The organism is Nocardioides litoris, from assembly GCF_006346315.1.
In the GTDB taxonomy this organism is placed as follows: domain Bacteria; phylum Actinomycetota; class Actinomycetes; order Propionibacteriales; family Nocardioidaceae; genus Nocardioides; species Nocardioides litoris.
In genome coordinates, this window is the sequence record NZ_VDMR01000009.1 from 113,678 (window position 1) to 227,306 (window position 113,629).

Below are 113,629 nucleotides of genomic sequence, written 5' to 3' on the forward strand. Positions count from 1 at the left end.
TGGCGCGGAGCTCGTCGAGCTCGGCCCGGGTGGCCCGCGGGCCGATGACGATGCCCTTGCCACCGGACCCGTCGACCGGCTTGAGGACCAGCTCGTCGAGGCGGTCGAGCACCTCCTCGCGGGCGTCGGCGTCGCCGACCCGCCAGGTGTCGACGTTCTGGATGACGGGCTCCTCGGCCAGGTAGTAGCGGATGATGTCGGGCAGGTAGGTGTAGACGAGCTTGTCGTCGGCCACGCCGTTGCCGACCGCGTTGGCCAGCGTCACGTTGCCGGCCCGGGCGGCATCGATGAGGCCGGGGCAGCCGAGCACCGAGTCGGCCCTGAAGTGCACCGGGTCGAGGAAGTCGTCGTCGATGCGCCGGTAGATCACGTGCACCGGCGCCAGGCCCTGCGTGGTCCGCATCATCACCCGGCCGCGGCGGCACTCCAGGTCGCGCCCCTCGACCAGCTCGACGCCCATGGTGCGGGCCAGCAGCGCGTGCTCGAAGTAGGCGCCGTTGTAGACCCCCGGCGTCAGCACCACGACCGTCGGGTCGGCCACGCCCGCGGGAGCGGCGGCGCGCAGGGCGGCCAGCAGCCGCTGGGGGTACGCCGCCACCGGCCGGATCCGGTGGGCCGCGGTCGTCTCGGGCAGCGCAGAGCTGATCGCCCGGCGGTTGGTCATCACGTAGGAGACCCCCGAGGGCACCCGCACGTTGTCCTCGAGCACCCGGAACTCGCCCGCGTTGTCCCGGACGAGGTCGATGCCGCTCACGTGCACGCGCACGCCGTTGGCCGGCCGCACCCCGGCCGCCGCGCGGTGGTAGTGGCTCGAGGTCGTGATGACGCGGCGGGGGATGACCCCGTCGTCGAAGACCCGCCCGGCGTCGTACACGTCGGCCAGGAAGAGCTCGAGCGCCCTGACCCGCTGCTGGACGCCCGCGTCGAGGGTCGCCCACGTGTCCTGCTCGATGACCCGCGGCAGGATGTCGAGCGGGAACGCCCGCTCCTCGCCACCGATGTCGAAGGTGACGCCCTGGTCGAGGTAGCCCGCCTGCAGGGCCTCCACCCGCGTGACCAGCTCGGGCTGGGTGAGGGTGGCCAGGGTCTCGCGCAGCCGCTGGTAGGGCGGGCGCAGCGCGTCGCCCTCGAACATCTCGTCGTACGCCGGTCCGGTGCTGGAGTAGCCCTCGAACATCGCGTTCATGCGCCCGACCCTAGTGGGAGACCGACCTCACTCCGGGTGGGTCAGGACCTCGGCCCCGGAGGGCGTGACGACCAGCGTGTGCTCGAACTGGGCGCTCGGCCGGCCGTCGGCAGTCACGACCGTCCAGCCGTCGTCCCACATCTCGATCTCGGCCGTGCCGAGGTTGAGCATCGGCTCGATGGTGAACGTCATCCCGACCTCGATGAGGTCGTCGTGGTCGGGGGAGTCGTAGTGCGGCACGACCAGCCCGGAGTGGAACGCCGTCGAGATGCCGTGGCCGGTGAACTCCCGCACCACGCCGTACCCGTGGCGCTTGGCGAACGACTCGATGACCCGGCCGATGACGTTGATGCGTCGACCCGGCTTGACGGCCTTGATCGCCCGGTCGAGGGCCTCGCGGGTGTGGTCGACCAGCTGCCGGGTGGCCGGATCGACCTCGCCGGCCAGGAAGGTGGCGTTGGTGTCGCCGTGCACGCCGTCGAGGAACGCGGTGACGTCGATGTTGACGATGTCGCCGTCCTCGACGACCCGGCTGTCGGGGATGCCGTGGCACACGACCTCGTTGACGCTCGAGCACAGCGACTTCGGGAAGCCGCGGTAGCCCAGCGTCGAGGGGTAGGCGCCGTGGTCGCAGAGGAAGTCGTGGCCGATCCGGTCGAGCTCGTCGGTCGTCACGCCCGGCTGCACGGCCGCGCCGACGAGCTCGCGGGCCTGCGCGGCCAGCCGCCCGGCGGCCCGCATCCTCGCGACGGTCTCGGCGGACTGCGCGGTCGGGCCGTCGTACGGCGCGGGGGCGGGCTGGTCGACGTACTCCGGACGCGGGACCCCGCGCGGGACGGGACGGCGCGGAGACACCTCTCCGGGGGCGATGGCGGTCACGGGGAACGAGGCTAGTTTGACCCCCATGGCCGATCAGGAGTGGTGGTACTGCATCAAGCACAGCCGGGTGGAGGGCCGCGACGGCTGCCCCAACAAGGACCGGCTCGGTCCCTACGCCACCGAGGCCGAGGCCGCCCGCGCGCTCGAGACCGCGCACGAGAAGAGCGAGGCCTGGGACCACGACCCGAAGTGGAACGACGACGAGCTCGAGGACTGAGAGGGTCCAGCGCTGAACGCGTTCTCGCGGCGGCGGGTCGCCAAGCCCCCTCGGGCCACCGACTTCTGGCCCTTCGGCGGCATGATCCTGATGGCCGCCGCCTTCTTCCTGTACGCCGCCAGCGGCACGATCGCGCCGTGGTGGGCGGTGGTGGTGCTGCTGGTGGTGTGGCTCGGGTTCTTCGTCGTGGCCTGTCGGTGGTGGTCCACCCGCCCGCGCGGCATCACGGTGCTGGCGGTCGGCGCCATCGCGCTGTGGTTCGTGGTGCTCGTCGCCGGCGGGGCGTGGCTGGGCTGGGAGGCGTAGCCATCCTGCGTGGTGGGTGACGGAGGTGGGTCGGGTGGCCGCGCGCGTGGCAGGCCGCGTCTCGGCGTCAAGGACGCTCGCTGCGCTCGCGCCGCTGCGCGGCGGCCTCCGGCCGTCCTTGACCCCGAGCCTCGCGCGGCCCGCCGTCCTGCGCGCTGTCGGCGACGCCTCGTGTCCCGTGCCCGGCGCGCCGCCGCTGGCGCGGCCACCCGCCCCACAGGTCACGCGTGACCCGCCGGCACCACTTCTGGCGGGGACCTCCCACCCCTGGGCGGTAACTCCCCGCCAGAAGTGGGAGATCGGCGTCAGGAGTGACATCAGTGTGACGGATGGGGCGGCCGCGCCAGCGGCGGCGCGGGCGGAGCCCGTGCCGTTGAGCGCGCCGTCAGTCGATCGGGCGAGGCTCCGGGTCAAGGACCGCGCAGCGGCCGGCGGAGCCGGCGCGAGCGCAGCGAGCGTCCTTGACGCGGAGACCCGATCGACTACGCGCGCGGCCGCCCACACCGACCACGGAGTGACATCAGCCCCGCGGGCGCACCAGCAGGATCCGCCCCTGGCCGTCGGCGCCGTCGGTGGCGACGAGCACGTCGCCGTTGCGGCGCTGGGTGACGGTGCGCAGGCGCCCGAAGTCGCCGTCGAGCTCGGCGGGGCGGGTGGTGGACCGGAGACCGCCCTTGCCGCCGAACTTCATCACCACGAGCCGCTCGCCGCCGAGCGCCGCGACCCACAGGCCGCCGGCGTAGGAGCCCCACTGGCGGCCGTAGACGAAGGTGGCGCCGGAGGTGGCGATGGTGGGCCGGCCGGAGCGCCACTTGGCGGCGATCTGCTTGCCGGGCAGGCGCTGGTCGGTCATCGGGACGGACTCGTCGTAGCCCGGGACGGGCTGCCACCCGTAGTCGCCGCCGCGGCGGAGCAGGTTGACCTCGTCGTCGCGGTAGGAGCCGTGCTCGACCGACCAGAGGGTGCCGTCGCGGCGCTGGGCCAGGCCCTGGACGTTGCGGTGGCCGTAGGTGGTGACGTAGCGCTTGGTGCGGTTGGCGGCCTTGCGGAACGGGTTGGTGCGCCAGGGCTTGCCGGTGAAGCGGTCGAGCCGCAGCGTCTTGCCACCGAGCGAGCGCAGGTTGCGCGGGTTGGTGCCGACGGCGGCGTCCCCGGTGCCGACGACCAGCGAGCCGTCGCGGGCGATGAGGAGGCGGCAACCCCCGTGGCGGCCGCTGGTGGTGGGCAGGCCGCGCAGCAGCGTGCGGCGCTGGGTGGCGCGCCGCTCGGCCCCGTCGAGGGTCCAGGAGATGACCCGGACGTCGTGGCCGCCGCCCGCCTTGCGCCACCCGCTGCAGGTGTAGAAGCGCCGGTTCTGCCCGAACGCCGGGTCGACGGCCAGGCCCATGAGGCCGGTCTCGCCGGAGGTCCAGATGCGACCGGTGGGGAACGCGATGGTGCGCTTGGCGCCGTCGGGGCGGCTCAGCGTCAGCCGCGCGGGCTGGCGCTCGGTCACCAGCAGCGACCCGCTCGGCAGCTCCTGGACGTCCCACGGGTGGCTCAGGCCCGCCACCCGCGTGGTGACCTGCAGGGCGGGCCGGGCGGCCCGCTCGGACGCGCGGTCACGGTCGGCACCCCGCTCGGGAGCGGCCCCCGCCGGCACGGCGGGGGAGAGCAGGGCCAGGGCGGCGGCGAGGGCGACGGCGGCACGGGCGGGGCGCATGGCAGGCACCGTACGCCGCGCCACCGACAACCTCATCCCCCCACGCGGCCCCGGGCGAGCGCAGCCCAGGTGGCGCCGGTGACGACGCCCGTGGCGGGCTGGCCGGTGCGGAGCTGCCAGGTGCGGACCCAGCGGGTCGTCGAGGCGCGCAGCACGCCGTCGACGCGCACGTCGGCCGCGGTGGCGACGTTGAGCGTGCGCTGCAGGCGACGCACGTCGTGTCCGACCGAGCCCTCCTTCAGGAGCGGCCGGGAGCCCGTGGCCAGCAGTGCGGTCCAGGTGCGGCGGTCGAGGCGGCCGGTGGCCTTGGTGCCGCGGGCGCGCTGGAGCTTCTTGACCGCCGTGACGACGGGCTTGTCGTAGCGCCCGTCGAGCGGGCCGCGGTAGCGCTTCGACTGCTTGAGCAGGCACTGCGCCACCCGCACGACGTCACCCTTGCGGCCCGGCCGCAGGGCGGGGTAGTCGGTGCGGTCCAGGCGCACCCCGCCGCAGGCCTTGCGCTCCTTCGGGGCCACCGAGCCGCCGCCGACCTCGAGGAAGCTGCGGTCGATGGCCAGCGTCACGCCGCCGTACGTCGCCCGCGTGTCGAGCTGGTACTGGTGGATCCGCTGCCCGCGCCAGCTCGTCGAGCGCACCTTGCCGGGCTTGACGACGGCGTCGGCGCGGCCGTTGGCCCAGGCGAACCAGACCTGGTCGGGCATGACGTAGGACCCGCGCGAGACGGTGTCGGCGTAGTCGAGGGAGTGGATCGCGGCGTCGACGTTGGAGTAGACGCCGGAGCGGTAGCCGAGCTGCCGGACGCGGATCGTCCAGCCGGACAGGAACCGCAGCGCGGAGCGCCGGCAGTCGTCGGCCCCGACGTCGTGGTCCTCCAGGTCGTACCAGAGGGTGCTGCCGGCGGCGATGCCCAGCGCCCGGGCGCGCACCACGGCCGCGGTGGCCTCGGCCGCGCCCTGGCGGCCCGCGGCGGCGTACGACGACGCGGGGTCGGGGTCGATGCGGTCGGCGTAGGTGGTGCAGGACGCCTGGGGGCCGACCCAGATCGGCAGCAGCTTCCACCCGGCCGAGGTCTGGCGGGCGACCCAGCGGGCGTCGAGGTGGGGCTGCTCGGCCGCGCAGGCCATCGACGAGCCGCCGATGTAGATGCCGGCGCCCCAGAACGGCGAGGTGGTCAGCCACGCGTCCATCTGCTGCTGGGTGGGCGCGCAGCGGGCGTCGAAGGCGTAGCCCGTGAACGCACCGGGCGTGGGTCGGCCGGCGGCGGTGGCGGGGGACACCCCGGCGAGCAGGACGCCCGCGACGAGGGTGGCCAGGGCCACGAGGGCAGCAGTGGGACGGGGCATGGGTCCTCCGGGTCGGGCAGCCCGAGCCGGCCGCGGCGCTCAACCTAGCCCACCACGACCTGCCCATGACCTTCGTCAGGGGTCGGCGGTCGGGGGTCAGGAGGGCGAGCAGCGCCGCACGAAGTCGGCGAGGTCCTGGCTCTGCTGCAGCCGGGAGGGCTCGTGGACGTACATCATGTGGCCGGCCTCGTAGTAGACGTGCTCGATGTTGGCCCGCAGCTCCGGCGGCAGGTGGAGGTGGGCGATGACGTCCTCGGCGGCGTGGTGGGGCGTCGCACCGTCGAAGTAGCCGTAGGCGACCTGGACCCTCAGGTGCGGGTTGGTGCGCATCGCCCGCTCCAGGAGCGGGCTGACGTCGATGGGCCGGCCCTCGAAGTCCTTGAACGACCAGGGGTGCACGCGTGAGCTGATCTGCTCGTAGGGCAGGTCGTTGTGGTAGCCGAGCTCGTGGCGCAGGTAGTGGTTGAGCGCGGTGGAGTAGGGCCCGCTGATGGCGTCCATCGACGGGTCGGCGTCCATGTGCTCGGCGATGCCGCTGGCTGCGGGGCCGGTGAACCGGCCGTCGATGCGGCCGACCGTCAGGCGCCGGTCGCGCAGCAGCTCGCCGAAGAACCGCCAGTGCTCGATGCGCAGGTCGGCCCGGTCGACGTACTCCTCGGACAGGCCGGTCAGCGAGGCGAGCGTGCGCACGGCGGTCGCGCGCTCCTTGGCCGTGAGCCGGTCGCCCTGGGAGAGCACCCAGCGGTAGTCGCGGGCGGCGTACTCCTCGGCGTCGGCCATCGCCCGGCGCAGCGTCTTGCGACCCAGCAGCCCGTGGTGCTGCGCGATGGCGGCGTACGTCGGCAGGTAGAGCGCGTGGGCGCGGTCGTTGCGCTGGTGGTCGAAGTCGATCGAGGACAGGTCCAGGACGCTGGAGACCAGCACCAGGCCGTTGACGTACATGCCGTAGCGGGTCTGCAGCTTCTCGGCGAGCGCAGCCGCGCGCAGGGTGCCGTAGGACTCGCCGAGCAGCAGCTTGGGCGAGAGCCACCGCTCGTGCCGGGTGGTCCAGAGCCGGATCAGCTCGGCCATGGAGTCGATGTCGCCCTGGTAGCCGTGGAACGGCTCGGCCTTGCTGCCCTCGACGACGCGGGAGTAGCCGGTGGAGACCGGGTCGATGAGCACCAGGTCGCTCTCGGCGAGCAGCGTCTCGGTGTTGTCGGCCAACGCGTACGGCGGCGGCAGCAACGCCCCCGCGTCGCCCATCACGACCCGGCGCGGGCCGAGGAGCCCGAGGTGCAGCCAGACGCTCGAGCTGCCCGGGCCGCCGTTGAAGGCGAACGTCACCGGTCGCCTGTCGGCCCCCGTCGCGCCGTCGGGCCGGTCGACGACGTACGACGTGATCGAGACCTCGGCCTTGGGCTGGTGGCCGACGAACGTGCCGTCCTCCCACACCTCCTCGCGCAGCACGACGCGGCCCGTGGTCGCGGTGTAGTCGAGGGTGCGCCGACCCAGGCGCAGGGAGTGCCGGGTGGTGACGAGGTCGTCGGTCGGCGGGGCCTTCTCGGCGTGCGTCTCGGTGGCCTTCTGCGGGGGCTCGTCGGGCATCCGACCACCCTAAAGGCGAAGGCGGGAACAACCCCGTGGCTGGCAAGGTTGCGCCTGCCCGGCCACTTCCGGTCGATCGCTTCCCCACCGCCCGTCAGACCGAAGGACCACCGATGACGCTCACCGCAGGCAACGACCGTCTCACCGTCCTCGAGGGCCGCCTCGTCGCCCTCCGGGCCGAGCGTGACCAGGCCCTGGCCGAGACCCGTGCGGAGGCCGTCGGCGACGTCGTCGACCGGGCCACCAACGTGGAGGCCAGCATCCGCCAGGCCATCCTCGAGGAGCGCATCGCGGCGCTCGAGCTCGAGATCGCCGCGGCCCAGCGCCACGAGCACGTCGACGGCGTCGTCTCGGTCGGCGACACCGTCTCGCTCGACTTCGGCGACGGGCCCGAGTCCTTCACCATCGGCTCGGTCGAGCAGGCCGTCGCCGGCCTCGAGACCATCACCCCCACCAGCGCCCTCGGTCGCGCCATCATCGGTGCCACTGTCGGCGAGACCGTCAGCTACTCGCCCCGCAAGGGCGTCACCCTCAGCGCGAAGATCCTCGAGACCGCGTAGTCGGTCCCGCGGCGGCGGTGGTCGGCGCCCGGGGCCGTCGGTCGGGTCGGGGCGCGTCGAGGTGCGTGGTGCCGACGGCGTGACCGACCGCAGGGTCAAGCCTGGCTGGGCGCCGTCGGCGCCGCGCGCCCAGCGCACCGGCACGACCAGACGAGCCTCGGGCCCGCCGCCGTCCGCGGGACCAATGAATCAGAACGTGTGCTCGGACCCCGGGAACGTGCCGCCCTTGACGTCGGCGTCGAACGCCCGGGCGGCGTCGAGCAGGACGGCGTGCAGGTCGGCGTACTGCTTGACGAAGCGGGCCATCTTGCCGGTGCGCAGGCCGAAGGCGTCCTGCCAGACCAGCACCTGGCCGTCGCAGCCGGGGCCGGCGCCGATGCCGATGGTCGGGATCGCGAGCTCGGCGGTGACGTGCGCGGCGACGTCGCCGGGCACCATCTCCATCACGATCGCGAACGCGCCGGCGTCCTGCATGGCGCGGGCGTCGCGCAGCACCCGGTCGGCGGCGTCGCCGCGGCCCTGCACGCGGTAGCCGCCGAGGGCGTGCTCGCTCTGGGGCGTGAAGCCGATGTGGGCCATGACGGGCACGCCGTTGGTCGTGAGCTTCTCGACCTGCGGGGCGACCTCGTCGCCGCCCTCGAGCTTGACCGCGTGAGCACCGGCCTCCTTCATGAACCGCACGGCGGTGTGGAAGGCCTGCTCCGGCGAGGCCTGGTAGCTGCCGAACGGCAGGTCGGCCACGACGAGGGCGCGGCGGGTGGCCCGGGCGACCGCGCGCGCCAGCGGCAGCAGCTCGTCGACCGTGACCGGGATCGTGGACTCGTAGCCCAGCACGTTGTTGGCGGCGGAGTCGCCGACCAGGAACACGTCGACGCCGGCCTCGTCGAAGACCTGGGCGGTGTACATGTCGTAGGCCGTGAGCATGGAGAGCTTCTCCCCGCGCTCCTTCAGCTCCCGCAGGTGGTGGGTGCGGACCCGCTTGCGCGGGGCGGCCGGGGTCGCGGCCGGGCCGGCGCCGTACGGCGCGGTCTCCTCGGGCGACGAGGGCGTGCTCGGGTTGCTCACGACGGTCTCCGATCAGTCGTCTCGCAGCCTCCTGGTGAGGTCCACGGACCGAGCCCAGGCTAGGTGCGCGGGTCGGCGGCGGGCACTGTGTCGCTGGTCACGGCGCAGCCACGGGTCGACGCCCGGCGACGGACACGACCGCCAGGCAGACGGCCGCGACGGCCAGCGCCACCACGAGCGCCCCGACGTCGCCACCGATGGCCCCGAGCGCGTAGGGGAAGGCGAAGCCGAGGTAGGTCAGGGCGTAGAAGACCGCGACGGTCGCGCCGCGCTCGTCGGGCGCGGCGACCCGCTCGGTCTCGCGCAGGCCGGAGACGAGCACGCAGCCGTAGGCGCAGCCGAGCAGCGGGGCCGCGGCGAGGAGCCACCAGCGCACGTCGGTGACCAGGCCGACGACCCCGATGCCGCCCCCGAGGAGCGCCAGCGCGAGACCGACCTCGCCGGCCAGCAGCGGGCGGCGGTCGTCGAGGCGGCGGGCCAGGCCCTGCACGAGCACGCCCGACCCGAGGGTCACGCCCGACAGCACGCCCACGAAGGCCAGCGCACCCGACGTCGACCCGCCGACCTCGCCGGGCAGGTAGGCGATGGAGATCGCCGCGCAGCCGAACACCCACGGCGCCGACGGCGCGACCACGGTCAGGAACCGCCGGCCGCGGGTCACCGCCGGCACGCGCAGCAGCGGGCGCCGTACGGCGGGGACGGGCGCGGGGCCCGGCACCCGCGGCACCAGCAGCAGGCACACGACGCCGAGCACGACGTGCGGCACGTAGGGCACCTCGGTCGGGGCCGGGGCCCACTCGGCCACCAGCCCGGTGACGAACGGGCCGGCGCCGAAGCCCGCCGACAGCGCGATGGCCGCGCGGCGGGGTCCGGCGCCCGCGTCGCCCTCGGCCTCGGACAGCTCGGCCACCCACGCGGTGGCCGCGCTGAACACCACGCCGGAGCAGGCGCCCGCGAGCAGCCGGGCCGCCGCCAGGCCGGCGGTCGAGTCGTGCTCGACGAGCAGCAGCACGCTCGCCAGCGGTGACAGCGCGACGAACGGCAGGACGACGGCGCGCCGGCCCCACCGGTCGGACGCCGCGCCGCCGACGAGCAGCGCGGGGACCAGCCCGGCGGCGTACACGCCGAAGAGGAAGGCGCGGGTCTGCACCGACATGCCGAGCTCCTCGCGGTAGGCGATGAGGATCGGCGTGAACTGGTTGGCGCCCCACCCCACGGCGAACATCGCCAGGGCCACCCGCTGCCACGACTTCATGGCCCGACCGTAGGGCCGGGCGGCGCCGTACGGGCTCCGGGGTCAGCCGGCGGCAGGCTCGGCGATGTTGAACATCCAGTTGATGCCGAACTTGTCCTTGACCTGGCCGTAGTGGTCGCCCCACGGCGCCTTCTCCAGCGGCACGTCGACGGTGCCGCCCTCGGCCAGGCCGTCGAACCACGACCGCAGGGTGTCGGCCTCGTCGCCGGACAGCGAGATGTGCAGGTTGCCCTGGTCGTGGGTCATCGAGCTCGGCACGTCGGCGACCATGATCGCGACGGAGTCGTTGACGACGAGGTCGGAGTGCATCAGCAGGTGCTGCTCCTCCTCGGGCATGCCCATCCCGCCGGCGTCGGCGAACGTCATGATGGTGGGCTGGCCGCCGAAGACGGAGGCGTAGAACTCGATCGCGGCGCGGGCGTCGCCGTCCTTGCGCTGCAGGTAGGGGTTCAGGCGGGTGCTCATCGGGTGCTCCTGTGGGTGGTCGGTGGTCGGTGGTCGGTGGTCGATGGGTGGTGGGTCAGGCGTGGGCCGGCGAGGCGGCGTCGGCGGCGGCCTCGAGCTCGGCGACGACGATGCGGGTCATGGCGAGCATGGCGCTGGTGGCGGCCGCCGAGCGGGCCGGGTCGGGGTCCGAGACGAGCTCGGTGAGACGGGTCGGGACGACCTGCCACGAGACCCCGAACCGGTCACGGAGCCACCCGCAGGCCGACTCCTGGCCCCCGTCGGCGAGGGAGTACCAGTAGTAGTCGACCTCGGCCTGGTCGCGGCAGGCGATGGAGAAGCTGATCGCCTCGCTGAACGTGAACGCCGGGCCGCCGTTGATGGCCCGGAACGTCGTGCCGTCGAGCGTGAACTCCCCGGCCATCACCGCGCCGGGCTCGCCGGGGCCGGAGGCCGGGTAGCGAGCCAGGTGCCCGATCGAGGACCGCGGGAAGATCGAGGTGTAGAAGTGCGCGGCCTCCTCCAGGTCGTCGTCGAACCAGAGGCAGGGGCTGATGGTGGTGCCGCTGGCGGCGCCCGTCGGTGTGGTCATGGCGGTCAGACCGCGAGGCGCACGCAATCTCATCGCAGGTCGCGCCACCCTCCGGTCGGTCCCCGTGCGTGGGAGGGGTGAGAGGTGGGGTAGCGGCGCGGACGAGCGGGACCGCGTGGGCGGCCGGGTGCGAGCGCGCCCTGCTGCGGCGTACACCCGCACGGTCAGGTCGAGGGCGAGACGCTGGTCGAGGCCGACCCGGTCGAGGGCACGCCGCGTTAGGTGTCGACGGAGGCCGTCGGCACGCCGACGTCCCTCGCGGTCACGGGCGACCCGGTGGCCGGCACGGTGGGGCGCTGCGCTGACCGACCACGCCGAGCGACCGCCCGCAGGGCGGGCGTCGGCAGCGCCCGGGCCTCCCTAGAGTGACGGCGTGGACTTCTACTCCGCCTACGCCCACGGGTTCGCGCGGGTCGCGGCCTGCACCCTGCCGGTCGCGATCGCCGACCCGGCCACCAACGCCGAGCGGACCCTGGAGCAGGTGCGGGCCTGCCACGACGAGGGCGTGGCGGTCGCGCTGTTCCCCGAGCTCGGCCTGACCGGGTACGCCGTGGACGACCTGTTCCTGCAGGACACCCTGCTCGAGGCCGTCGTGGCCGCGGTCGAGGCGATCGTCGAGGCCAGCGCCGACCTGCGCCCGGTCATCGTGGTCGGCGCCCCCCTCAAGCACGGCAACCGGGTGCTCAACTGCGCCCTGGTCGTGCAGGGCGGGCGGCTGCTCGGCGTCGCCCCGAAGTCCTACCTGCCGACGTACCGGGAGTTCTACGAGCGCCGCTGGTTCGCGCCGGGGGACGACACCGCGGGCCAGGAGGTCGTCGTCGGGCGGCACCTCGCGCCGTTCGGGCCCGACCTGGTGTTCACCGCCGCGGACCTGCCCGACCTGACCTTCCACGTCGAGGTCTGCGAGGACATGTGGGTCCCGGTGCCGCCGAGCGCCGAGGCCGCGCTGGCGGGCGCGCACCTGCTGCTCAACCTCTCCGGCAGCCCCATCACCATCGCCCGCGCCGAGGACCGGCGGCTGCTCATCAAGAGCGCGAGCGCGCGCTGCCAGGCGGCGTACGTGTACGCCGCGGCCGGCCAGGGCGAGTCGACGACCGACCTGTCGTGGGACGGCCAGACGATGGTCTACGAGTGCGGTGACCTGCTGGGCGAGACCGAGCGGTTCCCCGACGGGCCGCGCCGCACCGTGGTCGACGTCGACCTCGACCGGATCCGGCAGGAGCGGATGCGGCAGGGGACCTTTGACGACAACCGAAGGGGCGCGTCGTCCCTGGAGTTCCGCACCGTGCCGTTCGACCTCGACCCGCCGCGCGGTGACATCGGCCTGCGGCGCCCGGTGCGGCGCTTCCCGTTCGTGCCCGACGACCCGGCGCGGCTGGCCCAGGACTGCTACGAGGCCTACAACATCCAGGTCTCCGGGCTCGAGCAGCGGCTGCGCTCGATGTCGTCGTCGACCTGGCAGCCCAAGGTCGTCATCGGCGTCAGCGGCGGCCTCGACTCCACCCACGCGCTCGTCGTCGCGGCCAAGGCGATGGACCGGCTGGGGCGCCCGCGCACCGACATCCTCGGCTTCACCATGCCGGGGTTCGCGACCGGCGAGCAGACCAAGGGCTACGCCACCCGCCTGTGCGAGAGCCTCGGCGTCAGCTTCGAGGTCCTCGACATCACGGCTGCGGCGCGGCAGATGCTCACCGACCTGGGCCACCCGTACGCCGCCGGCGAGGAGGTCTACGACATCACCTTCGAGAACGTCCAGGCCGGCCTGCGCACCGACTACCTCTTCCGGCTCGCCAACCACCGCGGCGGCCTCGTGCTGGGCACCGGTGACCTGTCCGAGCTCGCGCTCGGCTGGTGCACCTACGGCGTCGGCGACCAGATGTCGCACTACAACGTCAACGGCGGCGTCCCCAAGACCCTCGTCCAGCACCTGATCCGCTGGACCATCGAGAGCAACCAGTACGACGCCGAGACCGACGCCGTGCTGCAGGACATCCTCGACCAGGAGATCACCCCCGAGCTCATCCCGGCCACCGCGGGCGCGGAGGTGCAGCGCACCGAGGACTCCACCGGCCCCTACCCGCTGCAGGACTTCACGCTCTACCACGTGCTGCGGCGCGGCTACCGGCCCAGCAAGATCGCCTTCCTGGCCTGGCACGCCTGGCACGACGTCGAGGCGGGGGAGTGGCCGGCGCAGTTCCCCGAGGACCGGCGCGGCGAGTTCGACCTGCCCACGATCAAGCGGTGGCTCGAGGTGTTCGTGCGGCGCTTCTTCTCCCAGCAGTTCAAGCGGTCCGCGCTGCCCAACGGCCCCAAGGTCACCCCCGGCGGCACCATGTCGCCCCGGGGCGACTGGCGGATGCCGTCCGACGCCTCGCCCGCCGCCTGGCTCGCCGAGCTGTCGCGCGTCCCCGACGCCTGAGCCCGGAAACCGCAGCGGGCCGGTCTCGACCTCACGGTGGTCGAGGAGGGACGGAGTCCCGTCTCGAGACCAAGTGACCGCAGCGGTCCGGTCTCGACCTCACGGTGGTCGAGGAGGGACGGAGTCCCGTCTCGAGACCACCCGACCGCAGCCTTAACCCAGCCTTAGCCCACGGCTGGCACGCCCTTAGCCGCTCCCGCGCGAACCTCTCTCTCGTCACCAGCCACAGCACGAGGGAGAGCAGCATGAGGAAGAAGGTCGCCGCAGGGGTCGTCGGGATCCTGGCCGTCGCCGGGGTCGGCGCGGGCACGTGGGTCGCCGTGGCCGACGACGACGGCACCACCGCGCGCGGGGCGTGCGGTGGTGCCGCGTACGAGCTGACGGTGGAGGAGGACGACGGCGGGCTGGAGCTGAGCTACGAGCTCCAGTCCTCGGGCCCCGGCGAGGTGTGGACCGTCGAGGTCACCCAGGGCGACGCCACCGTGCTCGAGGGCGAGCGCACCACCGACGAGGACGGCGAGCTCGACCTCGACGCCCCGGTCGACGAGGGCGGCGCCACCGCCTTCCGGGTCACCGCCACCCCCGAGCAGGGCGAGCCCTGCGTCGCCTCCGCGACCCGCTGAGCCCCACCCACCGAGCCCCACCCACCACCAGAAGAGGACCACGCCATGAAGCGCACCACCGCCACCCTGACCGCCACCACCCTGCTCGCCGCGCCGGCCACCGTCGCCGTACTGGCCCTCGCCGCACCAGCCGCGCACGCCGACGTCGACCGCCTCGGGCGTTGCGGCGGCGGGACCTACGACCTCTCGGCCGACCGCGAGGACGGCCGCTACGAGGTCTCCGTCGACGTCGACGGCGTCAAGCCCGGCAGCCGCTGGAAGATCGTCGTCCGGCACGAGGGCCGCGTCGTCGCCGACGTCGTCCGGCGCGCCGACCGCACCGGCGACGTCGACGACGTCGAGCGCACCGTGCGCGGCACCACGGGCGACGAGCGGTTCTCGTTCAGCGCCAAGCGCGTCGGCACCCGCACCGCGTGCGGGTCCAGCGTGCGCGTCGCCTAGCCGCCGAGCACGACCTCGACCCGCGCGCCGCCGAGGTCGGGAGACCGGCCCAGCTCGAGCCGGCCGCCCGACCCGGCCGCGGTGCGGTCGGCGATGGAGAGCCCGAGCCCGGTCGACCCGCCGCCCGACGTGCCGCGGCCGAGCACGTCCACGCCCTCCGGCAGGCCGGGTCCACCGTCCTCGACGACCAGCGACAGCCCGCCCGGGGCGTCGGCCACCGTCACCCGCACGGCGGCGTCGTCGGGGGTGTGGCTGAACGCGTTGTCGAGCAGCACGTCGACGAGGGCCACCAGGTCGTCGGCCCCGGCGCGCACGACGACCGGCCCGGTCGCGGTGGAGCGCAGCTCCCACGGCCGGCCCTGGTCCTCGGCCAGCGGCTCCCACCACCGCGCCCGCGCGACGAGTGCCTCGACCCCGTCGACGACACCGGTCAGGCCCTCGCGCTCCGAGCGCCGGGCCTCGCGCACCACGGCGTCGACCGTCGCCTGGAGCCGGTCGAGCTCCTCACCGACCCGGGTCCGCTCCTCGGGGTCGGCGAGCGCGTCGACCCGCAGCCGCAGCGCGGTCACCGGCGTGCGCAGCCGGTGCGAGAGGTCGGCCATGCCGGCCCGCTCGCGCTCCAGCAGCACCTCGACGCGGTCGACGAGGCGGTGCAGCGTGACGCCGAGCTCGCGGACCTCCGCGGGACCGTCGGGCGGCGGGGGCTCGCGGCGGCCGTCGACGCCCAGCCGGCCGGCGTACCCCGCCAGTTCGCGGATCGGCGTCACGAACGAGCGACCCAGCCGGTCGGCCAGCACCAGGGCGCCGACGAGCAGCGCCAGCCCGAGGGCGAGCAGGATCAGCCAGCTCCGCACGAGCGGCGCCTCCCAGCCGGGCGCCCGCACGAACACCCGCACCACCGGGGTCTCCGAGGCGGCCGCGGTGCTCTGCCCGAGCGAGACCGGCACCAGGATCACCGACCCGCCGTCGACGTCGTCGACCCGCGCGACTCCCGTGCGGGCCTCGGCGATGCGCACCGACTCGTCGGGGTCGGGCGCCGGGCCGATCGCCGTGCCGTCGGGCAGCACCACCGTCGTCGTGCTGTCACCGCCCTCGTTGACGCCCTCGACGTACAGGTTGATGCGGCCGACGTCGCCGGTGGAGACCACGCTCTCGGTCGTCTGCACCTCGACGGCCGCGCGGGCGAGCCGGTCCTCCAGGACGTAGCTGCGCAGCAGCACCGCCATCGGCACCAGCATCGCGAGCAGGACCATGCTCACCGCCGCGGCGACGGTGAGGATCAGGCTGCGGCGCATCAGCCGGGACCCGGCACGTCGAGACGTACGCCGACCCCCCGCACCGTGTGCAGGAAGCGGGGTGCGGACGCCGACTCGCCCAGCTTGCGGCGCAGCCACGAGAGGTGGACGTCGACGGTCTTGTCGGACCCGCCCCACGGCTGCTGCCACACGTGCACGAGGAGGTCGCGCTTGGTCACGACCTCGCCCGGCCGCTCGGCCAGGTGCCGCAGCAGGTCGAACTCCCGCGGGCTGAGGTCGAGCACCTCGCCCGCCAGCACGGCCTGGCGCGCGGCGACGTCGACGACGAGGTCACCGAGCTCGATCACCGCCCGTCGCGGGCCGCTCCCGGAGCTCGCGCGCCGCATCACGGCCCGGATGCGGGCCTCGAGCTGGGCGGTCGTGTAGGGCTTGACGACGTAGTCGTCGGCGCCGGCGTCGAGGCAGCCCACGAGCGACGGGTCGTCGTCGCGGGCGCTGGCCACGATGACCGGCACGTCGCTGACCGCGCGCAGCATCGAGAGCACCTGCGTGCCGTCGACGTCGGGCAGCCCGAGGTCGAGGATGACGAGGTCCGGCTTGGTGTCGACGGCCATCTGCAGGCCCTGCATGCCGGTCGAGGCCGAGGCGACGGCGTACCCCCGCTCGTCGAGCGAGCGCACCAGCAGCGGGCGGATGCGGGCGTCGTCCTCGATGATCAGCACCTGCGTCACGGCGCCGAACCTACCGGCCTCGCCCCGCCTGGCAGGATCGCCGCGTGGCCCGTCCCTTCCCCCGCGCCCTCGGGTACGTCGTCGCATGGGTCGTCGCGGCCGCGGCGGCCGTCACCGTCGGGCTGGTCGCCGTCACCGGCGTCGGCGCCAGCGTGCGCGACCGTGGCCCGCTGACCGGCGGGGCACAGGCGGTGCGCGACGCGCGGACCGACGGCGAGGGCGACCTGGTGGCCGACCCGGGGGCGGCCGCGGTCGAGGACACCGTCACCGGCGACTACGGCTCCTTCACCGTGACCTGCCAGGGAGCGGTGGCCACCGCGGTGCGGCCCGAGCCCGCGGCCGGGTGGCGGGTCGTGAGCTACGAGGCCGGGCCCGACGACGACGTCGACGCGGTGCTGGCCGCCGGCGCCCGCTCGGTCGAGGTGGAGGTCTTCTGCAACGGGGGCCGGCCCACGGTCTCCGACCTGGAGGAGAAGACCCTCGACGCCGACGACTGAGCCCGCCGCTCGCCGGCGCCGATGACGGTGACCCCGACGACGACCGGGTCAGGGGGTGACGGGTGCCGGCACCGGCGGCTCGCACGTGAGGTGGTGGGGTGCGCAGCCCGGGTCGACCGCCACGAGCCGCTCGGTGGCCTCCACGACGACCCAGGGTCCCTGGCGGTCTGCCGCCGGGTCCGGTGGGGTGCCGCCGGTCACCGCCGCGCTCGGTCGATCGACGCTGTGGAGAGCCCTGTGGGCCCACCGTTCCCAGCAGTCCCGAGCCGCGCCGGCGTGGCCCACCACCGATGTGACGGCGCCGCCCCGGCTCCCGGAACCGGCGGCGACCGGCCCGTGGTCCGCCTCCGCGTCGTCCAGTGAATCCGAGCGGTCGCCAGGACTCGTCAGTCACTCGCCCTCAGTCTGGGTCGGGCGGCGACAGTCCGCGCCCAACTCCCGGCATGGTCGGGCGAATTCCTAGGGCGTTACGTCCGCTGTGGTGCCCTGTCGAGCGGAGTCATCAGGATGGGCTCGCGCCCATGACCGCTTTATTCGGACCATGCAGACCACCCGCTCGTCAGGGTCCTTCCGAAGAATCTCCAAGACGCTCAGCGGCACTGTCTTGTTGTGAGCGACCCACACCCGCATCTCGGGAAACCGGTCAACAACGTCCCGCCAAGTGGCTTCACTCGCCTCTTCACGCGCCGCACGGTTGTAGTCGTCCGGGTCCTCGCTCGTGCGTAGACGAACGAACTCCTCGGCGGTCTCAATCATGAGTCGATGCTGTCAGCGCCGTTGCTGTCGCGCCATAGACGTGCCGCGCGACTCTCGGCACGGTCGGGCGCATCGGCGCTGACGCCCTGGACATCGCTCGTGCTCGGCCACCGTGCTCGCTGAGGCCTCGTCTCAGCGCCACTGCGTGGAGCCTGGCTGGCACCTCCACGGGTCTCGCCCCTTCTGGGTCGGGTGGTTCCCCACGGCCTCTGGCCCGCCCCTAGGCTCACGCCCATGGGCAAGCAAGAGGACTTCGTGCTGCGGGCGCTCGAGGAGCGTGACGTCCGGTTCGTGCGGCTGTGGTTCACCGACGTGCTGGGGTTCTTGAAGTCGGTGGCGGTCGCGCCGGCGGAGCTCGAGGCGGCGTTCGAGGAGGGCATCGGGTTCGACGGGTCGGCCATCGAGGGCTTCGCCCGCGTCTACGAGGCCGACATGCTCGCGCTGCCCGACCCGACGACGTTCCAGATCCTGCCGTGGCGGGCCGAGGGCCCGTCGACGGCGCGGATGTTCTGCGACATCGTGATGCCCGACGGCTCGCCGTCGTACGCCGACCCGCGCTACGTCCTCAAGCGCACCCTGGCCAAGGCGGCCGAGTCGGGGTTCACCTTCTACACCCACCCCGAGATCGAGTTCTACCTGTTCAAGGACTCACCGCAGCCGGGCGCCGACCCGGTGCCGGTCGACCGCAGCGGCTACTTCGACCACACGGCGCAGTCGATGGGGGCCGACTTCCGGCGCGAGGCCATCACCATGCTCGAGGCGATGGGCATCTCGGTGGAGTTCAGCCACCACGAGGCCGGGCCGGGGCAGCAGGAGATCGACCTGCGCTACGCCGACGCGCTCTCGACCGCTGACAACATCATGACCTTCCGCACCGTCATCCGAGAGGTCGCGCTCAGCCAGGGAATCTGGGCCAGCTTCATGCCCAAGCCGTTCACGACCCACCCGGGCTCGGGCATGCACACCCACCTCAGCCTCTTCGAGGGCGACCAGAACGCCTTCTACGAGGCCGGCGCCGAGTACCAGCTGAGCCAGACCGGCCGCCGCTTCATCGCCGGCATCCTGCAGCACGCGCCGGAGATCAGCGTCGTGACCAACCAGTGGGTCAACTCCTACAAGCGGATGATGTTCGGGGGCGAGGCGCCGTCCTACATCTGCTGGGGCCACAACAACCGCTCCGCGATGGTCCGGGTGCCGATGTACAAGCCGCTCAAGGGCGCCTCGACCCGCGTGGAGCTGCGCACCCTCGACCCGGCCTGCAACCCCTACCTCGCCTACGCCGTGGTGCTGGCCGCCGGGCTGAGGGGCATCGAGGAGGGCTACGAGCTGCCGCGCGAGGCCGAGGACGACGTCTGGAGCCTGACCGAGCGCGAGCGCAAGAGCCTCGGCATCGACCCGCTGCCCAAGAACCTCAACGAGGCCATCGCCATCGCGGAGAACAGCGAGCTGCTGGCCGAGACCCTCGGCGAGAGCGTCTTCGACTTCTTCCTGCGCAACAAGCGCGCGGAGTGGGACGCCTACCGCGGCCAGGTCTCGGCCTTCGAGCGCGACCAGATGCTGCCGGTCATCTGAGCCCCCGTGGGCCGGAGGAGGGATCGATGACCGTCCGGGTGCTCACCGTCGAGCACGAGGCCCTGTGCCCGCCGGCCCGGCTCGGCGGGTGGCTGGTCGAGTCCGGCTGCCAGGTCGACGTCGTCCGCCCGTACGCCGGCGACGCGCTCCCGGCCACCCTCCGCCCCGACGGGTACGACGCCCTGCTGGTGCTCGGGGGCACGATGGACGCCTTCGACGACACGGTGCCGTGGCTCGCCGACGTCCGCCGGCTGCTGGTCCACGCCGCCGAGGAGTCCGTGCCGGCCCTGGGCGTGTGCCTCGGCCACCAGCTCGCCGCCCTCGCGCTCGGCGGCCGGGTGGGGCGCAACCCGCTCGGCAAGCGGTCGGGCCTGCGCGCCGTCGGCCACACCGACGCCGGGCGCGCCGACCCGCTGGTCGGCACCGTCACCGCGCCGGCGGTCTTCTCCAACCAGGACGTCGTGCTCGACCCGCCCGCCGCGGCGGTCGACCTGGCCCGCACGCCGGAGGGAGAGCTGCAGGCGGCCCGGTTCGCCCCGACGGTGTGGGGCGTGCAGTGGCACCCGGAGGCCGACGCCGAGGTGTTCGGCGGGTGGGCACGCCACGACACCGACAAGCGGCAGGGCGCCGGCCCGGGAGCGGGTGCCGTGGCCGCCACGGTGGCCGAGGTCGAGGCCGCCGAGCCGGCGCTCGAGCACGACGGCCGCGCGCTGGCGCAGGCCCTGGCCCGGCAGGCGGGCGCATGAGCCGCCCCGGCACCGGCAAGGGCCAGCTGCTCCGGCTCGGGTTCCTCGACACCGACCGCGCCCGCGGCCACCTGACCGCCCTCGAGGACGCTGCCGAGCCCCTCGTGGCGCTCCTGGGCCGCACCGCCGACCCCGACGAGGCGCTGGCCTGCCTGGTGCGGCTCACCGAGGCCGCGGAGGTGGGGGAGGGGCCGGAGGAGAAGGCGGCGCTGCTCTCCGCGCTGGTCGACGACGAGGGCACCGCGATGCGGCTGCTGTGCGTGCTCGGCGCCAGCGACGCCCTGGCCCACCACCTGGTCCGCCACCCCGGCCACTGGCGCGAGCTCACCGACCCCACGCTCGGCTCGACCCGGCCCGCGGCGTACGCCGTGCGGGCGGGGCTGCTCGAGGCCGTCGGCGCCGATCCCGCCGCCGACACCCCGGTCGCGACCCGGCCCGACGCGGAGGCCGTCGACGCGCTGCGGGTCGAGTACCGCCGGGTCCTGCTGCGCCTCGCCGCGCGCGACCTGGCCCACGGCCTCGGGGTCGACGACACCGCCGCCGAGCTGGCCGACCTCGCCGCCGGCACCCTCGACGCCGCGCTCGCCGTCGCCCGCCAGCGGGTCGGCGACGACGCCGCCTCGGTGCGCCTCGCGGTCGTCGCGATGGGCAAGTGCGGCGGCCACGAGCTCAACTACGTCTCCGACGTCGACGTGATCTTCTGCCACGAGCCCGTCGAGGGCGCCGCCGAGGGCACGGCGCTGCGGGCCGCGACCAGGCTGGCCGGCCAGCTCATGCAGGTCTGCTCCGACCACACCGCCGAGGGCACCATCTGGCCCGTCGACGCCAACCTGCGTCCCGAGGGCCGCAACGGGCCGCTCACCCGCACGCTGGCCAGCCACCAGGGCTACTACGAGCGCTGGGCGTCGCCGTGGGAGTTCCAGGCTCTCCTCAAGGCCCGCGCCGTGGCCGGCGACCTCGAGCTGGGCCGCCGGTTCACCGCCCTGGTGGAGCCGATGGTGTGGACCGTCGCCGACCGCGACGGGTTCGTGGCCGAGGTGCAGGCGATGCGCCGCCGCGTGGTCGACCACATCCCGGCCAAGGAGGCCGAGCGGCAGCTCAAGCTCGGCTCCGGCGGGCTGCGCGACGTCGAGTTCGCCGTGCAGCTGCTGCAGCTGGTCCACGGCCGCGCCGACGAGGGCATCCGCGCCTCCACCACGCTGAGCGCGCTCGCCGCCCTCACCGAGCTCGGGTACGTCGGCCGGGAGGACGGCGACGCGCTGCACGAGGCCTACGCCTTCCTGCGCACCCTCGAGCACCGCATCCAGCTGCACCGCCTGCACCGCACGCACGTCGTGCCCGACGACCCGGCCGCGCTGCGCCGCCTCGGGCGCAGCCTGGGCTTCACCAAGGAGCCCGAGGAGACCCTGGCCAAGGTCTGGGAGCACCACCGCCGCGAGGTGCGGCGCCTGCACGAGAAGCTCTTCTACCGGCCCCTGCTCACCGCGGTCGCCCGCGTCCACAGCGGCGAGGTGCGGCTGTCCTCCGAGGCCGCCGGCAAGCGCCTGGCCGCGCTCGGCTACGCCGACCCGCAGGCCGCGCTGCGCAACCTCGAGGCCCTGACCGCCGGCGTCTCCCGGCGGGCCCTGCTGCAGCGCGCGCTGCTGCCGGCGATGCTGGCCTGGTTCGCCGAGGGCGCCGACCCCGACGCCGGCCTGTTCGGCTTCCGCCGGCTCAGCGAGGCCCTCGGCGCCTCGCCGTGGTACCTCGCGACCCTGCGCGACGAGGGCGAGGTCGCCGAGCGGCTGGCCCACCTGCTCTCCACCTCCCGCTACGTCACCGGCCTGCTCGAGCGAGAGCCGCAGGGTGTGCGGATGCTGGCCGACGACCTCGCGCCCCAGACCGCCGAGGCGATGCTGGAGGAGATGCGGGCCACGGCCGGCCGCCAGGACGACGTCGACAAGGCGGTCCGCGCCGCCCGCGCCGTACGCCGGCGCGAGCTGCTGCGGGTCGCCTCGGCCGACGTGCTCGGGCTGGTCGACGTGGCCCAGGTGGGTGCCGCGCTGAGCCGTACCACCGACGCGACCCTCGAGGCGACGCTGGAGGCGGCCGGCCGCTCGGTGCGGGCCCAGCGCGGCCTCGACGAAGCGCCGACCCGGATGGCCGTGGTCGCCATGGGCCGCTACGGCGGGTTCGAGCTGTCCTACGGCAGCGACGCCGACGTGCTGTTCGTGCACGTCCCGGTCGAGGGCGCCGACCCGCAGGCGGCGTCGTCGTACGCCACCGCGGTGGCCAACGAGCTGCGCCGCCAGCTGGCCCTGCCCGGCAGCGACCCGGCCCTCACCGTCGACGCCGACCTGCGCCCCGAGGGCCGCCAAGGTGCGCTCATGCGCACCCTCGACTCCTACGCCGCCTACTACGCGCGCTGGTCGCACGTGTGGGAGGCGCAGGCGCTGCTGCGGGCCGACGCCGTGGTGGGCGACCTGGGCGTGCGGCAGGACTTCCACGCGCTGGTCGACCCGCTGCGCTACCCCGAGGCCGGCCTGTCCGACGACGACGTGCTCGAGGTGCGCCGGATCAAGGCCCGCGTCGACCAGGAGCGGTTGCCCCGGGGGGCCGACCCGGCCACCCACCTCAAGCTCGGGCGCGGGGGACTGGCCGACATCGAGTGGACGGTGCAGCTGCTCCAGATGCGCCACGCCGGTGAGGTCGCCGCGCTGCGCACGCCCCGCACCCTCACCGCGCTCGAGGCGGCCCGCGACGCCGAGCTCCTCGACCCCGCCGACGCCGACCTGCTCGCCCACGCCTGGCGCACCGTCAGCCGCACCCGCAACGCCGTCACCCTGGCCCGGGCCAAGTCGAGCGACGAGCTGCCCCGTGACACCCGCGAGCGGGCGGCCGTGGCCAGCATCCTCGGCTACCCCCCGGGCAGCACCGACGAGATGGTCAACGACCACCTCCGCGTCATGCGACAGGCCCACGGGGTGGTCGATCGCGTCTTCTGGTGACGCCTTTCCCGGGACGAACATCCTGTGGAAGAATCCGTCACGACGGGTCGCGGCCGAACCCCCCAGAGGCCGCGGCCCGTCGTCATGCCCCGACGTCCGCCGCGCCGGCCCCTACCCAGCGCGGACGGGCTCCAGCGGTCGGTCCGGACACCTTGCGGGTTCCTTGAGCCGACGCACGCCCCACCCTGATGCGGGGGGCTCAGGATGGTCGACGTACACCGAGGGGAGGGGTCGCCAGTGACGGTGTTCGACGCAGGGACGCTGCACCGGCTCGCCGACGACGCGGCGGGCCGCGGCTTCGTGCTCGAGCACGCGGCGACGTACCGACGGCTGCTGCCGCGGCGCGTCGCGCGCGTCCTGGCGACCGTCCTCGCCCCCGAGGAGGACACCGACCCGTGGGGCGACTGCCTCGACGCGGTGCTCAGCCTCAAGGTGTCCTCGACGATGACCGGCGCGCACGAGCTCGCCGACCTCGCCTCCGGGGTCGAGGCCGACCTGCGGGTCAGCGACCTGCCCGGGGCCCGGTCGCAGGCGCTGCTGCTGCCCGCGGCCGCCACCCGTGCCGGCGAGGCCATCGACGCCTACCTCGCGCGGGCCCGGCTCAGCGCCTGACGCCGGCCGGCCACGTCCCGGGGGAACGAGGGACCACGACGCTCAGGCGTCGAGCGCCTCCATGCGGTAGCCGACACCGCGCACGGTGCGGATGAAGCCGGCCGTGGTGGGTGCCTCGCCGAGCTTGCGGCGCAGGTTGCCGATGTGGACCTCGACCAGGTGGGTGTCGGTGGCCCAGTCGGTGCCCCAGACCGAGCGCAGCAGCGCCTCGCGGGTCCACACCCGCGCCGGGGTGCGCATCAGCTCGGTCAGCAGGTCGAACTCGGTCCGGGTCAGCGCCAGCTCGTCGCCTCCGCGGAAGGCCCGGCGGCCGTCGACGTCGACCCGCAGCGGACCGTGCTCGAGCACCTCGTGGTCGGGCACGGCGGAGGCGGGGGCCGGGGCGCCGCCGGCCGCGGCGGACCCGGCGGTGTCGTACCCGCGGCGGGGGCGGCGGAACATCGCGTTGACCCGCGCCTTGAGCTCGCGGACGCTGAACGGCTTGGACAGGAAGTCGTCGGCGCCGGTCTCGAGGCCGAGCAGCCGGTCGATCTCGTCGTCGCGGGCGGTGATCATCACGACGTAGGCGTCGGTGAGCTCGCGGATGCGGCGGCAGGTCTCGATGCCGTCGATGCCGGGCAGCCCGAGGTCGAGGGTGACCAGGTCGGGGTCGAAGGTGCGGACCAGCTCGACCCCGTCGAGCCCGCTCTCGGCCGCGCGGACCTCGAAGCCCTGCGTCGTGAGCGTGAACTCGATCAAGGAGCGGATGTCCTCGTCGTCCTCCACCACGACCGCACGCCGTTCCCCATGGGTCGCCTGTGACACGAGGGGCAGTCTGCCAGACCACCCCACCGGGCCACGGCGACCCGCGGGGGTGGTGCGTCAGCGCCCGGCGGGCACTCCGGCGGGGACCTCGGTGGGTACCGGGACCGGGGCGTCCTGGAGGCCGAGGTGCTCGCGCAGCGTGGTGCCGGTGTACCGCTCGCGGAACAGGCCGCGCCGGCGCAGCTCGGGCACCACGAGGTCGACGAAGTCGTTGAAGGTGCCCGGCGACTGGGCGCACGAGAGCATCCAGCCGTCGGCCTCGCCGTTGCGGAAGCCGTCCTCGATCTGGTCGGCCACGTCGCTGGCGGTGCCGACCAGCTGGGGCAGCATCACGCCCTGGGCGTAGAGCTTGCCGACGTCGCGCAGGGTGAGGCTGTCGCGGTCGGAGAGCCGCTTGGCCAGGTTGAACAAGCCCTGGCTGCCCCCCACCTGCACCTGGTCGACGGGCGCGTCGAGGTCGTAGGCGCTGAAGTCGTGGTCGGTGTGCACCGACAGCGTCATCAGCCCGGAGACCGGGTCGGCGAGCTCGTTGTGGAACGCCTGCTTCTCGCGGGCGATCGACTCGGTCTCGGCGACGAAGGGCACGAAGGCCGGGAGGATTTTGACGTGGTCGGGGTTGCGGCCGTGGTCGCTGGCGCGGCTCTTGACGTCGTCGTAGTAGGCGCGGCGGCCCTCGGGCGTCGGGTCGATCTCGAAGACCGCCTCGGCCCAGCGGGCGGCGAAGTCCTTGCCCTTGCCCGAGGAACCGGCCTGGATGAAGACCGGTCGGCCCTGGGGCGAGCGCGGCGTGGGGAGCGGGCCGCGAGTCTTGTAGAACAGGCCGTCGTGGTCGGCCGCGTGCACCTTGGCGGGGTCGGCGAAGGTGCCGGCGGCCTGGTCGAGCACCAGCGCGTCGGCGTCCCAGCTGTCCCAGAGCTTCACCGCCGCCTCGACGAACTCCTGGGCACGGTCGTAGCGCAGGTCGTGGTCGAGGGCCTGCTCGAGCCCGAAGTTGCGGGCCTCCGAGCTGCTGAGCGAGGTGACGATGTTCCACGCGACCCGGCCCTTGCTGAGGTGGTCGAGCGTGCTGAAGATGCGCGCCAGCTCGAAGGGGTGGAAGTACGTCGTGGACTTGGTGATGGCCACGCCGAGGTGCTGGGTGACCGCGGCGATGCTGGACGCGACCAGACTCGGGTCGAGCGTGGCGCTGGCCTGGGTGCCGCGGCGCAGCGCCTCTGCGGGCCCGCCGCCGTAGTTGGTCGGCACCGCCAGCAGGTCGGCGAAGAAGACGAAGTCGAAGGTGCCGCGCTCGAGGATGCGACCGATCCGGTGGTAGTACTCCGGCGTCAGGAAGGCGCCGGGGTCGGACGCCGGGTGCCGCCAGGCGGCGTGGGAGTGGGTGACCTGGCTGGCGATCATGAAGCCGCCCAGGTGGAGCTGGCGCTGCTGGGGCATCGTGGGACCTCGGTGTGTTGACAACAAAGACGATCAACACAGTACAGATTATCCCGACGTGGTCACCACGGGATCTCGCCGGCGTCCTCGACGTACGTCCCGGTCGGGCCGTCGTCGGGCAGGGTGGCCAGCCGCAGGAAGACCGCGGCCCCCTGCTCGGGCGTGCGGTGGCCGCGGTGCCCGTTGAGGTCGGTGGCCACGAAACCGGGGCACCCGGCGTTGACCAGCACGCCGGTGCCGGCCAGCTCCTTGGCGTACTGCACGGTGACGGCGTTGAGGAACGTCTTGGACGGCGAGTACGCCGCCGAGAGCGGCCCGGTGTCGCCGCCGGGGGTCGACTGGCGGGTCAGGGAGCCCACGCCGCTGGAGACGTTGACGACGCGCGGCGACGGCGAGCGCCGCAGCAGGGGGAGCAGGGCGTTGGTCACCCGGATGACGCCGATGACGTTGGTCTCGACGACGGCGCGGACGTTGTCGGGGTCGACCTGCGTCGGGGCCTGCGGCATGGTGCCGGTGATGCCGGCGTTGTTGACGAGCACGTCGAGCCCACCCTCGCGCTCGAGCTGCTCGGCGGCCGCGTCGACGCTGGCCTGGTCGGTGACGTCGAGCGGGACCGCGAAGACGTCGTGCCCCTCGGCCTGCAGGCCGGCGACGGCGTCGGCGAGGCGTTGGGGGTCGCGGGCACCGACGCCGACCCGGAAGCCGAGGCGGGCCAGCCCGGCGGCGACCTCGCGGCCGATGCCCTTGTTGGCGCCCGTGACGAGGGCGGTGGGGGTGGGGTGCTGGGGTGTCGTGGTCATGCCTCGATGGTGTCCGCAGCCGCCGGCCCCGGGCCAACACCGATCCGTTGCGACCTGATACCCGTTCGGCATCGGCATCGGCATCGGCGCAGGTCAGCGGGCTGCGGCTGGGCCAGCGGCGTACCGTGGCGGGGTGGAGACGCGGGAGCTGCGCTACTTCGTGGCGGTCGCCGAGGAGGGGCACGTGGGCCGGGCGGCGCAGCGGCTGGGCATGACCCAGCCGCCGCTCTCGCGGGCCATCGCCCGGCTCGAGCGGCGGCTGGGCGCCGAGCTGCTCGTGCGCACCCCCCGGGGCGTCGAGCCGACCGAGGCGGGCGCCGTGCTGCTCGTCGAGGGCCGTGCGGCCCTGGCCGCCGTCGACGCGGCAGAGCGGCGCACCCGCCGCGCGGCCGGCTCGGGCACCGTGCGGCCCTCGGTCGTGCTCGCGGCCAAGGCCGGGGCCTCGGCCGAGCTGCTGGCCAAGCTCCTCGACGCGCACGCCGCCGAGCCGGACGCCCCCGAGGTCGACCTGCTGCTGTGCGCGCCGGGGGAGCAGGCCGACGCCCTGCGCGACGGCCGGGCCGACGTGGCCCTGCTGCACCTGCCCTTCGACGACACCGGCGGCCTCGACCACGAGGAGGTCGGCCAGGAGGGCCAGGTGCTGGTCGCGCCGTCCGGGCACCCGGTCACCGCCCGCCGGTCGGTCGTGCTGGCCGACCTGGCCGACCTGGGCGTGCCGGTCTGGCCCGGGCCCGACCTCGACGTGCCCGACCCCGCGCGGCTGCTCCAGCTCGTCGGGCTCGGGCGGGCCGTCGCCGTGCTGCCGGAGTCGGTGCGGGGCGGGCTGCCCGGGGGCGTCGCCGCCGTGCCCGTCCTCGACGCCCCCACCGTGACCACGGTGGTGGCCTGGCCGCAGCACAGCCGCTCGGTCGGGGTCGCGGGCCTGGTGCGCGTCGCGACCCGGCTCTAGGACGGCCGCGCGGCGCGGGCGACGAGCACCCGCGGCGGTGCGCCCGGGCGGTAGGCCCGGCCGGTGGGCGAGCCCACCCAGCCCCCGGCCTCGGTGAGCAGCAGCGAGCCGGGCGCGTGGTCCCACGGCTTGGTCTTGGGCCACACCGTCCAGCCGGCCTCGCCCTGCGCGAGCCGCGGGTAGTCGATGCCGCAGCAGGTCGCGGTGCCCCGCAGCCGGCGCGCCCGGCCGGGCCGGACCTGCAGCCGCACGCCGTCGCGCCAGGCCCCGGCGCCGCGCTCGGCGACGTACGCCGTGCGGTGCTGGGGCTGCCAGATCCAGCTGCGCACCACCTCGCCCGAGCGCAGCTCGGCCACCATCGTGGCGTGGTCGGGGGAGCCGGCGACGAACTGCCGGGTGCCGTCGACCGGGTCGACGGTGAAGGCGTGCGGGGCGTCGGCCCAGCCGCGCAGCAGCGAGGGGTCGGCCGAGGCGGCCTCCTCGCCCAGCACCACCGCGGACGGCCAGGCGCGGCGCAGCTCGGCGGCGATCAGCACCTCGGCCTCGCGGTCGGCCACCGTCACCAGGTCGTGGGGCCGGCCCTTGCTCTCCACCTCGCCCTCGGCCAGGGCGCCGAAGCGGGGCTCGACGACCTCGGCCGCCACCCGTCGGAGCAGCGCCAGCACCTCGTCGGTGTCCACGGCGACGAACCTAGGGCACCCGCCGGATGTCGCCCACGGGGGTGTCGAGGGAGCCCGCGCACCGCGCCACGGTGGAGGGATGACCACCACCCCCGAGAGCCCCGAGAGCCCCGCGAGCCCCGAGACCCCCGAGCACCCCGACACGGTGCCGAGCCTCGACCCGGACCAGCCGATGGCGGACCCGCAGACCCAGCCCGCCCCCGCGCCGGAGGGGGAGTGACATGAGCACCACCGCCGTCGTGTGGACCGTGGTCGGCGTCGTCGTCCTCCTCCTGGTGCTGGCGCTGCTGGCCGTCGCGCTGCGCCGGCGTCGTGAGCGTCGCCGCACCGAGCGGCTCGCCGCGGCCGAGGAGCTGCGTGGCACCGCGGCCGACCAGCAGGGGCACGTGGCCGCCGCGGCCCGGCGGGCCGAGGTCGCCGACCGCACCGCCGAGGACGCCCGGGCCCGCGCCGACCGCGCCGAGCACGCCGCCGCCGAGGCCCACCGCGACCTGGCCCGGGCCGAGGCCGAGCAGGAGGACGTCGTGCGCCGGGCCGACGACCTCGACCCGCGCGTCGACACGACCACCGACGACTACACCCCCGTCACCGGCCCCGGGATGAAGGCCAGCACCACCCGCGAGGCGACCCCTGGCTCGACCCCCGAGCCGACACCCGAGCCGACCGTCGAGCCCACCCGCGCGCCCTCGCACCGCGCCGACCCGTCGTAGGACTAGGACGGGTCGGCGGGGGTCGCCAGGACGCGCACGGCCAGCTCGGTCGTGTCGGGCCGGCCGAGGTGACCCACCACGTGGGCGACCCGGGCGGCGTCGACGGGCAGGCCGCCCGCCGTACCGGGACCCCCGGGGGCGGCGGGGTCGAGGGCGAGGTCGAGGTCGGTCTCGGCGGTCATCATCCGCCGGTTGAGGTCGAACTGGTCGCGCGCCTCCGGGGCTGCGAGCTTGCGCACCAACCCGGCGCCGACCCGGCGGCCGCCCGCCTCGAGGGAGAGGGAGTCGACCGCGGCCGCCACCGTGGCCCCGTCGGCGTGCTCGAGGTCGGCCCAGACCGCGTCCATCGAGCCCGCGGCCTCGAGCAGCAGTGCCGCCGACTTCTCGCCCACCCCGGACACGCCGGGCAGGTTGTCGCTGGCGTCGCCGCGCAGGGCGGCGTAGTCGAGGTACTGCGCGGCGTCGATGCCGTACATCGTGCGCAGCTTGCGCGGGTCGAGCAGCGGCGAGCCGTGGATGCCGCCGTCGATGAGCCGCAGCACCCGGGTGGCCGCGCTGATGTGGGCGAAGGAGTCGCGGTCGGAGGTGACCACGACGCACTGCCAGCCCTGCCGGGAGGCCCAGGCGGCCGCCGAGGCGGTGACGTCGTCGGCCTCGAGCCCGGCCGGTGTCACGCAGTGCAGGCCGGCGGCGGAGAGCATCGGCGCCGCCCGGTCGAGCTGCTCGACGAGCGTCTCGTCCTTCTCCCGCCGCCCGGCTTTGTACGCCGGGTAGGCCTCGGCCCGCCGGGAGGCCGTGCGGTCGTCGAACCCGAAGACGACCCGGTCGGGCGCGAACCGGTCGATGGCCTCCACGACCTGGCGCAGCATGCCGTGCAGCGCCCAGGCCGGCCGGCCACCCTGGTCGCGGAGGTCGGACCCGGCCCGGGCGTGGTGGTTGCGGTGCAGCAGGCCGGGCGCGTCGACGACGAGCACGACCCGGTCCACGACGCGCGATCCTACGGGCCCCTCACCCCAACGGACCGTCGCTCTCCGGGTGTCCACCCTGGGCGGGGGCCGGTGGCACCGTCGAGGGCCTCATGAGCCTCCCGACCCGCGTCGCCCCGTCAGCCCCGCCAGCGGGCTCGACCGCCGCGCCGCAACCGACCGGCGAGGGTCCAGCCGCCACGCAGCCGCTCGGCCCCCGGCCGAGCGCGGAAGACGTTGCCCTCGTCGTCAGCCGAGCGCGGGCCCCGCAGCACGGCCTGGTCGACCATCGGCCCGACCAGCAGGTCGTAGACCGCCGGCAGGCCGCGGAAGCCCGCCACGGCGAGCAGGTTGACCGGGCCGACGTGGTCGGCGCGGCGCGGGTGGTCGAGGCGCTTGACCACGGCCTCGGCGACCCGCTCGGGCGAGACCACCGGCGGCGGCGCCGAGCCCGCTCGGCCGGCGTACGTCGCGGCCTGGCGGTAGATCGGGGTGTCGACCGCGCCCGGCAGCACCAGGCTGACGTCGACGCCGCGCTCGTGCCGCACCTCGGTCTGCAGCGTGCGCACGAGGCCGAGCTGGCCCCACTTGGCCGAGCAGTAGGCGCCCATCGAGGGCACCGCGATCTCGGCCAGCAGCGAGCTGACCACGACCAGCGACCCGCCGCCGGCCTCGCGGAAGCGGGGGAGCACGGCGCGGGCCAGGTGGGCGGTGCCGTCGACGGCGACGTCGACCAGCCGGCGCAGCACCTCGGGCGGCACCTGCTCGACGGTGCCGTAGGCCATCGCCTGGGCGGTGGTCACCGCCCCGTCGACCTGGCCGTACGCCGCCACGCCGGCCGCCACCGCCCGCTCGACGGCCTCGGCGTCGGTGACGTCGGCCGCGGCGACCACGGCGGGGCCGGGCAGCTCGTCGGCCACGGCGCGCAGACGTGCCTCGTCACGGGCGACCAGCACGAGCCGGTCGCCGCGGGCGCTCAGCAGGTGGGCCGTGGCCAGGCCGATGCCGCTGCTGGCGCCGACGACCACGACCGACCGGGGAGAGGTCAGGGCCACCGGAGGCCCTCAGTCCTTCTCCAGCGTCGACTCCTTGTGGGCCGCCTTCGACCCCGACTTCTCCGACTCGACGATCCAGTAGGGCTCGTCGTCGCTCGCCTTGAACTTCTGGCCGTCGTGCTGGAACTCCTTCGTCTTCTTCTCGACCGCCGTGCCCGTCGTCTTGCCCTGAGAGGTCTTCCAGTGGACCGTGTCGCCCTTGCTGATGCTCATGCCGTGGACGCTAGGTCCCCCCGGGGGGCCTTCGTCTCCACCCTTGCGGGGTCCCCGTGCTGACCCGGCTGCTGCCGGCCCTGCTGCCCTCCAGCCTGCCCTCGCTGCGCCGTCCCGGCCTGGTCGTGGTGGTGACCGGGGCCAGCAGCGGCATCGGTGAGGCGACGGCGCTCCGGGCCGCCTCGGAGAGCCACCACCTCGTGCTGGTCGCCCGCCGCCGGGAGGTCCTGGAGGAGGTCGCCGAGCGGTGCTGGCAGGCCGGCGCGGCCTCGGTCACGGTCGAGGCCGCCGACGTGGGCGACGACGACGCGATCGCCGGGGTCGTCGAGCGGACCGTGGCCCAGCACGGGCGCCTCGACGCGGTGCTGCACTGCGCCGGCATCGTGACCTACGGCCGCACCGAGGACGTCTCGGCCGACGACTTCGCCTCGGTCATCTCCACCAACCTCCTCGGCACGGCCACGGTGGCGCGCCACGTGGTGCCCGTGCTGCGCCGCCAGGAGAAGGGCGCGCTGGTCATCGTGGGCTCGCTCCTCGGCCACATCGCGATCCCCGAGATGACGCCGTACGTCGTGAGCAAGTGGGGCGTGCGGGCCCTGGCCCGCCAGCTGCAGGTCGAAAACGTCGACAAGCCCAACGTGCACATCAGCCACGTGTCACCGGGCAGCGTCGACACCCCGATCTACGACAACGCCCTCGACGACGCGGGCGGCGTCAACCAGCCGCCGCCGCCGACGATCAGCCCCGAGCGGGTCGCGCGGATCGTGCTCGACTGCGTGGGTCCGCGCATCCCGGGTACCGGCGGCGACGTGCAGACCTCCCTGAGCAACTACGGCATCATGGCCGCCTACACGTTCGCCCCGTGGGCCTACGACCGCCTCGTCGGACCCGTCTTCGACGCCGTGTCGCGGCGCCGGGGCAAGGAGGACTGACCCGGTGTCCGACGGCATCCGCATCGCGGCCCGCCGCTTCGGCGTCGACCGCCCCCAGGACTGGCAGGTCGACGCCGTCCGCGCCGCGGTCGGCGGGCGCGACGTGCTCGTGGTCGCGCCGACCGGCGGCGGCAAGTCGCTGGTCTACCAGCTCGCCGGGATCGAGCGTGACGGCTGGACGCTGGTCGTCTCGCCCCTGCTGGCCCTGCAGGCCGACCAGGTCGAGCACCTGGAGGCCGCCGGCCTGACCGCGGCCCGGTTGAGCTCGGCCGAGGGCAAGCGCCGGCGCCGCGAGGTGCTGGACGCAGTGGCCGACGGCTCGCTCGACGTGCTCCTGGTCGCCCCCGAGCAGCTCGCGGGCGCCCTCGGCGACGAGCTGGCCCAGCACCCGCCGGGCCTGGTCTGCGTCGACGAGGCGCACTGCGTCTCGGAGTGGGGCCACGACTTCCGTCCCGACTACCTCCGCCTCGGCGCCCTCGTGCGCCGCCTCGGCGGCGACGCCCCCGTCATCGCGATGACCGCGACGGCCGCCCCGCCGGTGCGCGCGTCGGTGGTCGAGCGGCTCGGGCTCGACGACCCGCTCGTGGTCAGCACCGACCTGCAGCGGCCCAACCTGCGCTACGCCGTGGAGCAGGTGCCCGACCGCGACCGGCAGCTGGCGGCCGTGCTGGCCCGGGTCGACGCCGAGCCCGCCGGGTCCGCGGTGCTGGTCTACGCCCGCACCCGCCGCTCCACCGAGGAGGTCGCGGCGGCCCTGCGCGACGCCGGCCGCGACGCCGAGCACTTCCACGCCGGGCTCGGGACCAGGGCCCGGGCCGACGTGCAGCGGCGGTTCATGGCGGGCGAGCTCGACGTGCTCGTCGCGACGTCCGCGTTCGGCATGGGCGTCGACAAGGCCGACGTGCGCCTGGTCGTGCACGTCGAGGCGCCGCCGTCGCTCGACGACTACGTGCAGGAGACCGGGCGCGGGGGTCGCGACGGCGACGAGGCCGGCGTGCTGCTGGTGCACCGGCCCGAGGACCTCTCGCTGGGCCGGTTCTTCGCCGCCGGCGTGCCGCGGCGCGGCTCGGTGGAGAAGGTGCTGGCCGCCCTGCGCGACGGCGCCGACCCCGCCGACCCGGCCGCGGTCGCCGAGGCCACCGGGCTCGGCCGCCAGGCCGCGCAGCGGGTGCTCAACCTGGTCGACCTCCTCGACCCGGAGGAGGAGCGGACGGTCGCGGCCGTCCGCGAGAAGGCCGAGGCCCGGCAGCGGCTCGAGCGCAGCCGCGTCGACCTCGTGCGGGAGTACGCCGACACGCAGCGGTGCCGGTCGGCGTACCTGCTGGGCTACCTGGGCGAGCAGGTCGACCGCTGCGGCACCTGCGACAACTGCGAGGCCGGCGTCGCCGCCGAGGAGCACGCCGACGACTCGCTCGGCGCGGCCTCGCTCGAGCACCCGACCTTCGGCCACGGCACGGTCGTGGAGACCGAGGACGACCGGGTGACCGTGCTGTTCGAGGAGGCCGGCTACAAGACGCTCGCGCGCGACGTCGTCGAGGACCGCGACATGGTCGCGGAGGCCTGAGGCCGCACTTTCACCCCTCCGCAGGAGGCCCCCGGGCCCCGCTCACCCGCCCGGAGGGGTTCGGGGCGCGCGGGCACCGGCCTACGGTCGAGGAACCGCCTCGACCCCGTGTGCCGCCCTCCGTGCGCCCGGTGGATCGGGACCCGACACACCTTTTTCGGAGGGTCATGCCTGTCTGCCCGCACGACGACCGCGCGCTGTCCCGCGAGGAGCGATCCCGCCGCACGGCGGAGCTCCTGGTCCGGGCCCGGTCCACCGCGGACGCCGCCGAACGGCAGGACGTGCTGGGCGAGGTCGTGGTCCTCAACCGACGCGTCGCCGACGCGGTCGCCTCCCGCTACCGCGACCGGGGCGTGCCGCTGGAGGACCTCCAGCAGGCGGCGTACGAGGGGCTGGTCAAGGCCGTGCAGCGCTACGACGCCGAGCGCGCCGAGGACCTGCTGACCTTCGCCGTGCCGACGATCCGCGGCGAGGTGCAGCGGCACTTCCGCGACCGGTCCTGGATGGTGCGCCCGCCCCGCCGCGTGCAGGAGCTGCAGCAGCGGCTCAACGCCACGATCTCCCGCATGGCCTCCGAGCTCGGCCGCGAGCCCGAGGACGCCGAGGTCCGGGCCGAGCTCGACCTCGGAGCCGGGGAGTACGCCGAGGTCGTCTCGGCGTTCGGCTGCTTCTCCCCGCCCAGCCTCGACCGGCCGGTCGGGCCGTCGGGCGCCGGCGACGACGTGGGCTCGACGCTCGGCGAGCTCATCGCCGACGACCGCGAGGACGAGCTGGCCGCCGAGGCCCGCTGCATGGTCGGCCCGGCGTTCGCCGGGCTCGGCGTGCGCGACCAGCGGCTGCTGTTCCTGCGGTTCTGGGAGCAGCGCTCGCAGCGCGAGATCGGCGACGAGCTGGGGCTGACCCAGACCCAGGTCTCGCGGCTGCTGGAGCGGGTGCTGCGCGACCTGCGGCGGGTCGTGCTGCCGGAGGTCTCGGCGGCCTGAGCGCCCGCCTCCGGTCAGTGGGGCTGGACCGGCGGGTCGTCGGCCTCGGGCGGGACGCCCGGGTCCTCACCCGGCTGGACGGGGTCGAGGTCGGGCTCGGTGGCGGGCGTGGGCTCGTCGGGCGCGGTGGTCATGGGCGGGAGGTACCCGTTGCCGGCCCGGTCACCGCGGCCGCCTCGAGCAGGGCCCGTGGGCCGGGGTGCGCGGCCAGCTCGTCGACGGGCACGGGCAGCGGCACGGTCCAGTTGGCGCGCTGGGTGACGTCGGTGCCGGGCACGTTGGGCCGACGCTCCTCGCCGACCGCGTCCTCCAGGGCGAACGACAGCAGCACCGACGGCGCCCGCCCGAGCTGGGCGTACGCCGCGGCGACCGCCTCGTCGACGGTCGCGCCGTCGGCCAGGCCGTCGCGCTGGAGCCGGCCCAGCAGCTCCTCACGGCCCGCGCGGACGTCGTCCTCGGCCATGTCGGAGGACGCCAGCTGGTCGTCGACGTCCGACCCGGTCCACAGCCCGGCCACGGTGGCCAGGTCGTGGGTGGTGACGGTGGCCAGCGACCCCTCGGGCCAGGTGGCCGGGTCGTCGTCCTCGAACCACAGCACGCGGTAGCCGAGGATGCGGCGCTCGGCCAGCGCCTCCCGCACGCCGTCCTCGACCGTGCCGAGGTCCTCACCGACGACGACGGCCTGCGCGCGGTGCGACTCCAGGCAGACGATGTCGAGCAGGTCGTCGGCGGGGTAGCGCACGTAGCAGCCCTCCTGCGGCCCGGCCTCCTGCGGGATCCACCACAGCCGGAACAGGCCCATCACGTGGTCGATGCGCAGGCCACCCGCGCCGGCGATCGTGGCGCGCACCGACTGCACGAACGGCTCGTAGTCGGCCGCCCGCAGCCGCCACGGCACGAACGGCGGTGACCCCCAGTCCTGGCCGACGGAGTTGAGGGCGTCGGGCGGTGCGCCGACGGTCACCCCGTCGGCCATCACGCCCTGCCACGCCCACGCGTCGGCCCCGCCGCCGGAGACGCCGACCGGGAGGTCCTGCACCACCGTCAGGTCGCCGGTGGCCTCGGCCAGCTGCTCGGCCAGCCGCCACTGCAGCCAGGCGTGGAACGACACGTCGTCGGCGAGCTCGGACCGCACCCGGCCGGCCGCCTCCCCGCGCGGGTCGTGCAGCTCGGCGGGCCAGGTGTGCCAGTCCGCGCCGTGCTCGGCTGCCAGCACCGACCAGGTCGCGAAGTCCTCCAGGGCCTCGCCCTGCTCGGCCCGCCAGGTCGTGAAGCCCTCGTCGCCGGCCCCGTGCTCGTCGTACCTGGCGCGCAGGAGGCGCAGCTTGAAGGTCCAGGCTGCGTCGCGGTCGATGCCCTCGATCGGGGTCGCCGGCACCTCGTCGACGCGCAGGTAGACCGGGTTGCGGAAGCGCCGGGTCGCCGGGAGGTACGGCGAGGACTCCAGCGGCAGCACCGGCGCGACCGCGTGCAGCGGGTTGACCACGAGGAACCCGCCGCCGAGGTCCTCCGTCCACTCGCGCAGCGTCCGGAGGTCGCCCAGGTCGCCGACCCCGGCGCTGCGGGTCGACGTGGCGGCGTACAGCTGGACCGACCAGCCCCACTGCTGCTCCGGCGGCACCCAGCACTGGCCGGGGGAGACGACCAGGCGCCGCTCGCGGCCGTCGGTCGCGACGAGCACGTGGTAGCCGAACGGGAGGTCGTCGGGCACGACGTCGTCGAGGGTCGCCGTGCCGCCGCCCTCCAGCCGCACCTCGCCCCGGAGGCCGGTACGCCGGCCGCGGCGGGTCACCACCGGCGCCGTCTCCTCGAGGTCGGCGGGCGGCTCGCCCATCACGGCCCGCACCCGCTCGACCGTCGCCTCGGACACCTCGTGCGGCTCGTCGTCGGCGTCGATCCAGGTGCGCTGGACGGGGTCATCCACGGGACCAGTCATGGCGCATGGCTACCAGACACCCCCTCCACCCGTGTGGGGCATGCCCACCGCGCCTCGGCGTGGCTACCGTCGATCCATGCCCGCAGGGAAGAAGCCCGGACCCAGCGTCAAGGACCCCGACACCTACGAGGCGCTGCGCGACGAGGGCGCGAGCAAGGAGAAGGCGGCCCGCATCGCCAACGCCTCCGCCGCCGAGGGCAAGTCCACCGTCGGCCGCCGCGGCGGGAAGTCTCCCTCCTACGAGGAGTGGACGGTCAAGGACCTGCGCAAGCGCGCCGCCGAGATCGGCATCGACGGCCGCTCGTCGATGAAGAAGGACGAGCTCGTCGAGGCCCTCCGCAACCACTGACCGGCCGGCTGAGGACAGCGCCCGGCGCCTGTCCTCAAGGCCGCCGCAGCCGGAAGTCCACCTCACCCAACGGTGGTCGAGGAGGGCGCCCCGCGCCCGTCTCGAGGCCACTCCACAGGACCCTCCACAGCATCGAACACGTCGGCGATAACTGTCCGTGGTCACGTCTATGTTGTTCAACGTGACCAGCAGCCGCCTCCTCGACCCGGCCCTCGCCGCCGTGGCCGACGCGCTGGGTGGTCAGCGGAGGATGGAGGTCGCGACGTTGGTCGCGGTGCTGGACTGGTGCGCGGCTCATGAGGTGTCGGAGGCCGAGGCGTCGGTCAACACGATGACCCCCGGGCTGCAGCTCGGCGGGCCGGGGTGTCCGTGGGTCAGCGAGTTCGACGCCCACGACCTGGCCTGCGTCCTCGGCCGCTCGCCCGACTCGTGCGCGGTGTACGTCGGCAACGCGCTCGTGCTGCGCCACCGCCTCCCGCGCCTGTGGGCCAGGGTGGTCGGGTTGGAGGTGCCGTTGTGGAAGGGCGTTCCGCATCGCCGAGCAGACCCAGCGGCTCCCCATGGCGGGCGCCGCGGAGGTCGACCGCGCGCTCGCACCGACCGCGCATTCCTGCACGTTCGCCCAGGCCGACCGCACCGTCACCGCCGCGCTCGCCGCCCACTGTCCCGACGAGGTGGAGCGCCGGCGGCTGGCGGCCCTGGAGCACCGGCGGTTCGACGTCCACCTCGACCACGTCCGTTCGATCGACGGCACCGTCGAGGTCACCGGCACGCTCGACCTGGCCGACGCGGTCGACCTCGACACCGCGCTCGCCGGCGTCGCGGCCCAGCTCGGCGCCCTGGGGTCGACCGAGTCGTGGGACGCCCGCCGCGCCCTCGCCGTCGGCGAGATCGCCCGCGCCCAGCTCGCGCTCGACCTCGAGGTCGGCAGCACCACGGGGTGTGGTGACGGTGTACGCGCATCTGCGCTCGGACTCCGACGTCGTCGAGACCGCCGGCTCCACCATCACCACCGAGCAGCTCGCCGCCTGGTGCCGCGCCCCCGGCACGAAGGTCACCGTGAAGCCGGTCGTCGACCTCCCCGGCGGCGACCCCGCCGCCGCCCAGGCCCTGGCCGAGAGGGTCGCGGCCTGGCTCGACACCGACGCCCACGTCCGACCCGTCATCGACCTGTCCGCCGACCTGGCCAGCAGCGGCTACCAGCCGTCACCGACGTTGGCCGCGCAGGTCGACCTCCGCGACCGGCGCTGCGTGTTCCCCTACTGCAACCGACGCCGCACCGACCGCGACCACATCCGCCCCTACGACCCAGGCGGCGAGACCCGCTCGTCCAACCTCGCCCGGCTCTGCCGAGCCCACCACCGAGCCAAGACGCACTCCACCTGGCGCTACGTGCAGCTCCGACCCGGCGTATACCAGTGGCACAGTCCGGCCGGCGCGACGTACACCGTCGACCGCAGTCAGGAGCCCTGACCACCCCGCCCCGCACCCCGCCCACCGTCAGGCGAGCGGGGCCGTCGGCCTGCGCCCGACCCCACGGTGGTCGAGGAAGGCCGCCTGGCGGCCCGTCTCGAAACCACTCGCCGCAGCAGAGGTCGAGTGGCCTCGAGACGGGCCTGGCGGCCCTCCTCGACCACCGTGTTGCCCGGCCCCGACCCGGCCCGACCCCACGGTGGTCGAGGAAGGCACGCCTGGCGGCCTGTGTCGAAACCACTCGCCGCAGCAGAGGCACCCCCGCCGACGTTCCGCCGGACGTGCCGGGCGCTGCTGCGGCACCGCGGGCGTGCTCGCCCTCGCGCTGGGTCCCGAGGTCGAGCGGGGCGACCCGCACACGCGGCTACGCGGTGCCCTGGCCCGACCACCCGCCGGCGCCCGTGACCGCCTCGGCCACCGTCCGGGCCGCGTCGGGGGCGAACAGGATCGTGTAGTGGTTGGTGCCCTCGACCTCGACCACGGTGAGGGCGTCGACCTCGGCGGCGTACCGCGCGACGGCGTCGGCGGGGAGCAGGCCGGGCGGGTCGCCGAACATGCCGCCGGGCGCGGTGAGCAGCACGGTCGGTGCGGTCAGGCCGCGCAGGGCCGCGTCGAGGCGGTCGCCGAGGGTGAGCAGGTCACGGCCGTCGGCGCGCACCGCGGCCTCGACGGCGCGCGAGCGGACCCCGTCACCGACCGGCAGGGCGTCGTAGCGGGCGTAGGTCTCGACGTCGTCGTTCCACGACGCGGCGAGGGCGGGGTGGGCGCGGAAGACGTCGACGTAGGCCTCCTCGTCGGCGAAGACCTGGCTCAGCCGCTGCAGGGCGGGGCCGAGGGTGGCATCGAGCACCGCGTCGGGGTCGGCGCCGGGCGGCACCGGGAGCGGCACCGCGCCGTCGACCAGCACGACCCGCTCGAAGGCGCGAGGAGCGGCGGCCGCGGCCAGCGTCGCGACGTAGGCCCCCATCGAGTGGCCCAGCAGCACCCCACACCCCACCGTCCGGGCGACGGCGAGCACGTCGTCGGCGTGCCGGCCGAGTCCGCCCGGCGGCAGGTCGCGCGAGGCGCCACGGCCGCGCAGGTCGACCGCCACCAGCGCCCAGTCGTCGGGCAGGGCCCGCGCCACCGCGGGCCAGGCGCGGGAGGAGGCGGTGATGCCGTGCACGGCGAGCACGGTCCGCGACGGCGGAGCACCGGCGGCGCCGTACCGGAAGGCCGCGAGGACCTCCCCGTCGACGGGCACCTCGAGCGGCAGCGGGGAGTCGGTCACCCCCTCATCCTGCCCCGGCCGCACGGGTGATCCGGCCCCATGGGGCTGAGCCCCCTCCCGCACAGTCACCTGTGGGGGTGATCGTGAGTCGGAGGCCCCTGGGTACCCAGCCACGTGACCTCCGCCGTCGCGCGCCCGCGCACCCTCACCGTGGCCTCCGTGCCCACGGGCCACGTCTACGTGCGCCACCTCGACCCTGCCGACGAGGCCCCGTCGGTCGTCCGCCTCGACGACCCCCCGCCCCGCGGCGTACGACGCCCGGCGGCGGGCCAGTGGTGGCCGCCGGCCGTGCTCGACGCGGCGTGGGTGGAGGCGCACGCGCACGAGGTCGACCTGGCCCACCTGCACTTCGGGTTCGACGCGCTCGACCCGGCCGACCTGCGCACCTGGACCGAGGCGCTGCGCGCCCACGGCGTGCCGCTCGTGCAGACCGTGCACGACCTGCGCAACCCGCACCACCACGACCGGGCCGCCCACGACGCCCACCTCGACGTGCTGGTGCCGTCCGCCGACGCGCTGGTCACGCTCACCCCCGGCGCGGCCGCGGAGATCCGCGCCCGCTGGGGCCGCGAGGCCACCGTCGTCCCGCACCCGCACGTGGTGCCGCTCGACACCATGCGCCGCGTCCAGTCGATGCGCGGGGTGCGCTCGCTGGCCCACGGGGAGCGGCCGTTCCGGGTCGGCCTGCACCTGAAGAGCCTGCGCGCCTCGATGGCCCCCGAGCGCGTCCTTCCCGTCCTCGTCGAGGCCGTCGCCGCCCTCCCGGGCGCCGTGCTGCAGGTCAACGCCCACCGTGACGTCCTCGCCCCCGACGGCCTGCGCCACGACCCGGCGCTGGCGGCCATGGTCCGCGAGCACGCCGAGGCCGGGCGCCTCGAGCTGCACGTCCACGACTACCTCAGCGACGAGGCGCTGTTCGACTACCTCGCGGGCCTCGATGTCTCCGTGCTGCCCTACCGCTTCGGCACCCACTCCGGCTGGCTGGAGGCCTGCCGCGACGTCGGCACCACCGTCGTCGCACCGTCCTGCGGCTACCTCGGCGAGCAGGGCCCGGTGCTGACCTACGTCCACGAGGAGGACACCTTCGACGCCGCGTCCCTGGCCGAGGCCGTCCGCACCGCCTGGACCGAGCGCCCCGACCTCGGCGCCACCGTCGAGGACCGCCGCCACCAGCGCCGCGCCGTCGCCGCGGCCCACGAGGCCGTCTACCGGTCGGTGGTCGGGGAGGGCGGCGCGTGAGGATCTGCGTCGTCGCATCCAGCCGCTTTCCGATCGCCGAGCCGTTCGCGGGCGGCCTCGAGGCCATGACCCACGGCCTGACGCGCGAGCTCGTCCGCCGCGGGCACGAGGTGACGTTGTTCGCCGCCCCCGGGTCCGACCCGAGCCTGCCGGTGCACCACCTCGAGCCGGCCCGGTTCGAGGTCAGCAAGGCCGCGATGGCCGACGTCAACGCGCCGTCGTCGTCGGTGCTCACCGACCACCACGCCTACCTCGACCTGATGCTCCGGCTCCAGCGCACCGGCGCCGAGCGGTTCGACGTGGTGCACAACAACAGCCTCCACCACCTCCCGGTCGCCATGGCCCCGGCCGTGCCCGTCCCGATCGTCACCACCCTGCACACGCCCCCGCTGCCGTACGTCGAGTCGGCGGTCCACCTCGGCGCCGGCGCGTCGACGTTCGTGGCGGTCAGCGGTTCGACGGCCGCGGCGTGGTCGCACGTCGTGCCGAGCACGGTGGTGCCCAACGGCGTCGACCTGTCCCGCTGGCGGTTCGGCACCGGCGGCGGACCGGCCGTCTGGTCCGGCCGCCTGGTGCCCGAGAAGGCCCCGCACGAGGCCATCGACGCCTGCCGCCGCGCCGGTGTGCCGCTCGTGCTCGTCGGCCCCGCGCACGACCCGCGCTACTACGAGCGCGAGGTCGCGCCGCGCCTGGGCCGCGGTGTCGAGTACCGCGGCCACCTCGACCACTCCGAGCTCGCCCACCTGCTGCGCCGCGCCTCGGTCGCCCTGGTCACCCCGGCCTGGGACGAGCCCTACGGCCTCGTCGCCTCGGAGGCCATGGCCTCGGGCACCCCGGTCGCCGGGTACGCCCGCGGCGGCCTGCCCGAGGTCGTCGGCACCGACGGCGGCGTGCTGGTCGCACCGGGCGACGTGGTCGCGCTCGCGGGCGCGGTCCGCGAGGCGCGGGGCCTCGACCGCGCCGCCGTACGACGGCACGCCGAGCGCACCTGCTCGCTCGAGGTCATGGTCGACGGCTACGAGCGGGCCTACCGCGAGCTCGTGCACGGTCCGGTCGCCGCGTGAGCGGCGCCATCGGCTACTACGTCCACCACGTCGGCCGCGGCCACCTGCACCGCGCCACCGCGCTGGCCACCCACCTGGCGGCCACCGGGGGACCGGCGGTGACCGGGCTGTCCTCGCTTCCGCGGCCGGCGGACTGGCCGGGGGAGTGGGTGCAGCTCCCGCGCGACGACGACGGCCCCGCCGACGCGCTCAGCGGCACGACCGCCCGGGCCACCCTGCACTGGGCGCCGCTGCACCACGACGGCCTGCGCGAGCGCACCGCCGCGATCTCGGCCTGGATCGCCGCCGCCCGGCCCCGAGCCGTGGTGGTCGACCTGTCCGTCGAGGTCGGCCTGCTGGTGCGCCTGCACGGCGTGCCCGTCGTCGCCGTCGTCCTCCCGGGCCGCCGCGACGACCCCGCCCACCTCCTCGGCCTGGAGAACGCCGACGAGCTGGTCGCCTTCTGGCCCGCAGAGGCCCACGGGATGCTCCAGGGCGTCCCGCCGTCGGTGCGCGACCGGCTCCACACCGTCGGCGCCCTGTCCCGCTTCGCCACCGGCGCACCCGAGCCGCGCCCCGCCTCGCTCGGCGGTCCCCGTCACGCGGTCCTCCTGGTCGGCTCGGGCGGGCACCGCGCGATCGCCCCGGTGGACGGTGACGGCTGGCGCTGGACCACCCTCGGCGCCGGGCCCGGCGGATGGGTCGCCGACCCGCTCGCCATCCTCCGCACCGCCGACGTCGTGGTCACCCACGCCGGCCAGAACGCCGTGGCCGAGACCGCCGCCCTGCGCCTCCCGGCGGTCGTCGTCCCCCAGGACCGCCCGCACGAGGAGCAGCGCACCACCGCAGCCGTCCTCCGCGAGGGCCCGTGGCCCGCCCTGGTGCTCGACGACTGGCCCCGCGGCCCGGCGGCGACGCCGGCGCTCGACGAGGCCGCCGCCCTCGACGGTCGCCGCTGGGCCGAGTGGTGCGACGGCCGCGCGGTCGAGCGCTTCGCCGACGTCGTCCGCGGGGCCGCATGAGCCCGGCCGGCCCCACGGTCGGGGTCGTCACCATCGCCCGCGGCCGCCGCCACCACCTCGCCGGGCAGCACCGCAGCCTCGCCCTCGGCCGCCGGCGGCCCGAGCACTACGTCTGCGTCGCCATGGGCGACCCGGCCATCGGGCCCGCCGCCGACCACGGCCTGCAGCGCGACGTCGTGCGCATCGACGTGCCCGCCGAGGGGCTCCCGCTCGCCGCTGCGCGCAACCGCGGCGTGGCCGAGGTCGTGGCCCGCGGGGCCGACGTCGTGGTGCTCCTCGACGTCGACTGCCTGGCCGGGTTCTCCCTCGTGGCGGCCTACGCCGGCGCGGTGGCCGATCACCCCGACCGGCTGTGGTCGGGCCCGGTCACCTACCTGCCGCGCGACACCGTCGTCGACCACCCCGCCGAGCTCGCCGCCCTCGACCGCCCGCACCCGGCGCGCCCGGACCCGGGTCTCTGGGGGCGCGAGCGCTCGACCGACCCGCACCTGTTCTGGTCGCTGTCCTTCGCCACCTCTCCCGCGGCCTGGGAGCGCCTCGGCGGCTTCCACGAGGGCTACGTCGGCTACGGCGGCGAGGACACCGACCTCGGCCGCACCGCCGAGTCCGCCGGGGTGGAGCAGTGGTGGCTCGGGGCGGCCCGCGCCTACCACCAGCACCACCCGGTCAGCTCGCCGCCGGTGGAGCACCTCGAGGCCATCCTCCGCAACGGCGCGGTGTACGCCCAGCGCTGGGGCGAGTGGCCGATGACGGGCTGGCTGGAGGCGTTCGAGGAGCGCGGCTTGGTCCGTCGCACGCCGTCGGGCGGCTGGGTGGCGACCGGGGGATGACCCGATGGGAACAGGTGTTCTAATCTCGCTCCCATGCTGCCCCGCGCCGAGCACGTCTGGGTGACCGACGTGCAGGTGTGGGGCGACCGACGCGCGCCGGGGCTGCTGCTCGGGTGGGAGCGCGACCGCTCCGGCCGCTGGTTGGGCTGGGTGGTGGTGGCCCACCTCGGGGCCCAGCACGGAGGGCCCTACGTCTCGCAGCGCTGGGTGCCGTCCGAGGCCATCGTCCCGCGGGCGACGACGAGCTGACGCCGCTACGGTGCGGGCGTGCCCGAGACCCTCGCCGGTGACCACGCGTTCACGAGCCGCGGCACCACCTGCCGCGGCCGGCTCCACCGCCCGGCCGGGAGCGACGCGGCCGGGCGACGGTCCCGGCCCGCCGTCGTGCTCGGGCACGGCCTCGGCGGCACCGTCGCGATGCGCCTGGAGGCCTACGCCGAGCGCTTCGCCGCCGCGGGGTACGTCGCGCTCGCGTTCGACTACCGCCACTTCGGCACCAGCGACGGCGAGCCGCGCCAGCTGCTCTCGGTGCGCCGCCAGCTCGACGACTGGGGCGCGGCCATCGCCTCGGTGCGCGCCCTGCCCGACGTCGACGGCGAGCGGGTCGCGGTCTTCGGCAGCAGCTTCGGCGGCGGCCACGCGCTCACCCTGGCCGGCTCCGACCGACGCCTGGCCGCGGCCATCGCGCAGTGCCCCTTCACCGACGGCGTCGCCTCGACCCTGGCCGTGCCCCCGCTGACCGGGCTCGCGGTCACCACCGCAGCCGTGCGCGACCTGGCGCGCGCCGCGCGCCGCGCCGAGCCGGTCTACCTGCCCGCGGCCGCGGCCCCGGGCGAGACCGCGTTCATGAGCTCCCACGACGCGCTGGCCGGCATGACCGCCCTCGCGCCCGGCGGCGACGTCGATCGGCGCCTCACCGCGCGCTCGGCCCTGGAGGTCCTGCGCTACGCCCCGGGCCGGCACGCGCGCCGCATCGCCTGCCCCACCCTGGTCGCGCTGTGCGACGGCGACACCGTCGCCCCCGACCGGCCCGCGCTGCGCCAGGTCTCCCGCTCGCCGCGGGTCGAGGTGCGCGCCCACCCGGTCGGCCACTTCGACATCTACCTCGGCGAGCCCTTCGAGCGCGCCGTCGCGCAGTACGTCGAGTTCCTGCGCCGGCACGTGCCGGTCGACTGACCTCAGGCCGTCGCCGGCGTCGCGGTCGGCTCCGGGGCCAGCGGTGTCGTGCGCCGCAGGACGAGCGCCAGCCCGCCCGCGACGGTGAGCAGCGCCGCGGCCAGCGCGACGACGGCCGGCCAGGCCCCCACGCCCCAGGCGACGCCGGCCAGGCTGCCGAAGACCGACGAGCCCACGTAGTAGGCGAACAGGTAGTCCGCGGCGGCCGCCCCGCTCGACGCACGGCCCGCGTGCGCCCGCGCCGGGACCCACCCGCTGGCCACGCCGTGGACGGCGAAGAACCCGGCGCACAGCAGCGCCGTGCCACCGACGACCAGGACCAGGGAGTCCGGCAGGGTCAGCAGGACGCCCGCCAGGGCGAGGGCCGCCCCCACGGGCACGACCGCCCGCCGGCCCCACCGGTCGGCGGCGCGGCCCGCGACCACCGAGGAGGCCGTGCCGACGGCGTAGGTGAGGAAGACCAGGCTGGCCAGCCCGACGCCGAGCCCGAACGGCTCGGAGGTGAGGCGGAAGGAGACCAGGTTGAAGACCGCGACCATCGCCCCGACCGAGCACGCACCCACGGCGTACAGGGCGAGCAGTGCCGGGTCGGCCAGGGCCGAGCGCGGGGCCGTGGCGCTGCCGCGCGGCGCGCGAGGCACGAACCGGCGCGACGGGGGCAGGAGCAGCCGCACCGCGACCGCGCACGCCAGGGCGAGCAGTCCCGTCGCGGCCAACCCCCAGCGCCACCCGCCGAGGTCGGCCGCGCCGCCGGTGACCAGGCGGCCGGCCATGCCGCCGATCGCCGTGCCCCCGATGTAGACGCCCGCGGCCCGCGCGTGGGAGCCGGGGTGCAGCTCCTCGCGCAGGTACGACGTGGCGACGGCCGGCAGCCCGGCCAGCGTCACCCCGAGCAGCAGCCGCAGGGCGAGCAGGCTCGTCCAGCCCGGCGCGACGGCGCACAGCAGCGCCACGACCGCGGACGCGGCGAGCGAGGTGTGGACCAGCGGCGTCCGGCCGACCCGGTCGGAGAGGGGACCCGCGACCAGCAGCGCGAGCGCGAGCCCGACGGTGGTGAGGGAGACGGTGAGGGTCGCCGCGCCGCTCGAGACACCGAGGTCGGCGCTGATCTCGGGCAGCAGCGCCTGCGTGCTGTAGAGCAGGGCGAACGTGGCCAGGCCCGCGGCGAACAGGGCCGCCACCACCCGGCGGTACGCCGCCGAGCCCGGCGCGTGGCCGAGGTCGGCGGTGGCGGGGGAGGAGGCGGTCGTCGTGCTCACCGTCTCGACGATCCTCCGCGAGCCGCGATGCGTCCAATACATCACGGGCGCCCTCTCCATGCGTTGGGCGCATGAGCGTCTAGGCTGGCGGGGTGGACCTGCGCGACCTGGAGTGGCTGACCGTCCTGGCCGAGCACCGGCACGTCACCGACACCGCGGCCGTGCTCGGCACGACCCAGCCCACGCTGTCGCGGGCACTGGCCCGGCTCGAGGCCGACATCGGGGCTCGGCTGTTCGAGCGGGTGCCCGGCGGGGTCGTGCCGACGCCGGTGGGCGAGGTGGTGGTCGAGGCGGCCCGCGACCTGGTGCGCCGGCGCGACCGGCTGCGGGCCGAGGTCGCCGGGCTGGTCGACCCCGAGACCGGTGTGGTCCGGCTCGCGTTCCTCGACTCGATCTCGACCTCGCTCGTGCCCGGCCTGCTGCGTGACTTCCACGCCGCGGCGCCGCGGGTGCGGGTGGAGCTGAGCCAGGAGCCGGCCCACCACATGGTCGACGACCTCGACGCGGGCCGGGTCGACGTGGCGATCACCTCCGGGCCGCTGCCCGAGCGGGCCGGCTGGCACCCGCTGCAGGAGGAGCGGCTGGTGCTGGTCGTGCCGCCGCGGCACCGGCTGGCCGGGCGGCGCCGGGCCACCCTGGCCGAGGTCGCCGAGGACGAGCTGGTCACGACGCCGCCGGGGTTCGGGTTCACTACGTTGGTCGACGCGCTCTACCGCGAGGCCGGGTTCGCCCCGCGCATCTCCTTCGAGAGCCAGGACCTGGCCACCATCGAGGGCCTCGTCGCGGCCGGGCTCGGGGTCGCGGTCGTGCCCGAGCCGTTCGTCGGGCTCTCCGGGACGGTCGGGCTGTCCCTGCGGGCCGCCGGCGCCCGGCGCACCGTGGGGCTGGCCTGGCGGGGCGACCGTCCGCTCTCGGCCCCGGCCGAGCGGTTCCGCCGGTTCGTCGTCGAGCGGGGCGCGTGAACGCACGACTGCGCTGACCCCGGCCGGAGCCGGGGCCAGCGCAGCACTGGCAGGTGGGGGTGGAGCCGGGTCGTGCCGGGCGGTCAGTGCCGGCTGGAGACCGTCTTGTTCTTGCCCATGAAGCCCTCGACGACGCCGATCAGCAGCACGGCGGCGATGATCGCCACGACCGCGCCGATGATGTTGAGCTCGAAGATGTCACCGGTGCCGATGGCGGAGGCGATGACGCCGCCGATCACCGAGCCGAGGACGCCCAGCACGAGCGTGCCGAGGAGGCCGAGGTTCTGCCGGCCCGGCTTGATGAGGCGCGCGACAGCGCCGACGACGAGACCGAAGACGAGGAAACCGATGATGCCCATGCCTCATTGGTACTCCGGTCCGCGACCCCCCGCCTCACCCCCGCCGACGGGACGGGAGTGACGCTTGTGACATCGGCCCCTGCCGGGGCGGCCTAGCGGCGGGGCAGCGCGGCGGCCGCCTCACGACCCGTGCGCCGCGTGGCGCGGGCGTCGGCGAAGCCGCCGACGATGCCGCCGAACAGCGGCACCCGCTTGCCGACCGTGGTCGCGAGCTGCTTGCCGCCCATCATCCCGACGAGGGTCGCGGCCACCTCGGCGGTCACCTGGCGGGTCAGCGACCCGGCGGGGGCCTTGCGGTCCTCGGCGGTCTCCAGGCCCGCCCCGGGCTGGGCCGGCTCGACGGGCTCGACGCGCTCGACGGGCTCGACCGGCGGGAGCGTGCCCCGGCCGTTGTCGACCAGCCACCGCGCATCGCCGGGCAGGTCGCCGTCCTTGACGAGCTTGCGGGTGGCCTTGGTGCCGAGGAGCGTGACCAGGAGGGCGGCGCGGACGCCGTCGTCGTCGAGGTCGAGGCCGTGGAGGTGGGCGATCGCGGCGTGCAGCCGCAGCTGCACCATGACGATGCCGGCGACGTTGGCCGGGATGGTCACGGCGAGGGTGACCAGCCCGCCGACGTTGGTCAGGAAGCCCTGGGCGCCGGCGAGCCGGGTGTGGGAGTCGATGAGCTTGCCGACCGCCTTGTCGACATCGCCACCGGCGTCGGCCAGAGCGGCGTCGGCGACCTCGACGGCGCTGTCGAACGGCCCGCCGCCGGCGATGGCCCGGGCGAGGACCTTGTCGAGGAACGACTCGGTCTGGTCGGGCGCGATGCGGCCGATGCGCGGGACCGCGAGCTTGGCGCCCCGCTTGGTGACGGAGGACAGGAGACCCATGGGTGCAGCCTTTCGTGTCGGTTCGGTGCGCCGCTCCCTCCCGGGGGAGGCGACGGACGGGGAGACGGGAGCGGGGGCCGGGCGGCTCGGCGGAGCCTGCCCGACCCCCGCGGGTCCATCCGGGGTGGGCCTCAGGCGACCTGCGCCTCGGCGTGGTCGTCGCGCTCGGTCTGGCGCGAGCCGGTGATCGCGGCGTACGTCAGGCCGGCGATGGCGCCGCCGATGGTCGGCACGAGGAGGAAGACCCAGACCTGGGCCAGCGCGTCGGGCACGAACCAGGCCACCGCGAGCGAGCGGGCCGGGTTGACCGAGGTGTTGCTGACCGGGATCGAGACGAGGTGGATCGCGGTCAGGGCCAGGCCGATGGCCAGGGGGCCGAACCCGGCCGGGGCGAACCGGTCGGTCGCGCCGAGGATGACGTAGAGGAAGCCCGCGGTGAGCACGAGCTCGGCCACGACGACCGCGAGCAGGCTGTAGCCGGTGGGGGAGAGGTCGCCGTACCCGTTGGTGGCGAACCCGTCGTCGAGGGTGAACCCGTCGCGGCCCGAGGCGACCACGTAGAGCACGAGGGCGCCGAGCGACCCGCCGACGACCTGCGCGCCGACGTACGCCGGCACGTCGCGCCAGGCGAAGCGGCCGGCGGTGGCGAGGCCGACGGTCACGGCGGGGTTGAAGTGGCCGCCCGAGATGTGCCCGACGGCGTAGGCCATGGTGACGACGGACAGGCCGAAGGCCAGGGCCACGCCGGCGAAGCCGACCTGGTCGCCCGCGAGGACGGCGGTGCCGCAGCCCAGGAGCACCAGCCACGCCGTGCCCAGGGCCTCCGCCCCCGCTCGGTGCCCGATGGGGGGCGTCGCAGAGGTGCTGGTCATGAGGTTCCTCCTCGGATCCGGGCCCGGTGGATCCGGGCTTGCGGTGCATGGGTCGTGCTCGGCCCGCCGTCCGTCACGCCCGCCGTCGGGTGACGTCCCTCACCGGAAGTTCACCCCTTGGTTGATGGTTCAACGGCCGCGAGGTGCGGGACGTTTACAACGTAAGGGTCTGCGAGCCAGCGGGCCGTCAACCCTCAGGAAGAGGCGAGCAATGGCGCACGACACCCACGAACCCACCAGTGCGGCGGTCAACCCGACCCGCGGCGACCGGCGCGAGATCAAGCGACGGGAGGAGGAGCGCTTCGGCGGCATCAAGGTCGGCTGCGCGTTCTTCGGCTGGCTCACCGCGACCGGCATGGCGGTGCTCCTGACCGCCGTCGTCGCCGCGGTCGGCGCCGGCGTCGGCCTGGTCTCCAGCGCCTCCGAGGTCGTCGACGCGACCGGCGCGAGCAGTGAGGAGATCGGCTGGGCCGGGGTCGTCCTCGTCCTCGCCGTGGTCTTCCTGTCCTACTACTCCGGCGGGTACGTCGCCGGCCGGATGGCGCGCTTCGACGGCATCCGCCAGGGCCTCGCCGTCTTCGGCTGGTCGATCGTGGCCGCCGTGGTCGTCGCGGTCCTCAGCGCCGTCGCCGGCGCCAAGTACGACGTGCTCGACCAGCTCAACTCGTTCCCGCGCATCCCGTCCGACCTCGGTGACGTGACCCTGCAGGCGGGCATCGCGCTCGTCGGCGTCGTCGTGCTCGCCCTCGTCGGTGCCGCCCTGGGTGGTCTGGCCGGCATGCACTTCCACCGCAAGGTCGACCGCGCCGACCTCTCTGACGCCTGATCGACGCGGCAGACCGACCGGTGACCGAGCCCACCTCGAGCCTCCCGGACCCGTCCGTGGTCCTGCGGCTCGAGGTGGGCCGCGGCCGTGTCCTTGTCGCCGTCGTCGGGCGCGTCGCGAGCTCCCGTGCCGCGGCCGACGAGCTGCGCGCGGGCCTGCGCCGCGCCCTGTCGGCCGACTGCTCGCAGGTCGTGCTCGACCTCGCGCGCGTCGAGGACCTCGACGACGTCGGGGTCCGCATCGTCCTGGCCACCCACCGGCGGCTCCGGGCCCAGGGGGGAGACCTCGTCGTGTGGCGACCGGTGTCGGCCGTCGAGCTCGCGCTGGCGGCGTACGGCGACGAGCTGCGGGTGCTCGGACCCGACGACGACCCCCTGACGACCCCCGTCGGCCTCCCGCCGACCCCGACCACCAGGACCACGGCGACCACCGCGACCACCACGACCGAGACCGAGGAGGCCCGATGACCGAGACCACCCCGCGGATCGTGACCGGCAGCGGGCCCGACGACCGCTACCGCCTCGGCGAGGTGCTCGGTCGCGGCGGTGCCGCCGACGTGCACGTCGCCGAGGACACCGTCCTGCACCGGGCCGTCGCGGTGAAGGTGCTGCGCGAGACCGCGGGCGACGTCGCCTCCCGCGACCGGTTCGTCTCCGAGGCGCGCACCCTGGCGCGGCTCTCCCACCCGGGCATCGTCTCCGTCCTCGACGCCGGGTTCACCGGCGAGCGGCCCTTCCTGGTGCTCGAGCTGGTCGACGGGCCCACCCTCGCCGAGCTCGCCGACGGCGTGCCGCTGCCGGTCGACCGCGTGGCCCGTCTCGGCGCCCAGGTCGCCGAGGCCCTCGACCACGCCCACCGGCGCGGCGTCGTGCACCGCGACGTCAAGCCGTCCAACGTGCTCGTGCGCGGCGAGGTCGCCAAGATCGCCGACTTCGGGATCGCCCGCCTCGTCGACGACACCGTGCGGCACACCCGCACCGGCCTGGCCATCGGCACCGCCGCCTACCTCGCTCCCGAGCAGGTCGCCGGCGAGCCGGCCGGCACCGAGGTCGACGTCTACTCCCTCGGCCTGGTGCTCATCGAGCTGCTGACCGGTGCTCGCGCCTTCGAGGGCTCCGGCACCGAGGTCGCCCTGGCCCGGCTGCACCGCGACCCCGAGGTCCCGCGCCACGTCGACCGGGGCTGGCAGCGGTTGCTGCGCGCCATGACCGAGCGCGAGCCGTCGGCCCGGCCCGACGCCGCCGCCGTCGCCGCGGCGCTGCGGGCCCGTCCCGTCGGCCTGCGCGACGGCGCACCCGAGCCGACCCGCGTCGTGCCCCGACCGCGGCTGGTCGACCCGCCGACCGTCGTCCTGCCGACCTCGACGCCGACCCCGGCCCCGACGCCGGCTCCGACACCGACCCCCGCGCCCGGGTACGCCGCCGCGCCCGCACCGGCCGCCCCGCGCCGCGGGCGCGGGCTGGTCTGGCTGGTCGTGGCGGTGCTGGCCGTGCTGCTCGTCGTGCTCCTCGGCGCGCTGCTCGCCGGCGGGGGCTCCGAGCCGAGCCGGCTGCCCGACGGCACCCCACCCGAGCTGCGCCAGGAGCTGCAGCAGCTGCACGACGCGATCGAGGGGGCGGCATGACCCGCGCCCCCGGCGTACGCCGCCGCCTCGCCTCCGGCACCGCGGGCGTCGTGCTGCTGGCCGTCGTGGCGACCGGGTGCGGGTCCGACGACTCCGCTGCCGACCGTGTCCCCGCGCTCGGCGACCAGCTCGCCCGGGTCGACGACGCGCTCGTCGCCGGCCGCTGGGGCGAGGCCCGCCGCGCCCTCGACGACATCGAGCAGACCGCCGCCGACGCGCTGGCCGACGGCGACCTCACCGACACCCAGGCCGACGACGTCCGCTCCGCCGTCGAGGCCCTCCGGGCCGTCCTGCGCCAGCAGCGCTCGGGCGAGCAGACCTCGAGCCCGGATCCCACCAGTGAGCCGGCGCCGACCGAGGAGCCGACCGACGACGAGACGTCCGAGCCCGCCCCGGAGGACACCGAGGAGCCCGAGGAGACCGAGGAGCCCGAGGCCGAGGAGCCGGACGAGCCCGACCGGCCGGACGGGCCGAAGGACGACCAGGGGCCCGAGGACGACAAGGGGCCGAAGGACGACAAGGGCCCCGCGGGCGGTCCCGGCGGTCCCGGGCCCGGCTGACCTCGGCCGCGGTCCTCCAGCCCGCGGCCACCCGCAGCACCAGGGCCCACGCACGACGGCCCCCGTCGGGGTGCTCCGAGGAGCTCCCCGCGGGGGCCGCGTGCGACGCGCGACCGGGAAGGCCGCGCTGGACGATCAGATGTCGTAGTACAGCTCGAACTCGTGCGGGTGCGGGCGCAGCTGCACGGGGGCGATCTCCTGGGTCCGCTTGAAGTCGACCCAGGTCTCGATGAGGTCGGGCGTGAACACGTTGCCGGCCGTCAGGTACTCGTGGTCCTCCTCGAGGGCGTCGAGGACGGCGCCCAGGGAGGTCGGCACCTGGTCGATCTCGGCCATCTCGTCCGGCGGGAGCTCGTAGATGTCCTTGTCGATCGGCGCGGCCGGCTCGATCTTCTTCTGGATGCCGTCGAGGCCGGCGAGCATCAGCGCGGAGAAGGCGAGGTAGGGGTTGGCCGATGGGTCCGGGAAGCGGGTCTCGATGCGCTTGGCCTTGGGGTTGGACCCGGTGATAGGGATGCGGACCGAGGCGGAGCGGTTGCGCGAGGAGTAGACCAGCGAGATCGGGGCCTCGAAGCCCGGCACCAGGCGGTGGTAGCTGTTGACCGTCGGGTTGGTGAAGGCCAGCAGCGACGGGGCGTGCTTGAGGATGCCGCCGATGTACCAGCGGGCCATGTCGGACAGGCCGCCGTACCCGGTCTCGTCGTAGAACAGCGGCTCGCCGTCCTGCCACAGCGACTGGTGCACGTGCATGCCCGAGCCGTTGTCGCCGAAGATCGGCTTCGGCATGAAGGTGACCGACTTCTGGTTGGCCCACGCGGTGTTCTTGATGAGGTACTTGAACTTCATCACGTCGTCCGCGGCGCGCAGCAGCGTGTCGAAGCGGTAGTTGATCTCCGCCTGGCCGGCGGTGCCGACCTCGTGGTGGGCCCGCTCGACCTGGAGGCCGCAGCGCTCGAGGTTCTTGACCATCTCCGCGCGCAGGTCGCTGTAGTGGTCGTAGGGCTCGACGGGGAAGTAGCCGCCCTTGAGTCGGGTCTTGTAGCCCAGGTTGTCGCCCTCCTGGCCCGAGTTCCACCAGCCCTCGACGGAGTCGATGTGGTAGTAGCCCTCGTTGACGCCGGTGGAGTAGCGCACGTTGTCGAAGATGTAGAACTCGGCCTCGGGGGCGAAGAACGCGGTGTCGGCGATGCCGGTGGTCGAGAGGTAGGCCAGCGCCTTGCGGGCGATGTTGCGCGGGTCGCGGGAGTACGGCTCGCCCGTGATGGGGTCGTGGATGAAGAAGTTGACGTTCAGCGTCTTCGCGGTGCGGAACGGGTCGACGTAGGCCGTGGTCGGGTCCGGGAAGAGCGACATGTCGGACTCGTTGATGGCCTGGAAGCCACGGATGGACGAGCCGTCGAAGCCGAGGCCGTCGTCGAAGACGCTCTGGTCGAAGGACGAGACCGGCACCGTGAAGTGCTGCATGACACCGGGCAGGTCGCAGAAGCGGACGTCGACCATCTCGACGCCCTCGTCCTTGATGTACTTGAGCAGCTCTTCGCTGTTGCTGAACATTCGTCCTCCTTGGCTGCGGACGCGGGGCGCAGCCTTGTCACGCGCGGGTGTGGTCCGGTCGCCACGTTGCGCCGGACGTGCTCGCTATTGATCCAGCGAGCGGTTTCTCGACCGTATCCGGTTTGTTTCAGCGGTGTAACAGGTGTCCCATCCGGGTCGGCTGGGTCGACCGCCCTAGGCTGGGCGGGTGAGCACGGGCGTGAGCGAGGGCCTGCCGACCGCGTCCTGGGGCCGCCGGTTCGCGGCCCTCTTCGTCGACTGGATCGCCTCCACGATGGTCACCGTGCTCATCGTCGGGCCCGCGGCGTACGGCGAGACCGGGAGCCCGACCGCCTTCGTCACACCGCTGGTGTACGCCGTCGAGGCGGCCCTGCTGACCTGGCTGGTCGGCGGGTCGTTCGGCAAGATCGTGCTCGGCCTGCGCGTCGTGCCCGAGGACGGCGTCCTGCGCCCCCTCAGCCCGCTCCGCCTGCTGGCCCGCCAGCTCCTGGTGGTGCTGGTCATCCCGCCGCTGGTCTTCCGTCCCGACGGCCGCGGCCTGCACGACGTCCTCTGCGGCACCGCCACGGTGCGCGTCGACACGTTCCGGGCCATGCTGGCCGGTGCCCGCGGGCCACAGGGCCGCTGAGGCGCGCCCGCGCGGGTACGGTCACCCCATGACATGGGGTCCCGGCACGGGCGCGCGCCGGCGCGGGTCCCTCGTCGCGCCTCTGGCCGCCCTCGGCCTCGTGGTCGCGCTCGGTGGCTGCGGCTCGTCCGAGCCCGCGGCCGAGGAGCCGGGCCTCGTCATCCCCGGCTCGACGGTGACCATCGGCACCGACCCGCCCGAGCCCACGACGGCCGCCGAGCCGACGGTCCCCACCGCGCCGACGACCGTGCCGGCCACCCCGAGCACCCCGCCCGTCGCCGGCACCCCGGTGGCCTCTGCCAACCTCGTCGGCCGCCTCGCCGCCGGGATGACCCCGACCTCGACCGTCACCGTCACGACCTCCGACGGCACCACCGACGTCCTGGCCGCGACCTACCGCTACCTCGGGCCCGACCAGGCGTTCCTGCCCGACTGCTCGGTCCAGGTGCTCGACGGTGCCGGTGGCCTCGCGGAGTACCGCCGGGTCGGCGACGACGTGTTCTACCGCACCGCCGACGACCCGGCCTGGCAGCAGTGGTCGGCCGGGGCCGCGCCGCCCGCGGCCGAGCCGGTGTTGGCCGAGGCCGCCGAGCTCTCGCTGCTGGCAGCCCTCGCCGCCGAGCTCGATTCGGCCACGGGCACCACCACCGACCCCGCCGGCCCCACCGACGTCGGCGGCACACCCGTCGAGAGCTACCGCTGGACCGTCGACTCCGCGGCTCTGCTCCTGGCCGGGGAGCCGGACCTGCCGTCGGGCCCCGTCGACGTCCGGGCCGCGCTCGACGCCAGCGGCCGGCCGGTGCGCCTCGAGCGCACCTTCGCCGACGGCTCGGTGCTCGTCGACACCTACACCGGCTGGGGCGAGCCGGTCAGCATCGACGACCCGCTCGCGGGCTAGGGAGGGTCAGGCCGGCTCGACCGGCAGCCAGAGCTCGCCGCGTCCGGTCCTGCGGTCCTCACTGATGGTGACCCGGAGCAGCTCGGGCCCGAGCACGGTGCGGTAGGGGTTGGCGGGGAACCACTCGCCGTACGCCGAGGCCCACAGCCCCTGCAGGGCCGGCCCGAGACCGTCGGGCAGGTCGCCCACGGCCTCGAGGACCACCCACTGGTGCGCGGGCACCTCCAGGACGTCGAGGTCGGCGGGCAGGTCGGCGACGGGGCGGGTCGTCGCGGCTGCGCGGTGGTAGTCGAACGAGCTGCCGTCGGTCCGTCCCTCCTCGAACCCCGAGCTGGCCGCCAGCACCCCCGCCAGCCCCGGTACGTCGGCGAGGGCGGCCAGCCGTGCGTCGAGGTCGGCGGGCAGGCCGGCCTCGAAGGCGGTGAGGGCGGTGTTCTCGCCCGTGAAGACCAGGGGGAGCCGGGCGTGGCGCCCGACGAGGCGGAACGGGTCGGTGTGCTCGATGCGGTGTCGCACGGTGGTGGCTCCTTCGATGCGGAGGTGGAAGGCGAGGCGCGGCTGCGAGCGCAGCACCGCACCGGGGCGGCGGGCTTGCTGCGGCGTGAGGCCGTGGAAGGCCCGGAAGGCGCGGGTGAACGCGTCGGCCGAGGTGTAGCCGTGGCGCACGGCCACGTCCAGGACCGGCCGGCCGGCGACGACCTCGGCGGTCGCGAGGGTGAGCCGGCGCCGGCGCACGTACTCCCCGAGCGGCATCCCGGCCAGGGCGGAGAACATCCGCCGGAAGTGGTGCTCGGAGGTCAGCGCGGCACGGGCCAGGGTGGCCACGTCGAGCTCGTCGGCGCCCTCCGGGCCGTCGGTGACCAGGCGGTCCTCGGCGAGCCGCACCGCGTCGTTCCAGTGCTCGAGGCCGGTCATGGCTCCGAACCTAGGCGGGCCGGACGCAGCGGACCCGGCCGTCCCGGTGCGGGATCGGTCGGGTCCGTGGTGGAGCGCCCGGTGGAGCGCCTGGTGGAGCGCGTGGGGGACCGAGCGTCAGCGGCCGCGGAGGTTGCCTCGCTGGCCCTTCATCGAGGTCGGCACGGGGCCGCGGGGGAGCGGGATCTTGGGGCGCTGGGCGTCGAGGGCCTTGATCCTGTTGAGCACGTCGGTCATCTCGGCGGGCTTGACCTGGCGGCCGAGCTTCTGGACGTGGCGGACCAGCTTGGGCAGCGGCACCTGGCCCTCGTCGGCGCCGACGACGACCTCGTGGACGGGGGTCTCGAAGGCGACGCGCTCGTGCTTCTTGCGCTCCGAGGCGAGCAGCTGGCGCACCCGGTTGGGGTTGCCCTCGCCGACGAGCACGATGCCGGGCGGGCCGACGACGCGGTGGACCATGTCGGGGTTCTGGCGGTTGCCGCCGAAGGCGACCATCTGGTCGGTCTTCCACCCGCGGCGGAGCATGGTCAGCGCCTGCGCGGCCCCCCCGGTGCGGCCCTCGAGCCGCACGTAGGCGGCCTTCTGGGCGCGGCGGCTGAAGACGACCATCATGGCCAGCAGGCCGATCAGCACGCCGCCGATGCCGGCCATGACCCAGCCGAGGACGCCGCTGCCGGGCAGCAGCCAGAACAGCCCGAAGCCGATGGCGCCGAACAGCACGAACGCGCCGAGCATCCAGCGACCCAGGGCGGGGTCGGTCTTCTTGGTCTCGCGGTAGGTCAGCACCATCTGCTGGCGCCGGTTCATCTGGGACGGGTCGGCGTCCTCGAGCGCGGGGGTCTTGCCCTTGCTCTTCGCGGCCTTGGGGGCCTTCGGCTCCTTCGCCATGGGTGCAGCTGCCTCGCTCTGTGGCCGGTCGGGCGGGCCCGACGGGCCCGGTGGGGACTCAGACGGACGCGCGCGCGTCCATCGCCTGACGGTACAACCGACCGGCGCGGTAGGACGAACGCACGAGCGGGCCCGACATGACCCCGGAGAACCCGATCGCCGTGGCCTCGTCGGCGAGCTCGACGAACTCCTCCGGCTTGACCCAGCGCTCGACCGGGTGGTGGCGCTTGGAGGGGCGGAGGTACTGCGTGATCGTGACGAGCTCGCAGCCGGCGTCGTGCAGGTCGCGCAGCGCCTGCGAGACCTCCTCCCGCGTCTCGCCCATGCCCAGGATCAGGTTGGACTTGGTGACCAGGCCGAAGTCGCGGGCCTGGGTGATGACGTCGAGCGAGCGCTCGTAGCGGAACGCCGGACGGATGCGCTTGAAGATGCGCGGCACGGTCTCGACGTTGTGGGCCAGCACCTCGGGCCGCGACTCGAAGACCTCGCGCAGCAGGTCGGGCTTGCCGTTGAAGTCGGGGATGAGGTTCTCCACGCCCGTGTCGGGGTTGAGCTCGTGGATGGCGCGCACCGTCTCGGCGTACAGCCACGCACCGCCGTCGTCGAGGTCGTCGCGGGCAACGCCGGTGATGGTGGCGTAGCGCAGCTCCATCGACCGCACCGACTCCGCGACCCGGCGGGGCTCGTCGCGGTCGAGGGCCTGCGGCTTGCCGGTGTCGATCTGGCAGAAGTCGCAGCGCCGCGTGCACTGGTCACCGCCGATGAGGAAGGTCGCCTCGCGGTCCTCCCAGCACTCGAAGATGTTGGGGCAGCCCGCCTCCTGGCAGACCGTGTGCAGGCCCTCGGACTTCACCAGCGACTGCAGGTGCTTGTACTCCGGACCCATCTTCGCCCGGGTCTTGATCCACTCCGGCTTGCGCTCGATGGGGGTCTCGGCGTTGCGGACCTCCAGGCGCAGCAGCTTGCGGCCGTCAGGTGCGGTGCTGGCAGGTGTGGGAGTGGTCGTCACTCCGTCCATGCTACGTCCGGTCAGGGCACGTCCCTGCGTCGGTACGACGCGGCGCTGGCCGCGGCGAGCACCACCAGGACCGAGCCGAGGTAGCCCGCCGCCGGGCCGGCCCGGACCTCGCGCGTGTCGTCGCACTGCTCGCCCTCGCCGGACCCGGGCGGGGTGGTGCCGAAGAAGCAGGACTCCGGCACGGGCACGTAGTACTCCGCGACGCCGTTGACCACGGCCGAGGCGTTGGTCGCGGGCTCCCACCGCAGCGCAGACGAGCCGAGGAGGCCGAAGAACAGCCCGCCGGCGACGCCGAAGACCGCGAGCGCCGCGACGGTGAAGACCGTGCTGCGCGTCAGGGTGGTCAGTGCGTACCCCGCGACCGCCGCCCCGGTGACCAGGGCAGTGCCCCGCAGGCCCTGCTGCACGAGGTCGACCGCCACGCCATCGCTGACGGCGATGTCGCGCGACCGGGCGAGGACCAGCAGGACCGCCCAGAAGGCGAGCAGGGTCACCGCGCTGAGCGCGACCGACCACAGGGCGACGGCGGCGGCCTTGGTGGCCCACACCCGGGACCGGCGGGGCTCGAACAGCAGCTGGTTGCTCATCGACCCGGTGTTCCAGTCGTGGCCGACGTAGGTGGTGCCGATGAGGAGTGCCGCCACCGCCAGCACGGCGACCACGGCGAGTCCGGTCTCGCGGCGTTCCTCCGTGATCGAGAGCGGGGTGCGGAAGAGGAAGTCCTCGACCCGGGGCTCGTAGGAAAAGGACTCCTCGCACAGGGCGTCGGTGTCGCCGCCCTCGGGGATGCCGTAGAAGTCCGGCTGCTCCTTGCAGCGGGCGAGGTCCTCGGCGGCGTACTGCCGCTGCTCCTCGGCCATGCGCTCGGCCTCGGCGATGTCCGAGGCGCCCAGGGGCCGGGTCTCGTAGGCGCGCACGACCAGCAGCAGCGCGGCGAAGGTGATCGGCAGCAGGGTCAGCAGCACGACGGCCCGCCGCCAGCGCAGCCGTGTCAGCTCGACCCGGACCAGGCCGCTCACGCCTCCTCCCCGGTCTCGTGCCGGAGCGCCTCGCCCGCGGTCAGCTCGAGGAAGACCGACTCCAGGTCGCGCCGCAGCGGCACCAGTCCGGTCAGCCAGATGCCAGCCTCGCCGAGGGTCCGGCTCACCCGGCCCGGGTCGTCGCTCTCCACCCGCAGGCCCTCGGGCGTCGGGGTCGACCGCAGGCCGGCGGTGGCCAGCACCTCGGCCGCGTGAGCGGGGTCGGGCACCGTGACGGCGTACGCCGCCGTGCCGCCGCCGTCGAGGAGCTGCTCGACCGGGCCGGAGGCCAGCAGCCGCCCCCGGCCGATGATGGTGGCCGAGGTGCACACCTGCTGCACCTCGCCGAGGATGTGCGAGCTCAGCAGGACGGTGACGCCGGACTCGCCGAGGGTCCGGATGGTCTCGCGGATCTCGCGGATGCCGGCCGGGTCGAGGCCGTTGGTGGGCTCGTCGAGCACGAGCAGCTGCGGGTCCTTGAGCAGGGTGGCCGCGATGGCCAGGCGCTGCTTCATGCCGAGCGAGTAGGACTTGTACCGGTCGCCGTCGCGGCCGGTGAGTCCGACGGTGGCCAGCGCCGCGTCGACGCGGCTGTCGGGCGCCCCGATGCTGCGGGAGAGCAGCAGCAGGTTGCGCCGGCCGGTGAAGGTGGGGGAGAACTTCGGCGACTCGACCACGGCGCCGATCCGCGGCGCGACCTCCGGCAGCAGCTGGGGCACGGGTCGGCCGAAGAGCCGCATCTCGCCGCGGGTGGCTCGGGCGAGGCCGAGCAGCATCCGGATGGTGGTGGTCTTGCCCGACCCGTTGGGGCCCAGGAAGCCGTGGACCCCGCCCGCGGGGACCGCGAGGTCGAGGTCGTGCACCGCGACCCGGGTGCCCCGGCGTCCCCGGTACTCCTTGCGCAGCCCGGTGGCCTCGATGACCAGCTCGCCCACGTTCGCTCCTGGGGGTCGGGTGTGTGGTCCGGACCCGCCGCGGCCGCGACGAGCGAGCGACATCAGACCACGCCCCCGCGGTGTGCCGGGCAGGACACACCGGCGGGGTCCGTCGTGGCGTCCGGGGGCCTGTTTGTAGGCTCGCCCCGTGTTCGACCAGCCCCTGAGCTTCACCGAGTCCGGTGACGTGCTCTCCCTGCACGGCAGCGTGGACGAGTTCGCGCTCGTCGACCTCCGCGAGCACCTGGCCGACACCTTGGCCCAGGGGCGGGTGCGCTACGTCGAGATGTCCGACGTCGACCTGCTGCCCAGCGCCGCCATCGGCATCCTGGCCGCGGCCCGGGCCGACGCGCTCAAGGCCGGCACGCCCGTCGACCTCGTGGCCGCCGATGGGACCTTCGCCGCGCGGGTGCTCCGCTCGGTCGGCATCCCGTTCCTCGCCCAGGTGCCGCCCTCGCCCGAGCGCTGACGGCGGCGCCGGCGCGTCGTCAGACCCGCACCAGGCCGTCGTCAGGCCTGCGGCGGGACGGTCGCGGTGACCGTCGTGGCGCCGTTGCGCCGCTCGGCCCCCCACGAGGTGGTCAGCGCCTCGACGAGGCGCAGTCCACGGCCGCCCGCGTCACCCTCGCCGGGCTCCTCCAGGTGCGGGGCGCCCTCGGTGCCGTAGTCGGTGACCGCGACGGTGACCGTGAGGTCCTCCTCGAGGGACCAGGCGACGCGCAGGACGCCGGAGACCTCGTCGGCGTCCTCGGGCTCGAGGTCGAGCTCCTCGGGGGCGGCTTCGCCGCCCGCGCCGTGCAGGAGGGCGTTCATGACGAGCTCGGTGAGCACCGTCAGGACGACCTTGCGCTGCTCGTCGTCGCAGCCGCGCGCGTGGAGGTCGGTGTCGACGGCCGCGCGGGCCTCGCTCGGGGCGGTGACCCCGAAGGGGACGACCACCACGCAGCCGGGCCGGGAGGCCTGGGCCGCCTCCTGGTCGGACGCGGTCACCGAGGGGCTTCCTCGGTGTAGGCCAGGACGCGCCCGAACATCGAGGAGGCGGCGGTGGGCTGCGCGGCCGACATCGGTGCCACGGCGAGCCGCTCGGCCACGGCGTCGGACCCGGGCGCACCCAGCTCGACGGCGACCGCCACGCAGGCCTGCGCCGCGCGGCGCACGACCTCGGGGTCGAGCGCCCAGACGGCCTCGAAGCGCCGGTGGTCCTCGGCCACGCCCCGCTGGCCCGGGAGCTCCCAGGCCGAGAGCACCGCGGGTGCCCCGGGGGCGTCGCAGACCAGGACCCACTCGCGGGTCATCACGTGGTTGCGCGGCAGGTCGACCAACGTCGGGCCGAACTCGTCCTTGGCCGGGTCGACCTCGTCGAACTGGGCGAAGGCGTAGGCGTGGTGGGCCAGGGCCGAGACCTGGGTCCAACGCGAGCGGCTCGCGCGGTAGTACTTCGTCTCCTGGAAGAACCCGAAGATCTCGCCGGGCAGGGCGCGGGAGCAGAACTCGTCCTCCATGCCCCAGCACAACCGCTTCAGGGTGCCCTTGGTCAGCTGCTGCGGCGCGACCTCGGGGTGCAGGCGCCGGACGGTGGCGTACACCGACGGGGCCGGCTCGGTCAGGCCCGCGGTGAAGGCCGGCTCGATGCGGGCGTCGCCGCCGGTGTGCGAGGGCGGGGCCGGACGGTGGGCGACGGTCTCGTGGGCGACCTTGTGACGGGTGTCGCCCCGGCTGACGACCTGGGCCACTGCGGCGTCGAGGCGGAGGCCCTCGGAGCGCAGCCGCACGATCTCCCGCACGTCGTCGACGTCCTCGGGCGTGTAGCGGCGATGGCCGCTCTCGCGCCGGCGAGGGTCGGGGAACCCGTAGCGGATCTCCCACATGCGCAGGGTGGCGGGGCTGACGCCGGTCTGCTCCGACAGGTCGCCGATGGTGAGCGAGACGGACTCCACCGGCTGCAGCGCGTGCTCCGGTGACTGGGCCATGGGTCAAAGGTAACTGCTGGGAACGCCGATGGGACCACCTGTCACCCCTACATCGGGGTGGCCCCCCACACCCCACACCCCGGAGCCCGTGCACCTGCTGGGGTGAGGACGCGGCCGCGCCCGCGAGGAGGAGCCCCGGCAGCCCCCGGGCGGCTACGGTGGGGTGGTGTCCGACGACCAGATCGCCCTGCGGTGGGAGAGCCGGGAGCTCTCGCCCACCCACCGCGTCGCGCCACGGCTCACCGAGCTCGTCGCCGACGCGACCGGCGACCCGGCCGGCTACCTCAACGCGCTGTCCCGTCGGGTGCCCTCGCTGACCCACCCCTCCCGCGGCGTCGAGGTCTTCGCCGCCACGCTGCTCGGCGACGGCCTCGCCTCCTTCGTGCAGGTCGCGCTCCACCAGCGGCACCAGTGGTTCGTCTCCGCGGCGTCCACCGACCGGTCCTTCGGCGTCCACGAGTACGTCGTGACCCGCCCGCAGAGCAAGGTCTTCTCCGACCTGATGCGCCAGACCGGCGCCGAGACCTGGGTGCTGCCCCCCGACACCCCGCAGCGGGCCGAGGTCCTCTCGCACCTGTTCGGCACGGAGGACGTCGTGGCCGAGGTCGACGCGCTGCGTTCGGCCACCCTCCTCATCACCCCCCTGCGCGCGCGCAGCCGGGCCGTCGGCCTGCTCGTCATGGCCCGCCCCGGCGCCGACTACGACGACGACGACGTCGCCGTCGTGGAGCAGGTGGCCGACGTCGTCGCCCAGAGCCTCGACACGTGCGCCGTCGTGGCCGAGAACCGCGCCGTCGCCGCCACCCTGCGTCGCTCGTTGCTGCCCGAGGCCGTCGGCGAGACCGCGGGCCTCGACGTGGCGACGTACAGCCGGGTGGCCGAGCAGGACGCCACCGTCGGCGGTGACTTCATCGACCTGCACGGCCCCGACGGCGACCAGACGCTGCTGATCGGCGATGCCATGGGCAAGGGCGTGGCCGCGGCCATCGCCGCCAAGCGCATCCGGAGCGCGGTGCGCACCGCGAGCCTGGTCAACCGCGACCCGGCCTTCGTGATGCGGCTGACCAACGCCGTCGTGGCGAGCGAGACCGACCCCTCCGACGGGTTCGCCACCTCGATCTGCGCCCGGCTGCGCCGCGACGGCGACCACCTGCGGGTGGCGCTGGTCAACGCCGGGCACCCCTCGCCGGTGGTGGTGCGCGCCGACGGCGGCGTCGAGACCGTCGAGGGCCACGGTCCAGCACTCGGCCTGCTCGACGAGGTCGAGCACACCGCGGTCGTGCTCGACCTGCGCGTCGGCGACACCCTGGTCTGCTTCACCGACGGGGTCACCGAGGCCCGCAACGACCGCGAGTTCTTCGGCGAGGAGCGGGTGGGCCAGGTCCTGGCCGAGCTCGCCGGCGCGCCCGCGGGTGCCGCGGTCGACCGGCTCGCGCTCGCCGTCTCCGACTTCACCGCCTTCCGCGACGACAGCGACGACATCGCCATCGCGGCGGTCCGCGTGCTGCCCGCATGACGCCGAGGTCCTCTCCCTCGCTCGGCTCGGCCGCGACGGAGTACTGGGCCGCCACCTGCTGCAACGACGCCGCCGCCGCCCTGGCCGTCGTCGACGCCGAGCTGGCTGCGGGCCGCGACCTCGCCGACGTGCTGGAGCACGTCGTCACCGCCACCCAGCACCGCGTCGGGCGCCTGTGGGCCGAGGGCAGCTGGTCGGTGCCGCAGGAGCACGCCGCGACGGCGGTCAGCGAGTACGTCGTGCGCCACCTGCTGGCCCGCACCGACCTGGTCGGCGACGACCGGGCCCCGGCCCTGCTGGTGGCGTGCGCGGAGCGGGAGTGGCACGCCCTGCCCGGGCTCGTGCTGGCCACCCTGATCGCCCACCGCGGCCGACGCGTGCTCCACCTCGGCACCGACGTGTCCACGCAGTCGCTCCAGGGCGCCCTCATCGACCACCCGGTGCGCGCCGTGCTCGTCAGCGCCTCCATCTCCTCCTCGTTGCCGTTCGTCCGTCGCCTGGTCGAGGTCGCCCACGGCGCGGGCATCCCCACCGTGGTCGGCGGGCAGGCCTTCGACGTCGAGGGGCGCCGCGCCGCCGCGGTCGGCGCCTCCGCCCACGCCGGCGACATCGACTCCCTGCTCGCGGCGGTCGACGCCCTCCCGGTGCACGTCCCTCCCGCCCCGCCGCTGCGCGGACCGCGCCACAACGAGGCCGCCATGCTGGGCCGGCGGGTCGCGGCCCTGTCGCGCACGATCGTGCACCGCACCACCGCCGACGACGCGGCCTGGGCCGGGCTCGACCAGCCGCAACGGGTCGACGCCGAGCAGATCCTCGCCGACCAGGTGCCGGTCGTCGTCGGCACCGTCGTCAGTGCCCTCGTGGTCGACGAGCCCGGCGTCGTCGGCGACGCCCTCGGTTGGCTGGCCGACGTCCTCGGCTCGCGCACGGCCGACCCGGCGGTCGCCGGCCGGGTGCTCGACCGGCTGGTCGAGGCCCTGCGCGCCGAGCTGCGCGACTTCCCGCTGGCCCTCGAGGCCCTGGCCTCGGTCCGTACGCCCGCCACCACCGCCGACCCGTCCTAGCCCGCCTGGGCGGCGGGTCGGTGCCGCGAGCCGGACCGGCGGTCAGCCGCCGGGACGGACCAGCTCGATCCGCGGGGTGCGCCCGGGCTCGGGACGGGGCTCGTAGTCCGGCGTGGCGTCGTACGGCGTCCAGGCGAGGTAGTGGCGCAGGTGCCGCTCGACCACGGGGAGGACGTCGGCCACGGTGACCCGTCGGCCGGTCTCCACCGAGAGCGTCGTGACGCCGGCGTCGGCGATGCCGCAGGGCACGAACCGGTCGTACCAGCCGAGGTCGACGTCGCAGTTGAGCGAGAACCCGTGCATGGTCACGCCGCGGCTGACCCGGATGCCGATGGCGGCGACCTTGCGCTCGGGTCGTCCGGGTGACCCGCCCGACGGCGGGGTGGCACGCAGCCAGACGCCGCTGCGGCCGGGCACCCGGGCCGTCTCGACACCGAGGTCGCGGCAGACCGCGATCAGGGCCTCCTCCACGCGACGGACGTAGTCGACGACCTTGACGTGGTCGGGCAGCCGGACGATGGGGTAGCCGACGAGCTGGCCGGGCCCGTGGAAGGTGATCTTGCCGCCGCGGTCGACGTCGACCACCGCAGCGCCGCCGGGGTCGGCCGGGCGCTCGTGGGGGTCGGTGCGCTTGCCGGCGGTGTACACCGGCGGGTGCTCCAGGAGCAGCACCGTCGGCGGCCGGACTCCCTCGACCACGCCTGCGTGCACCTCGCGCTGCTGGTCCCACGCAGCGAGGTAGTCGACCGCGTCCGGGCCCAGACCCGCCACCTCGAAGGTCAGCTCGTCCACGTCGGCGACCCTACGCCGGGCCTGTGGAGGAGCGCAGCGCGGCCACCGCCGCGCGCGTTCTACTGGGGCCATGTCGAACCGGTGGCTCCCGCACGCGGTGATCGCGGTGCTGCTCGTCGCGCTGTGCGCGATCGTGGCGGCCTGCGTGCTGGTCGTGACCGGCGACCCTCCCGCGCCGGTCGCCGTCGGTCGCGAGGAGCGCCCCGCCGCCGCCCCGCCCGCGGTGTCGGCGTCCCCGGCTCCGACGCCGCCCCCGGCCGACGGGCCGCGCGAGGTGCTGCGCGGATGGGACGCCGCCCGCGCCGACGCCTGGGCCGCGGCCGACCCGCGGGCGCTGGCCGAGCTCTACACGCCCGGGTCGGTCGCCGGCCGGCGCGACGTCGCCATGCTCCGGGCGTGGTCGCGCCGCGGAGTCCGGGTCGACGGGCTCGAGACCCAGGTGCTCGACCTGCGGGTGGTCGAGCGGGGGCCGCGGCGCCTCGCGCTGGTCGTGACCGACCGCGTGGCCGCGGTGGTCGTCGGTCCGACGCGGCTCACCGGCGACCAGCCCTCGACCCGCCGGGTCGTGCTCGTCCGCGCCTCCGCAGCGGGGTGGCGGGTGGCCGCGGTCAGTCCGGTGGGTTGAGGGCGGTGGCGACGAGGTCCTCGACGTCCTGGTCGGCGAACTCGTAGCCCGCGTCGAGGAGCGCGGCCGGCCGCACGTTGACCGAGCCGAGCAGCTCGGGCGCCATCCGGCCCCCGGCCACCTTGATGACCGGACCCGGGACCGGCACGACGGCCGGGCGGCGTACGCCGGCGGCGAGGGCGTGGGTGAACTCGCGGTTGGTCGGCGCGATGGGCAGGCAGAGGTTGACCGGCCCGGACACGTCGTCGTGCTCGGCCAGGTGGACGGTCGCGCCGACCCAGTCGCGCAGCGAGATCATCGGCATGTACTGCCGACCGTTGCCCAGGCGGCCGCCGAGGCCGGCCTTGAACAGCAGTCGCAGCTGCTGCAGCGGCGCGGCGCGGCGGTCCATCACCGGCGACGTGCGGAGCACGACCACCCGGGCGCCCGCGGCGGCGGCAGGGTCGGCGGCCGCCTGCCACACCCGGGCCACCCGGGTCAGCAGGGCGTGCCCGCGGGTGTCGGCGGCCTCGGTCAGCACCGCGTCGCCGTGGTCGCCGTAGTAGGAGATGCCGTTGCCGGCCAGGAATGCCGGCGGCGTCGAGGCGCCCGCGATGGTCTCGGCCAGCAACCGGGTCGTGGTGACGCGGCTGTGCTCGAGGTCGTGGGCCCAGGCCTGGGAGTGCGGGTTGCCGGCGGTGGGCGAGCCGGCCAGGTTGATGACGACGTCGGCCGTGCGGACGAGGGTCGCGTCGACCTCGCCGGCGTAGGGGTCCCACCGGGACTCGTCGGGACCCTGCGTCTCGTGGCGCACCAGGGAGGTGACGGTGTGGCCCCGGCCGCGCAGGGCGGTGCGCAGGTGGGAGCCGAGGAAGCCGGAGCCGCCGGCGAGCACGACGGAGAGGTTGGCCATGGCTCCGAGCCTCGCAGACCGGCACACGGCGGCAGGACACCCGCAGGGGGACGGCGACGGGCCCCGGCGAGCAGCAGCTCACCGGGGCCCGTCGTGGGATCGACTCAGACCTCGAAGGACCCGGCCTCGAGGCGCTTCTTGACCTCCTGGAGGAAGCGGCCGGCGTCGGCGCCGTCGACCAGGCGGTGGTCGTAGGTCAGCGCGAGGTAGACCATGTGGCGCACCGCGATCGTCTCGCCCAGGTTGGGGTCGTCGATCACGACGGGTCGCTTGACCACGGCGCCGGGGCCGAGGATCGCGACCTGCGGCTTGTTGATGATCGGGGTGTCGAACAGCGCGCCGACCGACCCGAGGTTGGTGATCGTGAACGTGCCGCCGCTGAGCTCGTCGGGGCCGATCTTGTTGGTGCGGGTGCGCTGGGCGACGTCGGCGATCTTCTTGGCCAGGCCCGCGATCGACAGGTCGCCGGCGTCCTTCACCACGGGCGTGATGAGGCCCTTGTCGGTGTCGACGGCGAACGCGAGGTTCTCGCGGTCGTAGTAGGTGATCGTGCCCTCGTCGGTGTCGATCGTCGCGTTGAGCTTGGGGTGCTGCTTGAGCGCGTCGATCGCGGCCTTGGCGAAGAACGGCAGGTAGGACAGCTTGACGCCCTCGCGGGACAGGAAGTCGGCCTTGGTCGCCTCGCGCAGCCGCGCGATGTTGGTGACGTCGACCTCGATGACCTGGGTCAGCTGGGCGCCGGACTGCAGCGAGTCGACCATGCGCTCGGCGATGATCTTGCGCAGCCGGCTGATCTTCTCGGTCGTGCCGCGCAGCGGCGACGGGGTCACCGGCGCCGGGGCACCGCCGGAGGCGGCGGGGGCGGCCGGAGCGGCCTGCGCGGCCGGCGCGGAGGCCGCCGGCGCTGCCTGCGCTGCCTGCGCCGCCTCCTTGGCCTTGGCGGCGTCGAGCACGTCCTGCTTGCGGATGCGTCCGCCGACACCCGAGCCCGTCACCGACGACAGGTCGACGTCGTGCTGGGCGGCGAGCTTGCGGACCAGCGGCGTGACGTAGCCGCCGCCGTCGGTGGCCGACCCGCCCGCCGGCGTACCGGAGGCGCCGGAGTCGCCGGCCGGGGCCGCGGAGGAGGCCTTGGGCTCGGGCTCGACCGCCGGGGTGGGGGCGGGCTCGGGCTCCTGCGCCGACGGCGTCTCCTTCTCCTTCTCGGGGGTCTCGTCGCCCGGCGGGAGCTCGCCCTTCTCCTCGGCGATCTGCTCCTCCTGCTCGGCCTTCTTCGCCGCCTGCTCCTCGTCCTTCGGCTGGGCCTCGGGCGCGGCGGAGCCGGACGCGTCGGCCGGGGAGGCGCCCTGGTCGCCGATGACGGCGAGCTCGGCACCGACCTCGACGGTCTCGTCCTCCTCGACCTTGATCTCGAGCAGGGTGCCCGCGACCGGGGAGGGGATCTCGGTGTCGACCTTGTCGGTGGACACCTCCAGCAGCGGCTCGTCGACCGCGACGTCGTCACCGACCTGCTTGAGCCAGCGGGTGACGGTGCCCTCGGTGACCGACTCGCCGAGCGCCGGCAGGGTGACCGAGGTGGCCTCGCCACCGCCGCCGCTACCGCTGCCACCGCTACCGCTGTCACCGCTGCCGGAGGCAGCGGGCGCGGGGGAGTCGTCCTTCTCGGCCTCGGGGGTCTCGTCACCCGGGGGCAGCTCGCCCTCCTCCTCGGCGATCTGCTCCTCCTGCTCGGCCTTCTTCTCCGCCTCCTGCTCATCGGCGGGCTGCGCCTCGGGCTCGGCGGACTCGGTGGCGTCACCGGCCGACTCGCCCTCCTCGCCGATGACGGCGAGCACGGCGCCGACCTCGACGGTGTCGTCCTCCTGCGCCTTGATCTCGAGCAGGGTGCCGCCGACCGGCGAGGGGATCTCGGTGTCGACCTTGTCGGTGGAGACCTCGAGCAGCGGCTCGTCGACCGCGACGGTGTCGCCCACCTGCTTGAGCCAGCGGGTGACGGTGCCCTCGGTGACGGACTCGCCGAGAGCGGGGAGGTTGACTTCGGTGGCCATGGGTGGCTGCTCTTCCTTCTGGGGGCTGGGCGGGTCGGGGCGGTCAGGAGTGGGCGTGCAGGGGCTTGCCGGCCAGGGCCAGGTGGGCCTCGCCGAGCGCCTCGTTCTGGGTGGGGTGGGCGTGCACCAGCGGCGCGACGTCGTCGGCGTGGGCCTCCCACGCGTAGATCAGCTGCGCCTCGCCGATGAGCTCGCCGACCCGGTCGCCGACCATGTGGACGCCGATGACGGGACCGTCGGTGCGGCGGACGAGCTTGACGAAGCCCTGGGTCTTGAGGATCTGGCTCTTGCCGTTGCCGCCCAGGTCGTAGGTGAGGATCTCGATCCCGTCGTCGCCGTGTGCCGCGCGGGCGGCGGCCTCGTCGAGGCCGACCGAGGCGACCTCGGGGTGGGAGTAGGTGACGCGCGGGATCGCGGTCTCGTCGAGGGGCGTGGGGTCGAGGCCGGCGATGTGCTCGGCGACGAAGATGCCCTGGGCGAACCCGCGGTGGGCCAGCTGGAGGCCGGGGACGATGTCGCCCACGGCGTACACGCCCTCGACGCCGGTGCGGCAGGACTCGTCGGTGAGGACGAACCCGCGCTCGGTGCGCACGCCGGCCTCCTCGAAGCCGAGGCCCTCGGTGACCGGACCGCGACCGACGGCGACGAGCAGCAGCTCGGCCTCGATGACGTCGCCGCCCTCGACCGTCACCGCGACGCCGTCGTCGGTGGTCTTGACCGACTGGAACGGGGTGCCGGTGCGGAAGGTGATGCCGCGCTTGCGGAAGGCCCGCTCGAGCGCCTTGGACGACGCCTCGTCCTCGCCGGCGACGAGCCGGGGGAGCGCCTCGACGATGGTCACCTCGGCGCCGAAGCTGCGCCACACGCTGGCGAACTCGCAGCCGATGACGCCGCCGCCGAGCACCACGACCGAGGCCGGCACGTGCTCGAGGCGCAGGGCGTGCTCAGAGGTGAGGACCCGCTCGCCGTCGACCTCGAGACCGGGCAGGGAGCGGCTGCGGGAGCCGGTGGCCAGGACCAGGTGCCGGCCGGTGAGCACCTGCGCGCCGCCATCGCCGGTCACGGTGACCTGGCGGTCGCCGGTGACCCGGCCCGCGCCCTCGACGACCGTGATGCCGCGGCTCTTGACGAGTCCGGTCAGGCCCTTGTGCAGCCGCGCGACCACGCCGTCCTTGTAGGCGTTGACCCCGGGCATGTCGATGCCGTCGAGCGTGGCGCGGACGCCGAACTGCTCGGACTCGCGGGCGTTGTCGGCCACCTCGGCGGCGTGCAGCAGCGCCTTGGTCGGGATGCAGCCGACGTGCAGGCAGGTGCCGCCGACCTTGCCCTTCTCGACCAGGCCCACCGACAGGCCGAGCTGGGCCGCGCGGAGGGCGCAGGCGTAGCCGCCCGAGCCCGCCCCGAGGACGAGGACGTCGAAGTCGGCCACGCTGGTCCTTCCTGGGTCAGGGGTGGCGACGGTGCCGGTGCCGCCGTCCCGCCCATCCTTGCACTACGGCGGGCCGCGCGGCGCCGACGGTCGGGTGACCCGCCGGTAACCCTCGTGCCGACCTCGCGTCCTCCCTGTGGCACGCGCGACAACCCCGGCCCGGGGCGTTCAGGTGACCGGGCAGGACCGGGCGCGGCAGACTGGCCCCATGGGTTTCCTGGACCGCTTCCGGCGTGGCGCCACGCCACGGATGAGCCGCCCCACCGGCGGGGCGCACACGGGCAGCACCACCGTCCGCGCCGCGGACAAGGTCGACGCCGCCCACCTCAGCTCCTGGGTGGGGGAGCGCCACGGCGTCGAGGGCTTCGTCGAGCCGCGCACCGCGGTCAGCGAGGTCACGCTGCTCCTCGTCGCCCACGACGGCGAGTGGACCCGGCGCCGGGTGCCGTCGGTGGCCTGGGCGCACGAGTTCTGCAACAAGCACCAGGTGCCGTCGTACGACGCCGCGGTGGTCGGCGTCCCGCAGCGGATGCGCGACTACAACTCGCGCAAGAAGCGCGAGGAGCGCGAGCGCCGCGGCTTCTAGGCCGGTCTCCTCGGCCGGTCTTCCCGGCCGGTCTACTGGGCCGGTCTCAGCCCTCGCCGAGCGAGCGGGCGAGCTCGACCAGCGTGGTGACCGCGACGCCGGTGCCGCCGCTGGTCCAGTGGCCGCTGGGGCCGCCGCCGTTGAACGCCGGCCCGGCGATGTCCATGTGGGCCCAGGGCAGGCCGCCGGTGAACTCGCGCAGGAAGGCCGCGGCGAACAGCCCGCCGCCCCAGCGCACCCAGTCGTGCTGGGCGAGGTCGGCGATATTGCTGGAGTGGATGCGCTCGTCCATGGCCTCGGGGATCGGCATCGGCCAGTGGTCCTCGCCGGCGGCCTCGGCCGCGGCGAGCACCGCGGCCACGGTCTCCTCGTCACCGAGGACGCCGCCGACCTTGTCGCCGAGCGCGACGACCATGTGGCCGGTCAGGGTGGCCACGTCGACGACGACGTCGGGCTCCTGGCGGACCGCGTGCACGAGCGCGTCGCCGAGGACCATGCGTCCCTCGGCGTCGGTGTTGAGGATCTCGACCGTCTTGCCGTCGAGCATGGTGACGACGTCGCCGGGGCGGGTGGCGTCGGAGCCGAGCATGTTCTCGGCGAGCGCGGCGTAGGTCGTCACGCGCACCGGCAACCCGAGGTCGGCGATGGCGAGCGTGGCGGCGACCACGGCGGCGGCGCCGGCCATGTCGGACTTCATCTCGGCCATGCCGTTGGCGGGCTTGATGGACAGGCCGCCGCTGTCGAAGGTGATGCCCTTGCCGACGAGCGCGAGGTGGGTCCGGGCCTTCTTGGGGGTGTAGGAGAGCCGCACCAGGCGGGGCGGGGCCGAGGAGCCGCGGCCGACGGACAGGATGCCGCCGCAGCCGAGGTCGGCGAGCTGCTGCTCGTCGAGCACCTCGACCTCGACCGCGGCTGCGCCGCGGCCCCGGCCCTCGACGGCCTCGGTGATCGAGTCGGCGAAGGCGGGCGGGCGCAGGTCGTTGGGCGGGGTGTTGACCCAGTCGCGGGTGCGGGCCACGGCGCCGGCGAGCACCTGCGCCTCCTCGAACGCCGCCACCACGTCCTTCTTGCGCGCGACCGGGCTGAGCACGACGACCTCGGCGGCCTTGTCGGAGCGGCTGCCGGCCTTCTTGTAGGCGGTGAAGGTGTAGCCACCGAGCGCGTAGCCCTCGGTGGCCGCGCGCACGAGCGCCGCGGAGTCGGCGGGCAGGGCCAGGGCGACCGAGGCGGCGTTGGGCACGCCGCGGGCCGCCGCGCCGGCCGCGCGGCGCACGCCGGCGGTGGTGACCTCGCGGCCCAGGCCGACGAGCACGAGCACGGGGGAGGAGATGGTCTTGGCGGTCGGGACCTTGACGACCTCGCCGGCCTTGCCGGTGACGCCGAGCGAGGCGAGCAGCGGGGCCAGCCGCCGGCCGTAGGCCCCGGCCACGTCGTCGGCGCCCGGGGCGAGCCGCGGCGTGCCGCCCTCGTCGACGACACCGACGACGACGGCGTCGCTGCGGGTCTTGGCGGGGCTGGCGCTGCGCAGGGTCCACGACGTCACCGCGGCAGCCTACGCGCCGCCGCCCCCTGCCCTGGGGTGCCGGTAGGTTGCCCAGCATGTCGGAGACGTCGTTCCCGCCCGGACCGCTGCGCAGCCCGCTGCACGACCGCCACCTGGCCCTGGGGGCCAAGTTCGCCGACTTCGGCGGCTGGTCGATGCCGCTGCAGTACGCCGGCGTGGTCGAGGAGCACACCGCGGTGCGCACCGCCGTGGGGGTCTTCGACGTCAGCCACCTCGGCAAGGCCACCGTCGAGGGCCCGGGCGCGGCGGACCTGGTCAACGCGACCCTGACCAACGACCTGGGCCGCATCAGCCCCGGCCGCGCGCAGTACACGCTGTGCTGCGACGACGAGACCGGCGGCGTGGTCGACGACCTCATCGCCTACTACCGCAGCGACGACGAGGTGCTGCTCGTCCCCAACGCCGCCAACACCGCCGAGGTCGTGCGCCGGCTGCGCACCGCCGCGCCCGAGGGCGTCGAGGTCGTCGACCGCCACACCGAGCTCGCCGTGCTGGCCGTGCAGGGCCCGCGGGCCGAGGCCGTGCTGACCGCGGTCGGCCTGCCGACCAGCCACTCCTACATGAGCTTCGACGAGGCGTCGTACGCCGGCGCGCCGGTCACGGTGTGCCGCACCGGCTACACCGGCGAGCGGGGCTACGAGGTGCTGGTGGGCGCCGAGGGCGCAGGCGCGCTGTGGGACGCGATCCTCGCCGCGGGGGAGGAGCACGGCATCCGCCCGTGCGGCCTCGGCGCGCGCGACACCCTGCGCACCGAGATGGGCTACCCGCTCCACGGCCAGGACATCACGGTCTCCGTCACCCCCAACGAGGCCCGCCTCGGCTGGGCGGTCGGCTGGTCCAAGGAGGCGTTCTGGGGCCGCGAGGCGCTGCTGGCCGAGAAGGAGGCCGGCCCGCGGCGATGGCTGTTCGGCCTCGAGTCGACCGGCCGGGCCATCCCGCGCCCGCACATGACGGTGAGCCTGACGCCCGACGTGCTGCTGGGCGAGATCACCTCCGGCACGTTCTCGCCGACCCTCAAGAAGGGCATCGCCCTCGCGCTGCTCTCCACCTCGGTCAACCCCGAGGCCGAGGTCGGCGTCGACGTCCGCGGCCGCCGCGAGACGTTCCGCATCCGCCCGCTGCCCTTCGTCGACACCTCGGTCAAGGAGTCCTGACCCGTGCTGCCCGAGCCGCCCGCCACGTTCCGCCGCCCCTCCGCCTCCGAGCGCCCCTGGTGGTGGCGCCTGGAGACCGCCGACGGCACCGAGGTCGCGCCCGGCGGCGACGCCGCCGACCTGGCCGACCAGCGCTTCGCCAACCAGGCCGACGCCGAGTCGTGGGTGGGGGAGGTCTTCGGTCGGCTGGCCGAGGCCGGCGTCGACCAGGTCGTCCTGCACGAGCACGACCGACGGGTCTACGGCCCGATGTCGCTGCACCCGTGAGGTCGTTCCGCCAGGTCGACGTCTTCTCGACCGAGCCGCTGCTCGGCAACCCGGTCGCCGTCGTCCACGACGCCGACGGCCTCGACGACGACCAGATGGCCGCCTTCGCTCGCTGGACCAACCTGTCGGAGACGACGTTCCTGCTGCGGCCCACGCAGCCGGGCGCCGACTACCGGCTGCGCATCTTCACCACCGGCGGCGAGCTGCCCTTCGCCGGCCACCCCACCCTCGGCTCCGCCCACGCCTGGCTGGAGGCCGGGGGCGAGCCGGCGGCCGCCGACGCGATCGTCCAGGAGTGCGGAGCCGGGCTGGTCACGGTGCGGCGCGACACCGACGGGGCCGGTGGCCGGCTCGCCTTCGCGGCGCCGCCGCTGCGCCGCTCCGGCCCGGCCGACGAGGCCGACGTCGCGGCCGCGGTGCGCGGTCTCGGCCTGCGCCGCGACGACGTCGTCGACGCGGCCTGGGTCGACAACGGCCCGGGCTGGCTCGGTCTGCTGCTCCCCGACGCCGAGACGGTGCTGCGCTGCGGCCGGGGCGAGGGCTTCGCCGACCTCAAGGTCGGCGTCGTCGGTCCGCGCCCCGCGGGCGACGAGTGCGCGGTGGAGGTGCGGGCGGTCTACGACGGGTTCGAGGACCCGGTGACCGGCAGCCTCAACGCCGGGCTCGCGCAGTGGCTGGCCGGGCGCGTCCTGCCCCCGTCGTACGTCGCGGCGCAAGGGACCGCGCTGCAGCGGCGCGGCCGGGTGCACGTCGACGTCGTCGACGGCACCGTCTGGGTCGGCGGCGCCACCCGCACCACGATCACGGGCTCCGTCGACCTCGCGGGCGTCCCATGAGCGACGTCGGCCCCACCCTGACCGATGTGCTGGCCCTGGCGGCCCGCCACGGCCTCGACCTGGTCGCCGACGGAGCGACGGTCGTCGAGGCCGGCCTCGACTTCCGGGTCGTGCTGGCCGACGCGACCGACGGGCGGCGCTGGGCCCTGCGGCTGCCCCGCCGCCCCGACGTGGTCGAGGGCACCGACGCCGAGGCCCGCACCCTCGACCTCGTGGCGCCGGCGCTCGCCGCGGTCGGCGTCGCCGTGCCCGACTGGCAGGTGCGCAGCCCCGAGCTGCTGGCCTACCCCGCCCTGCCCGGCAGCCCCGGGCTGACCCTGACCGCCGCCGGCGAGCCCGTGTGGCACCTGGAGCCCGACAGCCCCGACTACGCCGCCCGCCTGGGCCGGCTGCTCGCTGCGCTCCACGCGATCACCGCCGAGCAGGCGGCGGTCGCCGGCGTCGAGGTGCGCACCCCCGAGCAGGTGCGCCAGGCCTGGCGCGACGACGTCGCGAGGGTCAGCGAGGCGTTCACCGTCGCCCCCGCCCTGTCCGAGGGCTGGCGGGCGTGGCTGGCCGACGACGCCTGCTGGCCGACGGCGACCGTGATGACGCACGGCGAGGTCTACCCCGCCCACGTCCTGCTGGCCGACGACGGCACGGTCACCGGGGTGCTCGACTGGACCACCGCCCGCGTCGACGACCCCGCGCGCGACCTCTCCGCCCAGTACGGCGCCGCCGGCTCGGCCGGGCTCGAGGCCACCCTGGCGGCGTACGCCGAGGCCGGCGGGCGCGTCCACGACGGGCTCGCCGCGCAGGCCCGCCACCTCTGGGACGCCGCGCCGCTGGGCTACGCCCTCTACGCGCTCACCACCGGCGCCGAGGCCGACCGCGCGACCGCCCAGGCGCTGCTCGACCCCGAGAGCCAGCCCGGCACCCCCGGGTCGGAGTAGCCTCGGCCCGTGCGCGCCTACCTCGACCTGCTCCAGCGGATCCTCGACGAGGGCGTGGAGAAGGCCGACCGCACCGGCACCGGCACGCTGTCGGTCTTCGGCCACCAGATGCGCTTCGACCTCAGCGAGGGCTTCCCGCTGGTCACCACCAAGAAGGTGCACGCCCGCTCGGTCTTCGCCGAGCTGCTGTGGTTCCTGCGCGGCGACACCAACGTGAAGTGGCTCCAGGACCGCGGCGTCACGATCTGGGACGAGTGGGCCGACGCCGACGGCGACCTCGGGCCCGTCTACGGCTACCAGTGGCGCTCGTGGCCGACCCCCGACGGCCGCCACGTCGACCAGGTCGCCCAGGTCGTCGAGCAGCTGCGCCGCGACCCCGACTCGCGCCGCCACGTCGTCTCGGCGTGGAACGTCGCCGACATCCCCGACATGGCCCTGGCGCCGTGCCACACGCTGTTCCAGTTCTACGTCGCCCCGCAGGCCGACGGCCCGGGACGGCTGAGCTGCCAGCTCTACCAGCGCTCGGGCGACGCGTTCCTCGGCGTGCCGTTCAACATCGCGTCGTACGCCCTGCTGACGCACATGGTCGCCCAGGTGACGGGGCTCGAGGTCGGCGACTTCGTGCACACCCTCGGCGACGCGCACCTCTACACCAACCACCTCGACCAGGCCCGGCTGCAGCTCACCCGCGAGCCGCGGCCCCTGCCGCGGCTGGTGCTCGACCCCGCGGTGACCGAGCTCGACGCGTTCGACCTCGAGCACGTCGTGGTCGAGGGCTATGACCCCCACCCGGGCATCAAGGCCCCCATCGCCGTCTGAGGCCGCGGCTCTACACTCGGGGCGTGTCCGAGGTCTCCGTCGTCGTCTACTTCGCCGACGACCCGACCCGCACCTACCAGCTCGTGCAGTGGCTGCCCGTCCTCGAGGTGCTCCACCAGCAGCACCCGGTCGCCCTCGTGCTGCGCGACCCCGCCTCGGCCGAGGTCGTGCGGTCCCGCACGACCCTGCCCCTCCACCTGGTGCCGTCGCTGACCGAGCTCACCGAGCTGTACGACGCCCTCGGCCACCGGGTGGTGCTCTACGTCAACAACTCCCCGCTCAACTTCCAGTCGCTGCTCGACGCCCGCGTGCTCCACGCCCACGTCAACCACGGCGAGAGCGACAAGCAGTCGATGGCCAGCAACAACGCCAAGGCCTACGACCGCGTCTTCGTGGCCGGCCAGGCCGCGGTCGACCGGCACGCCGCGGCGCTGATGGAGTTCGACACCTCCCGGCTGGTCCGCATCGGCCGCCCGCAGCTCGACCTGCGCACCGCCGCGCTCCTCGACGACTCCGACCGCCGCACGGTGCTCTACGCCCCCACCTGGGAGGGCGACGCGGCCTACAACGACTACACCTCGGTCCCGGGCATGGGCGGCCAGGTCGTCGACGCGGTGCTCTCGCTGCCCGGCGTCCGGCTCGTCTACAAGCCGCACCCCAAGCTGGTCACCAGCCGGCGGCCCGACGTCCGCACCGCCCACCTCGACCTGCTGGCCCGCATCGCCGACGCCCAGGAGCGCGACCCCGGTGCCGGCCACCTCGCGATCCTCGCGGGCGACATCCTCGCCGTGATGCCCTCGTGCGACGCGATGGTCACCGACGTCTCCTCGGTCGGGCTCGACTGGCTCTACCTGCGCAACGAGAAGCCGCTGCTGATCACCGACCCCCACCGCGACGGCGACCGGCTGCGGCTCGAGGTGCCGGTCAGCCGCTGCGCCGACGTCGTCGACCCCGACACCGTCGCCGGCCTGGCCGACCTGCTCGCGGCCCGGCTCGAGGTCGACGAGCACCAGCTGGCCCGGCTCGCGATGCGCCACCACTACTTCGACGACCTCCAGGTCGGCGAGAGCACCACGCGCTTCGTCGAGGCCGTCGGCGAGCTCGTCGCGCTGCGCGACCGGCTGGCCGGCGTCACGCCGTCCGACGGGGCGATGCTCGCGTGAGGCGCGCGTGAAGCGGGTGCTCCTCGTCGCCGCGGTGGCCCGCAACGGCGTCATCGGGCACGGGCCCGACATCCCCTGGCGGGTCCCGGGCGAGCAGGCGGAGTTCAAGGCGCTGACCCTCGGCCACACCCTCGTCATGGGGCGCACGACGTACGAGTCGATCGGCCGGCCGCTGCCCGGGCGCACCACCGTCGTGCTCACCCGCGACCGCTCCTGGACCCCCGGCCACGACGAGGTACGGGTCGCGCACAGCCTCCTCGGCGCGCTCGGGGTCGCGGCCGCGGTGCCCGGCGGCGAGGTCGTGGTCGCGGGCGGCGCCCAGGTGTACGCCGAGGCGATCCACCTGGCCAGCGAGCTCGTGGTCAGCGAGATCCCGCTCGAGCCCGAGGGCGACGCCTTCTTCCCGGCCATCGACCCTCGGGTCTGGCAGGTCACCGACCGCGAGCGGTTCGACGGGTTCGACCGGGTCTGGTGGTCCCGGACCACCTCGCCCACCGCCGGCTGACGACCGGTCCGTCACGGGCCCCTGACAGGGTGGGGCCATGGACCTGCGCATCTTCACCGAGCCCCAGCAGGGCGCGACGTACGACGACCTGCTCGCGGTGGCCCTCCGCGCCGAGGAGCGCGGCTTCGACGCCTTCTTCCGCTCCGACCACTACCTCACGATGAGCGGCGACGGGCTCCCCGGACCGACGGACGCGTGGACGACGCTGGCCGGCCTGGCCCGCGACACCTCGACCATCCGGCTCGGCACGCTGATGACCAGCGCGACGTTCCGGCTGCCCGGTCCGCTGGCGATCACCGTGGCCGGGGTGGACCAGATGAGCGGTGGCCGGGTCGAGCTCGGGCTCGGTGCGGGCTGGTTCGAGCGCGAGCACGCTGCCTACGGCATCCCGTTCCCCTCGACCGGTGAGCGCTTCGACCGGTTCGAGGAGCAGCTGGCCGTCATCACCGGGCTCTGGGGGAGCGACGGCGGGTTCAGCCACGACGGCACCCACTACCCGCTCACCGACAGCCCGGCCCTGCCCAAGCCGGTGCAGGACCGGCCGCCGATCATCATCGGCGGCCGGGGCGAGAAGCGCACCCCCGCCCTCGCCGCGGCGTACGCCGACGAGTTCAACCTGCCCTTCGTCGACGTCGAGACCACGACCGCCCAGTTCGAGCGCGTCCGCCGGGCCTGCGAGGCGGCCGACCGCGACCCGGCGACCATGCGGTGGTCCAGCGCGCTCGTGGTGTGCGTCGGGTCCGACGAGGCCGAGGTCGAGCGTCGGGCCGCGGCGATCGGGCGCGACGTCGACGACCTGCGGGCCAACGGCGTCGCCGGCACGCCCGACGAGGCCGCCGAGACCCTCCGCCGGTTCGCCGAGGCGGGCTCGGAGCGGGTCTACCTGCAGGTGCTCGACCTCGCCGACCTCGACCACCTCGACCTGATCGCGGCCGAGGTCGCGCCGCGGATAGCCTGAACCCATGACCGGCCCCCTCGGCACCGCCCCCTTCGGCACCGTCCTCACCGCGATGGCCACGGCCTTCGCCCCCGACGGGTCGGTCGACCTCGAGGCCACCCAGCGCATCGCCCGCCACCTCGTCGACCACGGCCACGACGGCCTCGTCGTCTCCGGCACCACGGGGGAGTCGCCGACCACGACCAAGGAGGAGGACGGCGAGACGCTGCTCGCCGTCCGCGAGGCCGTCGGCCCCGACGTGCCGCTGGTCGCGGGCGTCGGCACCAACGACACCAGCACCTCGCTGTGGCTGGCCCAGCAGGCGCGCAAGAACGGTGCCGACGGCGTGCTGCTCGTCTCGCCCTACTACAGCAAGCCCGGCCAGCGCGGCATGCTGCAGCACTTCCGCCAGGTCGTCGACGCCGCCGAGCTGCCCGTGATGCTGTACGACGTCCCCGGCCGCACCGGCTCGACCATCGCCCTGGAGACCTACACCGAGATGGCGGCCTGGGAGCAGGTCGTCGCGGTCAAGGACGCGGTCGGCGACCTGGCGAGGGGCAGCCGCCTCGTCGAGCTCGGCTACGCCGTCTACTCCGGTGACGACGAGCTCAACCTGGCCTGGCTGGCCCATGGCGCGGTCGGGTTCGTCTCGGTCGTCGGCCACGCCTGCGGCGACCAGCTGCGGGCCATGCACGACGCGTTCACCGGCGGCGACGTCGCCGGCGCGCGCGAGATCTACCAGCGCCTGCTGCCCGCGATCGACGCGGTCATGGGCGCAGCCAACTACGGAGCCACGACCGCGAAGGCGGCCCTCGAGCTGCTCGGCGTGCTCGACAACCGCCGCGTCCGCTCGCCGCTGGTCGCCCTCGACGACGACGAGGTGGCCGCGCTGCGCGTCGGCCTCGCCGCGTCCGGGCTGCTCTGACGTCGACGACGCACCCACCGATCCGTGAGGACCACCACGTGAGCCACCCGCACCCCGAGCTCTCCACCCCGCCGCCGCTGCCGAAGGGCGGGCTGCGCGTCATCCCGCTCGGCGGGCTCGGCGAGGTCGGGCGCAACATGACCGTCTTCGAGTACGACGGCCGACTGCTCATCGTCGACTGCGGGGTGCTCTTCCCCGAGGACCACCAGCCCGGCGTCGACCTGATCCTCCCCGACTTCGGCCCGATCCGGGACCGGCTGGACGACGTCGAGGCCCTGGTGCTGACCCACGGGCACGAGGACCACATCGGCGCGACGCCGTACCTGCTGCGCGAGCGCCAGGACATCCCGCTCGTCGGTTCCGAGCTCACCCTCGCCCTGCTCGACAGCAAGCTGCGCGAGCACCGGCTGCGCAACACCGTGCACCACAAGGTCAAGGAGGGGCAGCGGCTCATCCTCGGCCCGTTCGAGCTCGAGTTCGTCGCGGTCAACCACTCCATCCCCGACGCGCTGGCCATCGTCATCCGCACCGGCACCGCGACGGTGCTGCACACCGGCGACTTCAAGATGGACCAGCTGCCGCTCGACGGCCGGATCACCGACCTGCGGGCCTTCGCGCGGGTGGGGGAGGAGGGGGTCGACCTCTTCCTCACCGACTCCACCAACGCCGAGACGCCGGGCTTCACGCCGGCGGAGAAGTCGATCACGCCCGTGGTCGACCAGGTCTTCCGCGACAGCAAGCAGCGCATCATCGTGGCCTGCTTCGCCTCCCACGTGCACCGCGTCCAGCAGGTGCTCGACGCCGCAGTGGCCAACAACCGCAAGGTGGCCTACGTCGGCCGCTCGATGGTGCGCAACATGGGCATCGCCCGCGACCTAGGCTACCTCACCGTCCCCGGCGGCACCCTCGTCGACGCCAAGGAGCTGGCCGACCTGCCGCCGGAGCGTCAGGTGCTCATCTCCACGGGCAGCCAGGGCGAGCCCATGAGTGCGCTGAGCCGGATCGCCCAGCGCAGCCACAACTTCGTGCACATCGAGGAGGGCGACACCGTCCTGCTCGCCTCGAGCCTCATCCCCGGCAACGAGAACGCCGTCTACCGGGTCATCAACGGCCTGGCCCGCTGGGGCGCCAACGTCGTGCACAAGGGCAACGCCCACGTGCACGTCAGCGGCCACGCCAGCGCGGGCGAGCTGCTCTACTGCTACAACATCGTGCAGCCCCGCAACGTGCTCCCGGTGCACGGCGAGATCCGGCACATGCTGGCCAACGCCGAGCTGGCCCGGGCCACCGGCGTCGAGAACGTCGTGGTCGCCGAGGACGGCGTCGTGGTCGACCTCGTCGACGGCGTGGCCACGATCACCGGCAAGGTCGACGTCGGCCTCGTCTTCGTCGACGGCACCTCGGTCGGCGACATCACCGAGGCCGACCTCAAGGACCGACGGATCCTGGGCGAGGAGGGCTTCATCTCCGCCATCGTGGTCGTCGACTCGGTCAGCGGGAAGGTCTCGGCCGGGCCCGAGATCCACGCCCGCGGGTTCGCCGAGGACGACGCGGTCTTCGACGCCGTCAAGCAGCCCATCATCGACGCCGTCAACGCGGCGCTCGCCGAGGGCAACACCGACGCCTACCAGCTGCAGCAGACCATCCGCCGGGTGGTCGGTCGCTGGGTCAGCGGCGCGCACCGCCGCCGCCCGATGATCATCCCGGTCGTCGTCGAGGCCTGAGGTCCTGGCCCCTGGCCCCTAGGCCCGGCCCCGGAGGGCCCCAGACGCGGAGGAGCCCCCGCCGGCGATGCCGGCGGGGGCTCCCGCGTCATGGTGCCGCTGGGGTCAGCGGAGCACCCGGACGGTGATCACCCGGGACCTCTTGGTCCGGTAGTTCGCCCCGCCCTCGTAGACGGCGGTGAACTTGTAGGTGCCGACCCGGTTGAGGTCGCGGGTCGTGATGCGCGCGAAGCCGTTGCGCAGCGTCGCCGCACCCCAGGACTTGCCCTGGGCCCGCAGGCTGACCCGGCCGGCCGGGACCCCGGCGGGCGACTCGACCTCGACCCGGACGTTGACCCGGTTGGTCCGCTTGACCTTCTTGGAGGCCTTGATCACCCGGACGGAGGTCGACGCCTTGCGGACGGTGACGGCCACCGGGACCTCGGCGGCACCGAAGGTGCCGTCACCGGCGTAGGAGACGGTCAGCGCGTAGGTGCCGGCCGGGGTGTCGGCGGGCAGGGGCAGCGTCGCCGTCCCACCGTCGAGCTCCGCCGTGACCGGAGCGCCGGCGCCCTCGAGGGTCACCGTGCCGGTGGCCTCCTCGGGTGCGGAGACCTTGACCGAGCTGGCGTTGCCGAAGGTGGAGGGCTGGGGCTGGTGCACGGCGGTCAGGTCGGTGGCGTCCTTGCAGACGGTGAGGACCAGGTTGTCGAGGTACCAGCCGTCGTTGCCGCCGCAGCCGTCACGACCGAAGTCGAAGCGCAGCTTGACCTTGTCGCCCGCCTTCACGCCGAGCTTGGCCAGCGAGATCGTCGACTGGCCCCAGCTGCCGACCGTCTTGCCGCCGTCGGTGCCGGTGAAGCCCGGCTGGCCCGCGAGCGGCGAGGTGTTGGTCGCCGCGCCGGCCATCGTGGCGTTGTAGGGGTTGAAGAGGTACGCCGACGCGGGGACCAGCAGGAACGGGCTGCCGTTGACGCTGGCCTTGACGTTGCCGCCGTCGTACCCGCCCTCCGTCGCCACGTAGTGGTCGACGCTGACGCGCGGGGTCTGGCCGGCGGGGACGGTCAGCTCCTTGCTCACGATCGAGTCGCGGCTGGAGATGTCGTCGTCGCCGGGGGCGCAGGCGCCCTCGTCGGGGTCGGGGGCGTAGGCGACGGTGCCGGTACGGCCACCGGGGGCCTGGTCGGTGGCCTTCCACGGGAAGCCCTCCGTGGCGCCCGTGGCCAGCTGCTGCTCCGGGGTCCAGCTGGTCAGGCCCTTCTCGAAGTCGTCGACGACAGTGGTCTCGACGACGGTGCCGTCACCACAGGGGCTGACCTTGCCGGGGGCGAGCAGCGGCTGGAAGTTGCACTGGACCGGGTCCTTGCGCATCTCCACGGCCACGACGGCCTTGCTGACCGACTGGCAGTCGGTGGCGGTGATGGAGTCCGCGGCGGCCGGGGTCGCGTTCGCCACGGTCGAGAGCTTGTTGATCGGCCTGCCGACCAGCTCGGCGCAGGACTGCTCCAGGGCGTTGGCCGCGTCGGTGAAGTCCGAGGACGGCACCAGGTGGGCGGTCTGGGCGACCCACCAGATGTTGGCCGCCTTGTCGAGGCCGATGCCCGCGATGGTCTGGCCGTTGTAGGTGCCGCCGTCGACCATCAGCGCGTAGGCGTGGTTGGGCACACCCGAGTTGCCGTGGACGCCGCCGTTGTCGGTGAGCAGCGGGTCGCAGTTGTACTCGGCGTCGCTGACCTTGCCGGGGTTGCCGTAGCAGGTGGGGTTCCACATGTCGCGGATCGCGCCGCCGAAGGCGGTGGACTTCTCGCCCACGAGCCACCGGTTGGCGACCGGGCGGGTGGAGGCGTCCTCGGCCTGGATGGTCATGGCGACCGCGCCGGCGCCCTTGATGCGGGCACCGTCGCCCTGGGTGACCATGAGGCCCCGGATCGTCGACTCGCCCGACGGGGAGATCGGCAGGCCCGCGGCGTTGTTGCCGAAGACGATGCCGACCGCGCCGGCGGCCTTGGCCTGGTCGGCCTTGATCTGGAACGAGCAGGTGCCGCGGTCGGCGTAGGCCCACTTGCCGGACACGGCGGTGGCGTTGGAGTAGGCCGAGCAGCCGTCGGTGGTCGAGGGGCCGGCCGCGTCGGCGGCGTCGGTGGCCACGACGACCTCGGCGGTGATGGTCTCGGCGGTGAAGGCGGGGCCGAAACCGGCGGCCGCCGCCGTGCACGGACCGGCAGCCGAGGCGGGCGCGGTGATGTTGACCTGCAGCTTGGCCGGGGCGGTCGGGTCGCACTGGGTGGTCGTGCGGACCTTGTTCTCCTCGCCCTCGTCCTCGCGGTTGTTGATGAGGTCGAGCGTCTCGCCCCACACGTCGGAGTAGGCCTCGTTGAGCGCGCCGGACTGGTACTGGTAGATCAGGCCGGAGGTGTACTCGGTGTAGGCGTGGCCCCACTCGTGGGAGACGACGTCGTCGGAGGTGACACCGTTGCAGTAGTTGGTCGTGGTGCCGTTCCAGTTGGCGTTGGGGCAGCTGATGCGCGGGTCGTTGTTGACCGTGCGCATCCGGGCGCCCTCGCCGTCGTAGGAGTCACGACCGAAGGTGTTCTTGAACATCCAGTAGGACTCGCCCGCGGAGTTGACCAGGTTCTGCTGGTCCACGTTGAGGGAGCCGGGGAACGGGTCGCCCTCGCCCCACACCTTGGTGATGACCGGGGCCGCGGCGGTGCCGGTCGCCTCGTTGAGCTCGCGGTCGAGCGCGGCGTGCACGAGGGAGTAGCGGTTGACGGGCTTGCCGGTGTTGGCGTCGATGAAGACCTGGTCGCGGACGTCACCGCCGTCGGAGACCTCGACGACGTAGGCCAGGACGGCCTCGCCCTGCTCGCCCTTGAGGGCACCGAGGCGGTAGACCTGCAGCTCGTTGGTGACGGCCTCGACGCCCGAGGTGTCGGCCTTGGCGCCCTCGTGGGAGGTCGGCGGGTCCTCCTTGACGAAGCCCACGGCCCGCTCGGCGGCCTGGGAGGGGGACAGGCGCGGCGTCGTGGACAGGTCGAGGTCGGGCGCGGCGTAGCCGGCAACCGAGGTCAGGTCGCCCTGCTCGTCGACGGTCGCCTTGAGCGCGGAGCCGAAGACCGGCAGACCGCGGTACTCCTGGTGGTAGGTCACGGTCCAGCCGACCTGGCTGGGGGTGACGCTGCCCTGGACCAGCTGGTCCTTGCCGAGGCCGAACGACGAGCCGTACTGGTCGAGGTAGGCGGTCGCCTTGGCCACGGCCGAGGTCGGCGAGGACGCCTGGCGGCCCGGGAGGAGGTCGGCGTTGGCGCCGCGGGCGGCGACGAAGCCGACCTTGCCGGTCGCGCTGTCGGTGGAGGCGACGACGGTCCCGTCGGCGGCCGCGCGCAGCGCGGACACCCCCGTCGGGTCGTCGGTGCGGGCAGCACCGACGGCGGCTGACGGCGACCCCGGCACGAGCGCCAGGCCCGTGACGGCGAGCGCCACGCTCAGCCCGGTCTTGAGGAATTTCACGAGATGTTCCCTCCGAGTGGAATGTTTGCGGCCGGCCTGTGATGTGGCCCACCAACGCGCCACCTTAAGGAACCCTGAGCAGAAGGGCTAGGGCAGACCTAGTCACGGCTGGGTAACGGGAATGGCTCGAACAGGTCAGGGCGCGCCACCCGAACAGGTGACACGCGCGGTGGGGTGCGCAGATCGTGTGACCTGTGGTGCACGAGGGTCGAACGAGGGCCGTGTGCCGGATGGGGACGACACGCATTCCTGTGGTCCCTGGGACGCACGAGGCGATCACCTAGGTTTGCTGTCATGGCGACCCGTACGTCTTCCCCGCCGGGGTCGCGCAGCTCTAGCACGTCCGGTCGCAGCCGGAGCAGCACGAGCAGCACTGCCCGGAGCACACGGAAGACGCCCCCGAAGAAGTCCGGTTCCTCCGGCAAGCCCGCGGCCCGCGGCGGCCGCACGACGTCCTCGCGGCGACCGGCCCGCCCGCCGGCGCGTCCGGCGCCGCGCGCGGTGCGCACCGGACCGGGGCCTGTCGCCCGCCTCTTCCGCGGCCTCGCCCGCGCCCTGGCCGCCGTCTGGCTCGCCGTCGCGCACGCCGTCGGGTCCGGTGCCCGCAGCCTGGGCCGCAGCGCCCGCGACCTCGAGCCCGAGCAGCGCCGCGACGGGGCCGGGCTCTTCCTGGTCGGCGTCGCGGTCGTCGTCGGCGCCGCGGTCTGGTTCGCCGCGCAGGGCGGGGTGATGGGCCTGGCCCGCACCGCCGTGGTCGGCAGCGTCGGGAAGGTCGGCTGGCTGGTGCCGCTGGCCCTGGTCTGGGCCGGCTGGCGCCTCATGCGCCACCCCGTCGAGCAGGGCCCCGCGGGGCGCCAGGCCGTCGGCTGGGCCGCGCTCGGCCTCGGCGTGCTCGGCGTCGTCCACATCGCCTCCGGCAACCCCCAGCCCGTCGAGGGCGACACCACCCCGCTGCGCGAGGGCGGCGGCGCCATCGGGTACGTCGTCTCCTCGCTGCTCCTCGACCTGCTGCCCTCGGCCGCGGTCGTCGTGCCGGTGCTGGTGCTCGTCGCCCTGTTCGGCGTCCTCGTCATCACCGCCACCCCGCTCTACCGGGTGCCCGAGCGCCTGCGCGACCTGTGGGACTTCGCCCTCGGCCGTCCGCCGCTCGACGAGGACGACGCGTCGGCCCACGGGCACGGGGACGACATCGACCCCGACATGGGGGACCCGGCCTACGACACGCCGCTGGTCGAGGAGGCGCCGCGCAGGCGGCGCCGCAAGCCCGCCGCCGTCGACCCTGTCGAGGCCGGCCCCGAGACCGAGTCCTTCGACGCCCTCGACGTCGCGCTCGCCCACGACGAGCCCGAGGCGGCCCCGCGGGCCGGCCGCAAGCGCACCCCGCCCCCGGTCCTGGCCGAGCCCGCGCCGTACGAGCCGTTCGCGCCCGAGCCCGAGCCCGTGGCCGTCGTGCCCGAGCCCGTGGTCGACGACGGCCCGCTCGAGCCGCCGCCGCACACGCCGATCGAGCCCCGCATGGAGCAGCTGGCGCTCTCCGGCGACATCGTCTACTCCCTGCCCGGCAACGCCGTGCTCAAGGAGGGCTCGCCCCACAAGGCGCGGTCCAAGGCCAGCGACGCGGTGGTCGACCGGCTGACCCAGGTGCTCGACGAGTTCGGCATCGACGCCCAGGTCACCGGCTACACCCGCGGCCCGACCGTCACCCGCTACGAGGTCGAGCTGGGCCCGGCGGTCAAGGTCGAGAAGATCACCGGCATCCAGAAGAACATCTCCTACGCCGTCGCCTCGGCCGACGTGCGGATCCTCAGCCCGATCCCCGGCAAGTCGGCGGTCGGCGTGGAGATCCCCAACGTCGACAAGGAGATCGTCAGCCTCGGCGACGTGCTCCGCTCCGGCGCCGCCCGCGGCGACCACCACCCGATGGTCGCGGGCCTCGGCAAGGACGTCGAGGGCGGGTTCGTGGTGGCCAACCTGGCCAAGATGCCGCACCTGCTCGTCGCCGGCGCCACGGGCTCGGGCAAGTCGTCGTTCATCAACTCGATGATCACCTCGGTGCTGATGCGGGCCACGCCCGACGAGGTGCGGATGATCATGGTCGACCCCAAGCGGGTCGAGCTGAACGCCTACGAGGGCGTGCCCCACCTGATCACCCCGATCATCACCAACCCCAAGAAGGCCGCCGAGGCCCTCGCCTGGGTCGTGCGCGAGATGGACCTGCGCTACGACGACCTGGCCAACTTCGGGTTCCGCCACATCGACGACTTCAACAAGGCGGTGCGGGCCGGCAAGGTCGAGCTGCCGCCGGGCAGTGAGCGCGTCCTGGCGCCCTACCCCTACCTGCTGGTCATCGTCGACGAGCTCGCCGACCTCATGATGGTCGCCCCGCGCGACGTCGAGGACGCGGTCGTGCGGATCACCCAGCTGGCCCGCGCGGCCGGCATCCACCTGGTGCTCGCCACCCAGCGGCCCTCGGTCGACGTCGTCACCGGCCTCATCAAGGCCAACGTGCCGTCGCGGCTCGCCTTCGCCACCTCCTCCCTCGCCGACAGCCGGGTCATCCTCGACCAGCCGGGCGCGGAGAAGCTGGTCGGCCAGGGTGACGGGCTGTTCCTGCCGATGGGCGCCTCCAAGCCCGTCCGCGTGCAGGGCGCCTGGGTGACCGAGGCCGAGATCGCGCAGGTCGTCAAGCACTGCAAGGGCCAGCTCGAGCCGACGTACGTCGAGGACGTCACCGCGCCCGCCAAGAGCGACCGGGTCCTCGACGACGACATCGGCGACGACATGGACCTGGTGGTCCAGGCCGTCGAGCTGGTGGTGTCGACCCAGTTCGGGTCGACCTCGATGCTGCAGCGCAAGCTGCGGGTCGGCTTCGCCAAGGCGGGCCGGCTCATGGACATCCTCGAGAGCCGGGGCGTCGTCGGACCCAGCGAGGGCTCCAAGGCCCGCGACGTGCTGGTCAAGCCCGACGAGGTCGACGCCGTCATCTTCACCATCCAGGGGGAGCAGTGAGCGACACCACCCTCAGCACCGACACCGACACCCACGTCGAGCCCGACGTACCCGTCGACGAGGTCCCCGAGGACGTCGTCGAGGTGCACCGCGACGGCCCGCTGTCGATGCTGGTCGGCGGCACCGCCGGCCTCGTCGCGGTGGCCTACCTGGCGCGCGCCGTGGGCTCCGGCTCGACGCTCGACTGGGTGCTGTGCCTGGTCGTCGCGGCCGTGGCCGGCGTGCACCTGGCCGCCGTGCTGGACGCCCGGGCGCCGCTGGTGGTCGTCGACCGCCAGGGCGTGCGCATCCGCCGCGGCCGGACGTGGCACGGCATCGCCTGGGACGACGTCGACCGCGTCGAGCACCGTCCGCGGGCCTCGCTGCTGCGCGACGGGTCGCTCGGCGTCGTCGCCCGCGACGGCCGGGCCGTCTCGGTCCGGCTCGGCATGTCGACGCGGTTGACCGGCTGCGACTGGCACGAGCTCGGCGAGGCCCTGGTCGACCTCAGCGAGGACCGCGCCACCGTCGTCGAGGAGGCCCCGGCGGGCGTGGCCCCGCGGGAGGACGGACCCGAACCGGGCCGCGAGGTCGTCGGCGGACGGCGTGACGAGGTCCGCCTCGACAAGCGCCCCGCCGCAGCGCCCGCCGAGCTCGAGGAGGTTGACGACGACACCGCCGTCGTGGTCCTCGACCCCGCGCCGGCGCCGGCCCCCGTCGCCGACGTCTCCGCCACCTCGACCATCGTGATCGACGCCGGCGAGGTCCCGGCGACCCCCGTCGACCCGGTCGTCGGTCCGGTCCTGCAGGCCGCCCGCACCCGCCTCGGCCTCGGGGTCGACCAGCTCGCCGAGCGCACCCGCATCCGCCCCCACGTCATCGAGTCGATCGAGCTCGACGACTTCGGGCCCTGCGGCGGCGACTTCTACGCCCGCGGCCACCTGCGCACGCTGGCCCGCGTGCTCGGCGTCGACGCGGCGCCGCTGCTGGCATCGTACGACGAGCGGTACGCCGACGCGCCCATCGACCCGCGCCGGGTGTTCGAGGCCGAGCTGGCCACGGGCGCGGGCAGCGCGATCCGCGGTACCCGCGGCCGGCTGAACTGGTCGGTCCTCGTGGCCGCGGTGATGGCGGTCGTCCTGGTCTGGTCGGTCGCCCGGCTGCTCATGGACGGGCCCGTGCCGGTCGCCGACCAGCCGGTCCTCAACGGCTCGCCCGGCGGGCAGGCCCGGCTCAGCGGCGGCAGCACCGAGCGGGTGCCCGTCACCTTCACCGCGGCCACCGGCGGCGCCCGGGTCACCGTGCGCAACGGCGACGGCCGGGTCGTCTTCGACGAGCCCCTCGCCTTCATGCAGACCGCGAAGCTCGACGTCGCCCCGCCGGTGCGCATCAGCAGCACCGACGGTGGTCTCGAGGTGAGCGTCGACGGCGAGGACGAGGGCGCGATCGGCACCGCGGGCAGCGCCGCGCAGCGGTTCTACGTGCCCTGAGCCGCCCTCCAGCGCCTCCGACCTGCCCCGGCGCGGTCCACTCGGAATTCGGGTGGCCGGTCGGGGCGGCGTCATACTGGCCGACAGCCATGACGACGAACCAGACGACGCCCGCCACCTCCGACCTGCTCTCCGTCGCGATGCTCACCCTCGGGTGCGCGCGCAACGAGGTGGACTCCGAGGAGCTGGCCGGACGGCTGGCGGCCGACGGGTTCCGCCTCGTCGACGACCCGGCCCAGGCCGACACCGTGGTGGTCAACACCTGCGGGTTCGTCGAGCAGGCCAAGAAGGACTCCGTCGACGCGCTGCTCGAGGCCGCCGACCTCAAGGAGACGGGGCGGCCGCAGGCCGTCGTCGCGGTCGGCTGCATGTCCGAGCGCTACGGCAAGGACCTCGCGACCAGCCTGCCCGAGGTCGACGCGGTGCTGGGGTTCGACGACTACACCGACATCGCCGGCCGGCTGCGCTCGATCGTGGCGGGGGAGACCCACCACCCGCACACGCCGTCCGACCGCCGACTGCTGCTGCCCATCAGCCCCGTCGACCGGGCCGACCACGCCCCCGACGTGGCTCCCCGCGCGCGCCTGGAGTCCGGGCCGATGGCCCCGCTCAAGCTGGCCAGCGGCTGCGACCGCCGCTGCTCGTTCTGCGCCATCCCGAGCTTCCGCGGCTCGTTCGTCAGCCGTCGGCCCTCCGACGTGCTCGCCGAGGCGCGGTGGCTGGCCGGCGAGGGCGTGCGCGAGCTGTTCCTGGTCTCGGAGAACTCCACGTCCTACGGCAAGGACCTCGGCGACCTGCGGCTGCTCGAGACGCTGCTGCCCGAGCTGGCGGCCATCGACGGGATCGAGCGGGTCCGGGTCTCCTACCTCCAGCCCGCCGAGACCCGTCCCGGGCTGGTCACCGCCATCGCGGCGACGCCCGGCGTGGCGCCGTACTTCGACCTGTCGTTCCAGCACGCCTCCGCGACGGTGCTCCGTCGCATGCGCCGGTTCGGCGACCCGGAGTCCTTCCTCGGGCTGCTGGACCAGGTGCGGGCGCAGGCGCCGCTGGCCGGCGTGCGCTCCAACGTCATCGTCGGGTTCCCCGGCGAGACCGAGGACGACCTGCAGACCCTGTGCGACTTCCTGGAGGCGGCCCGCCTCGACGTCACCGGCGTGTTCGGCTACTCCGACGAGGACGGCACCGAGGCGGCGTCGTACGACGACAAGCTCGACGACGACGAGGTGTGGGCGCGCGCGCAGCACGTGACCGCGCTCGTCGAGGAGCTCACGGCGCAGCGCGCCGAGGAGCGGCTCGGCGAGGAGGTGCTGGTGCTGGTGGAGTCGGTCGACCACGTCGAGGGTGGCGTCGTCGCCGAGGGCCGCGCCGCCCACCAGGGTCCCGAGGTCGACGGCACCACGACCCTGTCCGAGGGCGACTGGTCGGTCGGCGACCTCGTCGCCGCGGTGGTCACCGGCACCGACGGCGTCGACCTCGTCGCCCGGCCGACGGGCCCGGCTCGATGAGCACCGAGCAGCAGGCGGCGGTCTCCAACTGGAACCTGCCCAACGCCCTGACGGTCCTGCGGATCGCGCTCGTCCCGGTCTACGGCTGGTTCCTGCTGGGCCACGACCACGACTCGGTCCTGTGGCGCTCCCTGGCCTGGGTGGTCTTCGCCATCGCGATGATCACCGACAAGATCGACGGAGACCTGGCCCGCTCGCGGGGGCTGGTGACCGACTTCGGCAAGATCGCCGACCCCATCGCCGACAAGGCGCTGACCGGCATGGCCTTCGTCGCCCTGTCCATCACCGGCGACATCTGGTGGATCGTCACCATCGTGGTGCTCCTGCGGGAGTGGTCGGTGACCCTGCTGCGGCTCTCGGTCGCCAAGGACGTGGTCATGGCCGCCGCGCAGAGCGGCAAGGTCAAGACGACCCTGCAGGCCCTGGCCCTGGGCGGCCTCACCCTGCCCGGCAAGCAGCTGACCGGCTGGGCCGACGTCCCGGGCGACGTCTTCTACTACCTCGCCCAGGCCTTCCTGGCCGCCGCGGTCGCGATGACGCTGTGGTCGGGCTACGAGTTCTTCCGCGACTTCGCACGACAGCGACGGGCCGGCCGCACCGGCGCCCCCTCGACCTGAGGTAACCGTCGGGAGACGTTTTCGTCCCGTTCGCCTGTTCTGCTGGACGAATTGTCGGTGGGCTGGCTTACTCTTCAGGTCTTCCCCCGGCACACCTCCCTGGGTGTGCTGTGCCTGTCTCGTGTCTCGCCGTCCCTCGAAGGGTCCTCGTCTCTGTGTTCACGCACGCCTCACGGCGTCGCGCCCTGACCGGCACGCTCCTCGCCGGCCTCGTCGCGGCCCCGCTCGCGCTCGGATCAACCAGCTCACCCGCCTCGGCCAACCCCTCCGGCACCGGGCTCGTCATCTCCGAGGTCTACGGGGGAGGTGGCAACAGCGGCGCGACCCTGAAGAACGACTTCATCGAGCTCTACAACCCCACCGAGGCCCCCGTCTCGGTCGCGGGCTGGAGCGTCCAGTGGCGCGCCTCCGGGTCCACCGGCGCGGCCACCGGCGTGACGCCGCTGACGGGCACCGTCCCGGCCAAGGGCCACTACCTGGTCCAGCAGGCAGCCGGCAACGGTGGCACCACCAGCCTGCCCACCCCGGACGCCACCGGTGACATCGCCATGGGCGGCACCGCGGGCACCGCGATCCTGTCCAACGGCACCGCGGCCGTCGACCCGGGCGTCGACTCCCTGGCCGCCAACCCGGCGGTGGTCGACCTCGTCGGCGTCAACAGCAACGTCTGGGAGGGGGCCGGCAAGGCGCCCGCGATGTCGGCCACGACGTCGTCCAAGCGATCCGCGACCGGCGCCGACAGCGACAACAACGCGGCCGACCTCAGCTCCAGCGCGCCCGCGCCGGTCAACGCCGCGGGCCAGGCCCCGGTCCCGCCCGTGCAGTGCGGCACCTCGATCGCCGCCGTCCAGGGCACCGGCAGCTCCGCGCCCTGCGCGGGCCAGACCGCCACCCTCGACGGCGTCGTCACCGCGGTCTACCCCGGCACCTTCAACGGCTTCTACATCCAGACCGGCGGCACCGGTGGCGCCACCGACGCCACCCCGGGTGCCTCCGACGCGATCTTCGTCTACGGCGGCCCCGACTTCGACAACACCCAGGGCCTCGCGCTCGGTGACTCGGTGCGGGTCACCGGCCCGGTCTCGGAGTTCAGCGGCCTGACCCAGCTCACGCTGGCCACCGCGGGCTCGGTCTCCAAGCTGCCGTCGCCGCTGGCGCCGGTGACCCCGCTCGCGATCGCCTACCCGGCCACCGCCGAGGCGCGCGAGGCGCACGAGGGCGAGCTGCTCGCCCCGACCGACGCCTTCACGGTCACCAACGTCTTCTCCACCAACCGGTACGCCGAGATCGGCCTCGCCACCGGCACCCGACCGCTCATCCAGCCGACCGAGGTCGGCGCCGTCGGGTCCGACGCCTACAACGCCCAGCTGGCTGACAACGCCGCCCGGGCCGTCACGCTCGACGACGGCGCCAGCATCGACTTCCTGCCGACCGGTGGGGGCGACAACCAGGACATTCCGCTCCCGTGGCTGACGCGCGACCGGTCGATCCGGGTAGACGCCAAGGCCACCCTGGTCGCCCCGGTCATCCTCGAGTTCCGCAACAACACCTGGAAGTTCCAGCCGCGCCAGCAGGTCACCGGCGACGGCGCCTCCGTGGCGACCTTCGCCGACACCCGCGCCGCCGAGGCCGACGGGCCCCGCCCGGTCGGTGGCGACCTCAAGATCGGCACGTTCAACGTGCTCAACTACTTCCCCGTCACCGGCCAGGTCTGGGAGAAGAAGGGCCTCGGCACCTGCACCTACTTCCGCGACCGCGACGACGACCCGGTCGGCGTCAACTCCTGCACCAACAACGGCCCCCGCGGAGCCGCCGAGCTCGGCGACCTCGAGCGCCAGCAGGCCAAGATCGTCAACGCCATCAACCGCATGGACGCCGACGTGGTGAGCCTCGAGGAGATCGAGAACTCCATCAAGGTCGGCGAGACCGACCGCGACGCGGGCGTCCGGCAGCTGGTCGCGGCCCTCAACGCCGCCGCCGGCACCCGTCGGTGGGCCTTCGTGCCGTCCCCGCCGGCCACGGCCCTGCCCCCGCTGGCCTCGCAGGACGTCATCCGCACGGCGTTCATCTACGACCCGGCCGCGGTCAACCCCGTCGGCGCCTCCAAGGTGCTGCTCGGCTCCACGGCGTTCACCAACGCCCGCCAGCCGCTCGCCCAGGCCTTCAAGCCGGTGGGCGCCGGAGCCGACGCGGCGTTCGCCGTGGTGGTCAACCACTTCAAGTCCAAGGGCGACAGCACGCCCGTGGCCACGGGAGACAACGCCAACGGCCCGCAGGGTGCCTTCAACGGCGACCGGACCCGCCAGGCCAAGGCCCTGGCCGACTTCGCCACCGCGTTCGCGGCCGAGCGCTCGGTCGAGGAGGTCTACCTCACCGGCGACTTCAACGCCTACACCGCCGAGGACCCGATGAAGGTCCTCGCCGACAACGGCTACTCGATCGTGGAGTCCACCGAGCCCGGTGACTACTCCTACAGCTTCAGCGGCCTGTCCGGGTCCCTCGACCACGTCCTGGCCAACGCGGCCGGCAAGGCCCGGGTGACCGGCGCCGACGTGTGGGAGATCAACGCCAACGAGTCGGTGGCCTACCAGTACAGCCGCCGCAACTACAACGCGACGCAGTTCTTCAACGGCTCCGACCCGTTCGCTGCCTCCGACCACAACCCCGAGGTCATCGGCATCGGCGCGCCCACGGGCACGCAGACCGAGATCAACCTGCTCAACATCAACGACTTCCACGGTCGCATCGACACCAACACCACCGCGTTCGCGACCACCGTCGAGCAGCTGCGGGCCGAGGGTGGCGAGGACAAGACCCTGTTCCTCTCCGCCGGTGACAACATCGGGGCGTCGCTGTTCGCCTCCGCGATCGCCGACGACGACCCGACGCTCGACGTGCTCGACGCCCTGGAGCTGCGGGCCTCCGCGGTCGGCAACCACGAGTTCGACCAGGGGTTCGCCGACCTCCGCGACGACGTCGCCCCCGACGTCGACTTCTCCTACCTCGGTGCCAACGTCTACCGCGCCGGCACGCAGACGCCGGTGCTCGACGAGTACGACCTGTTCGAGGTCGACGGGACCACGGTCGCGGTCATCGGCGCGGTGACCCAGGAGACGCCCTCCCTCGTCTCGCCCGGCGGCATCGAGGGCCTCGAGTTCGGCGACCCCGTGGCCGCGGTCAACCGGGTCGCCGCCCGCCTGAGCGACGGCATCTCCACCCGCCAGAACGAGGAGGCCGACGTGATCGTCGCCGAGTACCACGAGGGCGCCGGCGCCGGCATCCCCGACGGTGCGACGCTCGAGCAGGAGGTCGCCGAGGGCGGCGCGTTCGCCGCGATCGTCAACGACACCTCCGCCCAGGTCGACGCGATCTTCACCGGGCACACCCACAAGCAGTACGCGTGGGACGCCCCGGTGCCCGGTGAGCCCGGCCGCACCCGTCCCGTCCTGCAGACGGGGTCCTACGGCGAGAACGTCGGCCAGATCAAGCTGACCGTCGACCCCGCCACCGGCGACGTCGTGTCCTACACCCAGCGCAACGTCGCCCGGGCGGCGGCCGCCGACCTGACGCTGCCCCGGGTCCAGCAGGTCAAGACCATCGTCGATGCCGCGCTGAAGAACGCCGAGACCATCGGCAACCAGCCCGTCGGCCGGATCTCCGCCGACATCACCACGGCGTTCTCCGGCAGCACCCGCGACGACCGGGCCGCCGAGTCCACCCTGGGCGGCTTCGTGGCCAACGCCCTGCGTGACGGTGTCTCGGACTTCGCCGAGCCCGACCTCGGCCTGACCAACCCGGGCGGTCTGCGTGCTGACCTGCTGTTCAAGGGCAGCACGGCCAGCAACCCGGCCAACACCGACGGCGTCGTCACCTTCGCCGAGGCCAACGCCGTCCTGCCCTTCAACAACACGGTGGCCATCGTCGAGCTGACCGGGGCGCAGCTGGAGCAGGTGCTGGAGCAGCAGTGGCAGACCAACGCCGACGGCACCGTGCCCTCGCGTCCCTACCTCCAGCTGGGTCTGTCCGACAACGTGGCCGTCGTGGCCGACGAGTCCCAGCCGGCCGGGTCGCGCATCGTCTCGGTGCGCATCGACGGCCAGCCGCTCGACCCCGCCGCGACCTACACGATCTCGACGCTGTCCTTCCTCGCCCAGGGCGGCGACAACTTCCGGGCCTTCACCGGTGGCACCTACACCGACACCGGGCTGCTCGACGCGCAGCTGTGGCGCGACTACCTGGCGACCGGGACCGTCGAGGCGCCCCTGCAGCCCGACTTCGCCCGTCAGCAGGTCTTCGCCAGCGGCCTGGGTGCCACCCTGCCGGCCGGTGCGACCAGCACCTTCCGGCTCGGGGTCCCGACCGGTGACACCGTCGCACCCATCACCGGCACGACGCTCGACCTGACCTCGCTCGGCAGCCCGGCCAACACCGAGGTCGTCGCCACCCTGGTCGACGGCGCGACCGAGACGCCCCTGGGCACCTACCCGGTGTCCGCCGGGGTCGCCGAGGTCAGCCTGACGCTGCCCGCCGGTGCCACGGGGGTGGTGCGCCTGGTCGCCAACCCCAGCCGGACCACGGTGACCGTGCCCGTCGCGACCGCGACGGAGCCCGGCCCCGGTCCCGGTCCCGGTCCCGACCCCGAGCCGGTCAAGGCGACGCCGTCCGTGGACGTCCGGCACACGCCCGGCAAGGTCGTCGTCGACCGCACCCGACCGCGGCTCGTGGTGGTGGTCCGAGCGGCGGGCCGCGCCGCGACCGGCTACGTCCGGGTGCAGGCGGCCGGCAAGACCTTCGTCCGACGCCTGACCAACGGGCGGCTGCAGCTCCGCCTGCCGGCATACCAGAAGGTGGGTCGCAAGCCCGTCGTGGTGACCTACAACGGCAACGCCACCACCAAGGCGTCGCGCACCACGCACACGATCCGGGTGGTCCGCCGCTAGGACTGCTCGCGTGAGCACAGGAGGCCGGCCCCGGCTCGGGGTCGGCCTCCTGCCGTCTGGTGGCAGGATCGACGACGTGCCCCGCCACCACCGCACCACGTCGGGTCGACCCGACCCGTCCCGGGTCCTCGAGGTGCTCGGTGACGCCGGCGCCACCCTCGCCACGGCCGAGTCCCTCACCGGGGGACGCCTGGCCGCGGCCCTCGCCGCCGTCCCGGGGGCGTCCGCGTCCTTCCGGGGCGGCGTGGTCGCCTACGCCTCCGACCTCAAGGTCAGCCTCCTCGGGGTGCCCGAGGAGGTCGCGGCCCGCGTCGGTGTCGTCTCCGCGGAGTGCGCTGCGGCGATGGCCGAGGGGGTGCGCACCCTCACCGCGTCGACGTACGGCGTGGCGACGACCGGCGTGGCCGGCCCGACCGAGCAGGAGGGCAAGCCCGTCGGCACCGTCTTCGTCGCGGTCGCGGGTCCCGGCGGGACCCGGTCGCTGGCCCTCGAGCTGACGGGGGACCGCGAGGCGGTGGTCGAGCGGACGGTGGGCGAGGCGCTGGGTGCGCTGCTCGCGGCGATCCCCGGCGCGGAAGAACCGGGCCTCCGGTAGCGTTGGGATCCACGTACCGACGACCGACCGGCCGAGGGAGACGACATGGTGCTGTTCCGCCGCCTGCTGGGCGACGTCCTGCGCCGTCACCGGGTCGAGCGCGGCATGACGCTGCGCGAGGTCTCGGCCGAGGCCCGGGTCAGCCTGGGCTACATCTCCGAGATCGAGCGGGGTCAGAAGGAGGCGTCCTCCGAGCTCCTGGCCTCGCTGTGCAACGCGCTCGACGCCCCGCTGTCCGAGGTGCTGCACGAGGTCGCTGCCGCGGTCGCCGTCGAGGAGGCCGCCCTCGTCGTGGCGGCCGCCCCGCTGGCCACGCCGATCGGCGTGGCCGCCCGGCCCGAGCCGGTCGTCGCGCCCGCTGCGTGACCTGCGTGACCCCGGTCACGGCCCACGTGCCTGGTCCGCCGTAACGGGCTCCCCCCGCCGTCGTTGAGAGCACGACGCCGGCCGCCGGCGTCCTCGCTCCCTCGAGGTGGACCTGTGCTCCCTGCTCTCGTGCGTCGCGTCGTCGCGCCCGCTGCCCTCCTGCTCGTCACCGGCGCCGTCCCGGTGGCCGCGGCGGTCTCCGCCCCCGGTGCCCAGCCCACCGCCGTCGACGTCCCGCCGGTGGTCGCCCTGGCCCAGCCGGTGACCGACCTCGTCCTCGACCCCGCTCGCCGGGCCGTGGCCGCACCGCTGCGCTACGTCGGCTCGCGGGTCGACACCGCCGCCGTCCTCGACCGACTCGAGACGGCCCCCGACACGGGGGCGGTGCGGGTGTCGCTGCCGGCTCCCGACGGCAGGTCGGTGCAGTTCGACGTCGCCGAGGACTCCGTCCTGGAGGACGACCTGCAGGCGCGCCACCCCGAGCTGCGCACCTACGCCGGACGGGGCGTCACCGACCCGACCGACACCATCCGGTTCTCGGTGACCCCGATGGGCCTGAGCGCGGTGGTGCGCAACGCCGGGCTCGCGCGCACCTGGTACGTCGACCCCGCCTACCGTGGTCGGGGCACGACCGCCCACGTGAGCTACCTCGGGCGCGACCTGCCCCGGCCGGCCGCCCTGCGCTTCGACGAGGGCGAGGTCGAGGAGACCCACGACGCGCCCGCCCTGGCCGACGGCGCCGCCGCCCGCGCCGGCGAGGCCGTGGTGCAACGCACCTACCGGATGGCGTTCGTGACCACGCCGTCGTACGCCGCCGACTTCGGCACGGCCAACGTCCTGGCCGAGAAGGTGCGGGTCGTCAACCGCGCCAACGCGATCTACATGGACGACGTCGCGGTGAAGTTCGTGCTGGTCAACGGCACCGAGCAGCTCAACCTCGACACCGTCGAGAAGGCCACCGGGGCCGACGGCCCCTGCGGCGCCAACCCGTGCTTCGCCGCCGACGAGATCGCCGCCTGCGGCGGCAACGGCATCGACCGCAACAACTTCGTGGCCGGCCAGATCATCGGCGCCGACGCGTTCGACATCGGGCACCTGGGGTCGGGCGAGGGCAGCGGCGGGGTCGCCTACCTCGGCGTGGTCGGCGGCGAGAACAAGGCCGGCGGCTGCACCGCGCTCGACGAGCCGCGGGGCGACTTCTACGCCGTGGACTTCTTCGCCCACGAGGTCGGCCACCAGATGGGCGGCAACCACACCTTCGACGGCCTCAACGGCTCCTGCGTCGCGACCAACCGGCAGTCGACGACCTCCGTCGAGCCGGGCTCGGGCTCCACCGTCATGGCCTACGCCGGCATCTGCGGCAGCGACGACCTGCAGCCGCACACCGACCCCTACTTCTCCCAGCGCAGCATCGACGAGTTCACCGCGGTCACGACCGCTGCGCCCGAGCAGCTCACCGAGCAGCAGGTCGTCAACCTCCGTGGCTTCGACGGCACCGACAGCTTCCAGCTCACCTACCTGGGCAAGCCGGCCCAGACCATCACCAACGGGACCACCTACACCGTGGCCGGCCTGGAGGCAGCGCTGCTGCTGCTGACCGGCAAGCCCGCCCAGGTCACGCCGTACGACGGCGCGCAGGACCTGACGACCGCCGGCTTCACGGTCGACTTCCCCGACACCGCGGCCTACCAGCGCCTGGGGGTGGCGGCGGGCACCGGCGGGACGACGGGCTTCACCGGCGTCCTCCAGGACGGCGGCCCGGCCACCAACCAGGGCACGGCGGCCACGGTCGCCAACCGCCGGCCGACCGTGGACGCCGGACCCGACAAGGCCGTGCCGATCCTGACGCCCTTCGTGCTCACCGCGACCGGCTCCGACCCCGACGCCGGTGAGACGGCCGGCCTGACCTACCTGTGGGAGCAGAACGACGAGGGCCCGCTCGGTCTGCCCGTCCTGGGCCTGGGGCCCGGCCAGCCGCTGGTCGGCACCCGGACGCTCGGGCCGCTGTTCCGGGTGTTTGGCAGCTACGCTGCCGTGAGCGCGACCGACACGCTGCTCTACAGCTCACCCGGCCAGAACCTCGCTCCGGCAGGTGCCCGCAGCCGCTCCTTCCCGGACCTGGCCCAGGTGGTCGCCGGCACCACGAACGCCGAGGACCCGCTCGGCAGCTGCCCGGCCTACACGGGGGCCCTCGACACGACGGTCCCGCCGGGCGCGGCACTCGACTGCTACTCCGAGCAGCTGCCGACCGCGCTGTACGCCCTGAACCCGTTGGCGGGCGAGATGAACTTCCGGGTCACCGCTCGTGACGGCAACCCGCGCGGTGGCGGCACCGCGCACGACGACCTGACCCTCACCCTCGACCCGACCGTCGGACCCTTCGCCGTCACCTCGCGCGATGCGGCCGGTGCCTCGGCCCGAGCCCGCGGCACCGAGACAGTGACCTGGGACGTCAACGGCACCGACTCGGCGACCTATGCCACGCAGGTGAGCATCAGCCTCTCGACCGACGGCGGCAAGACCTTCCCGTTCCCGCTGGCCTCCTCGACCGCCAACGACGGCGAGGCCGAGGTGACCCTGCCCGACGTCAATACCAGCAAGGCCCGCATCCTGGTCAAGGCGGTCGGCAACTACTTCTACGACACCAGCGACGTCGACTTCACCATCGCCGGGGCCACGCCGCCGGCGGCCACGCCCGCCCCCCGGACCCGGATCACCGCCGGGCCCGGGCCGCGGTCCTTCGTGGTCGGCGACCGGGTGTCGTTCCGCGCCGCGTCGAGCCTCGCCGGGTCGACGTTCACGTGCCGGATCGACCGTCGCGCTGTGCCGTGCGCCGACGGAGTGGTGGCGCTGTCCGGGCTGCGGGCAGGCACGCACGTGTTCACCGTGGCCGCGACCAGCCCGGCCGGCCGCGTCGACCCGACGCCCGACCGTCGCGCCTTTGCGGTGGTCGGCGACGAGCGTGCCGCCCGTCGCAGCGCCGGGTGGCGTGCGGTGGCCAAGGACGACGCCTACCGCGGCACCCTGCTCACCACGTCGCGGCCGGGCCGCACGCTGACCTTCCGCCTGCAGCGCGCGTCGCGCTTCACCGTGCTGCTGCGGCGTACCCCCACGTCGGGGCGGGTCGCGATCGTCCTCGACGGGAAGGTCCTCAAGACCCTCAGCCTCCGGGGCACCGGGACCCGCCGGGCCGACTCCCGCTCGTTCGCCACGCCCCAGGGCGGGACGGTCGTCGTCAGGTCCCTGGACCGCAAGCGGGTGGACGTCGACGGCTTCGGGACGTTCGTCATCCCGCCGCGCCGCTGACACCTGCGACGTCCGCCGGCGCGGGCTGGCAGCGCGGGCACCAGTACGACGCCCGCTCGCGCTCGGCGGGACCCCGCATCGCCACGGCGACCGGGGTGCCGCAGCGGCGGCAGGGCGAGCGGTCGCGCCGGTAGACCCACATCCGCTCCCGCTCGCGCAGGTCGCCGGTGGTGGACTGCACCGGGCGCTCCTTGTTGAGGTCGAGCATCTGCCGAGCCCGACGGACCAGGCGGGGCAGCCCGGTGACCGACCCGACGGGGGCGTGCGGGTGCACCCCGCCGACGAAGCACAGCTCGGCGGCGTACATGTTGCCGATGCCGGCGAGGTTGCGCTGGTCGAGCAGGGCGTCGATGACCGGCCGGTCGGGGTCGGTGAGCAGTCGCCGCAAGGCCTCCGCCTCGTCCCAGTCGGGGCCGAGCAGGTCGGGGCCGAGGTGGCCGACCGTCGAGTCCTCCTCGGCCGTGGGCAGCAGCTCGACGATGCCGAGCGAGAAGCCGACCGCCTGCCGGTCGGCGGTGGCCAGGACCACCCGCGCCTGGTGGGCAGGTCGCGGCCAGCGCTGGCCAGGCCGGAGCACCCGCCAGGCACCCTCCATCTTGAGGTGGGTGTGCAGGGTCCACCGCTCGCCGTCGAGCTCGACCCGGGTCAGCAGGTGCTTGCCGCGCGACACGGTCTCGACCACGGTCGCGCCCGCCAGGTCGGCCGTGGCGTGCTGCGGCACGCGCAGGTCACCGGTCTCCAGCCGCCGGCCGCTCAACGAGCGGTCGAGCAGCCGGGCGGCGCGGTAGACGGTGTCACCCTCGGGCACGCAGGCGGAGTCCTTGCGGGGTGGTCACGAAGCCGGCGGACGACAGCGCGTCGCGCAGCGGGGTGTCGCCGCCACCGAGCAGTGCGGCGCCGTCGGCCTTCTCGACGGTCAGCCGGCCCAGGGCGCCGCGGCGCACGGTCTCGGCCAGCGCCTCGGCCGCCGGCGTCAGGACGTCGGGGTCCTCGGACCAGGTGAGCAGGGTGCGGCCACCTCGCTCGACGTACAGGGCGAGGGCGCCGTCGACCAGGACGACGATGGAACCGGCCTTGCGGCCGGGCCGGTGGCCGCCGCCGGAGTCGGGCCAGGGGAGGGCGGCGCCGAAGGGGTTGGCCGGGTCGGTCGCGGCGAGGGCCAGGGCGGTGGGCTTCTCGCCCGGTGGCACCTCGCTGAAGGTGCGGAGGCGGTCGATCGAGCCGGCGGTGCCGAACTGGGCGGCGCCCAGCCCGTCGACGAAGTAGCCCCGGCGGCAGCGCCCGGAGTCCTCGAAGGCGGAGAGGACCTTGTAGACGGCCGCGAAGCCGCCCGGCGGGCGCTCGCTGACCACGGCGCCCCGGATGACCACGCCGTGGCGCTCGAGCATGTGCTCGGCCGTCGCCTTGGCGCGTCGGGTCGGGTCGGGGTCGACCTCCGGCAGCACCGACCACCGCCCGGCGGTCTCGGGCGGCCCGGTGCGGGCGACGCGGCCCGGTCGCGGCGCGGGCCGGCGGGTGCGGTGGGTGGTGCGGCCGCCGCCGACGAGGGCGCGCAGCGGGGCGAGCGAGTCGTTGCCGACCCGGGCCGCCCACACCAGCTCCCACAGGGCCGAGCTGATGGCCTGGTCGGTGAGGGTCTGCTTGCCGAGCGCGGTGCGCACGGTGGCGGCGAGCTGGTGGAAGAACCAGGCCCCGCCGCCGTCGAGCGCGGCCAGCACGGCCTCGGGGAGGTCGCCGGTCTCGAACGGCTGCGGTGGCGGCAGGGTCAGGTGGGCCTGGTCGGCGAGGTGGAGCGAGACCCAGCCGTCGTTGCCGGGGAGCCCGCCGTGCCCGACCCACACGACCTCGCCGGAGGTGGTCAGCTCGTCGAGGAACGACGGCTCGTAGTCGCGCACGCGGGCGGCCAGCACGAGCGGCTCGAGCGCCGAGGCGGGCACCGGGGCCCCCGCGAGCTGCTCGACGGCGGTGACCAGGCCGTCGACCCCTCGCAGCCCACGACCCGAGACGTGCTGCCAGGCGGGGAGGAAGCGGCCGAGCGCCGCGGGCTCGACGGGCTCGACCTCCTCGCGGAGTCGGGCCAGCGAGCGGCGGCGCAGCCGACGCAGCACCTCGGAGTCGCACCACTCCGACCCGGCGCCCGCGGGTCGGAACTCGCCGTCGAGCACGCGGCCCTGGGCGCCGAGCCGCTGCAGCGTGTGGCGCACGACGGCCGCGCCCAGCCCCAGCCGGTCGGCGACCTCGTCGGTCGTGAACGGGCCGTGGGTGCGGGCGTAGCGGGCGACGAGGTCGGCCAGGGGGTCCTCGACCGGCTCGGCGAAGACGTCGGGGGTGCCGGGCGGGACCGGGACCCCGAGCCCGTCGCGGAGGCGGCCGACGTCCTCGACGACGGCCCAGCGCTCGGCGCCGGCCATGCGCACCTGCACCACCCGCCGGGACGCCGCCAGCGCGGCCAGCCACTCCGCCACGTCGGCGCCGTCGACGCTGCGGGCCGCGACCTCCTCCAGCGACTGCGGCCCGAGCAGGCGGAGCAGGTCGACCAGGCCCTCGGCGTCGCGGGCGCGCCGCTCGGGCGCGAGGCGCTGGAGCTCGGCCTCGACCTCGGTGAGCACGTCGGGGTCGAGCAGCTCGCGCAGCTCGGCACGGCCGAGCAGCTCGGCCAGCAGCCCCTGGTCGAGGGAGAGCGCGGCGGCACGGCGCTCGGCGAGGGGCGAGTCGCCCTCGTAGACGAACTGGGCGACGTAGCCGAACAGCATGCTCCGCGCGTACGGCGAGGGCGTGGTCGTCTCGACGTCGGTGACGACGACCTCGCGGCGGTCGACGGCCTTCATCAGCGCGACCAGGGCCGGCAGGTCGTAGACGTCCTGGAGGCACTCCCGGACCGCCTCGAGGACGATGGGGAACGAGGGGTACTTGGAGGCGACCTCGAGCAGGGCGGCGGCCCGCTGGCGCTGCTGCCACAGCGGGGAGCGGCGGCCGGGGTCGCGGCGGGGCAGCAGCAGCGCACGGGCGGCGCACTCCCGGAAGCGCGAGGCGAACAGCGCCGAGCCACCGACCTCGGCCGTGACCAGCTGGTCGATCTCCTCGGCGTCGAAGACGATGACCTCGCCGGTGGGCGGGTCGGCGTCGCTGTCGGGGATGCGGATGACGATGCCGTCGTCGGAGGCCAGGGCCTGGCCGTCGATGCCGTGGCGCTCGCGCAGGCGCGCGTTGATGGCCAGGGCCCAGGGGGCGTGCACCGGCACGCCGTAGGGGGAGTGGACCACCAGCCGCCAGTCGCCGAGCTCGTCGCGGAACCGCTCGACGAGGATCGTGGTGTCGCTGGGCAGGACGCGGGTGGCCTCGAGCTGCTCGTGGAGGTAGCCGACGAGGTTGCCCGCGGCCCACTCGTCGAGGCCCTCGTCGCGGGCGCGCTGCTCGGCCTTGGCGCGGGGCATGCCGGCCAGCTCGCGGGTCCAGGCCCCGATGGCCGCGCCGAGCTCGGCCGGGCGGCCGAGGGTGTCGCCCTTCCAGAAGGGCAGCTTGCCGGGGACGCCCGGTGCCGGGGTGACCAGCACCCGGTCGTGGGTGATGTCCTCGATGCGCCAGCTGGTCGCTCCGAGCGCGAAGATGTCGCCGACGCGGGACTCGTAGACCATCTCCTCGTCGAGCTCGCCCACCCGCTTGCCCGGGCCCTCGGCGCCGGCCAGGAACACCCCGAACAGGCCACGGTCGGGGATGGTGCCGCCGCTGGTCACGGCGAGGCGCTGCGAGCCGGGACGGCCGCTGAGGGTCCCGGCGACCCGGTCCCACACGATGCGGGGACGCAGCTCGGCGAACTCGTCGCTGGGGTAGCGCCCGGCCAGCAGGTCGAGCACGGCGTCGTAGGCCGAGCGGGGCAGGGCGGAGAACGGCGCGCTGCGCCGGACCAGCGCGTAGAGCTCGTCGACGTCGACGGGCTCCAGGGCGGTGGCGGCGACCACCTGCTGGGCCAGCACGTCGAGCGGGTTGGTCGGGATGCGCAGGGCCTCGATGCCGCCGGTGCGCATGCGCTGCACGGCCACCGCCGTCTGCGCCAGGTCACCGCGGTGCTTGGGGTAGAGCACGCCCCGCGAGGTCTCGCCGACCTGGTGGCCGGCGCGGCCGACCCGCTGGAGGGCGCTGGCCACCGACGGCGGTGACTCGATCTGCACCACGAGGTCGACCGCGCCCATGTCGATGCCGAGCTCGAGGCTGCTGGTCGCGACCACGGCGGGCAGGCGGCCGCGCTTGAGGTCGTCCTCGATGAGGGCGCGCTGCTCCTTGCTGACCGAGCCGTGGTGGGCCTTGGCGATCACGGTCTCGGCGCCGCGCGAGGCGCCCGCCTGCGCCATCACGTCGGCGGGCTGCCGCTGCTCCTCGGGGAGTGCCTGCTCGGCCCGCTCGGTGGCCAGCTCGTTGAAGCGGGCGGTCAGCCGCTCGGCCAGTCGGCGGGAGTTGGCGAAGACGATGGTCGAGGTGTGCTGCTCGATGAGGTCGACGACGCTGGCCTCGACGTAGGGCCACAGGCTGCCGGTGCGGCCCTCCTCGGGGCGCCCCTCGTCGAGGTCGTCGGCGGCGGCGGGCGCGCCGTCGGGGTCGGTCATGTCCTCCACGGGGACCACCACCCGCAGGTCCCAGCTCTTCTCGGCCGGGGGAGCGACGATGTCGACGGCGGCCGAGCCGCCGAGGAAGCGGGCCACCTCCTCCAGCGGGCGCACGGTCGCCGACAGGCCGACGCGCTGCACCGGTCGGTCGAGGAGCGCGTCGAGGCGCTCGAGGCTGAGCGCGAGGTGGGCGCCGCGCTTGGACCCCGCGACCGCGTGGACCTCGTCGATGATGACGGTCTCGACCCCGCGCAGGGACTCGCGCGCCTGGCTGGTGAGCATGAGGAACAGCGACTCGGGCGTGGTGATGAGGATGTCGGGCGGCGCCGTCTGCAGCTTGCGCCGGTCGGCGGCCGCGGTGTCACCGGACCGCACCCCGACCGAGACCTGGGGCACCGGCTGCCCCAGCCGGTCGGCGGTGTGGCGGATGCCGGTCAGCGGGGCCCGCAGGTTGCGCTCGACGTCGACGCCCAGCGCCTTGAGCGGGCTGATGTAGAGCACGCGCGTGCGGTGCTTCTTGTCCTCGGGCGGAGGGGTGGTCAGCAGCCGGTCGATCGACCACAGGAACGCACTCAGCGTCTTGCCCGACCCGGTGGGCGCGACCACCAGGGCGTGCCGGCCGGCCCCGATCGCCGCCCACGCCCCGGCCTGGGCGGGCGTGGGCGCCGCGAACGCCGCACCGAACCAGGTGCGGGTCGGCTCGCTGAACGCGGCGAGCGGGTCGGTCGTCGGGGGCACCGCACCAGTGTTGCGGAGACCACGGACAGTTCTGAGCAGCCGCAGGGGTGAGCGGCCCGGTGAGCGGCCCGGGGTGAGCGGCCCGGGTCAGTCGGCGGCGGTGCGCAGCATCGGGGGCTGGACGGCGGTGGTCTCGCCACGTCGGTAGAGCAGCGCCGGCCTCCCGGCGCCACCGGTCGCCCCGGTCGCCCCGGTCCCACCCGTCCCACCCGTGCCGCCCCCGCCCGACCCGCCCTCGACGGGGACGACGAAGCCGTGCGTGCCGAGGACCTTGCGGCGGAAGTTGCCCAGGTCGGGCGCGACGCCCCACACGGCGGCGTACACCCGGCGGAGCTCGGGCAGGGTGAACGGCTCGGAGACGAAGTCGAGGGCGAGCGTCGTGTACTCCAGCTTGGCCCGCACCCGCTCGCGGGCGTCGCGGAGGATCGCCTCGTGGTCGAAGGCCAGCGCCGGGCCGTCGACCCCCTCGCCGAGCACGTCGTCGACGGCCCACCAGCGCGCCTCGGCCGCGTCGGACCCCGCCGAGGGCTCGGGCAGGTCGGGCGCGAGGGCGACGTGGGCGACCGAGACGACCCGCATCCGGGGGTCGCGGTCGGGGGCGGAGTAGGTGCGCAGCTGCTCCAGGTGGCCCTCGAAGCGCTCGACGCCGGTCTCCTCGAGCAGCTCGCGCCAGGCCGCCGTCTCGGCGTCCTCCTGCGGCTCGACGAACCCGCCGGGCAGCGCCCACGACCCGGCGAAGGGATCGGCGCCGCGCTCGACGAGGAGCACCGAGAGCGCCCCGTCGCGGATGGTGAAGACGGCCAGGTCGACGGTGACCGCGAACGGCGGGTGCTCGGTCGTGTACGTCATACGAGCACCCCCGCCTCGGCCATCTCGGTCACGGCGGCGGCCGAGGAGGCGGGTGCGACGCCGGCGTGCAGGCCGTCGAGCAGCCGCACCTCGAACCCGGCCCGGCGGGCGTCGAGCACGGTGGCGCGCACGCAGTAGTCGGTGGCGATGCCGGTGACGTCGAGCTCGGTGACGCCGAGGTCGTCGAGCAGCGCCTGCAGGGTCGAGCCGTCGTCGGTCACCCCCTCGAACGCGCTGTACGCCGCCACGCCCATGCCCTTGCGCACGTGGTGGGTGACGCGGCTGGTGTCGAGCTCGGGTGCGTAGTCGCTGCCGCCGGTCGTGGAGACGCAGTGCACCGGCCAGGTGCGCACGAAGTCGGGGTCGGTGCCGGGCTCGGCGAAGTGGCCGTCGTTGGTGCCGTGGGCGTCGTGCCAGTCGCGGGAGGCCACGACGGCGACGTACTCGGCGGCGTGGGCGGCGAGGTGCTCGCTGATGCGGGTCGCGACGTCGCGGCCGCCGGTGACGGCGAGCGAGCCGCCCTCGACGAAGTCGTTCTGGACGTCGACGACCACAAGGGCCTTCCGGCTGCCCTGGGGATCGGTGGGGCTGGTGCTCATCGCAGTGCTCCTTCGGGGGTGGGGACGGTCGTGGTCGCCGGCGAGGCCACCGGCTGGGCCTTGAGGTGGGCGCCGCCACCGGTGATGGCGAGGGCCTCGGGCGGGAGGGTGGCGAGGGCGGCGGCACAGTGGTCGCGGACCGAGTCGAGCGTGGGGGAGTGCACGGTCTCGCCGCTGCGGACGAGCGGCACCTGCAGCGCGGTCGCGCCGTCGGGGACCGTGCCGTCGGTGGTGAACTCCTCGGCGACGACCAGGCCGTCGGCGTACGTGCGCCAGGCGGTCTTGCGCCCGCCGACCGAGACCTTGTCGTGGGACTTCTTGGCCACCGGCCGCAGGGTGCCGCCGGGCTCGTCGGCGACCGCGACCAGCTTGTAGACCATCTGGGCGGTGGGGTGGCCGGAGCCGGTGGCGACGCGGGTGCCGACGCCGTAGCCGTCGATCGGGGCGGCGGCGAGCGCGGCGATGACGTACTCGTCCAGGTCGCTGGTGGCCACGACGCGGGTGCGGGTGGCCCCGAGCGAGTCGAGCAGCGCCCGGGCGGCCACGGCCTCCTCGGCCAGGTCGCCGGAGTCGATGCGGACCGCGCCGAGCTCGGGGCCGGCCACCTCGACGGCGTTGCGGATGCCCTGCGGCGTGTCGTAGGTGTCGACGAGCAGCGTGGTGCCGGGACCCTGGGCCTCGACCTGGCTGCGGAACGCCTCGACCTCGCTGCGATGGGCCAGGGTGAAGGCGTGGGCGGCGGTGCCGACGGTCGGCACGCCGTGGCGGCGTCCGGCGGCGAGGTTGCTGGTGGAGGCGAACCCGGCGACGTACGCCGCGCGGGCCACCGCGACCGCGGCCTCCTCGTGGGTGCGGCGGCTGCCCATCTCGATCATCGGGCGCCCGCCGGCGACGCTGGTCATGCGGGCGGCCGCGGAGGTGATGGCGCTGTCGTGGTTGAGCACGCTCAGCACGAGCGTCTCGAGCACGACGCCCTCGCCGAGGGTGCCGCGGACGGTGAGGACCGGGCTGCCCGGGAAGTAGAGCTCGCCCTCGCGATAGCCGTCGATCTCGCCGCGGAACCGGAAGTCGCACAGGTAGTCGGCGGTGGCGTCGGCGACGACGCCCTCGGCGCGCAGCCACTCCACCTCGTCGGCGTCGAACCGGAACCGCTCGATCATCGGCAGCAGCCGGCCGAGGCCCCCGAGGACGCCGTAGCGCCGCCCCTCGGGCAGGCGCCGGGCGAAGGCCTCGAACACCGCGGGGTGGTCGACGCTGCCGTCGCTGACGAACGAGTCGAGCATCGTGAGCTCGTAGCGGTCGGTCAGCAGGCCGGTCGTGGTCGTCATGTGGCCCTCCTGGTTTGTAGTCACGTTGACTATAACACCTCTGCCCCGTCGGTCCTAGGCTCACACCTCGTGGATCGAGCGGCCCGCGACGAGCGCCTGCGGGACGCGGTCGTCGCCGCCGGCTGGGACGCCGTGCTGGCCACCGTCGCCGGTGCCCACGGACTCACCGTCCCACCGTCCGGCGCGGTCGAGGACCCCGCGCTCGACCCGTGGCGCGACCCGGCCGCGGCGGCGCGCCTCGGGACGGTGCACGAGGCGCTGCTGGGGGAGTCGGTCGACCGGGTCGGGCGCGGCTCCTTCTACACCCCGCCCGACCTCGTCGACCGGTTGCTCGACCACGCCCTCGACGGCCTGCCGCCCGGCGGCACGCTGCTCGACCCCACCTGCGGCACCGGGAACGTGCTCGTCGCGGCGCTGCGCCGGCTCGGCCCCGACGCCGTCGACCGGGTGCACGGCACCGACCTCGACCCGGTCGCCGTCGCCATCACCCGGCTGCTGCTCCGCCTCGAGGCGCCCGGGGTCGACCCGGCCGTGCTCGAGCGGACGGTGCGGGTCGCCGACGGCCTCGGTGCCCACCCCGCGGCGCCGTACGACGCCGTCGTGGGCAACCCGCCGTTCGGCGGTCGGCTGCGCCCGCGGGGTCGCGTGGCGCCGGGGGACGCGGTGGCGGAGCGGTCGCCGGCGGCGTACACGGACCCGAGCGCGGTGTTCCTGGCCCGGGCCCTGGAGCTGGTGCGGCCGGGGGGCGTGGTGGCGCTGGTGCAGCCGGTCTCCGTGCTCGCCGCGCGCGACGCGGGCCCGGTGCGGGCGGCGGTGCGCGCAGCGGGGGCGGTGACCGACTTCTGGTCCTCGGCGCGGCCGGTGTTCGCCGGGACGCCCGTGCTGACCTGCGTGCCCGTGGTGCGCGTCGGGGCCGTGCAGGGTCCGGTCCGGGTGGCGGGTCGCGAGGTCGCGCTGCCCGAGGGCGAGTGGGGTCCGCTGCACGCGCCGGCGCTCGGCGTGCCCGTCGTCGCGCCGCGCACCGTCGGGGTGCTGGGTGACCTCGCGACGTGTGCCGCCGACTTCCGCGACCAGTACTACGGCCTGGTCCCGCACGTGCACGACGGGGGAGCCGGGGCGCCGCTGGTCACGGCCGGGCTCGTCGACCCCGCCCGCAACCGCTGGGGCGAGGAGCCGACCCGCTTCGCCAAGCGCGACTGGCGCCGACCGACCGTCGACCTCGACTCCCTCGCCGCCGACCCCCGGCTCGCGGCCTGGGCCCGCGCGCGGCTGGTGCCCAAGGTCCTCGTCGCCCCGCAGGGCCGGGTCGTCGAGGCAGTCGTGGACGTCGACGGCCGGTGGCTGCCCTCGGTGCCGGTCGTGACCGTCGCCGCCGACCCCGACCGGCTCTGGCACGTCCTGGCCGTGCTGCTCGCCCCGCCCGTCGTCGCCGGCGCCGCCGCGCGGTACGCCGGCGCCGGGCTGTCGGCCGCGGCGGTCAAGCTCAGCGCCCGCCAGGTCGCCGCACTCCCGCTGCCCGCCGGCCGGGCCGCCTGGGACGCCGGCGCGGCGCTGGCCCGCGCCGCCCAGGAGGCCGACGACGCGGCCCGCCCCGACCTGCTCGCCGCCCTCGGCGAGCAGATGTGCACGGCGTACGACGACCACGCGGCCCTGGACTGGTGGGAAATGCGCGTGCGCCGACCCCGGGCGGTCACGAAGAATTCACGCCGCGACAACACACCGCTGACCGGGCCGACATGCGGACCGGGAGTCTAGGATCCGGACAGGAAGGGGCAGCCCATGACCACGTTGACGGGAACGGTGCTGCTCTACAACGCGTCCTTCGAGCCCCTGGGCCGGGTCAGCTTCAAGCACGCGGTCAAGATGCTGGTGCGCGAGGTCGCCGTCGTCCACGAGGCCCACGGCGAGCGGATGATCGGCCCCTACCAGTGGCCGCGGGCGCTGCGGCTGGTGCGCTACGTCGCCACCAAGTGGCTCTACCGCCCCGCGGGCTACACGCGCCACGGCGTCCTCGCCCGCGACCGGCACCACTGCGCCTACTGCGGCGGTCGGGCCGACACCATCGACCACCTGCTGCCGCGCTCGCGCGGCGGCGGCTGGACGTGGGTCAACACCGTCGCCGCCTGCGGCCCGTGCAACGAGCGCAAGGGCAACCGCACGCCCGCCGAGGCCGGCATGCGGCTGCGGCTCGAGCCGTGGCACCCCACGCGGGCGCAGGTCGCGGCTTGGTCCTGAGCAGCTCCGCGTGCTGGTGTGGGCGGCCGCGCGCGTAGTCGATCGGGTCTCCGCGTCAAGGACGCTCGCTGCGCTCGCGCCGGCTTCGCCGGCCGCCTGCGGCGGTCCTTGACCCGGAGCCTCGCCCGATCGACTGACGGCGCGCTCAACGGCACGGGCTCCGCCGAGCTTGCGAGGCGTCGCCGACAGCGCGCAGGTCGGCGGGCCGCGAGAGGCTCGGGGTCAAGGACCGCGAAGCGGCCGGCGGGGCCGGCGCCGCAGGCGTCCTTGACGCCGAGACGCGGCCTGCCACGCGCGCGGCCACCCGACCCATCCACCTACATCAGCCCCCCGGGATGCAGTCGGCTCACGAGACGTCGTGCAGCAGCCCCACCAAGGGCGCCGGCGCAGCGTCGAGGTCGACCGCCTCGGCGAGCAGCCCGGCGTAGGTGAGCTTGTGGCCGCTGCGGGCGCCGAGCCAGCGGTGCAGGCGCTCGTGGTCGGTGCGGTCGCGCTGGGCGACCTGCTGGGCCATCCGCTCGTACGCCGTCCGCTCGTGGCGCGCGTCGACCTCGGCGAGCACGCCGGGCACGCCGACGGCGCGGATGAGCTCGTCCTCGAGGTCGGCGTCGCAGACGTACGTCGCCACGGCGCGGCCCGAGGCACGCACGACCCGGTCGACCCAGGGGGCCTCCCGGTGGTCGTGCAGCACCGCGTAGGGCCCGGTGCCGCGGGCCAGCTCGGCGCGCAGGTTGGTGATGCCGTGCAGCACGATCGGGCGGGGGAGCCGCACGTCGAGCCGCCGGGCGAGCACCTCCAGCGCCCGGCGGTCGCTCTCGCCCTCGACGAGCACGGTCGGCGGCTCCACGCGACCATCATGTCCCCGGCCGGGTCTAGGGTCCCGCGGGTGAGTGAGTCGATGGTGCGGGCACGGGGGCTGCGCAAGTCGTTCGGGACCGAGGGCAAGGGCGAGGGCGTCTTCGAGGCGGTGCGGGGCATCGACCTCGAGGTGCGCCGGGGCGAGGCGTTCGGGTTCCTCGGACCCAACGGCGCCGGCAAGTCCTCCACGATGCGCATGGTCGCGGCCGTCTCGCCGGTGACCGCGGGCGAGCTGCGCATCCTGGGCCTCGACCCCGCGACCGACGGCGCGGCCATCCGCGCCCGCCTGGGCGTGTGCCCGCAGGAGGACACCCTCGACACCGAGCTCGACGTGCGCGACAACCTCGTCGTCTACGCCCGCTACTTCGGCATCGGCCGAGCAGCGGCCCGGGCCCGCGCCGACGAGCTGCTCGAGCTGGTCAGCCTCGCCGACAAGGCCCGCGCCAAGGTCGACGACCTCTCCGGCGGCATGAAGCGGCGCCTCACCATCGCCCGCAGCCTGGTCAACCGGCCCGACCTGCTCCTGCTCGACGAGCCGACGACCGGGCTCGACCCGCAGGCTCGCCACGTGCTGTGGGACCAGCTGTTCCGGCTCAAGCAGCAGGGCGTCACGCTCGTCATCACCACCCACTACATGGACGAGGCCGAGCAGCTGTGCGACCGGCTCGTCGTCATGGACAAGGGCGTCGTCGCGGCCGAGGGGTCGCCCGCCGAGCTGATCCGGCAGCACTCCTCGCGCGAGGTCGCCGAGCTGCGGTTCGGCCACGCCGGGGGCGACGGCCCCGACCCCCACGAGCTCCACGCCGAGCAGGTGGCCGACCTGGCCGACCGGGTCGAGGTGCTGCCCGACCGGCTCCTCGTCTACACCGCCGACGGCGACGCGGTCGTCGAGGCCGTCCACGCCCGCGGCCTGCGGCCGGTCGCCACGCTGGTGCGCCGCAGCACCCTCGAGGACGTCTTCCTCCGCCTCACCGGCCGGACGCTG

103 protein-coding genes (2 of these 103 cut by a window edge) are annotated in these 113,629 nt (G+C 74.6%); 58 read left to right on the forward strand and 45 right to left on the reverse strand.

All coding sequences use genetic code 11. From position 1 onward, the window contains the following. Both FJQ57_RS20250 and map read right to left on the reverse strand, forming a co-directional pair. Positions 1-1,186: the 5' portion of a circularly permuted type 2 ATP-grasp protein gene (locus tag FJQ57_RS20250; protein ID WP_139983860.1), read on the reverse strand. It extends 542 nt beyond the left edge of the window; 1,186 of the gene's 1,728 nt are visible here — the first part of the coding sequence; the start codon lies at positions 1,184-1,186; the stop codon falls past the left edge of the window. 27 nt (positions 1,187-1,213) lie between these two features. Next, positions 1,214-2,065 carry a type I methionyl aminopeptidase gene (gene map / locus FJQ57_RS20255; protein WP_246081939.1) on the reverse strand — a complete coding sequence of 284 codons (852 nt, stop codon included), beginning with the start codon at positions 2,063-2,065 and terminating at the stop codon, positions 1,214-1,216. A 25-nt stretch (positions 2,066-2,090) separates the two neighbouring features. Between map and FJQ57_RS20260 the strand changes: the two genes are divergently transcribed. Both FJQ57_RS20260 and FJQ57_RS20265 read left to right on the forward strand, forming a co-directional pair. Beyond that, positions 2,091-2,282 carry a hypothetical protein gene (locus tag FJQ57_RS20260; RefSeq protein ID WP_139983864.1) on the forward strand — a complete coding sequence of 64 codons (192 nt, stop codon included), beginning with the start codon at positions 2,091-2,093 and terminating at the stop codon, positions 2,280-2,282. A gap of 81 nt (positions 2,283-2,363) precedes the next feature. Then, a complete protein-coding gene (locus FJQ57_RS20265) occupies positions 2,364-2,588 on the forward strand; it encodes a hypothetical protein (RefSeq protein ID WP_170219532.1) in 225 nt (74 codons plus the stop codon). A gap of 520 nt (positions 2,589-3,108) precedes the next feature. Here the strand turns inward: FJQ57_RS20265 and FJQ57_RS20270 are convergent. The 3 genes from FJQ57_RS20270 to FJQ57_RS20280 form a co-directional block, all read right to left on the reverse strand. Beyond that, a complete protein-coding gene (locus tag FJQ57_RS20270; protein WP_170219533.1) occupies positions 3,109-4,290 on the reverse strand; it encodes a PQQ-dependent sugar dehydrogenase in 1,182 nt (393 codons plus the stop codon). A gap of 32 nt (positions 4,291-4,322) precedes the next feature. Beyond that, a complete protein-coding gene (locus FJQ57_RS20275; RefSeq protein ID WP_139983869.1) occupies positions 4,323-5,633 on the reverse strand; it encodes a glycoside hydrolase domain-containing protein in 1,311 nt (436 codons plus the stop codon). A 96-nt stretch (positions 5,634-5,729) separates the two neighbouring features. After that, the gene (locus FJQ57_RS20280; RefSeq protein ID WP_139983871.1) at positions 5,730-7,220 is read right to left on the reverse strand and encodes a S10 family peptidase; all 1,491 of its coding nucleotides are present in this window, start codon (positions 7,218-7,220) and stop codon (positions 5,730-5,732) included. A 113-nt stretch (positions 7,221-7,333) separates the two neighbouring features. Here FJQ57_RS20280 and FJQ57_RS20285 point away from each other — a divergent pair, with 113 nt between their 5' ends. After that, complete coding sequence (locus FJQ57_RS20285; RefSeq protein WP_139983873.1) at positions 7,334-7,780, forward strand: GreA/GreB family elongation factor; 447 nt, start codon at positions 7,334-7,336, stop codon at positions 7,778-7,780. Positions 7,781-7,969: 189 nt separating this feature from the next. Here FJQ57_RS20285 and panB read toward each other — a convergent pair whose 3' ends face one another. The 4 genes from panB to FJQ57_RS20305 all read right to left on the reverse strand — a co-directional run bounded on the left by panB (position 7,970) and on the right by FJQ57_RS20305 (position 11,136). Then, positions 7,970-8,845 (reverse strand): 3-methyl-2-oxobutanoate hydroxymethyltransferase, encoded by an 876-nt coding sequence (gene panB / locus FJQ57_RS20290; RefSeq protein ID WP_139983875.1) that lies wholly within the window; start codon positions 8,843-8,845, stop codon positions 7,970-7,972. A 97-nt stretch (positions 8,846-8,942) separates the two neighbouring features. Then, positions 8,943-10,100 (reverse strand): MFS transporter, encoded by a 1,158-nt coding sequence (locus FJQ57_RS20295; RefSeq protein WP_139983876.1) that lies wholly within the window; start codon positions 10,098-10,100, stop codon positions 8,943-8,945. 42 nt (positions 10,101-10,142) lie between these two features. Then, positions 10,143-10,565, reverse strand: a complete 423-nt coding sequence (locus tag FJQ57_RS20300; RefSeq protein WP_139983878.1) for a VOC family protein — start codon at positions 10,563-10,565, stop codon at positions 10,143-10,145. Between the two features lie 55 nt (positions 10,566-10,620). Further along, entirely contained in the window at positions 10,621-11,136 is a 516-nt protein-coding gene (locus tag FJQ57_RS20305; protein WP_139983880.1) for a VOC family protein, read from the reverse strand. A gap of 373 nt (positions 11,137-11,509) precedes the next feature. Here FJQ57_RS20305 and FJQ57_RS20310 point away from each other — a divergent pair, with 373 nt between their 5' ends. The 3 genes from FJQ57_RS20310 to FJQ57_RS20320 all read left to right on the forward strand — a co-directional run bounded on the left by FJQ57_RS20310 (position 11,510) and on the right by FJQ57_RS20320 (position 14,619). Beyond that, positions 11,510-13,555, forward strand: coding sequence for an NAD(+) synthase (locus FJQ57_RS20310; RefSeq protein ID WP_139983882.1), 2,046 nt, complete (start codon positions 11,510-11,512; stop codon positions 13,553-13,555). Between the two features lie 245 nt (positions 13,556-13,800). Then, positions 13,801-14,178, forward strand: coding sequence for a hypothetical protein (locus FJQ57_RS20315; RefSeq protein ID WP_139983884.1), 378 nt, complete (start codon positions 13,801-13,803; stop codon positions 14,176-14,178). Between the two features lie 45 nt (positions 14,179-14,223). Then, entirely contained in the window at positions 14,224-14,619 is a 396-nt protein-coding gene (locus FJQ57_RS20320; RefSeq protein WP_139983886.1) for a hypothetical protein, read from the forward strand. Here FJQ57_RS20320 and FJQ57_RS20325 read toward each other — a convergent pair. Together FJQ57_RS20325 and FJQ57_RS20330 are read right to left on the reverse strand one after the other, a co-directional pair. Continuing rightward, the gene (locus FJQ57_RS20325) at positions 14,616-15,914 is read right to left on the reverse strand and encodes an ATP-binding protein (RefSeq protein ID WP_139983888.1); all 1,299 of its coding nucleotides are present in this window, start codon (positions 15,912-15,914) and stop codon (positions 14,616-14,618) included. The two genes, FJQ57_RS20320 and FJQ57_RS20325, sit on opposite strands and share 4 nt — an antisense overlap. Then, positions 15,914-16,606, reverse strand: a complete 693-nt coding sequence (locus FJQ57_RS20330) for a response regulator transcription factor (RefSeq protein WP_139983890.1) — start codon at positions 16,604-16,606, stop codon at positions 15,914-15,916. The genes FJQ57_RS20325 and FJQ57_RS20330 overlap by 1 nt, the downstream gene beginning before the upstream one ends. Before the next feature lie 44 nt (positions 16,607-16,650). Between FJQ57_RS20330 and FJQ57_RS20335 the strand changes: the two genes are divergently transcribed. Continuing rightward, positions 16,651-17,103, forward strand: coding sequence for a hypothetical protein (locus tag FJQ57_RS20335; RefSeq protein WP_139983892.1), 453 nt, complete (start codon positions 16,651-16,653; stop codon positions 17,101-17,103). Between the two features lie 459 nt (positions 17,104-17,562). Here the strand turns inward: FJQ57_RS20335 and FJQ57_RS20340 are convergent, their stop codons facing one another. Continuing rightward, positions 17,563-17,859 carry a hypothetical protein gene (locus FJQ57_RS20340; RefSeq protein ID WP_139983894.1) on the reverse strand — a complete coding sequence of 99 codons (297 nt, stop codon included), beginning with the start codon at positions 17,857-17,859 and terminating at the stop codon, positions 17,563-17,565. Between the two features lie 234 nt (positions 17,860-18,093). On the opposite strand from FJQ57_RS20340, the gene FJQ57_RS20345 reads away from it, so the two are divergent. The 4 genes from FJQ57_RS20345 to FJQ57_RS20360 all read left to right on the forward strand — a co-directional run bounded on the left by FJQ57_RS20345 (position 18,094) and on the right by FJQ57_RS20360 (position 23,776). Further along, positions 18,094-19,431 carry a glutamine synthetase family protein gene (locus FJQ57_RS20345; protein WP_139983896.1) on the forward strand — a complete coding sequence of 446 codons (1,338 nt, stop codon included), beginning with the start codon at positions 18,094-18,096 and terminating at the stop codon, positions 19,429-19,431. 26 nt (positions 19,432-19,457) lie between these two features. Continuing rightward, a complete protein-coding gene (locus FJQ57_RS20350; protein ID WP_139983898.1) occupies positions 19,458-20,177 on the forward strand; it encodes a type 1 glutamine amidotransferase in 720 nt (239 codons plus the stop codon). After that, positions 20,174-23,164, forward strand: coding sequence for a bifunctional [glutamine synthetase] adenylyltransferase/[glutamine synthetase]-adenylyl-L-tyrosine phosphorylase (locus FJQ57_RS20355; protein WP_139983900.1), 2,991 nt, complete (start codon positions 20,174-20,176; stop codon positions 23,162-23,164). The genes FJQ57_RS20350 and FJQ57_RS20355 overlap by 4 nt, the downstream gene beginning before the upstream one ends. A 237-nt stretch (positions 23,165-23,401) precedes the next feature. Further along, a complete protein-coding gene (locus FJQ57_RS20360) occupies positions 23,402-23,776 on the forward strand; it encodes a hypothetical protein (protein WP_139983902.1) in 375 nt (124 codons plus the stop codon). A gap of 42 nt (positions 23,777-23,818) precedes the next feature. Here the strand turns inward: FJQ57_RS20360 and FJQ57_RS20365 are convergent, their stop codons facing one another. The 3 genes from FJQ57_RS20365 to FJQ57_RS20375 all read right to left on the reverse strand — a co-directional run bounded on the left by FJQ57_RS20365 (position 23,819) and on the right by FJQ57_RS20375 (position 26,814). Continuing rightward, complete coding sequence (locus FJQ57_RS20365) at positions 23,819-24,580, reverse strand: response regulator transcription factor (RefSeq protein ID WP_139983904.1); 762 nt, start codon at positions 24,578-24,580, stop codon at positions 23,819-23,821. 57 nt (positions 24,581-24,637) lie between these two features. Further along, positions 24,638-26,014 carry an LLM class flavin-dependent oxidoreductase gene (locus tag FJQ57_RS20370; RefSeq protein WP_139983906.1) on the reverse strand — a complete coding sequence of 459 codons (1,377 nt, stop codon included), beginning with the start codon at positions 26,012-26,014 and terminating at the stop codon, positions 24,638-24,640. A gap of 62 nt (positions 26,015-26,076) precedes the next feature. Next, the gene (locus FJQ57_RS20375) at positions 26,077-26,814 is read right to left on the reverse strand and encodes an SDR family oxidoreductase (RefSeq protein ID WP_139983909.1); all 738 of its coding nucleotides are present in this window, start codon (positions 26,812-26,814) and stop codon (positions 26,077-26,079) included. Between the two features lie 133 nt (positions 26,815-26,947). Here FJQ57_RS20375 and FJQ57_RS20380 point away from each other — a divergent pair, with 133 nt between their 5' ends. Further along, positions 26,948-27,763 (forward strand): LysR family transcriptional regulator, encoded by an 816-nt coding sequence (locus FJQ57_RS20380; RefSeq protein WP_139983911.1) that lies wholly within the window; start codon positions 26,948-26,950, stop codon positions 27,761-27,763. Here FJQ57_RS20380 and FJQ57_RS20385 read toward each other — a convergent pair. Next, on the reverse strand, positions 27,760-28,443 hold the full coding sequence (locus FJQ57_RS20385) for an inositol monophosphatase family protein (RefSeq protein ID WP_139983913.1): 684 nt from the start codon (positions 28,441-28,443) through the stop codon (positions 27,760-27,762). The genes FJQ57_RS20380 and FJQ57_RS20385 overlap by 4 nt on opposite strands. Positions 28,444-28,522: 79 nt before the next feature. Here FJQ57_RS20385 and FJQ57_RS22720 point away from each other — a divergent pair, with 79 nt between their 5' ends. Next, positions 28,523-28,663 carry a hypothetical protein gene (locus tag FJQ57_RS22720; protein ID WP_170219534.1) on the forward strand — a complete coding sequence of 47 codons (141 nt, stop codon included), beginning with the start codon at positions 28,523-28,525 and terminating at the stop codon, positions 28,661-28,663. A gap of 1 nt (position 28,664) precedes the next feature. Beyond that, positions 28,665-29,153, forward strand: a complete 489-nt coding sequence (locus FJQ57_RS20390) for a hypothetical protein (RefSeq protein ID WP_139983915.1) — start codon at positions 28,665-28,667, stop codon at positions 29,151-29,153. A 2-nt stretch (positions 29,154-29,155) separates the two neighbouring features. Here the strand turns inward: FJQ57_RS20390 and FJQ57_RS20395 are convergent, their stop codons facing one another. The 3 genes from FJQ57_RS20395 to FJQ57_RS20405 form a co-directional block, all read right to left on the reverse strand. Then, positions 29,156-30,139: a 5'-3' exonuclease gene (locus FJQ57_RS20395; RefSeq protein ID WP_139983917.1), complete on the reverse strand. Its 984-nt coding sequence runs from the start codon at positions 30,137-30,139 to the stop codon at positions 29,156-29,158. Positions 30,140-30,258: 119 nt separating this feature from the next. Next, positions 30,259-31,173, reverse strand: a complete 915-nt coding sequence (locus FJQ57_RS20400; protein ID WP_139983919.1) for an SDR family NAD(P)-dependent oxidoreductase — start codon at positions 31,171-31,173, stop codon at positions 30,259-30,261. Between the two features lie 9 nt (positions 31,174-31,182). Beyond that, positions 31,183-31,386, reverse strand: a complete 204-nt coding sequence (locus FJQ57_RS20405; RefSeq protein WP_139983921.1) for a hypervirulence associated TUDOR domain-containing protein — start codon at positions 31,384-31,386, stop codon at positions 31,183-31,185. Positions 31,387-31,442: 56 nt separating this feature from the next. On the opposite strand from FJQ57_RS20405, the gene FJQ57_RS20410 reads away from it, so the two are divergent. From FJQ57_RS20410 to FJQ57_RS20420, 3 genes are all read left to right on the forward strand, one after another. Continuing rightward, positions 31,443-32,318, forward strand: a complete 876-nt coding sequence (locus tag FJQ57_RS20410; RefSeq protein WP_139983923.1) for an SDR family NAD(P)-dependent oxidoreductase — start codon at positions 31,443-31,445, stop codon at positions 32,316-32,318. A gap of 4 nt (positions 32,319-32,322) precedes the next feature. Beyond that, a complete protein-coding gene (locus FJQ57_RS20415) occupies positions 32,323-33,882 on the forward strand; it encodes a RecQ family ATP-dependent DNA helicase (RefSeq protein ID WP_139983925.1) in 1,560 nt (519 codons plus the stop codon). Between the two features lie 167 nt (positions 33,883-34,049). Then, positions 34,050-34,865 (forward strand): sigma-70 family RNA polymerase sigma factor, encoded by an 816-nt coding sequence (locus FJQ57_RS20420; RefSeq protein WP_139983927.1) that lies wholly within the window; start codon positions 34,050-34,052, stop codon positions 34,863-34,865. Positions 34,866-34,995: 130 nt separating this feature from the next. On the opposite strand, the gene FJQ57_RS20430 is transcribed toward FJQ57_RS20420, so the two are convergent. Then, complete coding sequence (locus tag FJQ57_RS20430) at positions 34,996-36,801, reverse strand: 4-alpha-glucanotransferase (RefSeq protein WP_139983931.1); 1,806 nt, start codon at positions 36,799-36,801, stop codon at positions 34,996-34,998. Positions 36,802-36,877: 76 nt separating this feature from the next. Here FJQ57_RS20430 and FJQ57_RS20435 point away from each other — a divergent pair, with 76 nt between their 5' ends. Both FJQ57_RS20435 and FJQ57_RS20440 read left to right on the forward strand, forming a co-directional pair. Beyond that, on the forward strand, positions 36,878-37,150 hold the full coding sequence (locus tag FJQ57_RS20435) for a DUF7218 family protein (protein ID WP_139983933.1): 273 nt from the start codon (positions 36,878-36,880) through the stop codon (positions 37,148-37,150). A 951-nt stretch (positions 37,151-38,101) separates the two neighbouring features. Beyond that, complete coding sequence (locus FJQ57_RS20440) at positions 38,102-38,623, forward strand: HNH endonuclease signature motif containing protein (protein ID WP_139983935.1); 522 nt, start codon at positions 38,102-38,104, stop codon at positions 38,621-38,623. Between the two features lie 364 nt (positions 38,624-38,987). On the opposite strand, the gene FJQ57_RS20445 is transcribed toward FJQ57_RS20440, so the two are convergent. After that, positions 38,988-39,893 carry an alpha/beta fold hydrolase gene (locus tag FJQ57_RS20445; protein ID WP_139983937.1) on the reverse strand — a complete coding sequence of 302 codons (906 nt, stop codon included), beginning with the start codon at positions 39,891-39,893 and terminating at the stop codon, positions 38,988-38,990. A 114-nt stretch (positions 39,894-40,007) separates the two neighbouring features. On the opposite strand from FJQ57_RS20445, the gene FJQ57_RS20450 reads away from it, so the two are divergent. The 6 genes from FJQ57_RS20450 to FJQ57_RS20475 are packed head-to-tail and all read left to right on the forward strand — an operon-like array spanning position 40,008 to position 45,203. Beyond that, complete coding sequence (locus FJQ57_RS20450) at positions 40,008-41,132, forward strand: glycosyltransferase family protein (RefSeq protein WP_170219535.1); 1,125 nt, start codon at positions 40,008-40,010, stop codon at positions 41,130-41,132. Next, positions 41,129-42,196 carry a glycosyltransferase family 4 protein gene (locus FJQ57_RS20455; protein ID WP_246081940.1) on the forward strand — a complete coding sequence of 356 codons (1,068 nt, stop codon included), beginning with the start codon at positions 41,129-41,131 and terminating at the stop codon, positions 42,194-42,196. The genes FJQ57_RS20450 and FJQ57_RS20455 overlap by 4 nt, the downstream gene beginning before the upstream one ends. Beyond that, positions 42,193-43,197, forward strand: coding sequence for a glycosyltransferase (locus FJQ57_RS20460; protein WP_139983939.1), 1,005 nt, complete (start codon positions 42,193-42,195; stop codon positions 43,195-43,197). The genes FJQ57_RS20455 and FJQ57_RS20460 overlap by 4 nt, the downstream gene beginning before the upstream one ends. Beyond that, on the forward strand, positions 43,194-44,027 hold the full coding sequence (locus FJQ57_RS20465) for a glycosyltransferase family 2 protein (protein ID WP_139983941.1): 834 nt from the start codon (positions 43,194-43,196) through the stop codon (positions 44,025-44,027). Before FJQ57_RS20460 ends, FJQ57_RS20465 begins: the two co-directional genes overlap by 4 nt. A 33-nt stretch (positions 44,028-44,060) precedes the next feature. After that, positions 44,061-44,276 carry a hypothetical protein gene (locus FJQ57_RS20470; protein WP_139983943.1) on the forward strand — a complete coding sequence of 72 codons (216 nt, stop codon included), beginning with the start codon at positions 44,061-44,063 and terminating at the stop codon, positions 44,274-44,276. Positions 44,277-44,294: 18 nt separating this feature from the next. Beyond that, entirely contained in the window at positions 44,295-45,203 is a 909-nt protein-coding gene (locus FJQ57_RS20475; protein WP_139983945.1) for an alpha/beta hydrolase, read from the forward strand. Between the two features lie 2 nt (positions 45,204-45,205). Here the strand turns inward: FJQ57_RS20475 and FJQ57_RS20480 are convergent, their stop codons facing one another. Next, positions 45,206-46,462, reverse strand: coding sequence for an MFS transporter (locus FJQ57_RS20480; RefSeq protein WP_246081941.1), 1,257 nt, complete (start codon positions 46,460-46,462; stop codon positions 45,206-45,208). Between the two features lie 92 nt (positions 46,463-46,554). Here FJQ57_RS20480 and FJQ57_RS20485 point away from each other — a divergent pair, with 92 nt between their 5' ends. Next, entirely contained in the window at positions 46,555-47,424 is an 870-nt protein-coding gene (locus FJQ57_RS20485; RefSeq protein WP_139983949.1) for a LysR family transcriptional regulator, read from the forward strand. A gap of 83 nt (positions 47,425-47,507) precedes the next feature. Here the strand turns inward: FJQ57_RS20485 and FJQ57_RS20490 are convergent, their stop codons facing one another. The 3 genes from FJQ57_RS20490 to aqpZ all read right to left on the reverse strand — a co-directional run bounded on the left by FJQ57_RS20490 (position 47,508) and on the right by aqpZ (position 49,527). Beyond that, positions 47,508-47,783 (reverse strand): GlsB/YeaQ/YmgE family stress response membrane protein, encoded by a 276-nt coding sequence (locus FJQ57_RS20490; protein ID WP_246081942.1) that lies wholly within the window; start codon positions 47,781-47,783, stop codon positions 47,508-47,510. 92 nt (positions 47,784-47,875) lie between these two features. Then, on the reverse strand, positions 47,876-48,655 hold the full coding sequence (locus FJQ57_RS20495) for an EcsC family protein (protein WP_139983951.1): 780 nt from the start codon (positions 48,653-48,655) through the stop codon (positions 47,876-47,878). A 131-nt stretch (positions 48,656-48,786) separates the two neighbouring features. After that, positions 48,787-49,527, reverse strand: coding sequence for an aquaporin Z (gene aqpZ / locus FJQ57_RS20500; protein WP_139983953.1), 741 nt, complete (start codon positions 49,525-49,527; stop codon positions 48,787-48,789). 211 nt (positions 49,528-49,738) lie between these two features. Between aqpZ and FJQ57_RS20505 the strand changes: the two genes are divergently transcribed. The 4 genes from FJQ57_RS20505 to FJQ57_RS20520 are packed head-to-tail and all read left to right on the forward strand — an operon-like array spanning position 49,739 to position 52,537. Further along, complete coding sequence (locus FJQ57_RS20505; protein WP_211349223.1) at positions 49,739-50,353, forward strand: hypothetical protein; 615 nt, start codon at positions 49,739-49,741, stop codon at positions 50,351-50,353. Between the two features lie 20 nt (positions 50,354-50,373). Further along, complete coding sequence (locus tag FJQ57_RS20510) at positions 50,374-50,820, forward strand: STAS domain-containing protein (protein ID WP_170219536.1); 447 nt, start codon at positions 50,374-50,376, stop codon at positions 50,818-50,820. Continuing rightward, the gene (locus tag FJQ57_RS20515; RefSeq protein WP_139983959.1) at positions 50,817-51,977 is read left to right on the forward strand and encodes a serine/threonine-protein kinase; all 1,161 of its coding nucleotides are present in this window, start codon (positions 50,817-50,819) and stop codon (positions 51,975-51,977) included. Before FJQ57_RS20510 ends, FJQ57_RS20515 begins: the two co-directional genes overlap by 4 nt. Further along, positions 51,974-52,537, forward strand: a complete 564-nt coding sequence (locus FJQ57_RS20520) for a hypothetical protein (RefSeq protein ID WP_139983961.1) — start codon at positions 51,974-51,976, stop codon at positions 52,535-52,537. Before FJQ57_RS20515 ends, FJQ57_RS20520 begins: the two co-directional genes overlap by 4 nt. 135 nt (positions 52,538-52,672) lie before the next feature. Here the strand turns inward: FJQ57_RS20520 and glnA are convergent, their stop codons facing one another. Further along, positions 52,673-54,091 carry a type I glutamate--ammonia ligase gene (gene glnA, locus FJQ57_RS20525; RefSeq protein ID WP_139983963.1) on the reverse strand — a complete coding sequence of 473 codons (1,419 nt, stop codon included), beginning with the start codon at positions 54,089-54,091 and terminating at the stop codon, positions 52,673-52,675. A 187-nt stretch (positions 54,092-54,278) separates the two neighbouring features. Here glnA and FJQ57_RS20530 point away from each other — a divergent pair, with 187 nt between their 5' ends. Together FJQ57_RS20530 and FJQ57_RS20535 are read left to right on the forward strand one after the other, a co-directional pair. Continuing rightward, positions 54,279-54,719 carry an RDD family protein gene (locus FJQ57_RS20530; protein WP_246081943.1) on the forward strand — a complete coding sequence of 147 codons (441 nt, stop codon included), beginning with the start codon at positions 54,279-54,281 and terminating at the stop codon, positions 54,717-54,719. A 28-nt stretch (positions 54,720-54,747) separates the two neighbouring features. Continuing rightward, the gene (locus tag FJQ57_RS20535) at positions 54,748-55,617 is read left to right on the forward strand and encodes a hypothetical protein (protein WP_139983965.1); all 870 of its coding nucleotides are present in this window, start codon (positions 54,748-54,750) and stop codon (positions 55,615-55,617) included. Positions 55,618-55,623: 6 nt separating this feature from the next. Here the strand turns inward: FJQ57_RS20535 and FJQ57_RS20540 are convergent, their stop codons facing one another. The 5 genes from FJQ57_RS20540 to FJQ57_RS20560 form a co-directional block, all read right to left on the reverse strand. Beyond that, positions 55,624-56,532 (reverse strand): AraC family transcriptional regulator, encoded by a 909-nt coding sequence (locus tag FJQ57_RS20540; RefSeq protein ID WP_139983967.1) that lies wholly within the window; start codon positions 56,530-56,532, stop codon positions 55,624-55,626. A 117-nt stretch (positions 56,533-56,649) separates the two neighbouring features. Then, complete coding sequence (locus tag FJQ57_RS20545) at positions 56,650-57,420, reverse strand: DUF4191 domain-containing protein (RefSeq protein WP_139983969.1); 771 nt, start codon at positions 57,418-57,420, stop codon at positions 56,650-56,652. Between the two features lie 58 nt (positions 57,421-57,478). Then, a complete protein-coding gene (gene lipA / locus FJQ57_RS20550) occupies positions 57,479-58,429 on the reverse strand; it encodes a lipoyl synthase (protein ID WP_246081944.1) in 951 nt (316 codons plus the stop codon). Between the two features lie 20 nt (positions 58,430-58,449). Then, positions 58,450-59,457: an ABC transporter permease subunit gene (locus FJQ57_RS20555; RefSeq protein ID WP_170219537.1), complete on the reverse strand. Its 1,008-nt coding sequence runs from the start codon at positions 59,455-59,457 to the stop codon at positions 58,450-58,452. Next, complete coding sequence (locus FJQ57_RS20560) at positions 59,454-60,392, reverse strand: ABC transporter ATP-binding protein (protein ID WP_246081945.1); 939 nt, start codon at positions 60,390-60,392, stop codon at positions 59,454-59,456. The genes FJQ57_RS20555 and FJQ57_RS20560 overlap by 4 nt, the downstream gene beginning before the upstream one ends. Before the next feature lie 148 nt (positions 60,393-60,540). Here FJQ57_RS20560 and FJQ57_RS20565 point away from each other — a divergent pair, with 148 nt between their 5' ends. Further along, a complete protein-coding gene (locus FJQ57_RS20565; protein WP_139983976.1) occupies positions 60,541-60,861 on the forward strand; it encodes an STAS domain-containing protein in 321 nt (106 codons plus the stop codon). Between the two features lie 41 nt (positions 60,862-60,902). Here the strand turns inward: FJQ57_RS20565 and FJQ57_RS20570 are convergent, their stop codons facing one another. Together FJQ57_RS20570 and FJQ57_RS20575 are read right to left on the reverse strand one after the other, a co-directional pair. Further along, positions 60,903-61,382 carry an ATP-binding protein gene (locus FJQ57_RS20570; RefSeq protein WP_139983978.1) on the reverse strand — a complete coding sequence of 160 codons (480 nt, stop codon included), beginning with the start codon at positions 61,380-61,382 and terminating at the stop codon, positions 60,903-60,905. Beyond that, positions 61,379-62,362 (reverse strand): MerR family transcriptional regulator, encoded by a 984-nt coding sequence (locus FJQ57_RS20575; RefSeq protein WP_139983980.1) that lies wholly within the window; start codon positions 62,360-62,362, stop codon positions 61,379-61,381. The genes FJQ57_RS20570 and FJQ57_RS20575 overlap by 4 nt, the downstream gene beginning before the upstream one ends. A gap of 166 nt (positions 62,363-62,528) precedes the next feature. Here FJQ57_RS20575 and FJQ57_RS20580 point away from each other — a divergent pair, with 166 nt between their 5' ends. Further along, positions 62,529-63,878, forward strand: a complete 1,350-nt coding sequence (locus tag FJQ57_RS20580) for a PP2C family protein-serine/threonine phosphatase (RefSeq protein WP_139983982.1) — start codon at positions 62,529-62,531, stop codon at positions 63,876-63,878. After that, positions 63,875-64,942 (forward strand): cobalamin B12-binding domain-containing protein, encoded by a 1,068-nt coding sequence (locus FJQ57_RS20585; protein ID WP_139983984.1) that lies wholly within the window; start codon positions 63,875-63,877, stop codon positions 64,940-64,942. The genes FJQ57_RS20580 and FJQ57_RS20585 overlap by 4 nt, the downstream gene beginning before the upstream one ends. A gap of 42 nt (positions 64,943-64,984) precedes the next feature. Here FJQ57_RS20585 and lipB read toward each other — a convergent pair whose 3' ends face one another. Beyond that, the gene (gene lipB, locus FJQ57_RS20590) at positions 64,985-65,734 is read right to left on the reverse strand and encodes a lipoyl(octanoyl) transferase LipB (RefSeq protein ID WP_246081946.1); all 750 of its coding nucleotides are present in this window, start codon (positions 65,732-65,734) and stop codon (positions 64,985-64,987) included. 70 nt (positions 65,735-65,804) lie between these two features. Between lipB and FJQ57_RS20595 the strand changes: the two genes are divergently transcribed. Continuing rightward, on the forward strand, positions 65,805-66,359 hold the full coding sequence (locus tag FJQ57_RS20595; RefSeq protein ID WP_139983987.1) for a hypothetical protein: 555 nt from the start codon (positions 65,805-65,807) through the stop codon (positions 66,357-66,359). On the opposite strand, the gene FJQ57_RS20600 is transcribed toward FJQ57_RS20595, so the two are convergent. The 3 genes from FJQ57_RS20600 to lpdA all read right to left on the reverse strand — a co-directional run bounded on the left by FJQ57_RS20600 (position 66,343) and on the right by lpdA (position 70,728). Continuing rightward, the gene (locus FJQ57_RS20600) at positions 66,343-67,251 is read right to left on the reverse strand and encodes a TIGR01777 family oxidoreductase (protein ID WP_139983988.1); all 909 of its coding nucleotides are present in this window, start codon (positions 67,249-67,251) and stop codon (positions 66,343-66,345) included. The two genes, FJQ57_RS20595 and FJQ57_RS20600, sit on opposite strands and share 17 nt — an antisense overlap. Before the next feature lie 104 nt (positions 67,252-67,355). Next, a complete protein-coding gene (gene sucB, locus FJQ57_RS20605) occupies positions 67,356-69,299 on the reverse strand; it encodes a 2-oxoglutarate dehydrogenase, E2 component, dihydrolipoamide succinyltransferase (RefSeq protein WP_139983989.1) in 1,944 nt (647 codons plus the stop codon). Positions 69,300-69,342: 43 nt separating this feature from the next. After that, positions 69,343-70,728 (reverse strand): dihydrolipoyl dehydrogenase, encoded by a 1,386-nt coding sequence (gene lpdA / locus FJQ57_RS20610; RefSeq protein WP_139983990.1) that lies wholly within the window; start codon positions 70,726-70,728, stop codon positions 69,343-69,345. Between the two features lie 208 nt (positions 70,729-70,936). Between lpdA and FJQ57_RS20615 the strand changes: the two genes are divergently transcribed. Then, a complete protein-coding gene (locus FJQ57_RS20615; protein ID WP_246081947.1) occupies positions 70,937-71,314 on the forward strand; it encodes a hypothetical protein in 378 nt (125 codons plus the stop codon). A gap of 46 nt (positions 71,315-71,360) precedes the next feature. Here the strand turns inward: FJQ57_RS20615 and FJQ57_RS20620 are convergent, their stop codons facing one another. Next, the gene (locus FJQ57_RS20620) at positions 71,361-72,857 is read right to left on the reverse strand and encodes a leucyl aminopeptidase (RefSeq protein WP_139983992.1); all 1,497 of its coding nucleotides are present in this window, start codon (positions 72,855-72,857) and stop codon (positions 71,361-71,363) included. A 56-nt stretch (positions 72,858-72,913) separates the two neighbouring features. On the opposite strand from FJQ57_RS20620, the gene gcvT reads away from it, so the two are divergent. From gcvT to FJQ57_RS20670, 10 genes are read left to right on the forward strand one after another with little or no spacing between them, the layout of a single operon-like run. After that, positions 72,914-74,032, forward strand: coding sequence for a glycine cleavage system aminomethyltransferase GcvT (gene gcvT, locus FJQ57_RS20625; protein WP_139983994.1), 1,119 nt, complete (start codon positions 72,914-72,916; stop codon positions 74,030-74,032). 3 nt (positions 74,033-74,035) lie between these two features. After that, a complete protein-coding gene (locus tag FJQ57_RS20630; RefSeq protein WP_211349224.1) occupies positions 74,036-74,299 on the forward strand; it encodes a hypothetical protein in 264 nt (87 codons plus the stop codon). Beyond that, a complete protein-coding gene (locus FJQ57_RS20635) occupies positions 74,296-75,135 on the forward strand; it encodes a PhzF family phenazine biosynthesis protein (RefSeq protein ID WP_139983996.1) in 840 nt (279 codons plus the stop codon). The genes FJQ57_RS20630 and FJQ57_RS20635 overlap by 4 nt, the downstream gene beginning before the upstream one ends. After that, a complete protein-coding gene (locus tag FJQ57_RS20640; protein WP_139983998.1) occupies positions 75,132-76,067 on the forward strand; it encodes a macrolide 2'-phosphotransferase in 936 nt (311 codons plus the stop codon). Before FJQ57_RS20635 ends, FJQ57_RS20640 begins: the two co-directional genes overlap by 4 nt. A 9-nt stretch (positions 76,068-76,076) precedes the next feature. Further along, complete coding sequence (locus FJQ57_RS20645) at positions 76,077-76,886, forward strand: thymidylate synthase (protein WP_139984000.1); 810 nt, start codon at positions 76,077-76,079, stop codon at positions 76,884-76,886. Between the two features lie 23 nt (positions 76,887-76,909). Beyond that, positions 76,910-78,049, forward strand: a complete 1,140-nt coding sequence (locus FJQ57_RS20650; protein ID WP_139984002.1) for a CDP-glycerol glycerophosphotransferase family protein — start codon at positions 76,910-76,912, stop codon at positions 78,047-78,049. Between the two features lie 7 nt (positions 78,050-78,056). Beyond that, positions 78,057-78,554 carry a dihydrofolate reductase gene (locus FJQ57_RS20655; RefSeq protein WP_246081948.1) on the forward strand — a complete coding sequence of 166 codons (498 nt, stop codon included), beginning with the start codon at positions 78,057-78,059 and terminating at the stop codon, positions 78,552-78,554. 37 nt (positions 78,555-78,591) lie between these two features. Continuing rightward, entirely contained in the window at positions 78,592-79,512 is a 921-nt protein-coding gene (locus FJQ57_RS20660; RefSeq protein ID WP_139984003.1) for an LLM class F420-dependent oxidoreductase, read from the forward strand. 4 nt (positions 79,513-79,516) lie between these two features. Next, positions 79,517-80,416, forward strand: coding sequence for a 4-hydroxy-tetrahydrodipicolinate synthase (dapA, locus tag FJQ57_RS20665; protein ID WP_139984005.1), 900 nt, complete (start codon positions 79,517-79,519; stop codon positions 80,414-80,416). Between the two features lie 38 nt (positions 80,417-80,454). After that, on the forward strand, positions 80,455-82,140 hold the full coding sequence (locus tag FJQ57_RS20670) for a ribonuclease J (RefSeq protein ID WP_139984007.1): 1,686 nt from the start codon (positions 80,455-80,457) through the stop codon (positions 82,138-82,140). 105 nt (positions 82,141-82,245) lie between these two features. On the opposite strand, the gene FJQ57_RS20675 is transcribed toward FJQ57_RS20670, so the two are convergent. Next, a complete protein-coding gene (locus tag FJQ57_RS20675; protein WP_170219538.1) occupies positions 82,246-85,629 on the reverse strand; it encodes a M4 family metallopeptidase in 3,384 nt (1,127 codons plus the stop codon). 294 nt (positions 85,630-85,923) lie between these two features. Between FJQ57_RS20675 and FJQ57_RS20680 the strand changes: the two genes are divergently transcribed. From FJQ57_RS20680 to FJQ57_RS20715, 8 genes are all read left to right on the forward strand, one after another. Beyond that, a complete protein-coding gene (locus FJQ57_RS20680) occupies positions 85,924-88,638 on the forward strand; it encodes an FtsK/SpoIIIE family DNA translocase (protein ID WP_139984010.1) in 2,715 nt (904 codons plus the stop codon). Beyond that, a complete protein-coding gene (locus tag FJQ57_RS23085) occupies positions 88,635-90,107 on the forward strand; it encodes a helix-turn-helix domain-containing protein (protein ID WP_211349232.1) in 1,473 nt (490 codons plus the stop codon). Before FJQ57_RS20680 ends, FJQ57_RS23085 begins: the two co-directional genes overlap by 4 nt. 89 nt (positions 90,108-90,196) lie before the next feature. Then, the gene (gene rimO / locus FJQ57_RS20690; protein WP_139984012.1) at positions 90,197-91,612 is read left to right on the forward strand and encodes a 30S ribosomal protein S12 methylthiotransferase RimO; all 1,416 of its coding nucleotides are present in this window, start codon (positions 90,197-90,199) and stop codon (positions 91,610-91,612) included. Then, a complete protein-coding gene (gene pgsA / locus FJQ57_RS20695; RefSeq protein WP_139984014.1) occupies positions 91,609-92,229 on the forward strand; it encodes a CDP-diacylglycerol--glycerol-3-phosphate 3-phosphatidyltransferase in 621 nt (206 codons plus the stop codon). Before rimO ends, pgsA begins: the two co-directional genes overlap by 4 nt. Before the next feature lie 155 nt (positions 92,230-92,384). Beyond that, positions 92,385-97,169, forward strand: a complete 4,785-nt coding sequence (locus FJQ57_RS20700; RefSeq protein WP_139984016.1) for an ExeM/NucH family extracellular endonuclease — start codon at positions 92,385-92,387, stop codon at positions 97,167-97,169. A gap of 76 nt (positions 97,170-97,245) precedes the next feature. After that, a complete protein-coding gene (locus FJQ57_RS20705; RefSeq protein WP_246081949.1) occupies positions 97,246-97,764 on the forward strand; it encodes a CinA family protein in 519 nt (172 codons plus the stop codon). Between the two features lie 45 nt (positions 97,765-97,809). Beyond that, a complete protein-coding gene (locus FJQ57_RS20710) occupies positions 97,810-98,130 on the forward strand; it encodes a helix-turn-helix domain-containing protein (protein ID WP_139984020.1) in 321 nt (106 codons plus the stop codon). A 129-nt stretch (positions 98,131-98,259) separates the two neighbouring features. Further along, entirely contained in the window at positions 98,260-101,436 is a 3,177-nt protein-coding gene (locus FJQ57_RS20715) for a reprolysin-like metallopeptidase (protein WP_139984022.1), read from the forward strand. On the opposite strand, the gene FJQ57_RS20720 is transcribed toward FJQ57_RS20715, so the two are convergent. From FJQ57_RS20720 to FJQ57_RS20740, 5 genes are all read right to left on the reverse strand, one after another. Further along, on the reverse strand, positions 101,417-102,244 hold the full coding sequence (locus tag FJQ57_RS20720; protein ID WP_139984023.1) for a DNA-formamidopyrimidine glycosylase family protein: 828 nt from the start codon (positions 102,242-102,244) through the stop codon (positions 101,417-101,419). The two genes, FJQ57_RS20715 and FJQ57_RS20720, sit on opposite strands and share 20 nt — an antisense overlap. Beyond that, complete coding sequence (locus FJQ57_RS20725; RefSeq protein WP_211349234.1) at positions 102,231-106,775, reverse strand: ATP-dependent helicase; 4,545 nt, start codon at positions 106,773-106,775, stop codon at positions 102,231-102,233. The genes FJQ57_RS20720 and FJQ57_RS20725 overlap by 14 nt, the downstream gene beginning before the upstream one ends. A gap of 87 nt (positions 106,776-106,862) precedes the next feature. Beyond that, positions 106,863-107,624: an NUDIX hydrolase gene (locus FJQ57_RS20730; protein WP_139984027.1), complete on the reverse strand. Its 762-nt coding sequence runs from the start codon at positions 107,622-107,624 to the stop codon at positions 106,863-106,865. After that, complete coding sequence (locus FJQ57_RS20735) at positions 107,621-108,223, reverse strand: isochorismatase family protein (RefSeq protein WP_139984028.1); 603 nt, start codon at positions 108,221-108,223, stop codon at positions 107,621-107,623. Before FJQ57_RS20735 ends, FJQ57_RS20730 begins: the two co-directional genes overlap by 4 nt. Then, on the reverse strand, positions 108,220-109,575 hold the full coding sequence (locus FJQ57_RS20740) for a nicotinate phosphoribosyltransferase (protein ID WP_281284299.1): 1,356 nt from the start codon (positions 109,573-109,575) through the stop codon (positions 108,220-108,222). The genes FJQ57_RS20735 and FJQ57_RS20740 overlap by 4 nt, the downstream gene beginning before the upstream one ends. Before the next feature lie 45 nt (positions 109,576-109,620). Between FJQ57_RS20740 and FJQ57_RS20745 the strand changes: the two genes are divergently transcribed. Together FJQ57_RS20745 and FJQ57_RS20750 are read left to right on the forward strand one after the other, a co-directional pair. Next, positions 109,621-111,306, forward strand: coding sequence for an HsdM family class I SAM-dependent methyltransferase (locus tag FJQ57_RS20745; protein ID WP_170219539.1), 1,686 nt, complete (start codon positions 109,621-109,623; stop codon positions 111,304-111,306). Between the two features lie 24 nt (positions 111,307-111,330). Beyond that, a complete protein-coding gene (locus FJQ57_RS20750) occupies positions 111,331-111,786 on the forward strand; it encodes an HNH endonuclease (RefSeq protein ID WP_139984034.1) in 456 nt (151 codons plus the stop codon). Positions 111,787-112,132: 346 nt separating this feature from the next. On the opposite strand, the gene FJQ57_RS20755 is transcribed toward FJQ57_RS20750, so the two are convergent. Continuing rightward, complete coding sequence (locus FJQ57_RS20755) at positions 112,133-112,633, reverse strand: ATP-dependent endonuclease (RefSeq protein ID WP_139984036.1); 501 nt, start codon at positions 112,631-112,633, stop codon at positions 112,133-112,135. 39 nt (positions 112,634-112,672) lie between these two features. On the opposite strand from FJQ57_RS20755, the gene FJQ57_RS20760 reads away from it, so the two are divergent. Then, positions 112,673-113,629, forward strand: the 5' portion of a protein-coding gene (locus FJQ57_RS20760) for an ABC transporter ATP-binding protein (protein ID WP_246081950.1). Its footprint extends 9 nt past the window's final position; only the first 957 of its 966 coding nucleotides appear in the window; the start codon lies at positions 112,673-112,675; the stop codon falls past the right edge of the window.

Coding starts and splice junctions, on each gene's coding strand:
- FJQ57_RS20260 (WP_139983864.1), top strand. CDS start 2,091: ATGGCCGATCAGGAGTGGTGGTACTGCATCAAGCACAGCCGGGTGGAG.
- FJQ57_RS20265 (WP_170219532.1), top strand. CDS start 2,364: ATGATCCTGATGGCCGCCGCCTTCTTCCTGTACGCCGCCAGCGGCACG.
- FJQ57_RS20270 (WP_170219533.1), bottom strand. CDS start 4,290: ATGCGCCCCGCCCGTGCCGCCGTCGCCCTCGCCGCCGCCCTGGCCCTG.
- FJQ57_RS20275 (WP_139983869.1), bottom strand. CDS start 5,633: ATGCCCCGTCCCACTGCTGCCCTCGTGGCCCTGGCCACCCTCGTCGCG.
- FJQ57_RS20280 (WP_139983871.1), bottom strand. CDS start 7,220: ATGCCCGACGAGCCCCCGCAGAAGGCCACCGAGACGCACGCCGAGAAG.
- FJQ57_RS20285 (WP_139983873.1), top strand. CDS start 7,334: ATGACGCTCACCGCAGGCAACGACCGTCTCACCGTCCTCGAGGGCCGC.
- FJQ57_RS20295 (WP_139983876.1), bottom strand. CDS start 10,100: ATGAAGTCGTGGCAGCGGGTGGCCCTGGCGATGTTCGCCGTGGGGTGG.
- FJQ57_RS20300 (WP_139983878.1), bottom strand. CDS start 10,565: ATGAGCACCCGCCTGAACCCCTACCTGCAGCGCAAGGACGGCGACGCC.
- FJQ57_RS20305 (WP_139983880.1), bottom strand. CDS start 11,136: ATGACCACACCGACGGGCGCCGCCAGCGGCACCACCATCAGCCCCTGC.
- FJQ57_RS20315 (WP_139983884.1), top strand. CDS start 13,801: ATGAGGAAGAAGGTCGCCGCAGGGGTCGTCGGGATCCTGGCCGTCGCC.
- FJQ57_RS20320 (WP_139983886.1), top strand. CDS start 14,224: ATGAAGCGCACCACCGCCACCCTGACCGCCACCACCCTGCTCGCCGCG.
- FJQ57_RS20325 (WP_139983888.1), bottom strand. CDS start 15,914: ATGCGCCGCAGCCTGATCCTCACCGTCGCCGCGGCGGTGAGCATGGTC.
- FJQ57_RS20340 (WP_139983894.1), bottom strand. CDS start 17,859: ATGATTGAGACCGCCGAGGAGTTCGTTCGTCTACGCACGAGCGAGGAC.
- FJQ57_RS20345 (WP_139983896.1), top strand. CDS start 18,094: ATGGGCAAGCAAGAGGACTTCGTGCTGCGGGCGCTCGAGGAGCGTGAC.
- FJQ57_RS20350 (WP_139983898.1), top strand. CDS start 19,458: ATGACCGTCCGGGTGCTCACCGTCGAGCACGAGGCCCTGTGCCCGCCG.
- FJQ57_RS20355 (WP_139983900.1), top strand. CDS start 20,174: ATGAGCCGCCCCGGCACCGGCAAGGGCCAGCTGCTCCGGCTCGGGTTC.
- FJQ57_RS20370 (WP_139983906.1), bottom strand. CDS start 26,014: ATGCCCCAGCAGCGCCAGCTCCACCTGGGCGGCTTCATGATCGCCAGC.
- FJQ57_RS20375 (WP_139983909.1), bottom strand. CDS start 26,814: ATGACCACGACACCCCAGCACCCCACCCCCACCGCCCTCGTCACGGGC.
- FJQ57_RS22720 (WP_170219534.1), top strand. CDS start 28,523: ATGACCACCACCCCCGAGAGCCCCGAGAGCCCCGCGAGCCCCGAGACC.
- FJQ57_RS20390 (WP_139983915.1), top strand. CDS start 28,665: ATGAGCACCACCGCCGTCGTGTGGACCGTGGTCGGCGTCGTCGTCCTC.
- FJQ57_RS20405 (WP_139983921.1), bottom strand. CDS start 31,386: ATGAGCATCAGCAAGGGCGACACGGTCCACTGGAAGACCTCTCAGGGC.
- FJQ57_RS20420 (WP_139983927.1), top strand. CDS start 34,050: ATGCCTGTCTGCCCGCACGACGACCGCGCGCTGTCCCGCGAGGAGCGA.
- FJQ57_RS20430 (WP_139983931.1), bottom strand. CDS start 36,801: ATGACTGGTCCCGTGGATGACCCCGTCCAGCGCACCTGGATCGACGCC.
- FJQ57_RS20435 (WP_139983933.1), top strand. CDS start 36,878: ATGCCCGCAGGGAAGAAGCCCGGACCCAGCGTCAAGGACCCCGACACC.
- FJQ57_RS20465 (WP_139983941.1), top strand. CDS start 43,194: ATGAGCCCGGCCGGCCCCACGGTCGGGGTCGTCACCATCGCCCGCGGC.
- FJQ57_RS20470 (WP_139983943.1), top strand. CDS start 44,061: ATGCTGCCCCGCGCCGAGCACGTCTGGGTGACCGACGTGCAGGTGTGG.
- FJQ57_RS20490 (WP_246081942.1), bottom strand. CDS start 47,783: ATGGGCATCATCGGTTTCCTCGTCTTCGGTCTCGTCGTCGGCGCTGTC.
- FJQ57_RS20495 (WP_139983951.1), bottom strand. CDS start 48,655: ATGGGTCTCCTGTCCTCCGTCACCAAGCGGGGCGCCAAGCTCGCGGTC.
- aqpZ (WP_139983953.1), bottom strand. CDS start 49,527: ATGACCAGCACCTCTGCGACGCCCCCCATCGGGCACCGAGCGGGGGCG.
- FJQ57_RS20505 (WP_211349223.1), top strand. CDS start 49,739: ATGGCGCACGACACCCACGAACCCACCAGTGCGGCGGTCAACCCGACC.
- FJQ57_RS20515 (WP_139983959.1), top strand. CDS start 50,817: ATGACCGAGACCACCCCGCGGATCGTGACCGGCAGCGGGCCCGACGAC.
- FJQ57_RS20520 (WP_139983961.1), top strand. CDS start 51,974: ATGACCCGCGCCCCCGGCGTACGCCGCCGCCTCGCCTCCGGCACCGCG.
- glnA (WP_139983963.1), bottom strand. CDS start 54,091: ATGTTCAGCAACAGCGAAGAGCTGCTCAAGTACATCAAGGACGAGGGC.
- FJQ57_RS20535 (WP_139983965.1), top strand. CDS start 54,748: ATGACATGGGGTCCCGGCACGGGCGCGCGCCGGCGCGGGTCCCTCGTC.
- FJQ57_RS20540 (WP_139983967.1), bottom strand. CDS start 56,532: ATGACCGGCCTCGAGCACTGGAACGACGCGGTGCGGCTCGCCGAGGAC.
- FJQ57_RS20545 (WP_139983969.1), bottom strand. CDS start 57,420: ATGGCGAAGGAGCCGAAGGCCCCCAAGGCCGCGAAGAGCAAGGGCAAG.
- FJQ57_RS20575 (WP_139983980.1), bottom strand. CDS start 62,362: ATGGCCCAGTCACCGGAGCACGCGCTGCAGCCGGTGGAGTCCGTCTCG.
- FJQ57_RS20585 (WP_139983984.1), top strand. CDS start 63,875: ATGACGCCGAGGTCCTCTCCCTCGCTCGGCTCGGCCGCGACGGAGTAC.
- FJQ57_RS20595 (WP_139983987.1), top strand. CDS start 65,805: ATGTCGAACCGGTGGCTCCCGCACGCGGTGATCGCGGTGCTGCTCGTC.
- FJQ57_RS20600 (WP_139983988.1), bottom strand. CDS start 67,251: ATGGCCAACCTCTCCGTCGTGCTCGCCGGCGGCTCCGGCTTCCTCGGC.
- sucB (WP_139983989.1), bottom strand. CDS start 69,299: ATGGCCACCGAAGTCAACCTCCCCGCTCTCGGCGAGTCCGTCACCGAG.
- FJQ57_RS20615 (WP_246081947.1), top strand. CDS start 70,937: ATGGGTTTCCTGGACCGCTTCCGGCGTGGCGCCACGCCACGGATGAGC.
- gcvT (WP_139983994.1), top strand. CDS start 72,914: ATGTCGGAGACGTCGTTCCCGCCCGGACCGCTGCGCAGCCCGCTGCAC.
- FJQ57_RS20640 (WP_139983998.1), top strand. CDS start 75,132: ATGAGCGACGTCGGCCCCACCCTGACCGATGTGCTGGCCCTGGCGGCC.
- FJQ57_RS20660 (WP_139984003.1), top strand. CDS start 78,592: ATGGACCTGCGCATCTTCACCGAGCCCCAGCAGGGCGCGACGTACGAC.
- dapA (WP_139984005.1), top strand. CDS start 79,517: ATGACCGGCCCCCTCGGCACCGCCCCCTTCGGCACCGTCCTCACCGCG.
- FJQ57_RS20680 (WP_139984010.1), top strand. CDS start 85,924: ATGGCGACCCGTACGTCTTCCCCGCCGGGGTCGCGCAGCTCTAGCACG.
- rimO (WP_139984012.1), top strand. CDS start 90,197: ATGACGACGAACCAGACGACGCCCGCCACCTCCGACCTGCTCTCCGTC.
- pgsA (WP_139984014.1), top strand. CDS start 91,609: ATGAGCACCGAGCAGCAGGCGGCGGTCTCCAACTGGAACCTGCCCAAC.
- FJQ57_RS20710 (WP_139984020.1), top strand. CDS start 97,810: ATGGTGCTGTTCCGCCGCCTGCTGGGCGACGTCCTGCGCCGTCACCGG.
- FJQ57_RS20730 (WP_139984027.1), bottom strand. CDS start 107,624: ATGACGTACACGACCGAGCACCCGCCGTTCGCGGTCACCGTCGACCTG.
- FJQ57_RS20735 (WP_139984028.1), bottom strand. CDS start 108,223: ATGAGCACCAGCCCCACCGATCCCCAGGGCAGCCGGAAGGCCCTTGTG.
- FJQ57_RS20750 (WP_139984034.1), top strand. CDS start 111,331: ATGACCACGTTGACGGGAACGGTGCTGCTCTACAACGCGTCCTTCGAG.